This window comes from Pectobacterium punjabense (genome assembly GCF_012427845.1).
GTDB lineage: Bacteria > Pseudomonadota > Gammaproteobacteria > Enterobacterales > Enterobacteriaceae > Pectobacterium > Pectobacterium punjabense.
On record NZ_CP038498.1, the window covers coordinates 2,304,457 to 2,419,799 of the forward strand.

The 115,343-nt window shown below is 49.8% G+C and carries 104 protein-coding genes, 1 tRNA gene, 1 other RNA gene, 2 pseudogenes, 1 riboswitch and 1 other annotated feature (2 of these 110 only partly in view); of the genes and pseudogenes, 43 read left to right on the forward strand and 65 right to left on the reverse strand.

Going from position 1 to position 115,343, the window contains the following annotated elements; genetic code table 11:
• Positions 1-237 carry the 3' end of an aldo/keto reductase gene (locus E2566_RS10380; protein ID WP_107171108.1) on the forward strand. Its footprint begins 615 nt before the window's first position, so only the last 237 of its 852 coding nucleotides appear in the window; its start codon lies off the left edge, out of view; the stop codon is at positions 235-237.
• 61 nt (positions 238-298) lie between these two features.
• Here the strand turns inward: E2566_RS10380 and E2566_RS10385 are convergent, their stop codons facing one another.
• The gene (locus E2566_RS10385; protein WP_107171107.1) at positions 299-1,168 is read right to left on the reverse strand and encodes a D-hexose-6-phosphate mutarotase; all 870 of its coding nucleotides are present in this window, start codon (positions 1,166-1,168) and stop codon (positions 299-301) included.
• A gap of 105 nt (positions 1,169-1,273) precedes the next feature.
• Positions 1,274-2,269 carry a glyceraldehyde-3-phosphate dehydrogenase gene (gene gapA / locus E2566_RS10390; RefSeq protein WP_107171106.1) on the reverse strand — a complete coding sequence of 332 codons (996 nt, stop codon included), beginning with the start codon at positions 2,267-2,269 and terminating at the stop codon, positions 1,274-1,276.
• A gap of 342 nt (positions 2,270-2,611) precedes the next feature.
• On the opposite strand from gapA, the gene msrB reads away from it, so the two are divergent.
• Both msrB and E2566_RS10400 read left to right on the forward strand, forming a co-directional pair.
• A complete protein-coding gene (gene msrB / locus E2566_RS10395; RefSeq protein ID WP_107171105.1) occupies positions 2,612-3,031 on the forward strand; it encodes a peptide-methionine (R)-S-oxide reductase MsrB in 420 nt (139 codons plus the stop codon).
• 131 nt (positions 3,032-3,162) lie between these two features.
• The gene (locus E2566_RS10400; protein WP_107171104.1) at positions 3,163-3,441 is read left to right on the forward strand and encodes a YeaC family protein; all 279 of its coding nucleotides are present in this window, start codon (positions 3,163-3,165) and stop codon (positions 3,439-3,441) included.
• Positions 3,442-3,491: 50 nt separating this feature from the next.
• Here E2566_RS10400 and pncA read toward each other — a convergent pair whose 3' ends face one another.
• The 3 genes from pncA to sppA form a co-directional block, all read right to left on the reverse strand.
• Entirely contained in the window at positions 3,492-4,139 is a 648-nt protein-coding gene (pncA, locus tag E2566_RS10405; protein ID WP_107171103.1) for a bifunctional nicotinamidase/pyrazinamidase, read from the reverse strand.
• Positions 4,140-4,157: 18 nt separating this feature from the next.
• Positions 4,158-5,177, reverse strand: a complete 1,020-nt coding sequence (ansA, locus tag E2566_RS10410; protein ID WP_107171102.1) for an asparaginase — start codon at positions 5,175-5,177, stop codon at positions 4,158-4,160.
• 187 nt (positions 5,178-5,364) lie between these two features.
• Positions 5,365-7,215: a signal peptide peptidase SppA gene (gene sppA, locus E2566_RS10415; protein WP_107171101.1), complete on the reverse strand. Its 1,851-nt coding sequence runs from the start codon at positions 7,213-7,215 to the stop codon at positions 5,365-5,367.
• Between the two features lie 268 nt (positions 7,216-7,483).
• Between sppA and E2566_RS10420 the strand changes: the two genes are divergently transcribed.
• The 3 genes from E2566_RS10420 to E2566_RS10430 all read left to right on the forward strand — a co-directional run bounded on the left by E2566_RS10420 (position 7,484) and on the right by E2566_RS10430 (position 10,347).
• Positions 7,484-8,035, forward strand: coding sequence for an NAD(P)H nitroreductase (locus E2566_RS10420; protein ID WP_107171100.1), 552 nt, complete (start codon positions 7,484-7,486; stop codon positions 8,033-8,035).
• A 96-nt stretch (positions 8,036-8,131) separates the two neighbouring features.
• Positions 8,132-10,057: a DNA topoisomerase III gene (locus tag E2566_RS10425; RefSeq protein ID WP_107171099.1), complete on the forward strand. Its 1,926-nt coding sequence runs from the start codon at positions 8,132-8,134 to the stop codon at positions 10,055-10,057.
• Positions 10,054-10,347, forward strand: coding sequence for a YnjH family protein (locus E2566_RS10430; protein WP_107171098.1), 294 nt, complete (start codon positions 10,054-10,056; stop codon positions 10,345-10,347). Before E2566_RS10425 ends, E2566_RS10430 begins: the two co-directional genes overlap by 4 nt.
• A gap of 106 nt (positions 10,348-10,453) precedes the next feature.
• Here the strand turns inward: E2566_RS10430 and xthA are convergent, their stop codons facing one another.
• Positions 10,454-11,260 (reverse strand): exodeoxyribonuclease III, encoded by an 807-nt coding sequence (gene xthA / locus E2566_RS10435; protein WP_107171097.1) that lies wholly within the window; start codon positions 11,258-11,260, stop codon positions 10,454-10,456.
• Between the two features lie 390 nt (positions 11,261-11,650).
• Positions 11,651-11,746, forward strand: a riboswitch (glycine riboswitch).
• A 21-nt stretch (positions 11,747-11,767) separates the two neighbouring features.
• On the opposite strand from xthA, the gene E2566_RS10440 reads away from it, so the two are divergent.
• The gene (locus E2566_RS10440; protein ID WP_107171096.1) at positions 11,768-12,394 is read left to right on the forward strand and encodes a trimeric intracellular cation channel family protein; all 627 of its coding nucleotides are present in this window, start codon (positions 11,768-11,770) and stop codon (positions 12,392-12,394) included.
• A gap of 189 nt (positions 12,395-12,583) precedes the next feature.
• On the opposite strand, the gene E2566_RS10445 is transcribed toward E2566_RS10440, so the two are convergent.
• From E2566_RS10445 to E2566_RS10460, 4 genes are all read right to left on the reverse strand, one after another.
• Positions 12,584-12,713: non-coding RNA, RtT sRNA (locus E2566_RS10445), on the reverse strand.
• A gap of 43 nt (positions 12,714-12,756) precedes the next feature.
• Positions 12,757-12,841: transfer RNA gene (locus E2566_RS10450), tRNA-Tyr, on the reverse strand.
• 154 nt (positions 12,842-12,995) lie between these two features.
• Positions 12,996-13,844, reverse strand: a complete 849-nt coding sequence (purU, locus tag E2566_RS10455) for a formyltetrahydrofolate deformylase (protein ID WP_005968735.1) — start codon at positions 13,842-13,844, stop codon at positions 12,996-12,998.
• Positions 13,845-13,927: 83 nt separating this feature from the next.
• Positions 13,928-14,395: a YchJ family protein gene (locus E2566_RS10460; protein WP_107171074.1), complete on the reverse strand. Its 468-nt coding sequence runs from the start codon at positions 14,393-14,395 to the stop codon at positions 13,928-13,930.
• A gap of 132 nt (positions 14,396-14,527) precedes the next feature.
• On the opposite strand from E2566_RS10460, the gene rssA reads away from it, so the two are divergent.
• The 3 genes from rssA (at position 14,528) to galU (ending at position 17,691) form a co-directional block, all read left to right on the forward strand.
• A complete protein-coding gene (gene rssA / locus E2566_RS10465) occupies positions 14,528-15,439 on the forward strand; it encodes a patatin-like phospholipase RssA (protein WP_107171075.1) in 912 nt (303 codons plus the stop codon).
• A gap of 116 nt (positions 15,440-15,555) precedes the next feature.
• Positions 15,556-16,572: a two-component system response regulator RssB gene (gene rssB / locus E2566_RS10470; RefSeq protein ID WP_107171073.1), complete on the forward strand. Its 1,017-nt coding sequence runs from the start codon at positions 15,556-15,558 to the stop codon at positions 16,570-16,572.
• Positions 16,573-16,779: 207 nt separating this feature from the next.
• Positions 16,780-17,691 (forward strand): UTP--glucose-1-phosphate uridylyltransferase GalU, encoded by a 912-nt coding sequence (gene galU / locus E2566_RS10475; protein WP_107171072.1) that lies wholly within the window; start codon positions 16,780-16,782, stop codon positions 17,689-17,691.
• Between the two features lie 143 nt (positions 17,692-17,834).
• On the opposite strand, the gene hns is transcribed toward galU, so the two are convergent.
• Positions 17,835-18,242, reverse strand: coding sequence for a histone-like nucleoid-structuring protein H-NS (gene hns, locus E2566_RS10480; protein WP_107171071.1), 408 nt, complete (start codon positions 18,240-18,242; stop codon positions 17,835-17,837).
• Between the two features lie 820 nt (positions 18,243-19,062).
• Here hns and E2566_RS10485 point away from each other — a divergent pair.
• Positions 19,063-19,659, forward strand: a complete 597-nt coding sequence (locus tag E2566_RS10485; protein WP_107170417.1) for a thymidine kinase — start codon at positions 19,063-19,065, stop codon at positions 19,657-19,659.
• A gap of 143 nt (positions 19,660-19,802) precedes the next feature.
• Here the strand turns inward: E2566_RS10485 and adhE are convergent, their stop codons facing one another.
• Positions 19,803-22,478 (reverse strand): bifunctional acetaldehyde-CoA/alcohol dehydrogenase, encoded by a 2,676-nt coding sequence (adhE, locus tag E2566_RS10490; protein WP_107170416.1) that lies wholly within the window; start codon positions 22,476-22,478, stop codon positions 19,803-19,805.
• 1,032 nt (positions 22,479-23,510) lie between these two features.
• Between adhE and oppA (E2566_RS10495) the strand changes: the two genes are divergently transcribed.
• The 6 genes from oppA (E2566_RS10495) to oppF all read left to right on the forward strand — a co-directional run bounded on the left by oppA (E2566_RS10495) (position 23,511) and on the right by oppF (position 30,864).
• Positions 23,511-25,109 (forward strand): oligopeptide ABC transporter substrate-binding protein OppA, encoded by a 1,599-nt coding sequence (oppA, locus tag E2566_RS10495; protein WP_233671775.1) that lies wholly within the window; start codon positions 23,511-23,513, stop codon positions 25,107-25,109.
• 190 nt (positions 25,110-25,299) lie between these two features.
• Positions 25,300-26,937: an oligopeptide ABC transporter substrate-binding protein OppA gene (oppA, locus tag E2566_RS10500; RefSeq protein ID WP_107170415.1), complete on the forward strand. Its 1,638-nt coding sequence runs from the start codon at positions 25,300-25,302 to the stop codon at positions 26,935-26,937.
• 54 nt (positions 26,938-26,991) lie between these two features.
• Entirely contained in the window at positions 26,992-27,912 is a 921-nt protein-coding gene (gene oppB / locus E2566_RS10505; RefSeq protein WP_005968711.1) for an oligopeptide ABC transporter permease OppB, read from the forward strand.
• 11 nt (positions 27,913-27,923) lie between these two features.
• Positions 27,924-28,832, forward strand: coding sequence for an oligopeptide ABC transporter permease OppC (oppC, locus tag E2566_RS10510; RefSeq protein WP_107170414.1), 909 nt, complete (start codon positions 27,924-27,926; stop codon positions 28,830-28,832).
• An 11-nt stretch (positions 28,833-28,843) separates the two neighbouring features.
• Positions 28,844-29,839, forward strand: coding sequence for an ABC transporter ATP-binding protein (gene oppD, locus E2566_RS10515; protein ID WP_107170413.1), 996 nt, complete (start codon positions 28,844-28,846; stop codon positions 29,837-29,839).
• Positions 29,836-30,864 carry a murein tripeptide/oligopeptide ABC transporter ATP binding protein OppF gene (gene oppF, locus E2566_RS10520; protein ID WP_107170412.1) on the forward strand — a complete coding sequence of 343 codons (1,029 nt, stop codon included), beginning with the start codon at positions 29,836-29,838 and terminating at the stop codon, positions 30,862-30,864. Before oppD ends, oppF begins: the two co-directional genes overlap by 4 nt.
• A gap of 69 nt (positions 30,865-30,933) precedes the next feature.
• Here oppF and E2566_RS10525 read toward each other — a convergent pair whose 3' ends face one another.
• Both E2566_RS10525 and cls read right to left on the reverse strand, forming a co-directional pair.
• Positions 30,934-31,257 (reverse strand): HI1450 family dsDNA-mimic protein, encoded by a 324-nt coding sequence (locus E2566_RS10525; protein WP_005968702.1) that lies wholly within the window; start codon positions 31,255-31,257, stop codon positions 30,934-30,936.
• A 55-nt stretch (positions 31,258-31,312) separates the two neighbouring features.
• On the reverse strand, positions 31,313-32,773 hold the full coding sequence (gene cls / locus E2566_RS10530) for a cardiolipin synthase (protein WP_107170411.1): 1,461 nt from the start codon (positions 32,771-32,773) through the stop codon (positions 31,313-31,315).
• 187 nt (positions 32,774-32,960) lie between these two features.
• On the opposite strand from cls, the gene E2566_RS10535 reads away from it, so the two are divergent.
• On the forward strand, positions 32,961-33,137 hold the full coding sequence (locus E2566_RS10535) for a YciY family protein (RefSeq protein ID WP_133169874.1): 177 nt from the start codon (positions 32,961-32,963) through the stop codon (positions 33,135-33,137).
• 90 nt (positions 33,138-33,227) lie between these two features.
• Here the strand turns inward: E2566_RS10535 and E2566_RS10540 are convergent, their stop codons facing one another.
• Together E2566_RS10540 and E2566_RS10545 are read right to left on the reverse strand one after the other, a co-directional pair.
• Complete coding sequence (locus E2566_RS10540) at positions 33,228-34,901, reverse strand: Tar ligand binding domain-containing protein (protein WP_107170410.1); 1,674 nt, start codon at positions 34,899-34,901, stop codon at positions 33,228-33,230.
• Between the two features lie 130 nt (positions 34,902-35,031).
• The gene (locus E2566_RS10545) at positions 35,032-35,328 is read right to left on the reverse strand and encodes a YciI family protein (RefSeq protein WP_107170409.1); all 297 of its coding nucleotides are present in this window, start codon (positions 35,326-35,328) and stop codon (positions 35,032-35,034) included.
• Between the two features lie 265 nt (positions 35,329-35,593).
• On the opposite strand from E2566_RS10545, the gene tonB reads away from it, so the two are divergent.
• A complete protein-coding gene (gene tonB / locus E2566_RS10550) occupies positions 35,594-36,349 on the forward strand; it encodes a TonB system transport protein TonB (RefSeq protein WP_107170408.1) in 756 nt (251 codons plus the stop codon).
• A 110-nt stretch (positions 36,350-36,459) separates the two neighbouring features.
• On the opposite strand, the gene yciA is transcribed toward tonB, so the two are convergent.
• The 3 genes from yciA to E2566_RS10565 all read right to left on the reverse strand — a co-directional run bounded on the left by yciA (position 36,460) and on the right by E2566_RS10565 (position 38,422).
• The gene (gene yciA, locus E2566_RS10555) at positions 36,460-36,882 is read right to left on the reverse strand and encodes an acyl-CoA thioester hydrolase YciA (RefSeq protein WP_010275288.1); all 423 of its coding nucleotides are present in this window, start codon (positions 36,880-36,882) and stop codon (positions 36,460-36,462) included.
• Positions 36,883-36,904: 22 nt separating this feature from the next.
• Positions 36,905-37,471, reverse strand: a complete 567-nt coding sequence (locus E2566_RS10560) for a septation protein A (protein ID WP_107170407.1) — start codon at positions 37,469-37,471, stop codon at positions 36,905-36,907.
• 198 nt (positions 37,472-37,669) lie between these two features.
• Positions 37,670-38,422 (reverse strand): YciC family protein, encoded by a 753-nt coding sequence (locus E2566_RS10565; protein WP_107170406.1) that lies wholly within the window; start codon positions 38,420-38,422, stop codon positions 37,670-37,672.
• A 347-nt stretch (positions 38,423-38,769) separates the two neighbouring features.
• Here E2566_RS10565 and ompW point away from each other — a divergent pair, with 347 nt between their 5' ends.
• Positions 38,770-39,402, forward strand: coding sequence for an outer membrane protein OmpW (ompW, locus tag E2566_RS10570; RefSeq protein ID WP_107170405.1), 633 nt, complete (start codon positions 38,770-38,772; stop codon positions 39,400-39,402).
• Positions 39,403-39,533: 131 nt separating this feature from the next.
• Here the strand turns inward: ompW and E2566_RS10575 are convergent, their stop codons facing one another.
• The 8 genes and pseudogenes from E2566_RS10575 to E2566_RS21855 form a co-directional block, all read right to left on the reverse strand.
• Positions 39,534-40,253 carry an oligogalacturonate-specific porin KdgM family protein gene (locus E2566_RS10575; protein WP_107170404.1) on the reverse strand — a complete coding sequence of 240 codons (720 nt, stop codon included), beginning with the start codon at positions 40,251-40,253 and terminating at the stop codon, positions 39,534-39,536.
• 385 nt (positions 40,254-40,638) lie between these two features.
• On the reverse strand, positions 40,639-41,445 hold the full coding sequence (trpA, locus tag E2566_RS10580; protein WP_107170403.1) for a tryptophan synthase subunit alpha: 807 nt from the start codon (positions 41,443-41,445) through the stop codon (positions 40,639-40,641).
• A complete protein-coding gene (gene trpB / locus E2566_RS10585; protein WP_205942493.1) occupies positions 41,445-42,638 on the reverse strand; it encodes a tryptophan synthase subunit beta in 1,194 nt (397 codons plus the stop codon). Before trpB ends, trpA begins: the two co-directional genes overlap by 1 nt.
• A 19-nt stretch (positions 42,639-42,657) precedes the next feature.
• Positions 42,658-44,019 (reverse strand): bifunctional indole-3-glycerol-phosphate synthase TrpC/phosphoribosylanthranilate isomerase TrpF, encoded by a 1,362-nt coding sequence (gene trpCF, locus E2566_RS10590; RefSeq protein ID WP_107170401.1) that lies wholly within the window; start codon positions 44,017-44,019, stop codon positions 42,658-42,660.
• A gap of 7 nt (positions 44,020-44,026) precedes the next feature.
• Positions 44,027-45,672, reverse strand: a pseudogene (gene trpD / locus E2566_RS21845) (bifunctional anthranilate synthase glutamate amidotransferase component TrpG/anthranilate phosphoribosyltransferase TrpD).
• Positions 45,672-47,234, reverse strand: coding sequence for an anthranilate synthase component 1 (locus tag E2566_RS10605; RefSeq protein WP_107170399.1), 1,563 nt, complete (start codon positions 47,232-47,234; stop codon positions 45,672-45,674). The pseudogene trpD and the gene E2566_RS10605 overlap by 1 nt, the downstream one beginning before the upstream one ends.
• A 31-nt stretch (positions 47,235-47,265) precedes the next feature.
• Positions 47,266-47,370, reverse strand: a sequence feature (Trp leader region).
• Between the two features lie 167 nt (positions 47,371-47,537).
• On the reverse strand, positions 47,538-47,960 hold the full coding sequence (locus tag E2566_RS21850) for a helix-turn-helix transcriptional regulator (protein WP_240958794.1): 423 nt from the start codon (positions 47,958-47,960) through the stop codon (positions 47,538-47,540).
• An 83-nt stretch (positions 47,961-48,043) separates the two neighbouring features.
• Entirely contained in the window at positions 48,044-48,565 is a 522-nt protein-coding gene (locus E2566_RS21855; protein ID WP_240618657.1) for an AraC family transcriptional regulator ligand-binding domain-containing protein, read from the reverse strand.
• Between the two features lie 317 nt (positions 48,566-48,882).
• Here E2566_RS21855 and E2566_RS10615 point away from each other — a divergent pair, with 317 nt between their 5' ends.
• The 4 genes from E2566_RS10615 (at position 48,883) to rluB (ending at position 53,517) form a co-directional block, all read left to right on the forward strand.
• The gene (locus E2566_RS10615) at positions 48,883-50,721 is read left to right on the forward strand and encodes a glycosyltransferase family 2 protein (protein ID WP_107170398.1); all 1,839 of its coding nucleotides are present in this window, start codon (positions 48,883-48,885) and stop codon (positions 50,719-50,721) included.
• 103 nt (positions 50,722-50,824) lie between these two features.
• Positions 50,825-51,709, forward strand: a complete 885-nt coding sequence (gene rnm, locus E2566_RS10620) for an RNase RNM (protein WP_165800670.1) — start codon at positions 50,825-50,827, stop codon at positions 51,707-51,709.
• 141 nt (positions 51,710-51,850) lie between these two features.
• A complete protein-coding gene (locus E2566_RS10625; RefSeq protein WP_014699930.1) occupies positions 51,851-52,471 on the forward strand; it encodes an L-threonylcarbamoyladenylate synthase in 621 nt (206 codons plus the stop codon).
• A gap of 161 nt (positions 52,472-52,632) precedes the next feature.
• Positions 52,633-53,517 (forward strand): 23S rRNA pseudouridine(2605) synthase RluB, encoded by an 885-nt coding sequence (gene rluB, locus E2566_RS10630; RefSeq protein ID WP_107170397.1) that lies wholly within the window; start codon positions 52,633-52,635, stop codon positions 53,515-53,517.
• Positions 53,518-53,576: 59 nt separating this feature from the next.
• On the opposite strand, the gene cobO is transcribed toward rluB, so the two are convergent.
• Together cobO and E2566_RS10640 are read right to left on the reverse strand one after the other, a co-directional pair.
• Positions 53,577-54,167: a cob(I)yrinic acid a,c-diamide adenosyltransferase gene (gene cobO, locus E2566_RS10635; RefSeq protein ID WP_107170396.1), complete on the reverse strand. Its 591-nt coding sequence runs from the start codon at positions 54,165-54,167 to the stop codon at positions 53,577-53,579.
• 19 nt (positions 54,168-54,186) lie between these two features.
• Positions 54,187-54,948, reverse strand: a complete 762-nt coding sequence (locus E2566_RS10640; RefSeq protein WP_107170419.1) for a YciK family oxidoreductase — start codon at positions 54,946-54,948, stop codon at positions 54,187-54,189.
• A 352-nt stretch (positions 54,949-55,300) separates the two neighbouring features.
• Between E2566_RS10640 and sohB the strand changes: the two genes are divergently transcribed.
• Positions 55,301-56,347, forward strand: a complete 1,047-nt coding sequence (gene sohB, locus E2566_RS10645; protein ID WP_107170418.1) for a protease SohB — start codon at positions 55,301-55,303, stop codon at positions 56,345-56,347.
• A 55-nt stretch (positions 56,348-56,402) separates the two neighbouring features.
• Here sohB and E2566_RS10650 read toward each other — a convergent pair whose 3' ends face one another.
• On the reverse strand, positions 56,403-56,672 hold the full coding sequence (locus tag E2566_RS10650; RefSeq protein WP_107170395.1) for a YciN family protein: 270 nt from the start codon (positions 56,670-56,672) through the stop codon (positions 56,403-56,405).
• Between the two features lie 325 nt (positions 56,673-56,997).
• On the opposite strand from E2566_RS10650, the gene topA reads away from it, so the two are divergent.
• Entirely contained in the window at positions 56,998-59,598 is a 2,601-nt protein-coding gene (topA, locus tag E2566_RS10655; protein ID WP_107170394.1) for a type I DNA topoisomerase, read from the forward strand.
• Between the two features lie 581 nt (positions 59,599-60,179).
• Positions 60,180-61,154, forward strand: coding sequence for an HTH-type transcriptional regulator CysB (gene cysB / locus E2566_RS10660; protein ID WP_010295182.1), 975 nt, complete (start codon positions 60,180-60,182; stop codon positions 61,152-61,154).
• A 120-nt stretch (positions 61,155-61,274) separates the two neighbouring features.
• On the opposite strand, the gene dtpA is transcribed toward cysB, so the two are convergent.
• The 11 genes from dtpA to E2566_RS10715 form a co-directional block, all read right to left on the reverse strand.
• The gene (dtpA, locus tag E2566_RS10665) at positions 61,275-62,792 is read right to left on the reverse strand and encodes a dipeptide/tripeptide permease DtpA (RefSeq protein WP_107170392.1); all 1,518 of its coding nucleotides are present in this window, start codon (positions 62,790-62,792) and stop codon (positions 61,275-61,277) included.
• A 668-nt stretch (positions 62,793-63,460) separates the two neighbouring features.
• Positions 63,461-64,096 (reverse strand): endonuclease III, encoded by a 636-nt coding sequence (gene nth, locus E2566_RS10670; RefSeq protein WP_107170391.1) that lies wholly within the window; start codon positions 64,094-64,096, stop codon positions 63,461-63,463.
• Positions 64,093-64,800 (reverse strand): electron transport complex subunit E, encoded by a 708-nt coding sequence (locus tag E2566_RS10675; RefSeq protein WP_107170390.1) that lies wholly within the window; start codon positions 64,798-64,800, stop codon positions 64,093-64,095. The genes nth and E2566_RS10675 overlap by 4 nt, the downstream gene beginning before the upstream one ends.
• Positions 64,797-65,426, reverse strand: a complete 630-nt coding sequence (gene rsxG, locus E2566_RS10680) for an electron transport complex subunit RsxG (protein ID WP_107170389.1) — start codon at positions 65,424-65,426, stop codon at positions 64,797-64,799. Before rsxG ends, E2566_RS10675 begins: the two co-directional genes overlap by 4 nt.
• 11 nt (positions 65,427-65,437) lie before the next feature.
• Complete coding sequence (rsxD, locus tag E2566_RS10685) at positions 65,438-66,493, reverse strand: electron transport complex subunit RsxD (protein WP_107170388.1); 1,056 nt, start codon at positions 66,491-66,493, stop codon at positions 65,438-65,440.
• Positions 66,494-68,728: an electron transport complex subunit RsxC gene (rsxC, locus tag E2566_RS10690; RefSeq protein ID WP_168444502.1), complete on the reverse strand. Its 2,235-nt coding sequence runs from the start codon at positions 68,726-68,728 to the stop codon at positions 66,494-66,496. It lies immediately after the preceding gene.
• A complete protein-coding gene (rsxB, locus tag E2566_RS10695; RefSeq protein WP_107169481.1) occupies positions 68,721-69,299 on the reverse strand; it encodes an electron transport complex subunit RsxB in 579 nt (192 codons plus the stop codon). Before rsxB ends, rsxC begins: the two co-directional genes overlap by 8 nt.
• Positions 69,299-69,880, reverse strand: coding sequence for an electron transport complex subunit RsxA (gene rsxA / locus E2566_RS10700; RefSeq protein ID WP_107169482.1), 582 nt, complete (start codon positions 69,878-69,880; stop codon positions 69,299-69,301). Before rsxA ends, rsxB begins: the two co-directional genes overlap by 1 nt.
• A gap of 226 nt (positions 69,881-70,106) precedes the next feature.
• Entirely contained in the window at positions 70,107-70,322 is a 216-nt protein-coding gene (ydgT, locus tag E2566_RS10705; RefSeq protein ID WP_107169483.1) for a transcription modulator YdgT, read from the reverse strand.
• Positions 70,323-70,561: 239 nt separating this feature from the next.
• A complete protein-coding gene (araA, locus tag E2566_RS10710) occupies positions 70,562-72,067 on the reverse strand; it encodes an L-arabinose isomerase (protein WP_107169484.1) in 1,506 nt (501 codons plus the stop codon).
• 36 nt (positions 72,068-72,103) lie between these two features.
• On the reverse strand, positions 72,104-73,789 hold the full coding sequence (locus E2566_RS10715) for a ribulokinase (RefSeq protein ID WP_107169485.1): 1,686 nt from the start codon (positions 73,787-73,789) through the stop codon (positions 72,104-72,106).
• Positions 73,790-74,163: 374 nt separating this feature from the next.
• On the opposite strand from E2566_RS10715, the gene E2566_RS10720 reads away from it, so the two are divergent.
• From E2566_RS10720 to E2566_RS10750, 7 genes are all read left to right on the forward strand, one after another.
• Positions 74,164-75,147 (forward strand): arabinose ABC transporter substrate-binding protein, encoded by a 984-nt coding sequence (locus E2566_RS10720; RefSeq protein ID WP_107169682.1) that lies wholly within the window; start codon positions 74,164-74,166, stop codon positions 75,145-75,147.
• A 96-nt stretch (positions 75,148-75,243) separates the two neighbouring features.
• Positions 75,244-76,767 carry an L-arabinose ABC transporter ATP-binding protein AraG gene (gene araG, locus E2566_RS10725; protein ID WP_107169486.1) on the forward strand — a complete coding sequence of 508 codons (1,524 nt, stop codon included), beginning with the start codon at positions 75,244-75,246 and terminating at the stop codon, positions 76,765-76,767.
• An 18-nt stretch (positions 76,768-76,785) separates the two neighbouring features.
• Positions 76,786-77,772, forward strand: coding sequence for an L-arabinose ABC transporter permease AraH (gene araH, locus E2566_RS10730; protein WP_107169487.1), 987 nt, complete (start codon positions 76,786-76,788; stop codon positions 77,770-77,772).
• 63 nt (positions 77,773-77,835) lie between these two features.
• Positions 77,836-78,768, forward strand: coding sequence for an arabinose operon transcriptional regulator AraC (gene araC / locus E2566_RS10735; protein WP_107169488.1), 933 nt, complete (start codon positions 77,836-77,838; stop codon positions 78,766-78,768).
• A gap of 116 nt (positions 78,769-78,884) precedes the next feature.
• Positions 78,885-79,931, forward strand: coding sequence for an oxidoreductase (locus E2566_RS10740; RefSeq protein ID WP_107169489.1), 1,047 nt, complete (start codon positions 78,885-78,887; stop codon positions 79,929-79,931).
• A gap of 117 nt (positions 79,932-80,048) precedes the next feature.
• Entirely contained in the window at positions 80,049-81,041 is a 993-nt protein-coding gene (locus E2566_RS10745) for a bile acid:sodium symporter family protein (protein ID WP_107169490.1), read from the forward strand.
• 227 nt (positions 81,042-81,268) lie between these two features.
• A complete protein-coding gene (locus E2566_RS10750; protein ID WP_107169491.1) occupies positions 81,269-81,727 on the forward strand; it encodes an SgcJ/EcaC family oxidoreductase in 459 nt (152 codons plus the stop codon).
• Between the two features lie 100 nt (positions 81,728-81,827).
• Here E2566_RS10750 and add read toward each other — a convergent pair whose 3' ends face one another.
• The 4 genes from add to manA form a co-directional block, all read right to left on the reverse strand.
• Positions 81,828-82,841, reverse strand: a complete 1,014-nt coding sequence (gene add, locus E2566_RS10755) for an adenosine deaminase (protein ID WP_107169492.1) — start codon at positions 82,839-82,841, stop codon at positions 81,828-81,830.
• 121 nt (positions 82,842-82,962) lie between these two features.
• On the reverse strand, positions 82,963-83,940 hold the full coding sequence (locus E2566_RS10760) for an arsenic resistance protein (protein ID WP_107169493.1): 978 nt from the start codon (positions 83,938-83,940) through the stop codon (positions 82,963-82,965).
• 100 nt (positions 83,941-84,040) lie between these two features.
• Complete coding sequence (locus tag E2566_RS10765) at positions 84,041-85,591, reverse strand: YdgA family protein (RefSeq protein ID WP_107169494.1); 1,551 nt, start codon at positions 85,589-85,591, stop codon at positions 84,041-84,043.
• 95 nt (positions 85,592-85,686) lie between these two features.
• A complete protein-coding gene (gene manA, locus E2566_RS10770; protein ID WP_107169495.1) occupies positions 85,687-86,859 on the reverse strand; it encodes a mannose-6-phosphate isomerase in 1,173 nt (390 codons plus the stop codon).
• Positions 86,860-87,099: 240 nt separating this feature from the next.
• On the opposite strand from manA, the gene fumC reads away from it, so the two are divergent.
• On the forward strand, positions 87,100-88,497 hold the full coding sequence (fumC, locus tag E2566_RS10775; protein ID WP_107169496.1) for a class II fumarate hydratase: 1,398 nt from the start codon (positions 87,100-87,102) through the stop codon (positions 88,495-88,497).
• 58 nt (positions 88,498-88,555) lie between these two features.
• Here fumC and tus read toward each other — a convergent pair whose 3' ends face one another.
• Positions 88,556-89,491 carry a DNA replication terminus site-binding protein gene (tus, locus tag E2566_RS10780; protein ID WP_107169497.1) on the reverse strand — a complete coding sequence of 312 codons (936 nt, stop codon included), beginning with the start codon at positions 89,489-89,491 and terminating at the stop codon, positions 88,556-88,558.
• 151 nt (positions 89,492-89,642) lie between these two features.
• The gene (locus E2566_RS10785) at positions 89,643-90,911 is read right to left on the reverse strand and encodes an MFS transporter (RefSeq protein ID WP_107169498.1); all 1,269 of its coding nucleotides are present in this window, start codon (positions 90,909-90,911) and stop codon (positions 89,643-89,645) included.
• Between the two features lie 114 nt (positions 90,912-91,025).
• Here E2566_RS10785 and E2566_RS10790 point away from each other — a divergent pair, with 114 nt between their 5' ends.
• The 4 genes from E2566_RS10790 to E2566_RS10805 all read left to right on the forward strand — a co-directional run bounded on the left by E2566_RS10790 (position 91,026) and on the right by E2566_RS10805 (position 95,904).
• The gene (locus tag E2566_RS10790) at positions 91,026-91,922 is read left to right on the forward strand and encodes a LysR family transcriptional regulator (RefSeq protein ID WP_107169499.1); all 897 of its coding nucleotides are present in this window, start codon (positions 91,026-91,028) and stop codon (positions 91,920-91,922) included.
• A gap of 376 nt (positions 91,923-92,298) precedes the next feature.
• Complete coding sequence (mlc, locus tag E2566_RS10795) at positions 92,299-93,516, forward strand: sugar metabolism global transcriptional regulator Mlc (RefSeq protein ID WP_107169501.1); 1,218 nt, start codon at positions 92,299-92,301, stop codon at positions 93,514-93,516.
• 132 nt (positions 93,517-93,648) lie between these two features.
• Positions 93,649-94,314, forward strand: a complete 666-nt coding sequence (bioD, locus tag E2566_RS10800; protein ID WP_107169502.1) for a dethiobiotin synthase — start codon at positions 93,649-93,651, stop codon at positions 94,312-94,314.
• 102 nt (positions 94,315-94,416) lie between these two features.
• The gene (locus tag E2566_RS10805) at positions 94,417-95,904 is read left to right on the forward strand and encodes an MDR family MFS transporter (RefSeq protein ID WP_107169503.1); all 1,488 of its coding nucleotides are present in this window, start codon (positions 94,417-94,419) and stop codon (positions 95,902-95,904) included.
• Positions 95,905-95,953: 49 nt separating this feature from the next.
• Here the strand turns inward: E2566_RS10805 and E2566_RS10810 are convergent, their stop codons facing one another.
• From E2566_RS10810 to E2566_RS10840, 7 genes are all read right to left on the reverse strand, one after another.
• Positions 95,954-96,253 (reverse strand): DUF1161 domain-containing protein, encoded by a 300-nt coding sequence (locus tag E2566_RS10810; RefSeq protein ID WP_107169504.1) that lies wholly within the window; start codon positions 96,251-96,253, stop codon positions 95,954-95,956.
• 103 nt (positions 96,254-96,356) lie between these two features.
• Entirely contained in the window at positions 96,357-96,974 is a 618-nt protein-coding gene (locus tag E2566_RS10815) for a hypothetical protein (protein ID WP_107169505.1), read from the reverse strand.
• Positions 96,975-97,128: 154 nt separating this feature from the next.
• Positions 97,129-97,479: a DUF1283 family protein gene (locus tag E2566_RS10820; RefSeq protein ID WP_107169506.1), complete on the reverse strand. Its 351-nt coding sequence runs from the start codon at positions 97,477-97,479 to the stop codon at positions 97,129-97,131.
• A gap of 263 nt (positions 97,480-97,742) precedes the next feature.
• Positions 97,743-98,492 (reverse strand): bifunctional NADP-dependent 3-hydroxy acid dehydrogenase/3-hydroxypropionate dehydrogenase YdfG, encoded by a 750-nt coding sequence (gene ydfG / locus E2566_RS10825; protein ID WP_107169507.1) that lies wholly within the window; start codon positions 98,490-98,492, stop codon positions 97,743-97,745.
• A gap of 248 nt (positions 98,493-98,740) precedes the next feature.
• The gene (locus tag E2566_RS10830; RefSeq protein WP_107169508.1) at positions 98,741-99,925 is read right to left on the reverse strand and encodes a pyridoxal phosphate-dependent aminotransferase; all 1,185 of its coding nucleotides are present in this window, start codon (positions 99,923-99,925) and stop codon (positions 98,741-98,743) included.
• Positions 99,926-100,308: 383 nt separating this feature from the next.
• A complete protein-coding gene (locus E2566_RS10835) occupies positions 100,309-101,271 on the reverse strand; it encodes a GlxA family transcriptional regulator (protein WP_107169509.1) in 963 nt (320 codons plus the stop codon).
• Between the two features lie 44 nt (positions 101,272-101,315).
• The gene (locus E2566_RS10840) at positions 101,316-102,092 is read right to left on the reverse strand and encodes an MBL fold metallo-hydrolase (RefSeq protein WP_107169510.1); all 777 of its coding nucleotides are present in this window, start codon (positions 102,090-102,092) and stop codon (positions 101,316-101,318) included.
• Positions 102,093-102,322: 230 nt separating this feature from the next.
• Between E2566_RS10840 and pptA the strand changes: the two genes are divergently transcribed.
• Positions 102,323-102,553, forward strand: a complete 231-nt coding sequence (gene pptA, locus E2566_RS10845; RefSeq protein ID WP_107169511.1) for a tautomerase PptA — start codon at positions 102,323-102,325, stop codon at positions 102,551-102,553.
• A 71-nt stretch (positions 102,554-102,624) separates the two neighbouring features.
• Here pptA and E2566_RS10850 read toward each other — a convergent pair whose 3' ends face one another.
• From E2566_RS10850 to E2566_RS10865, 4 genes are all read right to left on the reverse strand, one after another.
• The gene (locus tag E2566_RS10850; RefSeq protein ID WP_416054195.1) at positions 102,625-104,127 is read right to left on the reverse strand and encodes a pyridoxal phosphate-dependent decarboxylase family protein; all 1,503 of its coding nucleotides are present in this window, start codon (positions 104,125-104,127) and stop codon (positions 102,625-102,627) included.
• Between the two features lie 18 nt (positions 104,128-104,145).
• The gene (locus tag E2566_RS10855; RefSeq protein WP_193555665.1) at positions 104,146-105,531 is read right to left on the reverse strand and encodes a diaminobutyrate--2-oxoglutarate transaminase; all 1,386 of its coding nucleotides are present in this window, start codon (positions 105,529-105,531) and stop codon (positions 104,146-104,148) included.
• Positions 105,532-105,943: 412 nt separating this feature from the next.
• Positions 105,944-107,239 (reverse strand): glycoside hydrolase family 10-like protein, encoded by a 1,296-nt coding sequence (locus E2566_RS10860; protein ID WP_107169514.1) that lies wholly within the window; start codon positions 107,237-107,239, stop codon positions 105,944-105,946.
• A 5-nt stretch (positions 107,240-107,244) separates the two neighbouring features.
• Complete coding sequence (locus tag E2566_RS10865; protein WP_107169515.1) at positions 107,245-107,532, reverse strand: VF530 family protein; 288 nt, start codon at positions 107,530-107,532, stop codon at positions 107,245-107,247.
• A 189-nt stretch (positions 107,533-107,721) separates the two neighbouring features.
• Here E2566_RS10865 and E2566_RS10870 point away from each other — a divergent pair, with 189 nt between their 5' ends.
• Complete coding sequence (locus tag E2566_RS10870) at positions 107,722-107,934, forward strand: DUF6500 family protein (RefSeq protein WP_107169516.1); 213 nt, start codon at positions 107,722-107,724, stop codon at positions 107,932-107,934.
• Positions 107,935-107,955: 21 nt separating this feature from the next.
• Positions 107,956-108,324: pseudogene (locus E2566_RS10875) on the forward strand (hypothetical protein); the annotation flags it as partial.
• Between the two features lie 461 nt (positions 108,325-108,785).
• On the opposite strand, the gene E2566_RS10880 reads toward E2566_RS10875, so the two are convergent.
• Positions 108,786-109,121: a nuclear transport factor 2 family protein gene (locus tag E2566_RS10880; RefSeq protein WP_107169517.1), complete on the reverse strand. Its 336-nt coding sequence runs from the start codon at positions 109,119-109,121 to the stop codon at positions 108,786-108,788.
• A 130-nt stretch (positions 109,122-109,251) separates the two neighbouring features.
• Here E2566_RS10880 and E2566_RS10885 point away from each other — a divergent pair, with 130 nt between their 5' ends.
• Positions 109,252-109,518, forward strand: a complete 267-nt coding sequence (locus E2566_RS10885; protein ID WP_107169518.1) for a YjbD family protein — start codon at positions 109,252-109,254, stop codon at positions 109,516-109,518.
• Between the two features lie 64 nt (positions 109,519-109,582).
• Here the strand turns inward: E2566_RS10885 and E2566_RS10890 are convergent, their stop codons facing one another.
• From E2566_RS10890 to E2566_RS10915, 6 genes are all read right to left on the reverse strand, one after another.
• Positions 109,583-111,556 (reverse strand): methyl-accepting chemotaxis protein, encoded by a 1,974-nt coding sequence (locus E2566_RS10890; protein ID WP_107169519.1) that lies wholly within the window; start codon positions 111,554-111,556, stop codon positions 109,583-109,585.
• A 167-nt stretch (positions 111,557-111,723) separates the two neighbouring features.
• Positions 111,724-112,212 carry a GNAT family N-acetyltransferase gene (locus tag E2566_RS10895; RefSeq protein ID WP_107169520.1) on the reverse strand — a complete coding sequence of 163 codons (489 nt, stop codon included), beginning with the start codon at positions 112,210-112,212 and terminating at the stop codon, positions 111,724-111,726.
• 148 nt (positions 112,213-112,360) lie between these two features.
• Entirely contained in the window at positions 112,361-113,557 is a 1,197-nt protein-coding gene (locus tag E2566_RS10900) for an MFS transporter (protein ID WP_107169521.1), read from the reverse strand.
• Positions 113,558-113,694: 137 nt separating this feature from the next.
• Positions 113,695-114,246, reverse strand: a complete 552-nt coding sequence (locus E2566_RS10905; protein ID WP_107169522.1) for a TetR/AcrR family transcriptional regulator — start codon at positions 114,244-114,246, stop codon at positions 113,695-113,697.
• A 110-nt stretch (positions 114,247-114,356) separates the two neighbouring features.
• Positions 114,357-114,752, reverse strand: coding sequence for a cytochrome b562 (locus E2566_RS10910; RefSeq protein WP_107169523.1), 396 nt, complete (start codon positions 114,750-114,752; stop codon positions 114,357-114,359).
• 288 nt (positions 114,753-115,040) lie between these two features.
• Positions 115,041-115,343, reverse strand: partial view of an OsmC family protein gene (locus tag E2566_RS10915; protein ID WP_107169524.1) — the 3' portion only. The gene runs 126 nt beyond the window's last position; only the last 303 of its 429 coding nucleotides appear in the window; its start codon lies beyond the right edge, outside the window — the gene reads right to left on this strand; the stop codon is at positions 115,041-115,043.

Here is a 115,343-nt window from a genome sequence, read left to right on the forward strand (position 1 = left end):
TTCTCGCATCCGGTGGTGAACCGTATTGCGCGCGAACACAGTATCACGCCAGCGCAGCTTTTATTGGCGTGGGTCATCCGTCAGCCGGGCGTGATCGCAATTCCGAAAGCAAGCGCTATGAAGCATGTTCAGGAAAATGCGAAAGCGCTGGATGTGCAGTTATCTGCGGAAGCTATCGCGCAGTTAGATCAGGCGTTTCCACCGCCAACGCGCAAACAGCATCTGGATGTGGTGTGACGAAAGGGTCTAGAAGAAAAGTGTATGGCGAACAGCGTCGCCATACACGGTATAACGGTGGTTATTTCTTGATGCGGATAACCGTCGTCAGACGAGCTGGAGCGTTGGTGGACGCGACAAACGGCTGATTAATTCGCGCGGTTTCCACGCACACGAACGTTTTATATCCCTCATCGGGCATATCGCTAATCGTACGAGACAGTTCTGCGCCAGGGTTCCATGACACCACATCGCTATGGTGCGTATGGTGTACTTCAATAGCGCGTTTCAGTACTGCATCATGTACCACACTGGTGTCCTGCGGTTGGGTATAGATACGGTCTGTACGGTCAGTAAAGACCAGATCGCCTTGTTGCGTCGCCAGCTTGCCCTGATCCACCTTATCAATGAATGGTTCACCAAGGCCAGTGATACGAATATCGCTGATGTCACCGATGTTGAAATAAGTGTGCAGTGCGCTGGTAATGCTGTAATCGCCATGCGCTTCCAGCTCAATACCGCATTCTTTGCCCAGCTTGAAACGGGCGATGAGTGTGAACTCATGTGGCCAACTTTTACGTGTTTCTTCATTATCACGCAGCGTGAAGGTGAGTTGCACACCGTGCTCATCTTCGCTGTGGGCGGTAAACTCCCAGGGCAGCAAACGAGCAAAACCATGATTAGGTTCGGCGAAAGGGCCAAACCACGGGAAACAGATAGGGACGCCGCCGCGAATGGCAACGTGCTGAGTAAAAGGCGTATTGTCGCTTAACCAAAGAACGGGTTCTTCATTCGTCGGTTGCCAACTGAGCAGGTGAGCCCCTTGTAATGCTACGGCTGCACGAACTTCAGGATGATCGACGACGATGATGGGTAATTGATCCAACTGGCGCTGGCTAAGGGTGGTGCTAATTTGCTTAGTGACGGGGAGCGAGAAAATTGTGTTATGCATGATAGAACCTTTTTTGATTGTTTTTCGTTGTAAAAGAAATCTGCAATAAACAATAAAAAAGGGCGACATCACGTCGCCCTTTTTTCACCGAATCATCGCTGACACTTATTTAGAAATGTGAGCAATCAGATCCAGAACCTTGTTTGAGTAACCTGTTTCGTTGTCGTACCAAGAAACCAGTTTCACAAAGTTGTCGCTCAGTGCGATACCGGCTTTAGCATCAAACACGGAAGTCAGTGTTTCACCGTTGAAATCGGTAGAAACCACTTCGTCTTCGGTGTAACCCAGAACGCCTTTCAGCTCGCCTTCAGAAGCGGCTTTGATTGCTGCACAGATTTCTTTGTAAGACGCTGGTTTTTCCAGACGTGCAGTCAGGTCAACGACAGACACGTTCGGGGTAGGAACGCGGAACGCCATACCCGTCAGTTTGCCGTTCAGCTCAGGAATCACTTTACCTACTGCTTTAGCTGCACCAGTAGAAGATGGGATGATGTTCTGTGCTGCGCCACGGCCGCCGCGCCAGTCTTTGTGAGACGGGCCATCAACGGTTTTCTGCGTTGCAGTGGTTGCGTGAACGGTGGTCATCAGTGCTTCAACGATACCGAAGTTGTCGTTGATAACTTTTGCCAACGGTGCCAGGCAGTTAGTGGTACAAGAAGCGTTAGAAACGATTTCCTGACCTGCGTAAGTTTTGTGGTTCACGCCCATAACGAACATTGGGGTGTCATCTTTAGATGGGCCAGTCAAAACGACTTTCTTAGCGCCAGCAGCGATGTGCTTACGTGCAGTCTCGTCAGTCAGGAACAGGCCAGTTGCTTCAGCAACAACATCAACGCCAACGTCGTTCCACTTCAGGTTTGCAGGATCGCGCTCTGCGGTAACACGAATGGTTTTGCCATTAACAACCAGCTGACCATCTTTAACTTCAACGGTGCCGTCAAAACGACCATGAGTTGAGTCGTACTTCAGCATATACGCCATGTACTCAGCATCTAACAGGTCGTTGATTGCAACGATCTCGATGTCAGAACGCTCTTGTGCAGCGCGGAAAACAATACGGCCGATACGGCCAAAACCGTTGATACCTACTTTGATAGTCATATATTCCACCAGCTATTGGTTTGTGAATAAAAGGTTGGTTGTAAAATTACAAAAACCTTGCTGAGCGTCAAGCGGAATCGTGTCAATAGTTGCTGTAAGTCAAACCTATGACCAATCTTTGTGCAAAAACCGCTCGAGCCTGTAACTAAGTAACATCTAAGACTGATATGGGGGCGGAATGCATCATATAAAGCCCGCGTCATTTCAATATGTGATGTATGTCACAATTAAATATTCATGCTAATAACATTGCTAATATTAAGCCAGAACGGCCTGTTAGGTTGTTAATTTTTTGTTATAATCAATGATTAATTGAATAAATAACACCGCAGTGAGACTTCCATGACTAACGACTCTGCTTCGCACACTTCGTCCGACAATACTGAACTGACAGAGATGCAGCGCTATGTCACCCAGCAACGCGGTACTGAGCCTGCGTTTTCAGGTAAATTGCTGCATAACAAGCGCACGGGCGCTTATCACTGTCTGTGCTGCCAGGCACCGCTGTTTTATTCTGACAGTAAATATGATTCCGGCTGTGGCTGGCCGAGCTTCGATCAGCCCGTGTCCTCAGAGGCGATTCGCTATCTGGAAGATGATTCACACAACATGCGCCGTATTGAGATCCGCTGTGGGCAGTGTGATGCACACTTGGGGCACGTTTTCCCTGATGGTCCGAAAACCACTGGCGAACGCTACTGCGTGAATTCTGCTTCGCTGAGCTTTATCGATGACGTTGATGGCGAACGCGTTGACGGGTAATCTGTTTGCGATAGGTGTGACAGTGACTGGCTAATGATGTCTGGCTTTAAACGATTCAGCTGTTATAAAACGCTGCCAGCACAGGAATCCAGTAATAATAAATCTGACCTTTCTCGGAGCAGAAACCGGATATGGAACTCAATGATCTGATCGACGCCATGACGCCAGAAATTTATCAGCGGTTAGTCACGGCGGTAGAGCTGGGCAAATGGCCAGACGGTGTTGCGTTGACCGCTGAACAGAAAGAAAACTGCCTGCAAATGGTGATGATGTGGCAGGCTCGTCATAATGAACAAGCTGAGCACATGACAATTGGCACCAATGGCGAGATTGTGATGAAGAGCAAGCAAGAACTGAAGCGCCAGTTTAACGGTGCCGACGCGATCATTACGCTGAAACCCGATGCTTAAAATATCAGCGGCAGCCTCGATGGCTGCCGCTATGCTCTCTGCTGGTAGTTTCAGCGATCGGCAGACAGCGTTGCAAGAAACTGTGTCATATCGATAAGCGTTGCCCCGCGCTGTACCATTTCCTGCAATGCGAATGTGCTATCGTCGGGTGAAAGATTGACACCACGACAGCCATCCACCAGTACTTCTGTATGATATCCCAAGGCGATGGCATCCCATACGCTGAATTTGACGCAATAGTCGGTCGCCAGACCCAGAATGGTTAAATGGGTAATATGGTGAGCGCGTAGCCAATCATCTAATTCAGTTTTAACCCGATGACCATTATCGAAAAAAGTGCTGTAGCTATCGATGTCAGGCTGCGTGCCTTTTTGTACTATCCATTGAATGGCGGACAGTGGAAGCGCTGGATGAAAATCGGCACCTGTCGTCCCCTGAACACAATGGACGGGCCACCAGATTTGCGGCCATCCGTTTAATTCACCGATTTCACCGACTACCGCCTGTTCACTCACGGCAAAGCAGCCGTGGTTATCTGGGTGCCAATCCTGGCTGGCAATCACCGTCACGCCTGCGGCTACACAGGCATCAATGGCGCGATTAGCCACCTCAAGGACCTGATCGCTTTCGTTAACCGCCAGTGCACCACCGGGGAAGAAATCATTTTGTAAATCAACTAATAGCAATGCTTTTTTCATTATTTACTCCGTGATTGCTCAATCTTTATCGCTCAATTCCCCATGCAGGTTCTGCTGCATTAAACGGCGAATGTCATCGGCGCTTAAATCTTGCTGGCTCAGTAAGTAATGCAGTTTGGTTAATGCTGCTTCAACGGTCATGTCAAAGCCACTAATGACACCCGCATGCGCCAGCGCGTTGCCTGTTGCATAGCCGCCCATATTCACACGCCCGGAAATGCACTGAGTCAGGTTAACGACCACAATGCCGCGGGCTGAAGCTTCACGTAATTCGCGCAGTAGCCCAGGGCTTTGCGGCGCGTTGCCGACGCCATAGGAGCGCAAGATAAGTGCTTTCACGGGCTGACGGAGGAAATTGCTGATGACATCGGCAGAAATGCCGGGATAAATCGTAATTACCCCAATAGGCTGCGGCGTAATGTGGTGGACTTTCAGCGGTGGACAATTGCTGCATTCCACGGTGGGTGCCAGCCGACGAATATGGATACCGGCTTCCAGCAGCGGTGGATAATTAGGGGATGCAAAGGCATCAAAACCATCCGCATGGGCTTTGGTAGTGCGATTGCCGCGCAATAGCTTGTTATTGAAGAAGAGGGCGACTTCATTAATCGGATGATTAGCCGCAACGTACAGCGCGTTCAGCAGGTTGGTCTGACCGTCCGAGCGCAATTCCGCTAACGGAATTTGTGACCCTGTCACGATAACCGGCTTGGCAAGATTTTCTAGCATAAACGAAAGCGCGGAGGCGGTGAACGCCATCGTGTCAGTACCATGCAGAATCACGAAACCGTCGTAATCATCGTAATGGGCTTGAATATCGTCCGCGATGGATTGCCAATCCGCTGGCGTCATGTCAGACGAGTCGATCAGCGGGTCATATTCATGAATCGTGAACGACGGCATTTCTTCGCGGTGGAATTCAGGCATGTTTGCCAATTGCTGCTGTAAATGGCCCGATACTGGGACATAGCCATTAGCGGAACGCTGCATACCGATGGTGCCGCCCGTATAAGCGACATAAATGGATTTCTTTCGCATGGTTGTGTGAGTCAGGATCAAAACAAGAGTATAGAGGGAAAAGGAGCCCGGTAATACTATCATAAGCAATGACTATTACCGGGCTATACCCGTCATATTTCAAGCTACGTTGGCGTTGTTCAAAACGCTAGCGTTTTGTCACGCAACTCGAATTATTTAGGGTATATATGTGCGGCTACTATAAACGCTACCGGACTTCTCCGCAGGTGAGACAAAATGCGTATCGGTTCTGCGGGTCGTTCAGGTTATTCATGATGGACGGCTGTGAACGCATGGCTTCCGCCAGCTGCGCAACCGGTGCTGGTAACATGGACTGGACAGCAACCGGCAGCAGGGCGTAAACGGAAGCATTCACCTGATTCAACATTGTATCGAGCAGGCTCGGCTGTTCGGCATACCAGCTCAATTGATATTGTCCCAGTTTAGCCAACTCAGCGGCCTTCTTCACGGCGTCATCAAAATCACCGATCTGATCGACCAGACCATTCTCTTTCGCGTCGCTACCGACCCAGACGTGGCCTTGCGCGATCTGATCGATTTGCTCTGGCGTTTTCTTACGTGCCTGTGCCACGATATCGATGAAATTCTTATAACCGCGTTCGATACTCAACTGCATCATCTGTGAGAACTCAGGTGGCAATGACTTCGTGATCGACAAATCGGCCAGCGGGGAGGTGGCAACGCCGTCCGTATGGACGCCAAGACTTTCCAGAGAATCTTCGAACGTGGTAATCACGCCAAAAATACCGATAGAGCCGGTCAGTGTGCTGGCGCTGGAGATGATCGCGTTCGCGGGCGTTGAGATCCAATAACCGCCGGATGCCGCCATTCCCCCCATAGAGACCACGATCGGTTTACCTGCCAGACGGAGCGCCATCAATTCTGATCGAATCAGCTCTGACGCAGTGACGCTACCGCCGGGGCTATTGACGCGCAGCACTAGCGCTTTAACTTTAGGATCGAGGCGTGCGGCACGAATTTGTGCTGCCGTGGTATCACCACCGACCATCCCCGGTGTTTCCGGTCCATCAATGATGGCACCATTAGCAAAGACAACCGCGATCTGGTTATTATTTTGCACCGGTGGTTTGACGACATAGTCGTAGATACTGATGAAATTAAAGTGGTTCTTCTGGCTATTCCAGCCGAATGCTTTAACCAGCGACTGCTCGGTCACAGAACGCGAGGCGACTTCATCAACCAGCTTGTTATCCAGCGCATAGCGTGCGGTATCGCCCTGAACGGCCTGCAAACCTGCCAGAATGCTCGTTGCACCTGGGAAAAGTTGCTGAGGCGTGATCTGGCGGTTAGCGGAAACGGTGTTTAAATACTGCTGCCACAGGGCGTTAATCCAGCGGCCATCGGCATCGCGCGCAGCAGGGGACATATCGTCACGCAGATACGGCTCAACGGCTGATTTATAGGTTCCCACACGGAAGATATTGGTGGTCACTTTCAGTTTGTCGAGCATGGATTTGAAGTAGAGATTGTTGGTCGCGAAACCATGCAGATCTACACTGCCTTGTGGCGTCAATGACACCGTATTGGCAAAACTGGCCAAATAATATTGAGACTGGTTGTAGCTATCGCCGACGGCATAAATAGGTTTACCGCTATCACGAAATTCGCGCAGCGCCTTACCGATATACTGCATAGAGGGTTGATCGGCACCGGTAAAATCGCTGAGATCCAGCACGATCCCGGTGATGTTGTCGTCACTTTTTGCCTGACGGATACTATCGACGATATCAAACAGTGAGTTTTCTTGGCGACGATTATTGGATGCGCCGAAGAATTCGCGCCCTAATTGACGCAGTTTGTTATTGACGGAAGGCTGATCAACCACCACACCCGTCAGATCGACCAGCAGTGCCCCTTTCGTGGCCTCTTCCGGCGTCGTTTTCACCTGTGAGTAGATCCCAACGCCAACTAAAATCAGTGCGATAAGAAAAATATTGAGAATAAATTCTCTGATAAAATTAAGCAGACGCCATGTCCACTTAAAAAATCCGCTAAAAATTCGCCACAATGTGCGCATGATATCTCCATGAACGGGTAAACAGCGTGTGCCCTACGTCCTTCAACTTGCCTTCTGGCAAGTGGTGAAGCACAAGGAGTGATAGTATCCTAATGAGCGGACAGTAAAAAGTCAGCATTAAATCACCGTTGGGGCGTGCTCTGTTGGGGCTATCTTGTAACAAAACTTCTACTTGTGCTAACGTGGCGCGCAACGTTGCCCTACAACCGTTTCTTGTAGATAAATCGGTTGTATCGCAGAAATTATATTGCCAGACAGGAGATGTGCGATGGATGCTCTTGAGTTGCTATTGAATCGTCGTTCGGCCTCGCGCCTGACCGCACCAGCACCGACGGGTGACGCATTGAATAACATTATCCACGCAGGTATGCGTGCGCCGGATCATGGTGCGATGCAGCCATGGCGCTTTTTTATGATCGAAAATGACGGTTTGGATCGTTTTAGTACGGTACTGACCCGTGCGGCGCAGCAGGAAGGCCTGGATGAGGCTGGCATCGATAAAGCACGTCAGGCGCCTTATCGTGCGCCACTGATTATTACCGTTGTTGCGCATTGTGAAGAGAACCCGAAAGTGCCGCTCTGGGAGCAAATTGTTTCCGCTGGCTGTGCGGTTCAGGCGATGCAGATGGCAGCCTTGGCGCAGGGCTTTAATGGTATTTGGCGTAGCGGCGCCTGGACGCACAATGCTTTGGTACGTGAAGCATTCCACTGTCGTGAGCAGGATGAAATTGTGGGCTTCCTCTATCTGGGTACACCACAGCTCAAAGCCTCTACTACGGTTACGCCGCTTGATACTGACGCGTTTGTTCACTACTTCTGATCGTCATCTTTTGAATAGCACCGATTTCCTACCCGTTTTACAGCGTGCTTTCCCGCGAGTGACGCGGGAAATGCCCAGTCTGCTCGATGGTGAATAATGCGACTTTTTATTGCCGAAAAGCCCAGTCTTGCACGGGCGATTGCAGACGTGTTACCCAAACCGCATCGACGCGGCGATGGCTTTATTGCCTGTGGTCAGAATGATGTTGTGACGTGGTGCGTAGGACACCTGCTGGAGCAAGCGCAGCCGGATGTTTATGATGCGCGCTATGCTCGCTGGTCTCTTGCCGACTTACCTATCATTCCCCAAAAATGGTTGTTACAACCGCGCCCCTCGGTTAGCAAACAGCTCAATACCATAAAAAAGTTGCTGAATGATGCCAGCGAAGTCATTCACGCGGGAGACCCCGATCGTGAAGGACAACTGCTGGTCGATGAAGTACTGGAATATCTTTCTCTGGCAGAAGAGAAACGTCAGCAGGTACGCCGTTGTCTGGTTAACGATCTCAATCCACAAGCGGTAGAACGTGCGGTTTCTCGCCTGCGTGAGAACAGAGAGTTCATTCCTTTATGTGTCTCGGCCTTGGCCCGCTCTCGTGCAGATTGGCTCTACGGCATTAACATGACCCGCGCCTATACGATTTTAGGGCGCAATGCGGGTTATGACGGCGTGCTGTCGGTTGGCCGTGTGCAAACGCCCGTGCTGGGACTGGTGGTGCGGCGAGATGAAGAGATAGAAAACTTCGTTTCCAAAGACTATTTTGAAGTTAAAGCCCATATCGTGACGCCAGCCGATGAGCGTTTTGTCGCGCTTTGGCAGCCCAGTGAATCATGCGAGCCTTATCAGGATGAAGAAGGGCGCTTGCTGCACCGATCTTTGGCGGATCATGTCGTCAAACGTATCGAAGGCCAGCCCGCATTCGTCACCAGCTATAATGACAAACGGGAGTCAGAAACCGCGCCGCTGCCTTATTCGCTCTCAACGCTCCAGATTGAAGCGGCGAAGCGTTTTGGACTCAGTGCGCAGCAGGTGCTGGACGTCTGTCAAAAGCTGTATGAAACCCATAAGTTGATTACGTACCCGCGTTCTGACTGTCGCTATCTGCCTGAAGAGCATTTTGCCGGGCGTCATGCCGTTTTGAATGCGATTGCCGTGCATCAGCCCGATCTGTTGCCGCAGCCAGTCATGGATGTTGATCGGCGTAATCGCTGTTGGGACGATGGGAAGGTTGATGCCCACCATGCGATTATTCCCACCGCGCGCAGTGCAAGTGCGTCGCTGACGGAGAATGAACGCAAGGTATATGCTTTAGTCGCACGGCAGTACATCATGCAGTTCTGCCCGGACGCGGTGTTTCGTAAATGTGTTATTGAGCTGGATATTGCGGGCGGTAAATTTATTGCCAAAGCGCGGTTTCTCGCTGAGGCGGGGTGGCGAACCTTGTTGGGCGGCAAAGAGCGGGACGAGGAAAACGAAGGTATGCCGTTGCCCGTGGTGGCAAAGGGCGATGAATTGCTGTGTGAGCGCGGTGAGGTCGTTGAGCGTCAAACTCAGCCGCCACGGCCCTTTACCGATGCGACGCTGCTCTCGGCGATGACGGGTATCGCACGTTTTGTGCAGGATAAAGAGTTAAAGAAAATCTTGCGAGCGACCGATGGGTTAGGTACCGAAGCGACGCGTGCGGGGATTATCGAACTACTGTTTAAGCGGACATTTCTGTTTAAGAAAGCGCGGTATATTCACGCGAGTGAAGCAGGGCGAGCATTAATTCACTCACTGCCTGACAGTGCAGCGCACCCGGATATGACTGCACATTGGGAAGCCACGTTGACGCAGATTAGCGAGAAAAAATGTCGCTATCAGGATTTTATGCAACCGCTGACGAACTCCTTGCAGGAGTTGATTCAGCAAGCGAAACAAAACGGCGCGGTGAGAGCGTTCAAAGGGCTTTCTGCGCCGCCGTCGGGGGCCTCAAAGCGGCGCAAACCTCAGGCTAAAAAAGCGAAGGAGCAGAAGCAATGAAATCGTTAGTGTCTTTGTGTGTCGCTAGTGTGATGCTGGTGCTGCCTACGCTGGCGCAGGCTAATCGCGGCGGAACGGATATTGTCGTTCCCGTGCCACCGGAAGTGTGGGGCGCTGGGACGACGACGGTACGCGAGCAGAGCAATAACTGCCTGCGCTGCTGTGTGTATGAAAATCGTAATTATTCCGAAGGTGCGGTGGTAAAGGTTGAAGGGGTGATTCTGCAATGTGTGCGGGATAAACAAACGCTGGGAACAAACAACCTGATATGGCAACTGGTGAAGCAATAAACGTGCAGTAAGAAATGCGTGCTTCAATGCTCAACGCTGCAATCGATCGTCATCACCGCTGTGGCTTTTCTGCACAGCGGTGATTTATTTTTACTGTACACTCGTTTTAAAGTGTAAATTCCGCCCAGATCGGCGCATGGTCGGAAGGTTTTTCCATTCCACGAATATTGTAATCAATACCCGTGGCGACACAGCGTTCGGCCAGGAAGGTGCTGGCAAGAATCAGGTCGATACGCAGGCCACGGTTGTCATCAAACCCAGAAGAGCGGTAGTCAAACCATGAGAAACGGTCATTGTTCTCTGGATTGGCAGCACGGAAGGTGTCGACGAGTCCCCACCCTTGCAAACGCGCCATCCATTCACGCTCTTCTGGTAAGAAGGAGCATTTTCCGGTACGTAACCAGCGCTTGCGGTTTTCTTCGCCGATCCCGATATCCAGATCGGTTGGGCTGATATTGACATCCCCCATCACAATCAACGGTTGTGTCGCGCTGTGATGTTGCTCCAGATAGGTTTGCAGATCCTGATAGAAGCGCGTCTTAGCGGGGAATTTCACGGGATGGTCGCGGCTTTCTCCCTGTGGGAAATAGCCGTTTACTACCGTAAGCGTGCCGTGCTCGGTGGCGAAGTCCGCCATGATGATCCGGCGTTGTGCATCGTCTTCATCCGTTGGGAAACCGCGACGGACTTCAAGGGGTTTCTCTTTACACAGCAGCGCGACGCCGTAGTGACCCTTCTGTCCGTGATAATAAACGTGGTAACCGTACTGGCTGACATCCTCTAACGGAAACATGTCATCGTGGACTTTGGTTTCCTGCAACCCGATCACGTCTGGCTGGTGTTGTTCGATAATGGCGGCCAACTGATGAGGGCGCGCTCGTAGGCCATTGATGTTAAAAGATACAACTTTCATGTTCGCTGCCATTCGCTAAAAAATGTGACCAGATGGTAGCAGAAAATGGAGCATGGCGTCACGGCTAGGCTGCGCTTTCAGACTGGCAAGGAGGAACGGTTGTGGCAGATGAAAACGGCTGAAAATAAGATTCACTTATATTCAGTTGAACACGAGGCTTATCGACCGTTATACTCCGCTCCTCGCAGGAGAGAGGGCGTGTACCCGTCATACTTCAAGCTGCATGTGCGTTGGCATTCCTCGCTCACCCCAGTCACTTACTGGTGTAAGCTCCTGGGGATTCACTGTGTCGCCGCCTTCATGCAACTCGAATTATTTAGGGTATATATAACGCTCCGCCGAAGGCGCAAACTCCCATAATCGCTCAGGCTACCCTAACTGCGAATTCCATTGAAGCCAACTGGAGAGAGGTTGCAATGCAACCCACCGAAGGGGCAAGCAGCTCTGCTGCGTAAACTCTCAGGTAAAGCGGACAGAGGGAGTGGCACATTTCACAGGATAACTTGTGTGCTGACTTACATCTATCTGATCGCGATCACGGCAGAGGGGATGTCCGGGGCGCTGGCCGCTGGACGTCGCAATATGGATATTTTTGGCGTAGGCATGATTGCCTTCATTACCGCACTTGGCGGTGGCACCGTTCGCGATATTCTCCTTGGTAATTATCCCATCGGCTGGACGCAGCATCCTGGCTATATCTACCTCACCATTGGTGCGGGCCTTTTCACCATTATCATTGCGCGCTTCATGCACCATTTGCACCGTCTCTTTCTGGTGCTGGATGCGATGGGGCTGATTGCCTTTACCATCATTGGCTGCAATGTGGCGCTGAAATTGAATTATTCGATGACGGTAGTGGTCATGGCGGGTATCGTGACCGGCATTTTCGGTGGCATATTGCGCGATATCTTCTGCAACCGCACGCCAATGGTACTGAAGAAGGAACTGTACGCCAGCGTTTCGCTGTTAGTTGCGCTGTTATATCTGGGATTAAAATCGTTTAACGTCAACCACGATATTAACCTGCTGACGTCATTCACTATTGGTCTGGCTGTGCGTCTGGCGGCAATTCGCTGGTCATGGCAACTCCCCGTATTCTCTTATGTACCCGGACGCTGGAAAGGGAAGGCGTAAGGTTATTTTTTCCCCCATCCCATGATATTACGTTGCTTATTAGAGCAAGTGGCGGTAGGGGAAAATAACGCTGCGCGTTGCTCAAAACCGTACCGGCTTTGTCGAACCTTGGTCGAAGGTTCTCACCTTCCCCTAACGGGAATCTAATGCTTTTGTGTTGGGATGTCATTCAGAAGTATTGCTTTGAAATGGTGGTGGGGGAAGGATAATTCGGTGCTTCGCACCTCACCCTGCGGGTCAACGCTGCGCGTTGCTCAAAACCGTACCGGCTTTGTCGAACCTTGGTCGAAGGTTCTCACCTTCCCCTAACGGGAATCTAATGCTTTTGTGTTGGGATGTCATTCAGAAGTATTGCTTTGAAATGGTGGTGGGGGAAGGATTCGAACCTTCGAAGTCTGTGACGGCAGATTTACAGTCTGCTCCCTTTGGCCGCTCGGGAACCCCACCACTGGCCTTGCTGCAAGTCGCTTTCGCTCCAAGCGGGGCGCATCATATCAAATGACACGCCCCTGTAAAGGGCTATATATGAAAAATAAATGCGCTTGCCGTTTTTTTATTCCGTTCGGCGCATCCTTATACAAAAAGATGTCCGATCAACCGATTACAGAATAATGGTGCGGTTACCGTAGACAAAAACACGTTGCGCCAGTACGCGATACAGGGCACGGCTGAGAACGTTTTTCTCAACGTCACGGCCTGCACGCATCATGTCATCACCCGAGTAAGTATGGTCAACGTGAATGACGTCCTGCATGATGATCGGGCCTTCATCCAGATTATCGTTGACGTAGTGAGCTGTCGCGCCAATGATTTTTACACCGCGCTCGTAAGCTTGATGGTACGGGCGGGCACCAATAAAGGCGGGTAAGAATGAATGGTGGATGTTAATCACCTGATTCGGGTAATGCTGCACGAACGCTGGTGTCAGGACACGCATGTATTTCGCCAGTACAACGTAATCAGGTTTGTATTGGTCGATCTGCGCGATCATCTGTTGATCGTGTTCTTCGCGCGTTAACCCTTCATGACTGACTAAATGGAAGGGAATATCAAACCGTTCAACCAGTGTCTGTAAGGTATCGTGGTTGCCGATGACGGCAGCGATTTCGACATCCAAACCACCGTAGGCGCTTTTCATCAACAGATCGCCCAGGCAGTGGGCTTCTTTTGTCACCAAGACCACGATGCGACGGCGGCCTGCTGCGGTTAATTCGCGAGAAGATCCTTCGGGAAGCGCGCTGTCCAGATCGGCTAACAGCGTGGTGTCGTTGAAAATCCCTTCCAACTCGGTCCGCATGAAAAAGCGGCCAGTGCGATGATCAACAAACTCATTGTTTTGTACGATGTTCAGTTCGTGCTTATAACAAATATTCGTAATTTTCGCGATGAGCCCTTTTGCGTCGGGGCAAATGGTTCGTAATACTTTTCTTTGTATATTTTGGGATTGCATGAGCGCGTGGGTCCTGTCCGAAAACTAAAATAACGATCTTATGGTAACGCAGCGATAACGCCGCGTGGACGACTGCCGGTGTTCTATTGTCCGCAACACTTTTTGTATTTTTTGCCGGAACCACACGGGCAAGGTTCATTTCTGCCTGTCTGCATATGAACGCCGTCTATATAGTACCAGCGATTATGCTGGCGAAGGAAGCGTGAGCGCTCTCGCATTAATTCTGTTCGCTGACTGTCGGTTTCTGATAGATAACGTGCGGCGAATTCCACATAGCCCTCATCGGGCGTTTTTCCAGGAGACGTTGCCAGTATAGTGAGGCCGAGCCACTGTGAATTCTGACAGCTTGCAGTGAGAGACTCACGCCATTTATCGGGCTGGCAATCGGGATGCCAGGTAGCGATAAGGTAGTCGACATCGTGTTTGACGTAAGCTGTGTAACGCGAACGCATTAACAGAACGGGCTCGGCCGCGGTTGCGGCATGCGTGAGATAGGGTTGACAGCATGCGTTATACTGCAACCCACTGCAACAGGGGCAAGATTCTGACACAACGTCTCCTGAAGAAAATTTAAGATAAAAACTGATAGATAATAAACAGATCCCTATGCAGGATGCCGATATGTTACCTAAGAAACTCTACGTGTAGCAATGTGCGCTAAAATGAAGATGGGTGGAACAATCATGCAGCGGAAAAAGATTGGAATAGCCTTGGGATCTGGGGCGGCGAAAGGATGGGCGCATATAGGGGTATTTAATGCGTTAACCGAGCTGGGGATAGATGTCGATGTTGTCGCGGGTTGTTCTATTGGTGCGTTGGTTGGTGCGGCGTATGCGACAAACAATTTGCCCTCGATGGATCGGTGGGTGAGGGGATTTGGCTACTGGGACGTGATTCGGTTGATGGATCTCTCCTGGCAGCGTGGCAGTCTGTTGCGCGGCGATCGTGTTTTTAATAGTGTGAAGCATTTGTTACATACAACACAGATTGAAGACTGTGCGATCAAATATGGTGTGGTGACAACAAATCTCAGCACTGGTCGTGAACTGTGGCTGACAGAAGGCGACTTGCATCAGGCAATGCGGGCGTCTTGCAGTATGCCTGGCTTGTTATCCCCCGTTCGATTTAACGATTACTGGCTGGTGGATGGTGCGGTGGTTAACCCTGTTCCCGTCTCTCTGGCGCGAGCAATGGGCGCTGATATCGTGATTGCTGTCGATCTCCAGCATGATGCTAGCCTTAATCATCAGGATCTGCTGTCGATTAAGCCAACGGCATCAGAGGTGGACATTGATATAGACAATGCTCCACAAGATTGGCGGAGTAGAATCCGGGAACGTTTACTGAGAGGCCGACGCCAGCAAGCAGAAAGTTCACCCACGGCGATGGAGATAATGAGCACATCGATCCAGATTCTGGAAAACAGGTTGAAAATGATGCGAATGGCGGGCGATCCACCTGACATACTGTTACAACCTAATTGTCCCCAGATCGCTACGTTAGATTTCCATCGGGCACAGGAGGCGATAGAAGCTGGCTATAAGGCGGTGGAAAAGATACGTGATGAATTGTTACCGCTAGCGAAAGAGGCATAGTAAAAAGTGCATACAGCCGTTGAGAGAACAAATGAAGAGGACGTGGTGTGCCATCTATCCGGCGCATTGGCGCTAAAGCAAGTGTGATTATTCGGTGTTTGAAGTAAGGGGTACTGATGGAACAACCACTGGCGGGTAAGCATATTTTAGTCATTGATGACGAGGCCGTTTTTCGATCTGTGCTCGCTGGTTATCTGACTTCTCTTGGGGCTTCTATTCGGGAAGCGATTAATGGATTAGATGCGCTAAGTATTCTTGAACATTACCAACCCGATTTAATGATTTGCGATCTGAAGATGCCGACGATGGGCGGGATCGAGTTCCTTGAACATTTGCGCTTGAAGGACAACGACACGCCAATACTCGTCATTTCTGCAACCAGCCAAATGGCGGATATTGCAAAAGTCTTGCGTCTAGGCGTTCAGGATGTATTGCTTAAGCCTATTCGTGATTACACGCGTTTGCGTGAAGCTGTGATGTCCTGCCTCTATCCTGACATGTTCACCTCGCAACTTAATGAGATGGATCAACTGATGCAGGATATGGATTCCCTCAATCAATCGCCTGAAGCGATAAATAAACTGCTTGCTCAATTGCAACCCCCCGTTCAGCAAACGCTTGCTCGCTGCCGCGTTAACTACCGGCAACTAACGACGGCGGAACAACCGGGGCTCGTGTTAGACATCGCCGCGCTTTCTGAAGATGAGTTGGCATTCTATTGCCTTGATGTCACTCAAGGTGCCAATAATAATGGAACACTGGCAGCGTTGCTGCTTCGAACGTTGTTCAATGGACTACTTCAGGAACATTTGGCCGATCAGCAACACCGTTTACCGTATTTGCCGACGTTATTAAAGCAGGTAAACCAACTGCTGCGGCAGGCGAGTCTGGATGGCCGTTTTCCTTTGCTTGTGGGGTATTATCATCGGCCGCTGAAACAGCTGATACTTATCTCTGCCGGGCTAAACGCCACGCTAAATGTTAACGAGCAGCAGGTCGCATTGAATAGCGGGGTTCCTTTGGGAACACTTGAAGGAGCCTATCTCAATCAGCTTAATTATCAGTGTGAAGCATGGCAATGTCAGATATGGGGGGGCGGCGGCCGCTTACGACTGATGTTGACGACAGAATAGCCTGATAGAACGACGCGGATGTTGATTTCGGGTAATACCTACCTTTCGGTATTATTCTTTATTTCCTACGATGTAGGGAGTTATCTTATTTTTTATTGAACGGTAACGTTGGGACAAGCGTGTCCTTGTTAAAATCGTTATACTCCATCGGTTATCTTGCTTAGATAAATAAAGTTCATTATTTGAACGGTATATAAGAGGCTGTTTATGTCTATTGTGAATAAAAAAGTAAAAAAAGCGGTCATACCGGTTGCTGGATTAGGGACGCGTATGCTGCCTGCTACCAAAGCTATCCCTAAAGAAATGCTGCCGTTGGTAGATAAACCGCTGATCCAATATGTTGTTAATGAGTGTATCGCCGCAGGGATTAATGAAATTATTTTGGTTACACACTCGTCTAAGAATTCTATTGAAAACCATTTCGATACCAGTTTTGAACTGGAAGCTATATTGGAGAAGCGGGTTAAACGTCAGCTATTGGAGGAAATTCAATCCATCTGCCCTAAACACGTTACCATTATGCAGGTACGTCAGGGATTAGCGAAAGGATTGGGCCATGCCGTATTGTGCGCGCATCCGTTAGTTGGAGATGAGCCTGTCGCGGTTATTCTGCCGGATGTGATTATTGATGAATATGAATCCGATCTGAAGAAAGATAACCTGAGCGAAATGCTGCAACGTTTCTCTACTACAGGCCACAGCCAGATTATGGTTGAGCCGGTTGAAAATGTAAGTAGCTATGGTGTGGTGGATTGCAAAGGCGTCGAATTAAAAGCGGGGGATAGCGTCCCTATGGTTGGCGTGGTTGAAAAACCTAAAGCTTCCGAAGCACCGTCTAATTTAGCGGTCGTTGGTCGTTATGTGCTTTCTGCTGATATTTGGTCGCTGCTGGAGAAAACACCACCGGGTGCAGGTAATGAAATTCAGCTGACTGACGCCATTGCGATGTTGATGGAAAAAGAAACGGTAGAGGCGTATCACCTGAAAGGTGTGAGCCATGACTGTGGTAATAAACTCGGCTATATGCAGGCATTCGTGGAATATGGCTTACGCCATGACGGTTTAGGCCAAGAGTTCGCACAATGGTTGCAGGAAACAATTGACGCAGAAGAAAAATAACAGAAGGTAATTATTGCTCTCTGTTTACACTAAACAGAGAGCTGACAACGCGGCAACCTATCTGTTTTCTTTTCTTAAAAGACGTTTCAAAGAAAAACCCCCGAAGCTATCGGGGGTTTTTAGTATTCAGGGTTTAAGCAAGATTACAGCAGGAAATCGTCTAAAGATTTACCTTGCTCTTCGATTGCTTTTTTGATTACTGCTGGTGTACGACCTTGGCCGGTCCAGGTTTTCACTTCGTTGTTTTCGTCAGTATATTGATATTTTGCAGGGCGGGCAGCGCGTTTGCTTTTACCTGCAACTTTCACTGAACCTAAAGACTGTAATAATTCGTTAGGGTCAATACCATCGGCAATCAGCATATCGCGATATTGTTGCAATTTACGCGCACGTTCTTCAACTTCAGCCTGAACCTGGCTATCTTCTTCGCGGCGTTCATTAACCACGACTTCCAGTTTTTCCAGCATTTCTTCTAAAGTATCCAGGGTACATTCTCTTGCCTGGGCACGCAGAGTACGGATGTTGTTAAGAATCTTTAGTGCTTCGCTCATTGTGATAATCTCAAATTAATATTATTGGTGGCGTGTAGTGTGATAATAGAGTGCTATTTTCTTTTCTGCAATAGTCAAATTTGTAAGTTTGTTAAAAAACGTCATTTTTAAAACAGAACTCACATCATATGTTACATAAATATAAATACTTTCTGGTTATCAAAAAAATACATTTGGTATGCTGTTTTTTTACTGCAAACGATGCCGATGGCTTATTGACGCTGCGCTATTGTTATATACTCGTCATGTTTCAAGTTGCATGTGCGTTGGCTACGTTCAGTCACCCGAATCACTTACTTGAGTAAGCTCATCGGGATTAAATGAGAGACATCCTGTCTCTCACCGAAGGCCAGCCTTTGGCTGGTCAAATTCGTTCCCGACGAATTTGTCCTTCTCTTGCCGCCTTCCTGAAACTCGAATTATTTGGAGTATAAGAGATGTTTATATCTTTTATCATAACCGAACTCTGGTGGTTGCTGATTGGACAACGAGTGGTCGAGGAATAGCCCATTGCATAGCGGGAAGACGAGTTGTTACAATAAGTTCTTACGATACGAATATCATATACGCCAAATAATTCGAGTTTCAGGACAAAACGTATTCGTTTTGAACAACACTAAGCGTTAACCCTTTAGGACCATGTTCAGCGATGAGCATCGTAACGCGGCAAGAACAGAACAAATCTGCTTAAGTCGATTTGAACACTGCCTGCCACGGCTTTTTAGGGCTGGGTTCACGACGGACCGAGTATTTAAACGCAGCCAACGCACATGCAACTTGAAGTATTATGAGTATATCCCCTGCCTTTTGGAGTAGCTGAGTGGCTCAACTTTATTTTTATTATTCTGCAATGAATGCAGGGAAATCGACAGCACTATTGCAGTCGTCATATAACTACCAGGAACGTGGGATGCGCACGCTGGTGTTCACCGCAGAAATAGATAATCGGCACGGTGTGGGGATAGTAAGTTCACGTATAGGCCTTTCTTCTCCGGCATTATTGTTTAATCCGCAGACATCCTTATTTGGATTGTTGGAGAAAGAGCACCGTACCCAACCTGTAGACTGTGTATTAATTGACGAATGTCAATTTTTAACCCGCGAGCAGGTGAGTGAGCTTTCCGATGTCGTAGACCAATTAGATATCCCAGTATTGTGTTACGGATTGCGTACTGATTTTCGTGGCGATTTGTTTTCTGGTAGCCACTATTTATTGGCGTGGGCTGATAAGCTGATCGAGTTAAAAACAGTCTGTCATTGTGGTCGTAAAGCCAACTGTGTATTGCGGTTAGATGCACAGGGTAATGCTGTCCATGAAGGGGAGCAGGTTGTTATTGGTGGCAATGAAAGTTATGTTTCGGTATGCCGCAAGCATTATAAAATTGCGCTGGGATTAACCCGTAAAGAAAGCGAGTAAGGCGGCTAAATAGCCGACAGTAGAGGCTATTAATAACCGATGTCCTAAGGCGTGCCAGCATTGGGCTTCTGTAATAAAAATACCCAACCCTAAAAGGGTTGGGTATTGCAAAGCGATAACTTAAGTCAATAATAACCGACGTGTTAATGTGCGGCTTTCTTGCTGGTTTTTGCCGCTTTCGCTACAGGTTCAACCTCTTCCGTTTTTATCTCTTCAGAGAACTTACGACCATAGTAAGTATCCAGCAGAATCTGTTTCAATTCGGAAATCAACGGATAGCGCGGGTTAGCGCCAGTACACTGATCGTCGAACGCATCTTCTGACAGCTTATCGACCTTGGCCAGGAAATCGGCCTCCTGTACGCCAGCTTCACGGATGGATGTTGGGATTCCCAGTTCAGTCTTCATTTCTTCCAGCCAGTTCAGCAATTTCTCGATTTTCTGCGCAGTACGATCGCTAGGTGCAGTCAGGCGCAGATGATCGGCGATTTCAGCGTAACGACGGCGTGCTTGCGGACGGTCATACTGACTGAATGTCGTCTGTTTGGTCGGGTTGTCATTCGCGTTATAGCGAATCACGTTAGAGATCAGTAGGGCGTTAGCCAGGCCGTGTGGAATATGGAACTCAGAGCCAAGTTTATGTGCCATTGAGTGACAGACGCCGAGGAAGGCGTTGGCAAACGCGATACCGGCAATCGTCGCAGCGTTGTGCACGCGTTCACGGGCAACCGGGTTTTTCGCGCCGTCACGGTAGCTGTCTGGCAGGTTTTCTTTCAGAAGCTTCAGCGCTTGTAACGCCTGTCCGTCCGAATATTCGTTTGCCAGCACGGAAACATAGGCTTCCAGTGAGTGCGTCACGGCATCGAGCCCGCCAAACGCACACAGTGATTTCGGCATGTTCATGACCAGGTTTGCGTCAACAATCGCCATATCTGGCGTCAAAGCATAGTCTGCTAATGGATACTTCTGCCCGGTTGCATCGTCGGTTACCACGGCAAACGGCGTAACTTCGGAACCCGTGCCGGATGTGGTAGTAATCGCCACCATTTTGGCTTTGACACCCATTTTCGGGAACTTGTAGATACGTTTACGGATATCCATAAAGCGCAATGCCAGCTCTTCAAAGTGTGTCGTAGGATGTTCATACATTACCCACATGATCTTAGCGGCATCCATTGGTGAACCGCCACCCAGCGCGATAATGACATCCGGCTTGAAGGAGTGCATTTGTTCTGCACCTTTACGCACGATGCTCAGAGTCGGATCGGCCTCAACCTCAAAGAAAACTTCGGTTTCCAGTCCGTGGTGTTTCAGCACGGAAGTGACCTGATCGACATAACCATTGTTGAACAGAAAACGGTCGGTCACGATAAATGCACGTTTTGCACCATCGGAGGCAACTTCTTCAAGTGCGATTGGCAGTGAGCCGCGACGGAAATAAATAGATTTTGGAAGTTTATGCCACAACATATTCTCTGCTCGCTTGGCTACCGTTTTCTTGTTGATCAAATGCTTCGGACCGACGTTTTCGGAAATGGAGTTTCCTCCCCAAGAGCCACATCCCAGCGTCAGAGACGGGGCGAGTTTGAAGTTGTAGAGATCGCCGATACCGCCCTGAGACGCCGGCGTGTTAATCAAGATACGCGCCGTTTTCATCATATTACCGAAATGATTTACGCGTTCTGGCTGATTGTCTTGATCGGTATAGAGGCAGGATGTGTGACCGATGCCACCCATTGCGACCAATTTTTCCGCTTTAATGACGGCGTCGTTGAAGTCTTTCGCACGGTACATCGCGAGTGTTGGCGACAGTTTTTCATGGGCAAACGGTTCAGATTCATCAACGGCCGTCACTTCACCTATCAGTACTTTGGTGTTAGCAGGGACGGTGATACCCGCCATCTCTGCGATTTTCGGCGCAGGCTGGCCCACAATGTCGGCATTGAGTGAACCGTTTTTCAGCAGAATACCTTGTACAGCATGGAGTTCTTTGCCTTTCAGCATGTAGCCGCCGTGGGTAGCAAAACGTTCACGCACGGCATCATAGACACTGTCTACCACGATGACGGACTGCTCTGACGCACAAATGACGCCGTTATCGAAGGTTTTCGACATCAGAATAGAGGCGACGGCCCGCTTGATATCCGCGGTTTCGTCAACGACAACGGGGGTGTTACCGGCACCTACGCCGATTGCTGGCTTACCAGAACTGTATGCAGCCTTCACCATGCCTGGGCCACCAGTAGCCAGAATCAGGTTGATGTCTGGGTGGTGCATCAATTGGTTGGACAATTCGACAGAAGGTTGATCAATCCAGCCGATGATATCTTTCGGTGCGCCTGCGGCAATTGCTGCTTGCAGAACGATGTCCGCGGCTTTGTTGGTCGCATTTTTTGCGCGAGGATGGGGAGAAAAGATAATCCCGTTGCGGGTCTTCAGGCTGATCAACGCTTTAAATATTGCGGTAGAAGTGGGGTTGGTGGTGGGAACAATACCGCAAATCAGGCCGATAGGCTCTGCAATGGTAATAGTACCGAAAGTGTCGTCAGTAGAGAGGACGCCGCAGGTTTTTTCATCCTGATAGGCGTTATAAATGTACTCGGATGCGAAATGGTTTTTGATGACTTTATCTTCCACGATCCCCATGCCCGATTCAGCAACGGCCATTTTTGCCAGCGGGATACGGGCATCCGATGCAGCGAGTGCGGCAGCGCGGAAGATCTTGTCTACTTGTTCCTGAGTGTAAGTGGCAAATTCCTGCTGTGCCTTTCTTACTCTTTCGACCAATGCGTTAAGTTCAGCAACGTTGGTTACGGCCATAATGCTCTCCTGATAAATGTTAAACTCTTTCAGTCAATTGTTCGCCGAATAGAACAGTATAGATAAACGAGAAGGAGGCGTTTCCGTTACCTTGCTATTCTTTCCTGCCTATTCCGCATCAATTGACTCAAAGAGCTTGCCAGCTACTGTTGTGGCGCGATCGCTGGTTTTTAAAATACTGTAATCGCCGATATCGTAAATTTTTAAAATATTGTTTTGAAAATGCGTAAAAACTAAGATTATTTGCGCATTCATCACGGCATAAGATGAGCATACCTATTTGTGGGTGCATTTTTTGTGATCGATATCGTAATTTCTTTAAGCTGACACCATTCAGCATGGTGATATTGATAATGACTATCATTAATAAAGACGTAGCGGAGAGTTTCCTACCTAAAATGGAGTGGTGGGGGGCGTTGGCGTTAAGGCGGGTAACTACCCATGCGTATAAACGTGGTCGTATAAATAGTGCTTATATCTTAATCTAATGCGTTATTTTTGCTCGCTGCCTCTGGCAGAGGAATGGCGTGACACTGTTGGGCCATGGTAGTAATGAAATTGTTAAAATAGTAACATTTTGGTCAGATAATGACGCGGACAGGTAAGTGCTCATCATCATTTTTGTGCTGTGAAAACGATGAAATCCACTACGATGTTTTTTTGCTCAAAATCTATAAATTGCTGAATATTTAAAAATTACTTGAAATTAAGCGTAAAAAACATTGATTATCATGGGGTTAATTATTATATCGCCGTGTTGTAATGAAAACTATACCGGGCTGTGGTGAAGAAAATTAAGCAACATCAATGTAAAAATATTGGCGAATGTGTCCGCTTTTGATAGCTTCGAGTGTCGACCTGTTACTCGTTATATATTCATAAAATAATATTATGATTTATTTGGATAATGGGCGTTCTTTTCTGCTCTATGTGATGACGATCTTTATGCATAGAGTCCGGTATGGCGTTGTATCAAGACAGGGGCGTTATAAAGTGAAAACTCGCAAAACAAAACGATACTTTGTTACCAGTATGATTGCCGTAGCAGTGATGGCGTCATGCGTGAATGTTCAGGCTGCTAATGTACCTGCCGGTGTTGAATTGGCGAAAGAACAGGTTCTGGTGAGAAACAACGGTGCTGAAGTGTCATCGCTGGACCCGCATAAAATAGAAGGTACACCGGAATCCAACGTTGCGCGCGATCTCTATGAAGGGTTAGTGATTTCCGATCCTGATGGGCACCCGATTCCTGGTGTCGCTGAGCGTTGGGAAAGCAGCGATTTTAAAGTCTGGACGTTCCATTTACGTAAAAATGCCAAGTGGTCAAATGGCGACCCCGTTACCGCCCAGGATTTTGTTTATAGCTGGCAGCGTCTGGCCGATCCGAAAACGGTTTCTCCTTATGCCAGCTATTTGCAATATGGTCATCTGTTGAATATTGATGACATTATTGCCAGCAAAAAATCGCCTGATACGCTGGGCGTAAAAGCACTCGACGACCAGACGTTGGAAGTCACATTGAGTGAACCGATCCCTTACTTTTATAAATTGCTGAATCACTCATCCATGTCCCCGGTAAATAAAGCCGCAGTGGAGAAATTTGGTGATAAATGGACTCAGCCGGAAAACTGGGTGGGAAATGGCGCTTATCGCCTTAAATCTTGGGTCGTGAATGAGCGATTGGTGTTGGAGCGTAATACCCAATATTGGGATAATGCCAAGACCGTGATTAATCAGGTCACCTATCTGCCGGTTGCGTCTGAAGTGACGGATGTTAACCGTTACCGTGCGGGCGAAATTGATGTCACCAATAATAAATTACCGATCGAACTATTCCAGAAGCTAAAAAAAGAAATCCCACAAGAAGTTAACATCGATCCCTATCTCTGCACGTATTATTACGAAATCAATAACCAGAAACCGCCATTTAATGATGTACGGGTACGTACGGCACTGCGCATGGGGCTTGATCAGGACATATTAACCAATAAAGTTAAAAATCAGGGCGATATTCCTGCCTATGGCTATATCCCTCCTTTTACCGACGGACTGAAAGCGCATACCCCTGAATGGTTTACCTGGCCACAGGCGAAACGCAATGAAGAAGCGAAAAAACTGCTGGCGGAAGCGGGCTATACCGCAGAAAAACCGCTGACGTTTAATTTGCTCTATAACTCGTCAGATTTACATAAAAAGCTGGCCATTGCGGCGGCCTCGATCTGGAAACAGAATTTGGGCGTCAACGCGAAGCTGGAGAATCAGGAGTGGAAAACCTATCTCAGCACGCGTCATCAAGGCAATTATGATGTCGCCCGTGCCGGATGGTGTGCAGACTATAACGAGCCGACGTCGTTCTTGAATAGTATGTTGTCAGATAGCAGCAACAATACGGGGCATTATAAGAGCGCGGCGTTCGACAAGCTGATGGCGCAGGCTGTTCAGGCGAAAACGGATGAAGAACGAGCACAAATTTATCAGCAGGCAGAATCGCAGTTAGATAAAGATGCGGCCATTGTACCGGTCTATTACTATGCGAATACCCGACTGGTCAAACCTTATGTCGGCGGTATAACCGGCAAAGACCCGTTGGATAACATTCGGGTGAAAGATCTCTATATCATTAAGCATTGATCCGCTGCTGTTTACGGTTTGATGCAAATGAATTGAGCGAGCAGCGATTAATTTGGTGTTTACTCTATGCTTACCCATTCCTACTATGTGGGAATGGGGGGGGGTGAATCGATTAATCGTTTTTCTCACAGGGCGCTAACTCAGGAACCGTGTAGGTATCACTAACACGGAAACATTACAGGAGAAAATAATGACACACATCACAACTAAAAAAAGAATAGCGGCCGCTATTATTGCGGCGTTAAGTAGTACGATGGCTGTTTCTGCCTTCGCCGCGACCGTTCCCGCAGGCGTTCAATTAGCAGAAAAACAGGAATTGGTTCGTAACAACGGCGCGGAAGTTTCATCCCTCGATCCACATAAAATCGAAGGCGTACCCGAATCTAACGTGTCGCGCGATCTGCTGGAAGGGCTGGTCATTTCCGATGTTAACGGCAAAACCAGCCCTGGCGTAGCAGAAAGCTGGGATAACAAAGAGTTTAAAGTGTGGACATTCCATCTGCGGAAAGATGCCAAATGGTCCAACGGTGAGCCGGTTACCGCGCAAGATTTCGTCTACAGCTGGCAGCGTCTAGCCGATCCCAAGACGGCATCGCCTTACTCCAGCTACCTGCAATATGGTCATCTGCTCAATATCGATGACATCATCGCCGGCAAAAAATCTCCAGATACATTAGGCGTGAAAGCGATCGACGATCATACATTTGAGGTCACGCTTTCTGAAGCCGTCCCTTACTTCTATAAGTTGCCGGTTTATGTCGCGATGTCGCCTGTTAATAAAGCCGTTGTTGAAAAGTTCGGCGAAAAATGGACGCAGCCGCAAAACTGGGTCGGTAATGGTGCCTACAAGCTGAAAAGTTGGATCGTGAACGAAAAACTGGTATTGGAACGCAACCCACAATACTGGGACAACGCACATACCGTGATCAATCAGGTGACGTACCTGCCTATTTCTTCGGAAGTGACTGATGTGAACCGCTACCGCAGCGGTGAAATTGATATGACATACAATCAGCTGCCGATTGAACTCTTTCAAAAATTAAAGAAAGAGATCCCCGATGAGGTGAAGGTTAACCCGTACCTGTGCACTTATTATTATGAAATTAACAACCAGAAGCCGCCGTTTAACGATGTTCGTGTAAGAACAGCGTTACGTCTGGGCATAAGTCAGGATATTCTGACCAATAAAGTGAAAAATCAGGGTGATATTCCAGCCTATGGTTTTGTACCGCCGTATATCGATGGTTTCAAAGCAGAAATCCCAGAGTGGTTCACTTGGTCACAGGAAAAACGTAACGCAGAAGCGAAAAAACTGCTGGCGGAAGCCGGGTACACCGCAGAAAAACCACTGACGTTTAATTTGCTCTACAACTCATCCGATCTTCATAAAAAGATGGCGATTGCCGCCGCCTCTATCTGGAAGCAAAATATCGGTGTGGATGTGAAGCTGGAAAATCAGGAATGGAAAACGTTCCTTAGCTCTCGCCAGCAGGGAACGCAAGATCTGGCGCGTGGCGGGTGGTGTGCAGATTATAACGAACCGTCTACCTTCCTAAACAGTATGTTGTCTAACAGCAGCAATAATAAGTCACACTATAAGAGCAAAGAGTTTGATGCGCTTGTCGCGAAATCTTTACAGGTGAAAACCGATGAGGAGCGTGCTGTCGTATATCAACAGGCTGAAGCATTGCTGAATAAAGACGCAGTTATCGTACCTGTTTACCACTATGCGAATACCCGTTTGGTGAAGACCTATGTTGGGGGCTTAACAGGCAAAGATCCCCAGGATAATGTCTATGTGAAAGATCTTTATATCATCAAGCACTAATAATAATGGCTGGCGGCACGCAACGATGTCGCCAGCCTTTTATAGGTACGAGCAATGTTAAAATTTATCCTTCGCCGCTGTTTAGAGGCGATCCCAACACTATTTATCCTGATCACCATCTCATTTTTCATGATGCGATTGGCACCCGGCAGCCCTTTTACCGGTGAGCGTAATTTACCGCCGGAAGTGATGGCGAATATTGAGGCCAAATATCATCTGAACGATCCCATACTGACGCAGTACGGTAACTATTTACTGCAATTAGTGCAGGGTGATTTTGGTCCTTCTTTTAAATACAAAGACTATTCCGTGAACGATCTGGTCGCGACGTCTTTCCCGGTTTCTGCGAAATTAGGGTTCGCCGCATTCATTCTTGCCATTGTTTTTGGTGTGAGTGCGGGAGTGATCGCTGCGCTGAATCAAAATACGAAATGGGACTATACCGTGATGGGCTTTGCCATGACGGGGGTGGTTATTCCCAGCTTCGTCGTCGCACCGCTGCTGGTGCTGATTTTCGCTATTACGCTACGTTGGCTGCCCGGCGGTGGCTGGAACGGCGGGGCACCGAAATACATAATTTTACCGATGGTGGCGCTGTCTTTGTCTTATATCGCTAGCATCGCGCGTATCACCCGAGGATCGATGATCGAGGTTTTACACTCTAACTTTATCCGCACGGCACGCGCCAAGGGGCTACCGATGCGTCGTATTGTCCTGCGCCATGCGTTAAAGCCTGCATTACTACCGGTACTTTCCTATATGGGGCCAGCGTTTGTTGGGATTATTACTGGCTCAATGGTGATCGAAACCATCTTTGGCTTACCCGGTATCGGGCAACTGTTTGTGAATGGTGCGCTGAACCGCGATTACTCACTAGTATTGAGCCTGACGATTTTAGTCGGCGGCTTAACCATTTTATTTAATGCGATCATTGACGTGCTCTACGCTGTTATCGATCCGAAAATTCGCTATTAATTGGGGGCGCTATGTTTTGGAATCGAAAAAACGTTGAAGCGTTAGAGAACTTCACTGAGCAGTCTGAGATTGAAGGGCGCAGCCTGTGGCAAGATGCGCGCCTGCGTTTTATCCATAATCGCGCCGCGCTGGCTAGTCTGTTTGTTCTGGCTGTGATTACCCTTTTCGTGGTGTTTGCGCCGATGCTGTCTGCATTTGACTACGCCGATACGGATTGGGGAATGATGTCAGCCGCACCGGATATGACATCTGGACACTATTTCGGCACGGATTCTTCTGGCCGCGATCTGCTGGTTCGTGTTGCTATCGGTGGCCGCGTTTCGCTGATGGTCGGTGTGGCTGCCGCGCTGGTTGCCGTTTTCGTCGGGACGCTGTATGGCGCGATGTCCGGCTATCTGGGGGGGAAAGTGGACTCGGTGATGATGCGTCTGCTGGAGATCCTCAACTCATTCCCGTTCATGTTCTTCGTTATTCTGCTGGTCACGTTCTTTGGGCAGAACATGCTGCTAATTTTCGTGGCTATCGGCATGGTGTCCTGGCTAGACATGGCACGTATCGTGCGTGGTCAGACGTTGAGTCTGAAACGTAAAGAGTTCATTGAAGCTGCAATGGTTTCTGGTGTCTCCACGCGCGGTATCGTGTTACGTCACATTGTTCCTAATGTGCTCGGCGTGGTAGTGGTTTACGCCTCTCTGCTAGTACCAAGCATGATACTGTTCGAATCCTTCCTGAGCTTCCTCGGTCTGGGAACGCAGGAACCGTTAAGCAGTTGGGGTGCCTTGCTGAATGATGGTGCGAACTCAATGGAAGTGTCGCCGTGGTTACTGTTCTATCCGGCGGCGTTTCTGGTTGTCACGCTGTTTTGTTTTAACTTTATCGGCGATGGCCTGCGTGATGCCCTCGACCCGAAAGATCGCTGAGGAGCATCAACATGAGCAAAATTGAGTTAACTGGCGCGCACGACGCGCTGCTACATGTTCAGGATCTACGGGTAACGTTCAAGACGCAAGATGGGGACGTGACGGCGGTTAACGACTTGAATTTCACGCTTAATGCCGGTGAAACACTGGGGATTGTCGGTGAATCAGGTTCGGGTAAATCGCAGACGGCGTTTGCGCTGATGGGATTGCTGGCCCGCAATGGTCGAATTGGTGGTTCGGCGCGTTTTCGTGGCAAAGAGATTCTCAATTTACCTGAAAACCAGCTGAATAAACTGCGTGCTGAAGAAATCAGTATGATTTTCCAGGACCCGATGACTTCACTGAACCCTTATATGCGCGTCGGTGAACAACTGATGGAAGTGCTGATGTTGCACAAACGCCTGAGCAAAAGTGAAGCGTTTGAAGAATCGGTCAAAATGTTGGATGCGGTCAAAATGCCGGAAGCACGTAAGCGGATGAAAATGTATCCGCATGAGTTTTCCGGTGGGATGCGTCAACGCGTGATGATCGCGATGGCACTGCTATGTCGTCCGAAATTGCTGATTGCCGATGAACCGACAACGGCATTGGATGTGACGGTTCAGGCGCAGATAATGACGTTGTTGAACGAACTGAAGCGTGAGTTTAATACTGCCATCATCATGATCACCCATGATTTGGGCGTGGTTGCGGGTATTTGTGACAAAGTGCTGGTCATGTACGCGGGGCGCACCATGGAATATGGTGTCGCACGCGATGTCTTTTATCATCCGAGCCATCCGTATTCCGTCGGTCTGCTCAACGCCGTGCCGCGTCTGGATGCGGAAGATGAGGTGTTGGCGACCATTCCAGGCAATCCGCCTAACCTATTACGTTTGCCGAAAGGGTGTCCGTTCCAGCCACGCTGTCCCTATTCAATGGATGTCTGCCACAGTGCACCTGCACTGGAATCTTTTGGTGATGGCCGCTTGCGCGCCTGCTTTAGAGCGATTGAGGAGGTGGTATGAACAACGCGGACGAAAAAAAGGTGTTGTTAGAAGTGGACGATCTGAAAGTTCACTTTGATGTCAGAGATGATAAGCAGTGGTTCTGGCAACCGCCCAAAAAACTGAAAGCGGTCGATGGCGTAACGCTGCGCTTATATGAAGGTGAAACTCTGGGCGTGGTAGGGGAATCTGGCTGCGGTAAGTCTACGCTGGCGCGTGCCATTATCGGGCTGGTAAAAGCGACCGACGGACGCGTCACTTGGCTGGGGAAAGACCTGCTGGGCATGAGTGCCGATCAGTGGCGTGCAGCACGTAGCGATATTCAGATGATATTCCAGGACCCGTTGGCGTCGCTGAATCCTCGTATGAACATTGGCGAAATTATTGCCGAACCGTTGAAAGTTTATCATCCAGAGCTTGATCGGCAGGCGGTAAAAGATCGTGTGAAAGCGATGATGCTGAAGGTTGGGCTACTGCCTAGCCTGATTAACCGTTATCCACATGAATTCTCTGGTGGTCAGTGTCAGCGTATTGGTATCGCACGTGCGCTGATCCTGGAGCCGAAGCTGATTATCTGTGATGAACCTGTTTCGGCACTGGACGTATCGATTCAAGCACAGGTGGTGAACCTGTTGCGTCAGTTACAGCGTGAAATGCGCCTGTCGCTGATTTTCATCGCTCATGACTTATCGGTAGTGAAACACATTTCTGACCGTGTATTAGTGATGTATCTGGGTCATGCCGTAGAGCTGGGCACCTACGATCAGGTCTATCAAAACCCGCAGCATCCCTATACTCGAGCATTGATGTCCGCTGTGCCGATTCCCGATCCCGATCAGGAACGTAACAAGAAGATACAGCTGCTGGAAGGGGATTTGCCTTCACCGATCAATCCGCCATCCGGTTGCGTGTTTTGCACCCGTTGTCCGGTTGTCGGCCCTGAGTGCTCGAAAACCCGTCCATTATTGGAAGGGAGTTTTGCGCACGCTGTCTCATGTCTGAAGGTCGATCCGCAGGCGCTGTTACCGGAAACGGAAGCGCAGTAACCCAATTTTATCGGTTACCGATGTAAAAAAGGCGTCTCCTGTGGGAGACGCCTTGCTAAGCAAGATAACTTATTCTTTCCACAGAATGTGGCAAAGTTTGTGGTCTTTTTCCCGGCAAATCAGCACGCGGGCAAAAATATCAGTAATTTCTTCACCGTCTTGTTCGGCCAGCCCAATCACGACTTCGGCAAAGAAATCAGGATTCAGGTCGAAATCAACGTGTTCAGCCCAGTCTTCTGCGGGGTCAAATAATTCAGCACCGCCGCGCTCTTCGAATTGCAGGTTGAAAAGTAAAATATCTGCCGGATCGAGGTTGTCTGCCGCCAGTTCTAAGAAGATGTCGTAGGCCTGTTCCAATGCTTCGTCTTCGGTCAGGCGATTATTCAAATCCATAACGTAATTCCTGTTAATTCCCAATAGCCTTATTAGAACACGGGAAAACGCGTATTTATAGCAGGGGGCTGAAAAAGTAGAACAACCGTTCGACGATGCGTTGCCAGTAAGGGCGGTTTTGCCACTGCGTCGCGTTTAACAGACGTGAACGGGCAATATAGTCTTCCTGCACACAGGCTAAATCACTGCCGAATCCGGCATCGTCAATCACCAGCGTAATTTCAAAATTCAGCCACAGGCTGCGCATGTCGAGATTCACCGTACCAACCAGACTAAGCTGCCCGTCGACCAGCACGCTTTTGGTGTGCAGCAGCCCGTCCTTGAATTGATAAATTTTTACGCCTGCGGCCAGCAGTTCCGTGAAGAACGCACGGCTGGCCCAGCCGACCAGCACGGAGTCGTTCTTGTGTGGCACAATAATACTGACATCGACCCCGCGCTGGGCGGCGGTACAAATGGCATGTAGCAGGTCATCGCTGGGGACGAAGTAGGGCGTCGTCATGATCAATTGCTTACGCGCCGAATAGACGGATGTCAGCAGCGCCTGATGAATCATTTCTTCCGGGTAACCGGGGCCTGAAGCAATAACCTGAATGGTATGACCGCTCTCCTGTTCGAACGGCATGACGTTAACATCCGGCGGCGGCGGGAGCAGGCGCTTGCCTGTCTCCATTTCCCAGTCGCAGCAGTAAATAATCCCCAGCGTGGTCGCCACTGGGCCTTCAATACGTGCCATCAGATCTATCCATTGCCCTACGCCGGCATCCTGCTTAAATAAGCGAGGATCGACCATATTCATACTGCCGGTATAGGCAATACGGTTGTCGATCAGAATAATTTTACGGTGCTGTCGCAAATCCATACGGCGCAGGAAAGCACGGAATAGATTCACTTTCAGGGCTTCGACCACTTCTATGCCTGCGGTGCGCATAAGTTCGGGATGATGCTGGCGGAAAAATTGGACGCTGCCAGCCGAGTCCAACAGAATACGGCAATGTACTCCGCGTCGTGCAGCCGCAATCAGGGAAGAGGTAACTTGCTCGACCAACCCACCGGATTGCCAGATATAGAACACCATCTCAACATTGTTACGTGCAAGTTCAATATCACGTAATAGCGCCTTAATGGTGTCATCAAACGTGGTCATCAACTGCAATTGGTTGCCTTTGACGCCACCCACACCTTGTCGACGTTCACAAAGCTGGAATAGCGCGCTAGCAACTTCACTGTTTTCCGTCGCGAAAATACGACGGTATTCCTTTAACTCGCGCAGCCATTTAGCGGTTGAAGGCCACATTTTACTAGCACGTTCAGCTCGACGTTTGCCGAGATGGAGTTCGCCAAACGAAAGATAAGCGATAATACCGACAAGTGGCAGAATATAAATCACCAGCAGCCAAGCCATCGCTGAAGGTACAGCCCGGCGTTTCATCAGAATACGCAAGGTCACACCCGCGATCAGCAACCAGTAGCTAAAAACCAGTAACCAACTTATTACGGTATAAAATGTCGACATAAAAGCAGCACAGTTCCCTTCTGCAAAGAATTAACAAAGTGTACGCATAGATTTATAAAAGGGGAAATGCCTTTCCTCTGAATAAAAGTTATGAATAAGAAGAGAGCGAAGAGGGCGATTCACTGATTGTCGCCACGTATCAGGGGTATATAATGCCCAGCGCGAGTGTATTAACAAGAGTCGCATCATGAAACGCAGTCGGAATGAAGTGGGCCGTTGGCGGATGTTACGTCAGGTCCAGCGTAGAAGAGGCCGTTGGTTGGAAGCGCAATCGCGTACTTACCGCCATATTCGCTCTGCTCGTTATTTGCAGCAGAAGCACCAACGGCGGGCATTGCTCTATGCGGTAGCCTACGAGTGGTAAGTCAGTGAGAAAAATAGCGACCCGAAGTATGGTCGCTATTTTTTATCACGGTATTTTGTTATCAAGGCACTGATTTATGCCGTCATCGGCTTATCCCATCATTGGAATGCGCTGAACTATTTCTCTCTGGTCAATCATCGAATTAACGTCATGCTCTGTCGAGGGAAGGATAAACAACGATACCGAGGTACTGAGACGTTCCGTTTGCTCCAGCAGTGAGGTGAAGGTGTGCGCGGAAGCTTCAACCTGACCCGCATTTTCTCTGACGGTGTCGTTCAGTGTGCTGAGCCGGGCAGTCACTTCATGAATGCTTTCATTTTGCTGATGCGATATTTCCGAGATCTCGCTCAGAAACGTGCCTGTTCCTTTCGCCGTTTGGATGATGTTTTGTAGGCTATCATTCAGCTTGTTTACCAGCCGCGTTCCTGCGGTTACGCTGTTGTCTGAATCACGGATCAGCACATTGATGTTCTGTGCAGAGTGGCTGCTTTGCGAAGCCAACGTGCCGACCTCTCGCGCGACAACGGCGAACCCGCGCCCCATTGCCCCAGCCCGTGCGGCTTCAATCGCTGCGTTCAAAGACAAAATGTGGGTCTGGAATGCTACGTTCTCAATCATCCCAATCGCTTCCGTCATTTCTCGCGTTCTGCCTGCGATATCTGACATCGCCGCTTTGACGTCATTCATCATCGTTTCACCTTGTGTGGCAATTTTACTGGTATCTTCCGCATGCAAGTTGGCCTGTTGCGTATGCAGCGTATTTTGTTCCAGATGTTGGCTGAGCTGAATAATGTGTTCCGTCGTGGCTTTAAGTTCGCGGGATTGGCGATTTGCCTGTTCGGAAAGCTGTTGGTTATCCGCAGCGACGCGATCGACCTGTGTCACCATGTGGTCAACGCCCTGACGAACTTGATTGACCAATGTAACCAGACCTTCCTGCATTTGAATGACGTTGGTATTGAGCTGTTCAACTTCGCGTGTACCGCGGGTTTCTGCGTTGACCGAGTGAGATAGATCGCCAGCGGCGATCCGTTTTAAATGGGTAATAATTTGTGTCAGCGGGCGAATAATGACCCGATTTACACCAATCCACACAGCGATCGCGATCGCCAATAAGAGCCCCAGAACCGTGATGAAAATGGTTTTCGCGCGATCGAGAGAGGATAAGAATTGTTGGCCATGCTGCTTTTGTAGCGCATCGGTATCTTGCAGATAGTGCGAATATTTTTGAGTAAAATCGCTTTGGTAGGCCTGAACCGGGACAGCAAAGAAAATATCGATCTGATTGGTCGTTTTGATTCCCTCGGCCAGCTCGACAAGCCCGGAATAAAGCTGGTTGTAACTTTTCTTCAAATCGACAAAGGCTGGTGTGTCTGCTTCATTCGTCGTGGCTGTTCCCAGTAATTGGTAGTGCGCTTGTGCCTGTTTTAGAGAGACTTCCGCTTCATCCATCAGGCTATGCCAGCTGCCTTCAGAGCCTGTTTCTTTATCTACCAACAGATAAATACCCGCGCGGTTGAGTTTGTCGCTGGCATTCATCACTTCCATCCGTGCTTTATCCATTACCGCTTGTTGCTGGCGCAGCCCCTCGTTCGCGGAAATATCCTGTCTAACTTGAGTCATCGTTTGAGAAATGACGCCGATAGAAACCAATTGCAGTAAAGAAAATAGCCCAATGATCAATAACAATCCGGAGAGAATACTTAGGCGATGACGGCGGCGGATAGTAGCAATTCCGTTTCGCAAAACCGCAGGCATTAACATGATTGTTGACCCTCTATAGATGAATAGCGGTCAAACTATCACTGTTAAATGACTAAAATATTTCAGCTTTTGGTGTGGGGGCAAGAGGTCATGATTTTTCGTACTATCATGACCTGTATCAACGGAACTCCTAAAACACTTTTTTGTATGGTTTCACGCTAACGTGTTTGTAGACGCCAGCCGCGATGTAAGGGTCCGCATTGGCCCACGCCGTAGCTTCATCCAACGATGCGAATTCGGCGATAATGACAGAACCGCTAAAACCAGCCTGACCGGGATCTTCGCTATCGATAGCGGGTAAGGGGCCAGCAGTAATCAGCCGACCCTGATCGCGTAATACCTGTAAACGGGCAAGATGGTCTGGTCTGACCGACAGGCGTTTTGCCAGGGAATCAACATTATCTTCAGCATAAATGACATAGAGCATAGTGGCCTCACGGGTAGGAAGGTAAATTCTCGCGTTCGGGATTCCGGGTACGGTTCCCCCAACGGCCAAACACTATCGGTAAGAGAAACGTGTTTCTACTATCATACGTGATGTTGTTTGAAGACAATAGCTCGAGGACAATAGGTTGATTTGCCAGAGTAATCCCCCCACAATTTCTGTTTTTTTTACAATTCCACGGGTTGTTATTGAATATGATTGCTATTTGCATTTAAACTTGGGCGGCATAAGAGGATAAAGACAGACTATGCCGCAAAAAAAATTTTTTCTAACCCGTCGTTACTCATGGCCATTCATACTTTCAGTTGGTTTCCACGGTTCACTGATTGCAGGTTTGCTGTACGCTTCGTTTAATAATTCAATTGAATTACCGCAGGAGTCTAAACCTATCAGCGTGGTAATGGTGAATCCCGCAGCCTACGAAGCGGCACCTGTTGCCAAATCAGCCCCTGAACCCGAGCCCGTTAAGCAGCCAGAACCTGAGCCGGAACCGATTCCAGAACCGGAACCCGTGCCGCAGCCAGTAGCGATACCGTTACCTGAACCAAAACCCAAGCCGAAACCTAAACCGGAGCCTAAGCCCGTGAAGAAGGTGGAGCAGCCGAAGCCGGTTAAGCGTGAACCGACCGTTGAAAAACAGCCGCCTTCGCCGTTTACCAGCGAAGAGCCGACGCGCAATGTCAATAATGCGCCAGTGAAACAGGCACCTGCACCAGCAGCAAGCTCACAGTCGAGTGGGCCACGTCCGCTGAGCCGCGCGCAGCCACAGTATCCAGCCCGCGCGTTCTCGTTACGCGTTGAAGGACGAGTGAAAATGCAGTTTGATGTGGATGAATCCGGGCGCGTTGACAACGTTCGGGTACTTTCTGCTGAGCCGCGCAATATGTTTGAACGTGACATCAAACAGGCGATGCGTAAATGGCGTTACGAAGCGAGCAAGCCAGGTAAAGATCTGGTTGTGACCATCGTGTTTAAAATTGATGGCGGGGCGGCGGTCGAATAATACCCGGCAATACATAAAAAGAAACGGGGCATCGTCTTTGATAGATGATGCCCCGTTTTCATTATAGAACGGGTGAAATCGTGTCGATGCAGCAAGCGCTCAGTCTGATATTACTCGCTTGGCGTGAAGTTGCTTTTACCGGCTGGCAGTTCACGTGGATGGCCTTCTTCATCGACGGCGACGTAAGTGAATAACGCTTCGGTGGCCCGATAGCGCTGACCAATCGGCTCAGACGACACTTTCTTTACCCAGACTTCAACGTTGACATTGATAGAGCTACGGCCAGTACGTAAGCAACGCGCATAGCAGCAAACCACATCGCCGACGGCAACGGGTTTTAGGAACGACATCCCATCAACCCGTACAGTAACGACGCGCCCTTCGGCGATTTCTTTCGCCAGAATGGCACCGCCGATGTCCATTTGCGACATCAACCAGCCGCCAAAAATATCCCCGTTCGCATTGGTATCAGCTGGCATTGCCAGCGTACGGAGAACCAGTTCACCCTGTGGTAACACGTTTTGTGTGCTCATTGTGTATGCCTCGGTTTAGCGATTACTGTAGCTCGCTTTTTTCTTCTTCTGATTTCTCTTGGTCGTTAGGTAAGTGGCGATAAATATAGACGCCACAAACCAGCGTAAACAGCAGCGTCACACCGGTTAGTCCAAAGACTTTAAAATTTACCCAAACGCTTTGCGGTAGCCAGAAAGCAATATAAATGTTAACCAATCCGCACACCAGAAAGAACATGGCCCAGGCGAAATTCAGTTTCCCCCAGACAGGCTGCGGTAAGGTCAACTCTTTGCCCAGCATCTTCTGAATCAGAGTCTGTTTCATGACAAACTGGCTAACCAGCAGGGCAATGGCAAACAAGGCGTAGATGATGGTCACTTTCCACTTAATAAACAGATCATTATGGAATACCAGCGTTAGCGAACCAAAAACGACGACCATCGCAAAGGTAACCAGCGTCATTTTCTCTATTTTACGGTACATCACCCAGGTGACCGCGAGTGACAGCGCCGTTGCCGCAATCAGCGCACCCGATGCAATATAGATGTCATAAAGTTTATAGGCCGCAAAAAAAACGACCAACGGTATAAAATCAAGAAGTTGCTTCATTATGTCAATCCATCACTCAACTGTGTCGTAATCATAACCCGCAAGAGTTACCCGATAGCGCATGCCATTATCCTTTATTGTGGATCACCATTCCCGAGATATTGTAATAATTTGCAGAAAATTACGAATGGGTCGGTAACGGCCAAGGGATTGCTAAGCCTATGCCACCACAGGTGTGGCATAGGCTGGGAGCGGTAGTTATGCGCGCAGCAACATATAAAGGCGGAACAGGTAAATCAGCAGAATGGCGGAGATCAAGTTGCTCAAGCCGTTCAGAACCACGCCGAGTACCGTGGGTGAGGAAATAGGTAACTTTGACACGACCAGCAAAATAACGATTTTAGCCAGCAACCACATCACGATGGCGGGCGCTGTAGCGCGTAAGTTGCTATAGGCGAGCTTAGTACTTACTTTAATCGCGTTGAAAATCCCGCTTTTTTCCGTTACCACAATCACCGGTGATAAGCTCAGTGCAATAGCGAGCAATACGCCAGGGATGATCAAAAGCATCATACCAAGCTGGATGAGCAACGTGCACAGCAGAATCAGGAAAAGTAGGCGGAATAAAAAAGGTGCGGATGCGCCAATAGCGCGTAGAGCGCTGGTGCGGTGTCCGCCAGAAACCAGTTGGATCAGCATCAGAACCCCGCCCGTCAGCAGCACATTACCTACTAATGCAGCAAAAGTGCCTGCTGCCGACATTTTCAGCAACACGGTTTGTTGTTCCGGCGTCATCTGCTGAATCAAGTCCATTAAGCCAGATTCGACAGAAGATGACAGATCGCTGCTGGAACTGCTCAGAATCTGTAACTCGTCTCCAGAAGGCGATAGTGCATGATTCAGTATGACAGTAATGAATGCCGTCAACAGTGACATCATTAAGATGCTGATGAACTGGTTACGGGTAAAATTCATCGTGTCACGGTACAACGTGTTAGCCGTGATAGGCATGAAGGCTCCTTGGAAAAGATAAATCGACAGAAAGAACTTAACTCGCGATTGTAACCTGTTAATTCGCGCTGTGGCACCCCGTTAGCGATGCAATGCTGTTTTTACTTTCGTTGAGGATCAATGTGGCAGGGTTACCCATATCCATTTTCCTCATCATTAATGACGCAATTTATTCGTCATGCTGTTTTTGATCTGGATCAATCCCATGAATTTTAATTAGTTAGTGATAAGTGATTTAGTTCAATTTGAACGTAAAACCTTTAAAGGATGTGATCTGGCTTAAAACAATAATACCCATTTAGGGGTATCTTTCGCTCGAAATTTAAACCCTATAAATGGAGTGGGTAATGAAAAAAACATCTTTCTTATTGTTGGCAGCGGCACTCATGCCTGCATTTGCGCAGGCTCATCAAGCGGGGGATTTTATTGTTCGGGCGGGAACGGCTACTGTGCGTCCTGCTGAAAGCTCGGACAACGTGCTGGGGTTGGGGGAGTTTCAGGTTAGCAACAATACTCAACTGGGTCTGACTTTCAGCTATATGGTGACGGACAACATTGGTGTTGAATTGCTCGCCGCTACGCCGTTCAAACACAAGGTTGGCACACCGGGTACGGGAACAATTGCGGAAGTTAAGCACCTGCCACCGTCACTGGTAGCACAGTACTATTTTGGCGATGCTCAAGATAAGTTACGCCCTTATTTAGGCGTTGGTCTGAACTACACGATGTTCTTCGACGAGAAATTCAATGATACGGGGAAAGGTGCGGGTTTGAGCGATCTGAGCCTGAAAAATTCCTGGGGTATTGCAGCGCAGGCTGGGTTGGATTACAACCTGGACAAGAATTGGCTAGTAAACATGTCCGTATGGTGGATGGATATTGATACCGATGTGAAATTTAAAGCCGGTAACGCTCAGCAAAGTATCCATACTAAACTCGATCCGTGGGCCTTTATGTTTGGTGTAGGCTACCGCTTCTGATTTGATAGTTAAATATGAAGAATAAAAAACGGCGAAGTGAATAACTTCGCCGTTTTTATAGACAGGAAATAACAAACCAATAAAAAGAACGCTATTTGCTATTAAATCTATTTTCTATATGGCGTTAGCCATTAGAAATTGTATTGCACACCAACGCGGTAACGAGTTTGACGCTCGTCAGTCGTTTTGCTGCCAATCACGTTGCCGACTTCAGCGTAAGGCGTCCAGTTTTTGTCATATTTGTACGCTAATTTAACGTTATGAGTGAGGCCGTAGTTGTCGTTGTCGGCAAGGTAACCAACAGAACCGGCTTTGGTTTTCTTGTCGTATTCAAATTCGTATTCAACCACAAAGTTCGCAGGCAGTTTATAACCCAGCGTACTGGTGATGGTATAACCTTTCATGTCGGAAGGGGCTGTAGTACCGATGCTGTCACTTTTGCGCAGGTAAGATGCACGGTAGCGCAGACCATAGTACAGTGAATCGGTAATGTTAGCCGTACCTTTGACATAAGGGCGGTAGTTGTTGTCTTTTGAAGAGGACACCATGTTTAAGCCCGCTTCAACGCCAAAGGTTTTGTCGAACTTGTACTGGTAGCTAGCGGTAACTTCAGTACCGTTGCTGACTGGCTCGTTATACGGTTTATTTGGTGTTTTATCGGCGTCTGATTGACCCCATTTTGCTTCCATTGACAGGCCAAAGCCGTTGTCAAAACGGTGGGACATCAGCAGGCGATCTTTATGGTCGTTTTTTGCTGAATCATTCATCTCATGACGATAGTCAATCGTAACAGCCATGGAGCTTAAGCTGATTAAGGAAGTTACCATCATCGTCAATATTTTAACTTTCATTTTATTATCCCATGTTGAAGAGAATTATTATTTAAAAAACGCGCTGCCACTTTGTTCAGCGATTTCATTCTATTTATTCTATCTTACAGTAATGTGAACAAGATCTTCAAAAAGAGAAAATTTTAAATGATCTCAATTCTGTGATTCTCTTCGTGTTTTATTCGTGGGATTTATGCGGATTAAAAAATACTGGGAAATTAATTTATTTATTTGATGTGGAATTAAATAATTATTTCAATTTGAAAACTTTTCTTACAATTATTGAAGTTTGGAAATTAAATAATTATTGAATATATTTCCCGCCAGTAAAATAAGAAATAATTTGAAACACTATTCGGCGCGCGACATTGCTTGCGCTAAGTACAAATCGCGCGCCTGAAACGTGTTATGAACGCGTAGCTGCTTTCATTTCACTCACAAAGGTGTGTAACTCTGACAGCATTAAGCTGGGCTGGTTCAGATTTTTTTCAATAATCCGCACGATCGCAGAACCAGAAATAGCCCCCGCGGCACCTGACGCTAATGTTTCTCGCACTTGAGTTGGATCGGAAATGCCAAATCCTTGCAGTGGTGGGGCAGCATGATACGCATTCAGTTTGGCAACCAGATGATTCAGCGGTAGTTGGGCGCGTTTTTCTGCTCCTGTCACGCCTGCGCGTGACACCAGATAGGTATAGCCACGGCCATAAGAGGCGATCTCGCGTAATAGCTCATCATCAGCATTAGGCGGGCAGATAAAGATAGGGGCAATACCGTGCCGTAGCGCTGCCGTACGGAAAGGAGCCGACTCCACCACGGGAACATCTGCCACTAAAACCGAATCGACGCCAACCTCGGCACAACGCTGATAAAATTCATCGATACCATTGCTGAAGACCAGATTGGCATACATCAGCAGGCCAATCGGAATTTCTGGGTATTTCTGACGTATAGTCGCCAGCATCTCAAAACATTGCTCTGGCGTGACGCCTGCGGCGAAAGCGCGCAGATTAGCTGCCTGAATGGTTGGGCCATCCGCCAGTGGGTCAGAAAAGGGCACGCCTAATTCCAGCGCATCAGCACCCGCAGCAATCAGCGTATCGATAATTTTCAGTGATTGCTCAGGGGATGGGTCGCCCAGCGTGACAAACGGGACGAACGCGCCTTCTTTTTTCTCTGACAGGCGTGCAAATAGCTGTTGGTAGCGCTCCATTACATTTCTCCCCGATCTTTCAAAATATCGTGCACGGTAAAGATGTCTTTATCACCCCGACCTGACAGGTTGACCACCAGCAGTTGCTCTTTCTCCGGCTCTGCTTTGATCATCTTCAAGGCATGTGCTAATGCGTGGGAGGATTCCAGCGCGGGAATAATACCTTCATTACGGCAGAGTGCTTTGAAGGCATCCAGCGCTTCATCATCGGTAATCGAGACATAGTCGGCACGACCAATACTATTCAGGTAGGCGTGCTGTGGCCCTACGGACGGGAAATCCAGCCCGGCGGAAATAGAGTAAGACTCTTCAATTTGTCCGTCGGACGTTTGCATCATCGGGGACTTCATGCCGAAATAAATACCAACGCGACCGTGTTTTAACGGTGCGCCGTGCTGCCCGGATTCAATGCCCAAGCCGCCAGGTTCGACGCCGATCAGACGGACGGTAGTATCGTCGATGAAATCAGCGAACATCCCAATCGCGTTAGAACCACCGCCAACACAGGCCAGTACTGCATCCGGCAAGCGACCTTCTTTTTCCAGGATCTGCGCTTTGGTTTCTTCACCAATCATGCGTTGGAATTCGCGTACGATCGTTGGATAAGGATGCGGGCCAGCAGCCGTTCCCAGCAGATAGTGTGCCGTTTCATAGCTGCCAGACCAGTCACGTAGCGCTTCGTTGCAGGCATCTTTCAGCGTGGAAGAACCGCTGTGAACCGGAATTACTTCCGCCCCCATCAAACGCATGCGGAACACGTTCGGCGACTGGCGCTCAACGTCTTTTGCTCCCATATAAACGCGGCATTTTAGGCCAAGCAGGGCGCAAGCCAGCGCCGTCGCGACGCCGTGTTGGCCTGCGCCGGTTTCAGCGATGATTTCGCTTTTGCCCATGCGTTTAGCCAGCAATGCTTGTCCAAGTACCTGATTCGTCTTGTGCGCGCCGCCGTGCAGTAGATCTTCACGCTTTAGGTACAACTTCGTCTTCGTTCCTGCCGTCAGGTTTTGGCACAGGGTTAACGCCGTTGGACGACCTGCATAGTTTTTCAGCAGATCGGTAAACTCGGCTTGAAATTCAGGATCTTTTTGTGCGCTGACGAAAGCCTCTTCTAACTGGCGTAACGCCGGGATGAGGATCTGCGGAACAAATTGTCCGCCGAATTCACCGAAGTAAGGGTTGAGTAATGTCATAATTTTCCCGTCTGTTTTAGTGTTACGGCTGACGTAATGTCGCAAAAACCGCAGCAATTTTATGTGAGTCTTTTTTTCCCGGTTCGCTTTCCACCCCGGAATTGAAATCCAGTCCTGCGCAACCTTGCTGTGCCGCCAGGGCGCAGTTATCGTTATTCAGGCCACCGGCTAACAACACGTTATCCAGTGACTGATTGGCCAGCAGTGACCAGTTGAACGTTTTACCGCTGCCGCCCTGAGCGTTATCAAACACATAGCGATCGACGTGGATAAGATTACGTTCTGGCAGCACATCTGTGATGCTCAGCGCTTTCCAAATTTGGCACGTCGCAGGTAATTGCTGGCGCAGCCGGTCGATCGTCTGTTGATCTTCATCACCGTGCAGTTGAACGGCTGCTAATCCTAACTGCGTTGTGATCGCAACGATGTGTTCGACGGGCGCGTTGCGGAAAACACCGACATAGCGCAGTGGTGCTCCCCCAATGACATCGGTAGCTTGTTTGACGTCAACATAGCGCGGAGAACTGGCGACAAAGATTAACCCGCCGTAGAGCGCACCCGCCTGATAGGCGGCCTGTGCATCTGCTGCACGCGTCAGGCCACAGACTTTGTTTTCACCTAGAATCACGCGGCGTACTGCACCGTTCAGATCCGGCTCGGACATTAGCGAGCTGCCGATCAAGAATCCCTGAGCAAAGGCGCTGAGTTCACGAATCTGCGCATGGCGGTTGATACCGGATTCACTGATCACGGTTACGCCAGCAGGCAGACGTGGTGCGAGTGTCCGAGTACGGTTGAGATCAATAGAGAGATCGCGCAGGTCACGGTTGTTGATCCCGACGACGCGCGCTTCGAGCTGAATGGCACGCTGTAGCTCTTCTTCATTACTGACTTCCGTCAACACGCCTAACTTCAGACTGTGCGCCACCTCGGCCAATTGCTGATACTGGTCGTCGTCCAGCACGGACAGCATCAGTAGAATGGCATCGGCCTGATAGTAGCGCGCCAGATAAATCTGGTAGGGTGAAATAATGAAGTCTTTGCACAACACGGGCTGGTGTACCGCGGCGCTGACCTGAGGCAGAAAGGCAAAGTCACCCTGGAAATACTTCTCGTCGGTTAAAACGGAAATAGCGGACGCATAATCTTTATAGACCTGAGCAATTGCCACCGGGTCAAAATCATCGCGAATCAATCCCTTCGACGGCGATGCCTTTTTACATTCCAGAATAAAGGCAGGTTTATCCTGTTTCAGCGCTTGATAAAAGTCGCGCTGGCTGGGAACGATCTCATGTTGAAAAGAGGCCAGCGGCTGTGCTTTCTCACGTTCTGCAACCCAGAGGGCTTTATCACGCACAATTTTATGTAATACGGTTTCCTGCATGGTTCTATTATCCTCTGGCGGACAGGGCGACAACGCGTTGATAAGCCTGTCCACTATGAATGACTTCAAGTGCCTGTTGCGCATTCTGGCGCAGATCTTCTTGCCCGAACAATCTCAGAAGCAACGCAACGTTGGCGGCAACCGCAGCGGCGTGTGCGCGTTCGCCTTTACCTTGTAGCAGCGACGCGAGAATGTCACGATTTTCTTCCGGTGTTCCGCCTTGTAATGCCGACAGCGGGTATGCCTCTAGACCGAAGTCGCGATGTGTCAGTTCGTAGGTTTCGATCTCTCCGTTATGTAACTCTGCAACCTGTGTTGGCGCATGAATCGCGACTTCATCCATCCCGCCACCGTGTACCACTGCTGCACGTTGGTAGCCCAGCACCTTCAGCGTTTCAGCGATAGGGCGAACCAATTCGGGGCTATACACGCCAATCAGCGCCAGCGGCGGACGAGCCGGGTTAACCAGCGGCCCCAGCACGTTGAAAACGGTACGGGTTTTAAGTTGCTGACGCACCGGCATGGCATGGCGGAAACCCAGGTGATATTGCGGAGCAAACAGGAAACACACGCCCAAATCGTCCAGCGCCTGACGTGAGTCCTGTGCGCTCATATCCAGCTTAATGCCGAAAGCAGAGAGCAAATCGGATGAACCAGAACGGCTGGAGACGCTGCGGTTGCCGTGCTTGGCGATTTTCAGGCCACAGCTGGCAGCAACGAATGCGCTGGCGGTTGAGATGTTGATGCTGTTTGTACCGTCACCGCCGGTGCCGACGATATCGGCAAATAAATAGTCGGGGCGAGGAAATGGCTGAGCATCGGCCAGTAATGCCGTAGCGGCACCCGCAATTTCATCGGGATGCTCACCGCGCACTTTCATGCTAATCAACGCTGCTGCCAGCTGGCTGGCATCCAGTTCACCGCGGATAATGGCGCCAAACAGCGCCTGACTTTCCTGACGGCTGATGTTTTCCGCGCGGTATAATTTTTCCAGTATGTTTTGCATGATAAATACATCCTGAGCAGTAGACGGTTCCAAAGTCGCAGAAGACAGTTGCATAATCGTATCCCTCGTTAAGCTAGCGCCCAGTCAAGCGTTTGTTCCAGCAGCCGAGCGCCGTGTGTGGTCAGGATCGACTCAGGATGGAATTGGAAACCGCAAACGCGATCCGCATCGTTACGCACGGCCATCACCATCTCATTGAAGTGCGCGTTGACGGTCAGCGTAGAAGGAATGTTGCTGCCGACCAGCGAGTGGTAGCGTGCAACGGGCAGCGGGTGCGGTAAACCGCTAAACATGCCGCTGGCATCGTGGTCAATGGCAGACGCTTTGCCATGCAGGATTTCACCCGCTTGACCGACATGGCCGCCGTAGGCTTCCACGATGGCTTGATGGCCGAGGCAAATACCAATGATTGGCAGTTGACCGCGCAGACGTTGCAGCAGTTCCGGCATGCAGCCTGCTTCCGCTGGTGTGCCAGGGCCGGGAGAGAGCATCAAAATCGGTTTTTCCATTTGCTGTAACCGCGCAATGATGACGTCGGCAGGCAGATGGTTACGGTAAATCACGACCTGATGGCCGCTGGCACGCAGTTGATCCACCAGGTTGTAGGTGAATGAGTCGATATTATCGAGCAGCAGGATGTCGGCCATCAGAAGATCTCCTTTGCATGGTGCGCACTGGCAATAGCTCGCAGTACCGCGCGGGCTTTATTGCGAGTTTCGTCGGCTTCGGCCTGCGGATTAGAATCAAGAACCACGCCCGCACCGGCCTGAACGGTAGCAATACCGTCTTCGACATAGGCGGAGCGAATAACGATGCAGGTATCCAGATCGCCATGAGCAGTGAAGTAGCCCACCGCGCCGCCGTAGCTGCCGCGTCGGGTTTTCTCACTTTCTGCAATCAACTGCATGGCACGGACTTTCGGTGCACCGCTCAGCGTGCCCATATTCATGCAGGCGCGGTAAGCGTGCAAAACATCCAAATCTTCACGCAGTGTACCCACCACGCGCGACACCAGATGCATCACAAAGGAATAACGATCAACTTTGGTCAAGTCAGCGACGTAACGGCTGCCTGGCTGGCAGATGCGCGCCAGATCGTTACGGGCTAAATCTACCAGCATCAGGTGTTCGGCCAATTCTTTATGGTCGGTACGCATTTCCAGCTCAATGCGGCTATCGAGATCGCGATCCAACGAACCATCGGCACGGCGGCCGCGCGGGCGAGTACCTGCAATGGGATAGATTTCGATTTGGCGGCTGTCGGCATCGTACTTCAGCGAGCTTTCCGGTGAGGCACCAAACAGCGTGAAATCCTGATCTTGCATGTAAAACATGTAAGGGCTGGGATTGTTATCTTTCAGCGTTTGGTAAGCGGCCAGCGGTGAAGGGCAGGGTAAAGAGAAACGGCGTGACGGCACGACCTGAAAAATTTCACCGATGCGGATAGCTTCCTGCATCTGGCTGACAACGTCACCAAAGGCTTCATCACTCTGGTTGCAACTCAGCGTCATGTCTTCGATAGACTGACGCGGCAGCGCAGGAGCGGGCTGGGTAAGTTGAAGTTGCAACTGTTCCAGACGCTGTTGCAGACGCAGCTTTTCGCTGTGGTTTGGCGTAAACAGGCTGGCTTGCAGGGCGGTTACGCGTTTTTGGTGGTCAAGCACCAGCAAGGTTTCTGCCAGATAGAAGCAAAAATCGGGGCAACGCTGCTGCTGGCTCAACGCCGGCAATGCTTCAAACCCGGCGACCAGATCGTAGGCGAACAGACCGCCAAGGAACATGGCTTCACGTTCGTCCGTCGGGCAGGCAACCAGCGTTAGAATCTGGCGTAAGGCATCAAATACGGACAGCGAACGCAGGCGTGCATCTTCATCCTGCATGGCGTCGGCTAGTGGGAAGGTGAGCTCGCGACCGTTCGGACGCGGTTGATTAATAATTTCCGCAGGCAGTGCGGCATCCAATAATGGCAGCAGGCTGGCACCGTTTGCGGTTAATGCCTGAACGGAAACCTGCTGGCCGAGAGCGGTGATACGTAGTGCGCTATCAATAATTAACAGGCTTTTCAGGTTTTCCTTGCTGTCGATTTCAGCTGATTCTAACAGCAACGTGGCAGGTCTGGCACCGCAGAGCTGATGGAAGATGGCGCTGGGGTCGTTACGGTAAACGGCCTCGGTACGCAGCAGTTCCAGTTTCGGTTGTGTTGTTTGCATTCTTGCTACCCGTTTAATGTTGTGCCCATCAAATAAAAAACCCGCTTAGTTAAGCGGGTTTGGGAATATCTGCATGTGTGATAACAGCGATGCGTGATTAGTCCACCCGCGATAGGGAAGAGCGCCACCAACCATGTTTCATCATTTTCTGCGTTGCCATTATCATCGTCTCACTGTTTATTGCGGACACCGTGTTTGTGTACCGAGCTTGCGTACTAGTTAACTGGTTCGACGATAAAATGTCAACACCTGCAATAGGATTATTTTATCCATGCTTTACATCATAAAAAGGCAGCCGTTATGTCATTTCCTGGGCAAGCATGCCTTCCTGCCACCTCTTTCGCGAAAGAATCCTGGAGATGACCCGAACCAGCGTAGGCATGCTCGGTGGAAGCTGCTGAGCTCTTTATATCCAACAAATTCAGCAACTTGAGAAAGTGAGTATTGGCTATAGATGAGGTAATATTCTGCAAGATTCATTTTAACGTCCTCAAGTATATCCTTGAAATAAGCCCCTTCTTCTTCCAGACGCCGCTGTAATGTCCGTGGAGTCATAAAGAAGTCAGATGCGACCGAATGAATATTGCATGAACCGGCTTCTAGTTTTTTGCTAATGCTGTCTCTTACCCGGCCCTTTATTGTTTTATTAAAAAGAATGTCGATCAAGTAGGTTGCGTGTTTTTCGTGCAACTTGAAAAGTGATGCATTGGACGTAACTAATGGCATTAACAGTGTTTCTGCATTCAGATAAACACGATTTCGATCTGTGCCAAAGGTCATTGGGCAAGCAAATAGCGTTTCATATTTTCTTATGCTGTAGGGTTGTGGATAACTAAACTCCATGGAAGAGAAATGAGTAAAATTAGCCACTGGCAATAAGCCAGTAAACTGGCGACTGTTAATTCATGAAATTGGCGGGTGATTTCTTTGTTTTTATCTTGTGGATAGAGATAAGTAAATCCAATACAGTATGTATTTGTGTTTTTTTTATCTAACGTTAGTTGGCATCCGCTGTATAGCAGTCTGGAAAAACGGCAAAGGCATTCAAGGGCATGTAATAGATTGTCACTACTCATCATAATATAATTAACAATGTCATAATCACCAGGATGAAAATATTCATAAGATAGTAGCCCAAAACTTTCTTTTCCCTGACTGGCATAGGCAATGTTAAGCAACGCTTGAATGTTATAAACACTGGTGAATTCACCACCACTTTCTTCACCCCTGTCGCGTATTGTTGTATCATTTGATAGTGCGTCTACATTTATCCCTTCCTTTTTTAATATACTCTCTAATGATGTTATATATTTTCTTCTTATTACATACATGATGGCATACTCCTTGTTTTATTGTTTTTTATCTCATCCAATAAGTAACTTCATGAGATCAAATTTAATTTATCAAAAATGTCATTTAATGGCAAAGCAGTGTCATTGATAAGCATTGTCATATGTGGAAGTTTTTTTTTGACATAGATAATCAAAATAATGTCATCATTTGTCATTAATCATAACTTGATGAATAAGATATTAATAATGAGTTAACTATGATGGTTATAATTACCAGGGCGTTGTGATGCCACTATATTATTTTGTGAGAATTATTACTCCCTGATTATTTCAAATGTTTTTTAATAGGATTTTTAATGTTTGAATTTATTTCTCTTGATAGAGGCGGGGTTTTATATGTTGCGGCTTTTTTGGTGATGATAAGATCTGTGTCACTATATATTTTTTCAAAAGGAAACTATGGTGAGAAGGCTAATGTCAACGTATTGATGCTGGTCTTTTTTCTGCTATTTATGGCGGCATCTTCCCTGTCATCGTGGCCGTTTATTTATTTTTTGGTACTGTTCTTCGTCGGCAGTATGATCTCTTTCACATGGTTCAGATACTCAGGAATGATAACTTCGTTCGGTTCGGGTCTTACCGCAATTAGTACTACGTTGCTTTTATGTCTGCTCAGTTATGCACTTTCTTTTTATGAGATTTTTGTCGAACATGATCTTCAGGCCATTTTTATTACTATCTTTTCATTTTCGATAATAACGTCGATTTATTCATTTTACTATTTCCCATTTTCTCAAAACTCTTTGTTTTATCTTAATTTTAAGCGAAATAAAAAAGTGACGCATATTCAGGATGGTGGTGAGGTCTATTCACCAAAAGTCACTATTCACCTGCCTTGTTATTCAGAATCGCCTGAAATAGTAATTAATACACTTAATAGTATTTTTGCATTAGATTATGACAATTATGAAGTTATCGTCATAGATAATAACACTCAGGATGAAGCACTCTGGAAACCGGTGAAAAAGCATTGTGACATGTTGGGTAAGAAATTCAGATTTTATCATATTCCTGTACTTGCAGGAGCAAAAGCTGGAGCGCTGAATTACGCATTAAAAATTACGTCTTCTGATACTGACTTAATCGCTGTTATTGATGCGGATTATATTACTGAACCAGATTTCATTCGACGTTATGTCAGAATATTTAAAGATAAAAACGTCGGCTTTGTTCAGACTAGCCATGATTACTATAATCATCAATCAAGCCATGTTATGGAAGGTGCCTATTACTTTTGGACACTATTTCATAAAATAGAGCTGCCATCATATACCGAAATTAACGCTGCATTTACCGTCGGGACGATGTGTATTTTGAGGAGAAATATACTGGAGAAGGTAGGAGGATGGGATGAAACCGCATTGACAGAGGATTCCGAGCTTGCAGTGAGAATGCATGCGCAAGGATATATAGGTTATGTATTTGCCGATACCGTAGGAAGAGGACTGATTCCCACCACTTTTTCTGATATGAAAAAACAGCAAATCAGATGGACTGCGGGACCTGTTCAACAATTACTTAAACATTGGCGACTGTACTTTGGTTTTTCCAGTGAAAATAAAATGACCCTCAATCAAAGAATCATGGAAATTAGGCATAGCACATCTAGAATTAAACCCATTCTTTCGCTAGTATCACTTCATATTATGGTGATGATGAGCTTTTTCCTCTTGAATGAAAATGTGTATTTATCTATGCCTTATGAAGTGGTTGTTTTCTTTTTATGCATGTTGATAAGCACCTTTGTTGAAAAAATGGCCTATTTTAGAATGTTTAATTGCTCAAGACTTCTTCCAGTTTTTTATCATGGGATTATGGCTCGGGCGTTAGAGTGGACTTTTATTTACGGAGTCATTTCATCTCTGTTTGGTCTTTCAATAAAATGGGACAGGACAAATAAATTTGAAAATTCGAAGAGTATTAAACGTGCCTTGCACGCATCAAAAACAGAGGTGACAATGAGTGGCTTTTTTTTCTTATATTCGTTTTTTTTATTATCTGGAAATCATTCTGGCTATAATGATTTTGTTTTCCTTACAGGTATTGCATGCTTTATTAAAGGGATAAGTTTCCTGTGTGCGTTGTTTGTGGCTTTTTTATTGGAAAACAATTTGCGTATCTTGGAAGCACCTTAAAAATCTCGCAGGGAAAGCAGAGAAAAGGGTACGCAGAGATAGATGAGAATTACCCTTTTCCTCCTATTAATGGCATCATGCGGCCTTCGCATGATTCTTGTTAATGGATAGACCTGTGCCAGAAGATTCACAATCGATAGCGTCATTCCCACTGTATGATTTGCATAGCCATACTACGGCGTCTGATGGCCTTTTAACGCCGACGGCGTTGGTCAATCGGGCAGTAGACATGCGGGTAAGTGTGCTGGCTATTACCGATCACGACACGACCGCAGGGCTTGAAGAAGCACGGAATGCGATTGCACAACATGCGTTGCCGCTGAGGCTGATTTCCGGCGTGGAGATCTCCACGCTGTGGGAAAATCATGAGATTCATATTGTCGGATTGGGGATGGATATCACTCATCCCGCGTTAAATGGATTGCTGCAACAGCAGGCGGATAACCGGCAGAGTCGGGCGGAACAGATCGCCGCCCGGTTGGAAAAATCCCGCATTCCCGATGCGCTGGCTGGCGCGCAGCGTCTGGCAACGGGAGGGCAGATTACACGGGCGCATTTTGCGCGTTATCTGATCGAACTGGGTATCGCGGCAAATATGAATCAGGTGTTCAAAAAATATCTGGCGAAAGGCAAAATCGGCTACGTGCCACCGCAATGGTGCACCATCCCACAAGCTATCGAGGCGATTCATCAGTCCGGCGGTGTGCCCGTGTTAGCCCATCCAGGGCGCTACGATCTGACGGCCAAATGGTTAAAACGTTTGCTAGCCATGTTTGCAGAAAGCGGCGGGCTCGCAATGGAAGTCGCGCAGTGCCAACAGGCGCCGGATGAACGGACACAGCTTGCCTGTTATGCGCGAGATTTCAACCTGATGGCATCGCAAGGATCGGATTTCCACCTGCCTTGCGCCTGGATTGAGTTGGGGCGTAAGCTATGGCTGCCTGCCGACGTCGAGCCAGTTTGGCATCATCCATTATTGGCAAATTAGCTGAACATTACCGCGTAATGGCATCGCTATTTCATGAAATAACAATCTTTTACCACCGACACGTTCTATAATAACCCTATTGCACTATGACGCGGTGTGGGATGCGTAACGCCGCGTAATGTCAGACGCACGAGGTAGGCCATGAGTCAGTTTTTCTATATTCATCCGCAGAATCCGCAACCACGATTAATCAACCAATCGGTGGAGTTTTTGCATAAAGGCGGGGTGATTGTTTATCCAACGGATTCCGGCTATGCGTTGGGTTGTATGCTGGGTGAAAAGAACGCGTTGGAACGTATCTGCCGGATTCGCGATCTGGGTAGCGATCATAACTTCACGCTGATGTGTCGCGATTTGTCCGAACTATCGACGTATGCCCATGTTGATAACTCGGCTTTTCGGTTGATTAAAAATAATACGCCGGGTAATTACACGTTTATTCTGAAAGCGACAAAAGAGGTGCCCCGTCGCTTAATGAATGAAAAACGTAAAACAATCGGCCTGCGCGTGCCGTCTAATCCTATTGCACTGGATTTGCTGGCCGCGCTGAATGAACCGTTGATGTCGACGACGCTGATGCTGCCGGGAAATGATTTCGCCGAATCCGATCCAGAAGAAATTCAGGAAGAATTGGGAAAATTGGTAGATTTGATTATCCACGGTGGTTCTCTGGGTCAACAGCCTACGACGGTTATCGACCTGACCGAATCTGTGCCACGCGTCGCTCGTGAAGGCACCGGTGATGTTACGCCGTTCTTATAAGTGCAGCGACGAGTGGTAACAATGAGAATACAAATGGCGCGAAGATCGGTATAATCGCGCCAGCATTGAATATTAGGTATGATTTTTACGTAACTTGCTGAATTTTATACGCAGTTATGACTCCCCCCGACGCCTGGGAAGGCGACACTAGAGGTTGCTCAATGAGCGAAAAGTTACAAAAAGTTCTGGCGCGCGCCGGACATGGCTCACGCCGCGAAATTGAAGGTATCATTCAGGCTGGACGCGTCAGCGTTGACGGCAAGGTTGCCACACTGGGCGATCGCGTTGAAGTGACAAAAGCCACCAAAATCCGTATTGATGGTCATGTGGTTACCGTTAAGGAAACCGAAGAAACCGTGTGCCGCGTACTGGTGTATTACAAACCAGAAGGCGAGCTGTGCACCCGCAACGATCCTGATGGGCGTCCAACGGTGTTTGACCGTTTGCCGAGAATTCAGGGCTCCCGTTGGGTTGCCGTAGGGCGTCTGGATGTGAACACCTCCGGTCTGCTACTGTTCACGACCGACGGTGAACTGGCCAATCGCCTGATGCACCCCAGCCGTGAGGTTGAGCGTGAATATGCCGTGCGGGTCTTCGGTGAGGTTGATGACGAAAAGATCAAGCAACTGAGCAAAGGCGTACAGTTGGAAGACGGCCCGGCCTCGTTCCGCACTATCCGCTATCAGGGTGGTGAAGGTTTGAACCAGTGGTATAACGTGACGCTGACAGAAGGGCGTAATCGTGAAGTTCGCCGTCTGTGGGAAGCCGTTGGCGTGCAGGTGAGCCGCCTGATTCGCGTGCGTTACGGCGATATTACCTTGCCAAAAGGTATTCCACGCGGTGGCTGGGCAGAAATGCCGCTTGAACAGCTGAACTATCTGCGTGAGTTAGTGCAGCTTCCGGTAGAAACCGTATCGAAACTGCCGGTTGAGCGTGAGCGCCGTCGGGTGAAAGCGAACCAGATCCGCCGTGCGGTAAAACGTCACAGCCAGATTAACAGTGCTCCGGCACGTCGCACATCGCCAAAGCCAAAACGCAACGGCTAGTCTTTTTCTCCATACGCTTCGCGGGCAGTCTTCGTTGCCCGCGATCGCTAATAGCAGGTTTACCAATCAATTCCCTGCTGTGCCTGAATCCCGCTATCAAACGCATGCTTTACTGGGCGCATCTCTGTCACGGTATCGGCCATTTCCAGCAATTCACGATGGCAACCGCGGCCGGTAATAATGACGGTCTGTCCAGCAGGGCGCTGCGTTAATGCCGTGACAACGTCACTTAAATCCAGATAATCGTAGCTAACCATATACGTCAGCTCATCTAAGACTACGAGGTCAAGCTGTGGGTCGGCCAGCATGCGTTTACCCGCCAGCCAGACGTTCTGTGCTGCTTCGGTATCCGTCTGGCGATTTTGCGTCTCCCAGGTAAAACCGGTCGCCATGACCTGAAATTCCACGCCATGCTGTTGCAGCAGGTTTTTTTCGCCGTTTGGCCATTCACCTTTAATAAATTGAATCACGCCAGCCCGCAATCCGTGGCCTATCGCCCGTGTGACGGTCCCAAACGCTGCTGTCGTTTTCCCTTTCCCATTACCAGTGAAAACAATCAAGATGCCGCGCGTTTCATTCGCGGCGGCAATGCGGGCATCGACCTTTTCTTTCAGGCGTTGCTGGCGTTGTTGGTGGCGTTCATCGCTCATCGTGCGTGCTCTTCTCTTGTTATTCGGCTGGACCGGCTTTTCTGCCCGGCTGAGCATCAAAACTCATCCCCGTCTTACGGCGGCTATCATCGCCCATCAGGTAGAGATACAGCGGCATAATATCTGCCGGCGTCTTCAGCTTCATCGGATCTTCGTTGGGGAACGCTGACGCACGCATACCCGTACGCGTTCCGCCGGGATTAATACAGTTCACCCGCAGATTGTGCGAACGATATTCATCGGCCAGTACCTGCATTAAACCTTCCGTTGCGAACTTGGATACGGAATAGGCTCCCCAATTGGCGCGACCTTCGCGGCCGACGCTGGAACTGGTGAAAACCAGAGAGGAACAGGGAGATTTCAGTAACAGCGGCAGCAGCGCCTGCGTCAACATAAAGGTTGCGTTAACGTTGACCTGCATAACCTGATGCCAGGTCTCAGGCGTTTGTTGTACGACAGGGACGATTTCCCCAAGCAATCCGGCGTTATGGAGGACGCCATCCAGATGCGGTATAACCTGCGCCAGTTCATCCGCCAACTGAAAGCACTGCGCAGAGGATAAGGCCAACATATCGCAGACAACGACGTGTGCCGTCGTACCGTGTTCCTGCTCTATTTGCTGCTTAACCGCCTGTAGTTTACTTTCTGTCCGCCCCAATAAGATGACGTGAGCGCCATAGCGGGCGTAGGTCAGCGCGGCTTCACGGCCTATGCCGTCACCCGCACCAGTGACCAGAATGATGCGATTTTGCAGTAAATCAGTTTTAGGCTGGTAATGCACAATAAATTCCTCTTGCCGTGGCGCAGAGCCGCCACGCTTCAGATAATAGACCTGCCATCGACTATCGGCGCGACGAGATAGGGCGCGCAACTCGGAACGTCAGATGAAGGCGTATCCGGGCAGGGTGGATGGGGGTGTTATGCCTCAAATGTTGCAGGTTTTCAATGAGACTGCCTCTATTTGTCCCTGTACTGTTGTAAAAATCGGCAATAGATAGAGAAACCACAGGAATAACATCGCCATATTGTGTGCCATCAGTTAGGTTATAGGAAGGGAATGGCGCGTGACGTCAGCGCTATAGTTGGCTGGTTAGCCAATATTAATTAATGCTCAGTCAATGAGGACGGTGTTTGTGGAATTACTTTCTCTGTACGGTTTATTCCTGGCGAAGGTGCTCACCATTGTGGTGGCTATTGGTGCGTTAGTCGTTCTGGCATTCGGGATGACACAGCGTAAGCGCCCGCATAAAGGTGAGTTGCAGGTCACGAATCTGGGCGAGCAATATCAGGAAATGCAGCGTGAAATGCAGACAGCCTGTATGAGCGACACTGAGCGCAAGCTGTTATCTAAACAAGAAAAAAAGAAAGAAAAAGAAACGGCGAAGCAAGATAAACAGCGTGCCAAACGTGGCGAAGAGAAAAGTGTAAAACCGTGCCTGTACGTTCTCGATTTCAACGGCAGTATGGATGCAGGTGAAGTCAGTTCGCTGCGTGAAGAAATTTCTGCCGTGCTCGCGGTAGCGAAGCCGAAAGACGAAGTGTTACTGCGTTTGGAAAGTCCTGGTGGTGTGGTACACGGCTATGGGCTGGCCGCGTCGCAATTACAACGTCTGCGCCAAGGTGGCGTACGTTTGACAGTATCCGTAGATAAAGTCGCGGCCAGTGGCGGATATATGATGGCCTGCGTGGCCGATCGTATTGTCGCGGCTCCTTTTGCTATTGTGGGATCTATTGGTGTTGTAGCGCAAATCCCCAATTTCCACCGTTTGCTGAAAAACAAAGATATCGATGTTGAGTTACATACTGCCGGTGAATTCAAACGTACGTTGACGTTGTTTGGTGAGAATACGGAGCAAGGTCGTGAGAAATTCCGTGAAGATCTGAATGTCACGCACACGCTGTTTAAAGACTTTGTGCAGCAAATGCGTCCATCGTTGGATATTGATTCAGTCGCGACGGGCGAGCACTGGTTTGGCACGCAGGCGAAAGAGTTGGGATTGATAGATGCGATCGGCACCAGTGACGATCTGCTCATCGCCGAAATGGCGAATCATGAAGTATTAAGCGTGCGCTATACGCGCCGTAAACGCCTGCTGGATCGCCTGACGGGTAGCGCGGGCGATACCGCAGAACGCCTGATGCTACGTTGGTGGCAGCGTGGTTCAAAGCCTCTGCTTTAGTCGCGGTAGTAAAGCGCGACACGATAAAATGCCCGCGACTTTGCGGGCATTTACATTAATCGACCAAGTAATATTTTTCGGATAAAACATGTGCAAGGTGTTTGAACATGTTAAATACAGCGGTGCTTTTTAACGTCGGAATTCCGTTCGCATCGAGAAAAAACTCACCGCGAAAAACCAATACGCCGTTTTTTTGTTCTACGCTATCTGCGACCATGCCATGCAAGTAATCATCGTGGTGTTTAATGATGTCATTGGCTTCAACTAATAAGTTCTGGCGGCTAATCGGACGTTTTTCTTCGTTAACCTGATATTCAGGTGACATGATTGCTACTCCTGTACGTCCCTTGAAAAAGGGGGAATTACACTATATCAACAACGCTTGTTCCAAAACTGCATCGAGAGAAAGGGTACTGCGATACGGTTTCAGCGTAAAGCGCAGATTATGAGACAAATAGGCTACATTTTAGGGGCTTACCTGCCGATATTCAGTGTGGCAGGAAGCGGATAAAACAGCGTCCCCATGCTAATTAGGTTGCGTGGCAGTATTTATCAGGTAGAGTGTGGGATTTTGCGCAGTCAGTAGAATCCGCTCTGGATGCCCCGAAAAATATCTGATTTTCAGAAGAATTCAGCAGGTAATAGTACATATGGGTAAAGCTCTCGTTATCGTCGAGTCCCCGGCAAAAGCCAAAACGATTAATAAGTATTTAGGCAATGACTACGTGGTGAAATCCAGCGTCGGTCATGTGCGCGATTTGCCGACGAGTGGCTCAGTCAGTAAAAAGAGCGCGGACTCAGCGACTAAAGATAAAACGAAAAAGAAAGTCAAAAAGGATGAAAAATCTGCGCTGGTTAATCGTATGGGCGTCGATCCTTATCATGGTTGGAAGGCTAACTACGAAATACTGCCGGGTAAGGAGAAGGTTGTCTCCGAACTAAAAACACTGGCGGAAAATGCTGACCACATCTATCTCGCAACCGACCTTGACCGCGAAGGGGAAGCCATTGCCTGGCACCTGCGGGAAATCATTGGTGGTGACGATCGGCGTTTCAGTCGCGTGGTGTTTAACGAAATCACGAAAAATGCCATTACGCAGGCGTTTGAAAAACCAGACACGTTGAATATTGACCGGGTTAATGCACAGCAGGCGCGTCGGTTTATGGATCGCGTAGTGGGTTACATGGTTTCCCCACTGTTGTGGAAAAAAATTGCGCGTGGCCTGTCTGCCGGACGCGTGCAGTCGGTTGCGGTGCGTCTGATTGTCGATCGCGAGCGTGAAATTAAAGCGTTCGTGCCGGAAGAATATTGGGAATTGCACGCCGACTTGCTGGCGGGCAGCGATATTCAACTGCAAATGCAGGTAACGCACCACAACGGCAAACCGTTTAAGCCCGTTAATAAAGATCAAACGCATGCGGCGGTCAGCCTGCTTGAAAACGCACGCTATGTGGTTGCTGACCGTGAAGATAAACCGACCAGCAGCAAACCCGGTGCGCCGTTCATCACATCAACGCTGCAACAAGCTGCCAGCACACGCCTCGGTTTTGGTGTGAAAAAGACCATGATGATGGCGCAGCGTCTGTACGAAGCGGGCTACATTACCTATATGCGTACCGACTCCACGAACCTCAGTCAGGATGCATTGACGATGGTGCGTGGTTATATCAGCGAAGAATTCGGCAAGCGCTATCTGCCAGAGGCGGCAACCGTCTACAGCAGCAAAGAAAATTCGCAGGAAGCGCACGAAGCCATTCGGCCTTCTGATGTGGGTGTGTTGGCTGACAACCTGAAAGATATGGAAGCCGATGCGCAGAAGCTGTATCAGCTGATTTGGCGTCAGTTCGTCGCCTGTCAAATGACGCCAGCGCAATACGACTCCACCACGCTAATCGTGGAAGCGGCAGATTATCAACTGCGTGCCAAAGGCCGTACGCTGCGTTTTGATGGCTGGACGAAAGTTATGCCCGCGCTGCGTAAAAATGATGAAGATCGTACATTGCCGAGTGTGGCGGTGGGCGAAGCGCTATCGTTACAGAAACTGCTGCCAGGGCAACACTTCACCAAACCGCCGGCACGTTACAGCGATGCTTCTCTGGTTAAAGAGCTGGAAAAACGCGGTATTGGTCGCCCTTCAACCTACGCTTCAATTATTTCAACCATTCAGGATCGCGGCTATGTACGGGTGGAAAATCGCCGTTTCTACGCTGAGAAAATGGGGGAAATCGTTACCGATCGCCTGGAAGAAAACTTCCGTGAATTGATGAACTACGATTTCACCGCGCGGATGGAAAGCCGTCTCGATCAGGTTGCTAATAATCAGGCGGAATGGAAAGCCGTGCTGGATGAATTCTTCGACGAATTTAGCCAGCAGTTGGAAAAGGCAGAACAGGACCCTGAAGAAGGCGGTATGCGCCCCAATGCGATGGTGTTGACCAGCATTGACTGCCCGACCTGCTCTCGTCAGATGGGAATTCGTACCGCCAGTACTGGGGTGTTTCTGGGCTGTTCTGGCTATGCACTGTCGCCGAAAGAGCGCTGTAAAACCACGATCAATCTGATACCAGAAACTGAAGTGCTGAACGTGTTAGAAGGTGATGAGGCCGAAACTAATGCGCTGCGTGCTCGTCGTCGCTGTGGAAAATGTGGTACGGCGATGGACAGCTACCTGATTGATAATCAGCGTAAACTGCATGTTTGCGGGAATAATCCAGCCTGTGATGGCTATGAGATCGAAGCGGGCGAATTCCGCATCAAAGGCTATGATGGTCCGATCGTTGAGTGTGAGAAATGTGGTTCCGAAATGCATCTCAAAATGGGGCGCTTCGGTAAATACATGGCGTGCACCGGCGAAACGTGCAGTAACACGCGTAAGATCCTGCGTAATGGCGATGTTGCGCCACCGAAAGAAGATCCCGTGCCGCTGCCTGAGCTGCCTTGTGAGAAGTCCGATGCGTATTTCGTATTGCGCGACGGTGCAGCAGGGGTGTTCCTTGCCGCCAATACGTTCCCGAAATCTCGTGAAACGCGGGCACCACTAGTAGAAGAACTGGTGCGATTTAAAGATCGTTTGCCAGAAAAACTGCGCTATTTGGCCGAGGCGCCGGTGGTCGATAAAGATGGTAATAAAACGCAGGTGCGTTTCAGCCGTAAGACCAAACAGCAATATGTCTCGTCAGAAAAAGACGGCAAGGCAACGGGCTGGTCGGCGTTTTATATTGACGGGAAATGGGTTGAAGGGAAGAAGTAATCCCTTTCTGTCACCCTGATGCACCGCTGTGTTTGTGCGTCAAAAATAGCCAAATCGAGCCAGCCGCGAGGCTGGCTTTTTTTATCTTAAAAAATATCCTGCTAAAACAGGTATATGAGGATAGTCTTGCGGTAGCGTAAGGATTGTTGATCCGTGATAGAGAATCATGCGGTTTACCTCGGTGATAATCGCACGCGCTGCGTTCTTTATCGCGCTAATCATGTAAATATGGTTATATAAAAATAGTTTTTATGATTAAATGACATTAATTGATGGAAATATGCGCCAGACGATTAAGGCGTAATCAAGGTCAATATATCCCAAATAATTCGAGTTGCAGGAAGGCGGCAAGAGAGGGAATCCCGATGAGCTGACACAGGTAAGTGATTCGGGTGACAAATCTGCCGGGAGCAGATTTGAACGCTGCTTGCAGCGGCCCTTCAGGGCGAGGCCCACGATGGGCCGAGTATTTGAACGTAGCCAACGCACATGCAGCTTGAAGTATTACGGGTATAAAACGGAACGTCGTTAGAACGTCGTGAGATGCTACGCGCACACTTCAATTGGGAATGGGATAAATTATGAAACTACAACAGCTTCGTTATATTGTTGAAGTTGTTAATCACAACCTGAATGTGTCTTCTACCGCAGAAGGGTTGTACACCTCCCAGCCGGGGATCAGTAAACAGGTCCGCATGCTGGAGGATGAGTTGGGCATTCAGATTTTTGCCCGTAGTGGAAAACACCTGACACAGGTGACACCCGCTGGACAGGAAGTCATCCGCATTGCACGTGAAGTGTTGTCGAAAGTCGATGCCATCAAAGCGGTTGCCGGAGAGCATACCTATCCCGATAAAGGGTCGCTGTACGTCGCGACGACCCATACGCAGGCTCGCTACGCGTTGCCAAGCGTAATCAAAGGCTTTATCGATCGTTACCCTCGCGTGTCACTGCACATGCATCAGGGCTCGCCGACGCAGATTGCCGAGGCCGTAGCGAAAGGGTCGGCGGATTTTGCGATTGCGACTGAAGCCCTGCATTTGTACGACGATCTGATCATGCTGCCGTGCTACCACTGGAATCGCGCAGTGGTGGTAAAACCCGATCACCCGCTGGCGTCTAAAACAGACATTTCTATCGAAGAACTGGCCGCTTATCCCATCGTCACCTATACCTTTGGCTTTACGGGGCGTTCAGAGCTGGATACGGCATTTAACCGAGCGGGTCTCACGCCGCGCATCGTCTTTACCGCAACAGATGCCGATGTGATTAAGACCTACGTGCGTTTGGGGCTAGGAGTTGGGGTGATTGCCAACATGGCGGTCGATCCGCAAACGGAAACCGATCTGGTAACCATCAACGCAAACAGCATCTTCAGCTACAGCACGACGAAAATCGGCTTCCGTCGCAGTACGTTCCTGCGTAGCTACATGTACGATTTCATTCAGCGTTTTGCCCCGCATTTGACACGAGATGTGGTCGATTCTGCCGTGGCGCTGCGTTCGAATGATGAAATTGAAGCCATGTTTAAAGATGTTACGCTGCCAGTGAAGTAAACGTCATTCAGAACGGATGAATCAACGCAAAAAAGCCAGACAGTGTCTGGCTTTTTATCATTCAATGCTTCACCAATAACACGTCACACTCTCATTTGCGTGACGTGCTTCGGCGGGTTATCAGGCGGAGGCTGTTGTAGTGACGGCATCCGCAGGCGCGTCGGCGACATCCTGAGTCATACGCGTCAGTTTCGGCGCGGTCAGCAGCATCAGAACGGCGATAATACCCGTGACGATGCCAATCTGCATGAAGACATTGCTATAAATCTCAAGGGAAGCGTGTGGGTCTACGACGTTCTCAGGTACGGCCATCATGTTGGCGACGTAGCCGGCCATAATCGCGGCACCGGCTGACGTGAGGAACCAGGCACCCATAATGAAGCCCATCAGACGCTGTGGGACTAACTGAGCAACCATCGCCAGGCCCAGACCGGAAATCATTAACTCCCCGATACTTTGCAGACCATAGCAGAGGATCAGCCAGTTAACGGACACAATACCCTGTTCGTCGGCCATGCTAGCGCCCCACGGCAGCACCAGAAACGCGCCGGAGCACAGCACCATACCAATCGCAAACTTGTGCGCCATCGGCAGTTGGTCACCCATTTTATTGTAAACCGCAGCCAGAATCGGGCTAGCAACCATGATCCAGAATGGGTTGAGCGCCTGATACTGCTCTGGCTCAAAGGCAAAGCCTAAAATTGAGTGCTCAACGTTGCGGATGGCAAAGAAGTTCAGCGATGTGGGCATTTGGTTGTACAACACAAAGAAGACCACGGCTTCCAGCATCAGCAGAAGTGCTACGATCATCTTCCGACGCTCTGCACCTTTCACCGCCAGCATCTCTTTGATGAAGATAGCGACAACGGCGATCGAAATAATGGTCAAAATCCAACGGGCAACGCCCTGATTGTGTAATAGCCAGGTGGAGAGGGTGACCAGCGCAACGATGCCCACGAGGGTGATGGCGAGCTTCTGCAAATTAATCGGCTGAAAATCTGGCTGAGAACCCTGTGCGCTGACCCACTTACGACAGAACATGAAGTTGACCAGCGTAAGAATCATACCGACCACGCTCAGGGAGAAAGCAACGCTCCAGCCATAGTGTGCGGCAAGTACTGGGGTAGCCAACATAGAAAAGAAAGAACCGATGTTCACCGACATGTAATACATGGTGAAGGCGCCATCCAGACGCGGATCGTCTTTCGCGTAGCAGGTAGACAGCAGAGCTGATGGGTTAGCCTTAAACAGCCCGTTACCGACAGCAATGGTTGCCATACCGATATAGACCCATGTCACGCTATGTCCCGAGTAGGAAATCATGGCGTAGCCGAATGCCAACACGATGGCTCCCAGCACGATGACACGTTTGGTACCGAGGACTTTGTCGCCCAGCCAGCCGCCAATGGCGACGAAACCGTATACCAACGCGCTGAACGAGGAAAATAGGGTGATAGAGTCGGTTTCGGACATGCCCAGCATTTTGACCAGATAAACCGCCATAATGCCTTGCAGACCGTAGTAACCAAAACGCTCCCACAATTCGATACTAAAGATGAGATAAAACGCTTTTGGTTGTTTGAAGGCGTTCATGCTGACGCTTTCAGTGGATTCGCTGTTGTTGTTTGCTGTTGACACAAAGACCTCTGATTTTACCTATCTCGCTTTTTTTTAACGAGAAAATAACAAGAGTGAGACAGTGAAACTGCGACCTCTTTTGATTAATTATGGGGAGGAAAACGGCGCTATATTGACGTTATTTTACGGACAGACAAGTCATTTGACATGTTTTGTTACAAGTGGGTTTTGTAGCGGGATAAAACCATAAATTAAATTTTATGCAGAGTTTAATTTCATAACTTGCTTTTGCTTCAAATGATTATCTTGCTTTTATGTGTTTGTTTTTTTGTTAAAGGGATATAATCTGCCTTTCGATTAAAATCAAGACAATATCATTAACTATGAATGAATATGCGGTTTAATCTTTTGCATATTACTAAATATGCAGTGAGTGTAAAAATGCATCAACGGCATGCAATAAGATAAATATCGGTATAATAACTATACGTGACTTTCAATCACTAAATTTTCTATTAAAAATAACTTATTAGCCTTAAATAGTGGTTACTTGTGTTTTTATACAGGTTTTTAGGTTGGGTATCTGCCAGAGAGAACGCGGTTGTCTAAGTGATGAGGAACAGAGCACGTGTGGTTTATTCTGATGGTGAGAGAGTTAACAGCAAGATAGCGCGTGGAATAATAGAGAGGAAGGCCTGATGATGGGAGTCCCATCAGGCCACAACCGATTAGGCGTCGACCTTTTCGCCAAATTCACATAAATCTTCAATCAGGCAGGAGCCGCAGCGCGGTTTGCGGGCGATGCAGGTGTAACGACCATGCAGGATTAACCAGTGGTGGCAGTCGACTTTAAATTCTGCCGGAACGACTTTCAGCAGTTTTTCCTCTACCTGTTCGACATTTTTACCCGGAGCGAATCCCGTACGGTTACTGACGCGAAAGATGTGGGTATCAACAGCAATTGTCGGCCAGCCAAACGCGGTATTCAAAACAACGTTTGCCGTTTTTCGTCCTACGCCGGGTAAGGCTTCCAACGCCGCGCGATCTTCAGGAACCTGTCCCTGGTGCTTTTCCAGCAATAGGCGACAGGTCTTGATAACATTTTCCGCTTTGCTGTTAAACAGGCCGATCGTCTTTATATAGCTCTTAACGCCGTCTACGCCGAGTTCTAGTAGAGCTTCGGGCGTGTTGGCGACAGGATAGAGCTTTGCGGTTGCCTTGTTCACGCTGACGTCGGTTGCCTGTGCAGAAAGCAGTACGGCGATGAGCAGTTCAAATGGCGTGCTGAAATTTAACTCAGTCGTTGGATGGGGATTGTTGTCGCGTAAACGCGTTAAGATCTCAGTCCGTTTGGCTTTATTCACAGCGATCCCTCTACGGCATCGGTTGCTGGTGACACTTTCCCTTCGGCGGCAACGGCACGCGCTCGGCGTTGTTTCATTCTCTCATCAATTAAATATTTCGCGGCCAATAGTAACCCTAAACCGATAAAGGCACCGGGTGGCAACATCGCCAGCAGAAAAGGGGAATCGAGGTGGACAACCTCAATGCGGAGGGCTTTAGCCCAACTGCCCAATAGCAGATCCGCGCCGTCGAACAGCGTGCCGTTGCCCAGGATTTCACGCAAAGAACCAAGCACTACCAATGCGCTGGTTGCCCCCAGGCCCATTGCCAGCCCATCGATGGCGGAAGGGAGTACAGCATTTTTAGAGGCAAAGGCTTCTGCGCGCCCGATAACGATACAGTTCGTCACGATCAGCGGAATAAAAATCCCCAGCGATTGATATAAACCGTAAGCATAGGCATTGATCAGCATTTGCACGGTACTGACCACCGAGGCAATGATCATCACGTAAATCGGAATACGGATTTCCGCTGGCACCCAACGGCGCAGCGCGGAGACAGCCATGTTGGTACAGGTGAGAACCAATGTCGTTGCCAGGCCGAGTCCCAGCGCGTTAGTTGCTGTAGATGACACAGCCAGAAGGGGGCACAGGCCAAGTAATTGAACCAGAGCTGAGTTGTTCTTCCATAACCCGTCGATGAAAAGCGCTTTGGTTTGACTCATTGATTCTCTCCACAGGCGGACAGCGTGTTGATTTGTGACGGCAGCGTTTGCAGGTAAAGGGCGCTGCGTTTTACGCTGTTAATGACGGCGCGCGGCGTAATGGTGGCTCCGGTAAATTGATCAAACATTCCGCCTTCTTTCTTCACCGCCCAGCGTGCGTCATGCTCGCCTTGTACCATTAACCCATTAAACCGCGTGATCCAGTCAGAGATACGCACTTCGATTTTATCACCCAGCCCCGGTGTTTCATGATGCTCGGTTACGCGAACGCCGAGTACCTTGCCATGAAAATCGGCGCCAACTAGCAGTTGAATAGCACCAGAATAGCCATCTGGCGCGGTACTTTCTAGCGCGGCGGCGACCGGCTCACCATTCTGGCGGGCGATGAATACACGGTGCGGTGCTGACGAACCGAGCGCTGAATTAGTGACAATGTAACACTCTTTCTGCATGTCGCTGTTGTATAACTCGGCGGGAACCACCTGATCTAACAGCATCTTTTGCTGCAACATCGCCTGATGGGAGATTGTCGGTTCCGTTAACATATTCACCACGGCAGTGACGGCGGTGGTGGCAGCGGCAAATAGCGCCAGGGTTGTCGCGTGGCGGCGCATGGTTGTCATCATGGGGCGTCTCCTCAGCGATGGTGGCCGTAAGCGCGTGGCTTAGTGTAATAGTCGATCAGGGGCACAGTAATGTTCGCCAGTAGAACGGCAAAGGCTATGCCGTCCGGGTAGCCGCCGTAGGTACGAATCAGCCACACCAGTAATCCAATCAACGCCCCGAAAAGCAGACGGCCACGGTTTGTCGTTGAGGCCGTAACGGGATCGGTGGCGATGAAAAACGCGCCAAGCATGGTAGCACCGGATAACAGATGTAACATCGGTGGGGCAAATTTCTCCGGCGCGATGATCCAACTGAGTGAGGCGCAAAACATCAGCGACAGAAGAAAACTGACCGGAATATGCCAGCGAATGGTGCCGCGCATCAGCAAGAACAGCCCGCCGATGAGAAAACCAATATTCACCCACTGCCAGCCAATACCCGATAGCGACTGTGCAAACATCGGCTGTTGCAGAATGTCCTGCGGTGTTTGCCCGGAGCGTAGACTGGTTTTAAACGTATCCAGCGGGGTGGCCTGGCTCACGCCATCAACATTGTGCATCAACTGCTGCATGGTGTATCCGTCAGGCGTGTGTCCGGTGAAAATGATGATGAGCGCATCATGGAAATTGAGCGGAATGGTTTGCAGCGGTGTGGGAGGCAGCCAGCTCGTCATCTGGACCGGGAAAGAGATCAACAGCACCACATAGCCAATCATCGCGGGGTTAAAAGGGTTTTGCCCTAAACCACCATACAGCTGTTTAGCGATAATGATAGCGAAGACGGTTGCCATCACCACCATCCACCAGGGTGCAAGTGGTGGCAGACTGATGCCGAGCAGCACGGCGGTCAATAATGCAGAATTGTCAGCCAGTGTAGTACGTACCGCAAACTTCCTCAGTGACAGTGTCACACCTTCAGCAATCAGCGCGGTGGCCGACGCCAGCCCGACCTGAATCAGGTTGCCGTAACCAAAGAAATAGACCTGCGCCAGCATACCCGGCAGGCAGGCCAGAATAACCAACAGCATAATGCGCTGTGTGCGTTGCTGGTTATGTGTAAACGGTGAACTCGCAATTCTAAAAGCCATTTATTCCTCTTGATATGACGATGCCTGCGCGGCTTTACGGGCTTTGACGCGAGCAATGGCAGCGGCAACGGCGGCTTTACGGGGATCTTCCGGCTCTTGCGCTTCAACGACCGCAATCGGCTCCGCTGTTGCATTGGAAACAACAGGTGCAACTGTTTCTGTGTTTGTCGCAGGCTGCTGCGCGGCTTTACGGGCTTTGACGCGAGCAATGGCAGCGGCAACGGCGGCTTTACGGGGATCTTCCGGCTCTTGCGCTTCAACGACCGCAATCGGCTCCGCTGTTGCATTGGAAACAACAGGTGCAACTGTTTCTGTGTTTGTCGCAGGCTGCTGCGCGGCTTTACGGGCTTTGACGCGAGCAATGGCAGCGGCAACGGCGGCCTTACGGGGATCTTCCGGCTCTTGCGCTTCGACGACCGCAATCGGCTCCGCTGTTGATTCGGGAGCGACTGATGATACCGACTCTGCCGTATTTAACTCGGACTGCTGCGCGGCTTTGCGGGCTTTAACTCGCGCAAGGGCAGCGGCTACGGCGGCTTTACGTGGATCACGCTCATCAGGTGTCGCGTCTGCTGTTGATGTGTCCTGTTGCGCTTGTGTCTCGCGCGCCCGTTCTTCACGCACTAATGCTTTGCGTGCGGCACGTGCGGCGATGGCTGCACTGTTATCCGGTTGTGTATCGGGGATTACCGCGATAGGAGCACCGATTTCGGTTTCTGCGGTTTGTTTACGGCGTACACGTTCCAGCGCGGCCTGAACGGCATCTTTGTCACTGGTGGAGACGCCAGCGGCAGCCTGTTTGTGGCGCAGTTCGCGCGCGGCTTTTTCCCGCTCCAGACGAGCCTGTTTGGCATCAAAACGTACTTTGGCCTGTGCGGCACGCTGTGCGTCTTCGTCGATGGCCCGAATTTCGGCCTTTTCCTGACGATAGTACTGTACCAGCGGGATATTGCTGGGGCAGACGTAAGCGCAAGCACCACATTCGATACAATCGAATAGATGATGGTTGCGGGCTTTTTCGTGCTCCTGTCCGCGACTGAACCAGTACAACTGCTGCGGTAAAAGCCCTGCCGGACAGGCATCGGCACATTTGCTACAGCGAATACAGGATTGTTCTTCGGCAACGGGCTCCATTTCCGAATGTGACGGCGCGAGCAGGCAGTTGCTGATTTTGACGATGGGTACGTCCAGCGACGGCAGCGTAAAGCCCATCAACGGGCCGCCCATCACCACCATCGGCTGCTTATTAACATGGAAGCCACCCTGTTTGAGCAGATGGCGCACGGGTGTCCCCAATCGCGCCCACACGTTCCCAGGCTGGCGCAATGCTTCGCCAGTCAGCGTCACCACGCGCTCTGTGAGCGGCTCGCCGTCAATCACGGCGCGTTTGATGGCGAACGCCGTGCCGACGTTTTGCATGAGTACGCCAATTGCGGCGGAGTGTTTACCGAACGGGACTTCTTTGCCGGTCAAAATCTTGGTGAGCTGCTTGGCACCACCTGACGGATACTTGGTGGGGATGACACGCAACTGCATGTCGCTGCGTTTACCCAAAGCTTGCCGCAGAGCGTTGATGGCTTCTGGCTTGTTGTCTTCAACGCCAATCAAAATACGCGTGGGTTGCAACAGGAACGACAGAATCTCGATGCCCTGAATAATCTCATCGGCACACTCCTGCATGAGCCGATCGTCGGCGGTAATATAGGGTTCGCATTCTGCGCCGTTAATAATCAGGGTTTCAATCCCGCGCATCCCGCCCTGTAATTTAGCTGCGGTAGGGAAGCCTGCACCGCCCAAACCCGCAATACCCGCCTGATGGAGATGGGCAAGTAGGGTATCGATGCTTTGCGCACGGTAATCCGCATAGGTCTGACGCTCACACCAGCGATCTTCACCGTCCGGTATGATAATGATACTGAGTTCTGACAGGCCAGAAGGATGCGCCGTAGTGTGTTGGCGGATCGCGTTCACCGTTCCTGATGTGGGTGCGTGAACGGGCAGTGTTCTGCCTTTTCCCCGCGTCAGCGGCTGGCCGCGCAGCACCTTATCGCCGACGCTGACGCAGATTTCGCCTTCCGGTCCAAGATGTTGCTTGAGCGGAATAATGAACTGTTCTGGCAGCGAGATATGGCGTAACGGCGTCTGGCTGGACTGCGTCTTCATTTCTGGCGGATGAATACCTCCGTCGAAATCCCAGATCCTGTCTTTTCTAAAGGCGGAAAACAGCTTAAGCATGTCGTTCTACTTGAATAACGCGTACTGGAATCGTGTCAAGATCCCATTTCCAGTTAGCGGGAGTCGGAGCGATGGGCCGTAATTCGATACAGTCCGTTGGGCAAGGGGAGACACAGAGATCACAACCGGTGCATAAATCGCTGACGACGGTGTGTACCGCTTTAGTGCTGCCGATGATGGCATCAACCGGACACGCCTGAATACACTTGGTACAGCCGATGCAGTTGCTTTCATCGATCCAGGCAACATGGCGTGCAGGGGATTGAACATCCGCATCACCTTCCAGCGGCTGCGGGTCAACGTTGAGCTTTTCAGCCAGCTTCAACATCATCGCTTCGCCACCGGGGCCACATTTATTAATGCTTTCGCCATTCAGCGCGACCGCTTCGGCGTAAGGGCGGCAGCCGGGGTAGCCGCACTGACCACACTGACTTTGTGGCAGCATCGCTTCCACTTCTTCCACGATCGGATCGTTTTCGACTTCAAAACGACGCGAGGCGTAGCCAAGCACCAAACCGAATGCCAGCGCGAGTGCGCTTAATGCCGCAATGGCGATCCAGATAGCGGTCATCAGAATTTCACCAATCCGGTAAAGCCCATAAATGCCAGCGACATGAGGCCTGCGGTGATCAGCGCGATAGAAGAGCCTCGGAACGGTGCGGGAATGTCCGACACGGCGAGGCGCTCGCGAATGGCGGCGAAGAGCACCATCACCAGTGAGAAGCCCGCAGCACCGCCGAAACCATAAATCGTCGATTGCAGGAAGCCGTGCGACAAGTTGATGTTGAGCAAGACAACGCCAAGCACGGCACAGTTGGTGGTGATCAACGGCAGGAAAATCCCGAGCAGGCGGTACAAATCAGGACTGACTTTACGTACAAACATCTCGGAGAACTGCACCACAACGGCGAGCACCAGAATAAACGCCATGGTGCGTAAATAGAGAATATCGAGCGGAACGAGGATAAATTCGTTAACCAACCAGGAAAACATGGAGCCGACAGTCATCACAAATGTGGTCGCCATGCCCATGCCAATTGCCGTCTCCAGCTTTTTGGACACGCCCATAAAGGGGCACAGCCCAAGAAACTTCACTAAGACGAAATTATTTACCAGAAGGATGCTAACAAAGAGCAATGCGTATTCGGTCATTACGGTGCCTACAAAACAAAACCAGACTATTATCAGGTATTGTTGGGTTTTCGACAACATACCCAAAGTAGGGTTATCGCTGTCCTCTTCAAGAAGCGGAAGATCAGGTTCTCTGAATAAGAGAAATGCCGGACTATCAGACAGCAACACGCGGTGCGTTCTGAGCTATAGCCCGGAAAGGAATTATTGCATAATTATTCTTTTTTTCGCAGATAACAATTTATCGCTACAGAACATAACGCCAGACGGATTTTGGCACGCAGCCGACATCGAATAAGCGCCCGCCGGAGGCTAATTCAGCCCGCCGATGATCGGCTGCACGATACATGTTGATGATTTCCTGACTCTCTGTCAGAGAGTAATTGAGGTGATCAAAGAGTTTTTCCAGACTTTCTGTTGAGCTGACTTTCCTGAATTTGAGCAAGTAATCATGAACGGTCATGGTGAGTTGATCTAATAGTTATGTGGTTGAGATGACTAAGTATATTCAAGCGAGAAAGTCTGTCTAGAGGGCGAGGTAAAAAGTACGCTTATTTTTCAATAACAAACGACTGGAAATAAAAAATAACGAATTGAGAGAAAAATAAGACGACTTTGGAGAGTAGGAGCGATGAATGCCTATAAAGGAGCAGATTGTCTACGGATGAAAGAACCATAGACAACCTGTCTCAATGCGTAAAACTAGCGGCTACAAAGTTTGTAGTACACCTCGTTCCAGCGCAGCGCATCTTTGAATTCGTGGAGTCGAGTTTCGTTGTCGATCACCAGCAGTTCAATGTTCTGCATCTCGGCGTAGAGCCGCATGTGGTCGAGATCCAATGCCTGACTAAAGACCGTATGGTGCGCACCACCTGCCAGAATCCAGGCTTCTGCCGCCACTTCCAGCGACGGTTGTGCTTTCCAGATAGCGCGGGCAACCGGTAATTTTGGCAATGGACGCGGCTGCTCGATGGTGTCGACCAGATTAACCAACATCCTGAAACGATCGCCCATGTCGATCACGCTGGCGTTGAGAGAGGGGCCGGCTGGCGTGGAGAATATCAGACGGGCAGGATCGGCTTTTCCGCCAATCCCAAGGTGTTGCGCATCCAAAATCGGTTTCTGCTCTTTTGCAATGGAAGGGCACACTTCCAGCATGTGGGAGCCGACGACCAGATCGTTACCGTTCTGGAAGTTATAGGTGTAGTCCTCCATGAAGGAGGTACCGCCCGGCAAACCGCCAGCCATCACTTTCATGATGCGCAGTAGCGCTGCGGTTTTCCAGTCACCTTCACCGCCGAAACCATAGCCTTGCTGCATTAGACGCTGTACCGCCAGTCCCGGTAGCTGTTTCAAACCGTACAGGTTTTCAAAATCAGTGGTGAACGCGTGATAACCGCCTTGTTCCAGAAAGCGCTTCATCCCAAGTTCGATCTGGGCGGCATCCAGCAGATTCTGACGATTTGCCCCGTTGAGTTTCACGGCGTCCGTCAACTGATAGCTGGCTTCGTATTCTTCGACCAACGTATCAATATCGCCTTTGGAAACGGCATCAACCACGGCAGTTAAATCACCGAGTCCCCAGGCGCTGACGGCGTAGCCGAACTGAATCTGCGCGCCGACTTTATCGCCTTCGGTGACGGCGACTTCGCGCATGTTGTCACCAAATCGCGCGACTTTCAGCTGCTTGCTTTCCTGAAGTGCGGCAGCAACCCGCATCCATTTCCCAATACGGGCATGCGCATTCTTATCCTGCCAGTGGCCGACCACCACCTGATGCGCCTGCCGCATCCGGGCGCCGATGAAGCCAAATTCGCGCCCGCCGTGTGCGGTTTGGTTTAGGTTCATGAAATCCATGTCCATGGTGTCCCATGGCACTTCGGCATTAAACTGGGTATGGAATTGCAGCAGCGGTTTACTGAGTACGCTTAGGCCACCAATCCACATTTTTGCCGGAGAGAAGGTGTGCAGCCAAGTGAGCAGGCCGATGCAGTTATCCTGATAGTTGGCATCGCGACACAGTGCCAGAATTTCATCCGGCGTTTTTACCAGTGGCTTCAGCACCAGCTTAACCGGTAGGTTGGCCTGCTGATTCAATCCCGCGACGACTTTTTCCGCATTCTCTTTTACCTGACGCAACGTTTCCGGCCCATAGAGATGCTGGCTACCGATGACGAACCAGACTTCAAGCTGCTTAAAATGATCCATGATGACTCCTGTAACGTGATCCCCAGAGGGATAAAATTAGTTTTTTGCCGTAGACGCGGGGCTATAAGCCGGTTCCGCAAGGCGGCACCACTGCTGATAGCGTTCATAAAGCTGCTGATAACGTGCGACGCGCTGACTATCAGGCATTAAGGTGCGTTCTATGCCGCTGGCCATATGCTGTTGTGCGGTTGGAATATCGCCGTGAACGCCAGCGGCGACGGCGGCAAAGATCGCCGCGCCGAGTGCACAACACTGATCGGACGCAACGATCTGTAAGGGGCGATTCATTACATCGGTACAGACCTGCATGATGACGGGCGATTTCCGCGCGATGCCGCCCAGTGCCAGCACGTTTTCGACAGGGACGCCCTGATCTTCAAAACACTCCATAATCGCGCGCGCGCCAAAAGCGGTAGCAGCAATAAAACCGCCGAATAGTGTCGGGGCATCGGTGCCCAGATTGAGATCGGTAATCACGCCTTTTAAGCGCTGGTTAGCGAACGGTGTTCTGCGGCCGTTAAACCAATCCAGCACGATAGGCAGGTGATCCAACGTGGGATTTTCCGCCCAATTACGGGTGAGCCGCTCCAACAGCTTGGCTTCCACCGCCTGTAGGTATGATTTAAGTTCCGGGTGGTCTTTTACAGCTTCTTGTAACGACCAGCCCAGCAGTCTGCCAAACCAGGCGTACATGTCGCCGAAGGCGGATTGTCCAGCTTCAAGGCCGATATAATGGGGGACGACGCTGCCGTCGACCTGTCCACAGATGCCAGCGATGGTGCGATCGGCAATACGGTCTTCATCCGCGATCAGAATGTCGCAGGTGGACGTGCCAATCACTTTGACCAACGTATAAGGCTGTGCGCCCGCGCCGACTGTGCCGACGTGACAGTCAAACGCGCCGCCTGCAAGCGTGACCGTTTCGGGGATGCCGAGCCGCTGTGCCCACTCTGCGGTGATGGTGCCAACAGGTTGTTCAGCGGTCCAGGTCTCGGTAAACAGTGGGTACTGCAATGTCTCTGTCAGGCAAGGATCGAGCGCGTGTAAGAAATCTTTCGGGGGAAGTCCGCCCCAACTCGGGTGCCAGAGTGATTTATGTCCGGCGCTGCACCGGCCACGACGAATGTCGGCAGGGGCTTGTGTACCGGAAAGCAGGGCGGGTACCCAGTCGCACAGCTCTATCCAGGAAACGGCCGCCTGACGCACCGCTGCATCTTCGCGCGATACATGCAGGATTTTGGCCCAGAACCATTCTGATGAGTAAACGCCACCAATATAGCGGGTGTAATCGGGGAACTGACCGCTGCGGCACAGTGCGTTAATGGCATCCGCTTCTTCTATTGCCGTATGGTCTTTCCACAGCACGAACATCGCATTGGGATTGTTGGCAAACTCGGGGCGCAGCGCCAAAATCTGACCGTGTTCGTCAATCGGTGCGGGTGTTGATCCCGTTGAGTCCACGCCAATACCGATGATGCTTTGTCGCTGCTCATCCGTCAGACGGGAAACCACGACTTTAATCGCCTGCTCCAGCGATTCGATATAGTCCAGCGGATGGTGTCGGAACTGATTGTTGGCAGGCTGACAATATTTACCCTCACGCCAGCGGGGGTAGTAGACCACTTCTGTTTCCAATTCTTTCCCGCTTTGGCAGTCAACGGCTAAGGCGCGTACCGAATCACTGCCGAAGTCGAGACCAATCGTAATAGCGCCCGCGCTCATGCTTTGCTCCTCATTAATCCCAGATCGTTGATGTTTACGATAGGCAGGGATAGGGAGGGGCGGTTAGGAGCGGTTAGCTGGAAGTATGTATTTTTCTGTCGCCAGCAGCCATTTTGTGAAGCCCGTCAAAGGTTAATGATTGGTTAAAATTGCTAAATGTATGCACAAACCTGTCATTGTTCCGGGATGTGATAAAGCTCTATATTCGGACTAAAAATAACGACTAAAACATAAAGCGTCTGAATGCTACTGAGTAAAGGAATCGCGCTAAGTCTGTGTTTTTCCTTTATCCAGACCGGAAATACCCTTACCAGGAACTCGAATTCGTTTCAGCGTCGCTGGCGAATGAAAAGATAATGACACCGGAGAACATCATGCATAAATTCACTAAGGCGCTGGCAGCAATCGGGTTAGCCGCTGTTATGTCACAATCAGCTATGGCAGAGAACTTAAAGCTGGGATTTCTGGTTAAGCAGCCGGAAGAACCCTGGTTCCAGACCGAATGGAAATTCGCTGATAAGGCAGGAAAAGATCTTGGTTTTGATGTGATAAAAATTGCGGTGCCTGATGGGGAAAAAACCCTGAATGCGATTGATAGCCTGGCGGCCAGCGGGGCGAAAGGATTTGTTATTTGTACGCCCGATCCGAAATTAGGGCCTGCCATTATGGCCAAGGCGCGCAGCTACAATCTTAAGGTGATTGCGGTTGATGACCAGTTCGTGAATGCCAAAGGTCAACCGATGGATACGGTACCGTTGGTGATGATGGCGGCGACCAAAATTGGTGAGCGCCAGGGTCAGGAACTGTATAAAGAGATGAACAAGCGTGGCTGGAAAGTGGATGAAACAGCGGTGATGGCGATTACCGCTGATGAGCTGGACACCGCGCGCCGTCGTACTTCTGGCTCTATGGATGCGCTGAAGGCCGCTGGCTTCCCAGAAAAACAGATCTATCGGGTCCCCACCAAATCTAACGATATCCCCGGCGCGTTTGACGCTGCCAACTCTATGCTGGTTCAGCATCCCGGCGTGAAAAACTGGCTGATTATCGGTATGAACGACAACACCGTGTTGGGTGGCGTTCGTGCAACGGAAGGACAGGGCTTTAAAGCGGAAAACGTCATTGGTATTGGCATCAACGGCGTGGATGCGGTGAGCGAACTGTCCAAAGGTCAGGCAACGGGCTTCTTTGGTTCACTGCTGCCAAGCCCGGATATTCACGGCTACAAGAGTATCCAGATGCTGAATGACTGGGTAACCAAAGGCGTAGAACCGGAGAAATTCACCGAAGTGACAGACGTGGTGCTGATCACGCGTGACAACTTTAAGGTCGAACTGGAGAAAAAAGGCCTGATGTAATCACGCCTGATTTCGTAAAGACGCGGATAACACCGATCGGCATGATGCGGGTCGAGGTTATCCGCGCTCTACCTGCATCGTTATGAGGAAACAGACATGACAGCACAGTCACCCTATTTGTCGTTTCATGGGATTGGTAAAGAATTTCCCGGTGTTAAGGCGCTTTCGGATATCAGCTTTTCCTGCCATGCCGGCCAGATCCATGCATTGATGGGGGAAAACGGGGCGGGCAAGTCGACGCTGTTAAAAATCCTGAGTGGCAACTATGCACCGTCAGAGGGCGAAATTCGCATTCAGGGCAAGCCTGTGCAGTTCAGTAATACGATGGATGCCCTGAATGCGGGCGTTGCTATCATTTATCAGGAACTGCATTTGGTGCCGGAAATGACGGTTGCCGAGAACATCTATCTGGGGCAACTGCCGCATAAATACGGCATGGTGAACTATTCGTTGCTGCGCTATGAAGCCAAGCTCCAGTTACAACATCTGGGATTGGATATCGATCCTGATACTCCGCTGAAGTACCTGTCGATCGGGCAGTGGCAAATGGTGGAAATCGCCAAGGCGCTAGCTCGTAATGCCAAGATTATCGCTTTTGATGAGCCGACCAGCTCGCTGTCTGCCCGCGAAATTGAGCAACTCTTCCGGGTGATTACGGAACTGCGCAGTGAAGGCCGGATCATTTTGTACGTTTCGCACCGAATGGAAGAAATTTTTGCGCTGAGTGATGCCATTACCGTGTTTAAAGATGGTCGCTATGTGCGCACGTTTGACGATATGCAGCAGGTGAACCATGAGTCGCTGGTACAGGCGATGGTAGGGCGTAACCTGGGGGATATCTATGGCTACGCGGCGCGTCCGCACGGCGAAGAACGTTTGACGTTGAAAGACGTGAAAGCGCCGGGCGTGAAATCCACGATTTCATTGAGTGTGAAGCAAGGGGAGATTGTCGGGTTATTTGGTCTGGTTGGCGCGGGTCGCAGCGAACTGATGAAAGGGCTGTTTGGCGCGACCAAAATCACCGGCGGTCAGGTGTTGTTGGATGGCAAACCGCTGGTGGTGAATTCTCCCATCGATGCGATTCGCCAAGGTGTGATGCTTTGTCCCGAGGATCGCAAAGCGGACGGTATCATTCCGGTGCACTCGGTGCGCGATAACATCAATATCAGCGCAAGACGTAAGAGCCTTAAAGCCGGTTTTATTATTAATAACCAGTGGGAAGCGGATAACGCCTCGCAGCGCATTGATGCGTTGAACATCAAAACGCCGTCCGCTGAACAGCTGATTATGAATCTTTCCGGTGGAAACCAGCAGAAAGCCATTCTTGGCCGCTGGTTGTCCGAAGAGATGAAAGTCATTTTGCTCGATGAGCCCACGCGCGGCATCGACGTCGGCGCGAAGCACGAAATTTATCACGTCATCTATGAGCTGGCGAATCAGGGGATTGCGGTACTGTTTGCCTCCAGCGATTTACCCGAAGTGCTTGGGCTGGCTGACCGGATTATCGTCATGCGCGAAGGTGCCGTCTCCGGCGAACTGCGGCATGCCGATGCCACGGAGCAGAAGGTGCTCAGTCTGGCCATGTTACGAACCCCCGATATCGAATCTGCGGTTGCCTGACCGCGAAGGAGCAAAATAATGTCAACGGTTACGTCTGCAACCTCAGAAAAGAAGAAAAACGGTATGGGACTGTCCCGCATTTGGGATAACTACGGCATGCTGGTGGTGTTTGCCGTGCTGTTTCTTGGCTGCGTGATTTTCGTGCCGAATTTCGCCTCGTTTATCAACATGAAAGGGCTGGGGTTGGCAATTTCCATGTCCGGTATGGTGGCGTGCGGGATGCTGTTCTGTCTGGCTTCGGGTGATTTTGATCTGTCGGTAGCCTCGATTATCGCCTGCGCTGGGGTCGCGACGGCGGTGGTGATTAATATCAGTGAAAGCCTGTGGATCGGCGTCGGTGCCGGGTTGCTGCTCGGCGTGGCGTTTGGTTTGCTCAACGGCTTCGTGATTGCCCGTTTGAAGATCAACGCGCTGATCACGACGCTGGCGACGATGCAGATTGCGCGCGGCCTGGCGTACATCATTTCCGATGGTAAAGCGGTAGGGATTGAAGATGAGCGTTTCTTCGAATTGGGCTACGCCAACTGGCTGGGCCTGCCTGCGCCAATTTGGATCACCATCGGCTGTATGATTCTATTTGGCCTGCTGCTGAACAAGACAACATTTGGCCGCAATACGCTGGCGATTGGCGGCAATGAAGAAGCGGCACGTTTGGCTGGGGTGCCCGTTGTGCGCACTAAGATCATCATTTTCGCCTTGTCTGGTCTGGTCTCGGCGGCGGCGGGGATCATTCTGGCCTCGCGAATGACCAGCGGTCAGCCGATGACGTCCATCGGGTATGAGCTGATTGTTATTTCTGCGTGTGTGCTGGGTGGCGTATCGCTAAAAGGCGGGATCGGTAAAATTTCCTTCGTGGTGGCTGGCGTGCTGATTTTAGGTACGGTCGAGAACGCGATGAACCTGCTAAATATCTCGCCGTTCTCTCAGTATGTGGTTCGTGGCCTGATTCTGCTGGCGGCGGTGATCTTCGACCGCTACAAACAGTTGGCGAAGAAAACGGTATAAATGCCCGTGCGGCAGGTAAGAGCCTGCCGCGTCTTATCATTACTAGCGTATATCGGAGGCCTGATGTATCACCGTATGGCGCATGAATCTCAGCCTAATCCACTGTTGCCAGGATATTCGTTCAACGCTTACCTCGTTGCCGGTCTGACGCCAATTCTGGCTGAAGGGCCGCTCGACTTCTTTATCGATCGTCCTGATGGCATGAAAGGCTACATTATTAATCTCACGATGAAAGGACAGGGCCAGGTTTTTGATGGCGATGAAACCTTTTTCTGTAATCCCGGCGATTTGCTGCTGTTTCCGCCGAAATCGACGCATTTTTATGGGCGCTCACCGAGCAGCGACTGCTGGTACCACCGCTGGGTCTATTTCCGTCCTCGTGCCTATTGGGCTGACTGGCTGGAGTGGCACACCAAAAGTAGCGGGATTGGTCGCATGAGTTTGCCGAATAACCAACTGTTACTGGAGTTCGACAGGCTGTTTGCCAATATCGAGCAGACACAGCGTTCCGGGCGGCGTTTCTCGGAAGAGCTGGGGATGAATCTACTGGAGCGGCTGTTGCTCAGAGCGATGGAAGAAGATCCACAGAGCCCACAGAAGATTATGGACCCGCGCGTGATTGAAGCCTGCCAGTTTATTACCAGTAATCTGGCCGGAGAACTGCGTATTGACGAAGTAGCGCGGCACGTTTGTCTGTCGCCGTCGCGGTTGGCACATCTGTTCCGCGAGCAGGTCGGTATTAATATTTTGCGTTGGCGTGAAGATCAGCGCGTGATTCGCGCCAAGCTGTTATTGCAGACGACACAGGAATCCATCGCCAATATTGGCCGCGTAGTAGGGTATGACGATCAGCTCTATTTCTCACGCGTGTTCCGCAAGCGAGTCGGTGTCAGCCCCAGCGATTTTCGCCGCCGCAGCAGCGAAATTAATTATCCCGCAGCCAAAACGTTGCCCGTCGCATGGGGAGAGCAGATATCCCATGCCGTGAGCGGTTAACGGGTATTAAAACGCGCTAGATTCCCCTGACGGCGATCCCTATCTGCAATCTGGCGAGGGACGGGTATATACTGAGTGAGAAATCACAAAGTCAAAATAAGCTAAGGGGAATCGTCATGAGTGAGACCGTTCGTGTTGGACTGCTGGGCTACGGTTATGCCAGTAAGACGTTCCACGCGCCGTTAATTGCAGGGACGGCAGGGATGGAGCTGGTGGCCGTGTCCAGCAGCAATGCTGAAAAAGTGCATGCGGATTGGGCAAATTTGCGCGTTGAGAACGACCCGCAGGCGTTGTTTAACGATCCCGATATTGACCTCATTGTTATCCCCACCCCTAATGATACCCACTTCCCGCTGGCGAAACTGGCGCTGGAAGCGGGCAAGCATGTCGTCGTCGATAAACCGTTTACGGTGACGTTGTCACAAGCCTACGATCTGAGCGCGATTGCCGAACGCGTCGGAAAAGTCCTTTCTGTATTTCACAACCGCCGCTGGGACAGCGATTTTCTGACGTTGAAGCAGCTACTGTCGGCGGGAACGTTGGGAAATGTCGTGTATATGGAATCGCATTTCGATCGGTTCCGGCCTGAAGTTCGCCAGCGCTGGCGTGAAGACGGCAGCGAAGGCAGCGGGATCTGGTACGATCTTGGACCACACTTACTGGATCAAGCGCTGGAACTGTTTGGTTTGCCAGTGGCGATTCAGGTGGATATGGCGCAACTGAGGCCGGGCAGTAAAGCAACAGATTATTTCCACGCGACGCTGATTTACCCGCAACGGCGGGTGGTGTTGCACGCCAGTATGCTGGTGGCGGCGGCTTCCGCACGTTATACCGTGCATGGCACGCGCGGCAGCTTTGTAAAATACGGACTCGATCCACAGGAAGACCGTCTGAAAGCGGGTGAACGTCCGCCTTTAGCCGATTGGGGGCAGGATAAGCGTGATGGTGTGCTGACGCTGTCCCGCGATGGCATCACGGCAGAGCAAACTATCGCAACGATTCCGGGTAATTATCCGGCGTACTACGCGGCAGTACGCGATGCGCTGCTGGGTAAAGGTGAAAACCCTGTTAGCGTACATCAGGCGATTCAGGTGATGGAACTGATCGAGCTAGGGCTGCTCTCCTATGAGCAGAAAAAAGCCGTTACGCTGAAAAATAGCTAGATTTACTGCGTTTAATTCCAGATAGTTAACAGTTTGTTTAAACGGGCGATCTTAGGATCGCCCGTATTGTTAGGGTGTTAATTGGGCTGATAACAGGCTAGGGGAAAGGTGTCGGGCATGGGGTGGTTACAACGGTTACGTATTGATAAGTTTTTATTGGTTCTGATTTTGGTCGTGGTGACAGCGTCGATCCTTCCTGCTGAAGGCACCGTAAAGGTTTTCTTTGAGTACCTGACAACGGCGGCAATTGCTCTGCTGTTCTTTATGCACGGTGCGAAGCTCTCGCGTGAAGCGATTACTACCGGTATGGGGCACTGGCGTTTGCATTTGGTGGTGTTTGCCAGCACATTTATTTTATTTCCGCTGCTGGGAATGGGCATGAGTCTGCTGTCGCCGATTGTGCTGACGCCGACGTTATACCTTGGTTTCCTCTATCTGTGCGCGCTACCGGCGACGGTGCAGTCGGCGATAGCGTATACCTCTATGGCCGGGGGGAATGTAGCGGCGGCAATCTGTAGTGCGTCTGCCTCCAGCATTTTGGGCGTGTTCCTCTCGCCGATTCTGGTCGGTTTACTGATGCAAACGCAGGGGGGCGAAACGGATACGCTACACGCCATTGGTTCCATTATCATGCAATTGATGGTGCCTTTCGTCATTGGACATTTGTCTCGTCCGCTGATTGCCAAATGGGTCGAACGCCACCGTAAGCTGATTAATATTACTGACCGGTCATCGATTCTTTTAGTGGTGTATGTTGCCTTTAGTGAGGCGGTGGTTGAGGGCATTTGGGGACAGATAAACGGCTGGTCGCTGTTGGCAGTGGTAGGTTGTTCTATGGTACTGCTAGCCATTGTGCTGGTGGTGAATACGCTGGCTGCGCGCAAGTTGGGCTTTAATACCGCTGATGAAATCACCATTGTTTTCTGTGGTTCGAAAAAGAGCCTGGCGAATGGGATTCCTATGGCGAACGTACTGTTTCCTGCAGCTGCTGTTGGCGCGATGGTGTTGCCGTTAATGATCTTCCATCAAATTCAATTGATGGTTTGCGCCGCGCTGGCACAACGTTATGCCAAACGGCTAGCCAAGGAACAAGATACGTCTCATCAGTAAGATATTATCGTTCCTTTGATACATAAATAACGCCCCCGAATTTTCACGGTTCGGGGGCGTTGTCATCTGTAACTATTTAGAAATAGGTTAAATAATCTATTACAGTGATAGTTTCAAAACTGTATCACTTTCTCGATCGGGTACGTTATAACAATGCTGGCTTATCGACATGCGTTGTCGAGAGCAGGGCACAGTTGATGATAATGAGTCTTTGAGATCGAGGGAATATGTTAAAAAAAACGGTGTTAACTTTAGCAATGCTAGGGACGTTGGCTTCCGCATCCGTACAGGCAGCGCAGCATGTGGACTGTGTGAAAACCGATCAAAAACAGATTGCATCGTTATTTGACCGCTGGAATGCGTCGTTGCAAACCGGTGATGCGAAGAAAGTTGATAAAAACTATGCGCCGGATGCCGTACTGTTACCGACATTATCAGGTAAACCGCGCACGAATGACGCGGAGCGTATTGATTATTTCGAGCATTTCCTGGCGAAAAAACCAGTTGGAAAAATTGACACCCGCACGATTCGTATCGGCTGTAATGACGCGGTTGACACCGGAACCTATACCTTCACATTTGGTGATGGAAGCGTAGCCAAAGCACGCTTTACCTATACCTATATTTGGGATGGGAAGCAGTGGTTGATCAGTTCACACCACTCATCGGCAACACCAAACGGGTGATTTATATCCTTCATCTGTGACAATTCGCATCAAACGGCTAACACTTGTTAGCCGTTTTTCGTGCATGGGTGACATGACCCTATTTTATGACATGGCGCAATCAGGCCGCTCCACGTTTGCGCAAAACCTTCTCACGCAGCTGTTGCTTTTCTTGCTCGCTGATAAACGCAATGTTCAGGCCATTCTCCTGCGCTTTACGGGTTTCGACTTCCGTCAGGCCAGCAAGGGGAGCAGCGACTTCATATTCATGACGGATCTCAATGCCTTGAACCGCGGGATCGTCTGTGTTGATAGTGGCTGGAATGCCGTAACGCAGGAAGTGGATCAACGGATGTTTATCCAGTGATTCCACCGTACTGGTTTGGATGTTGGATGTCAGACAGGATTCAATGCCAATCCCATGTTCGGCCATGTGTGTCATCAGGCGAGGATCGATAATCGCAGTAACGCCATGTCCAATGCGCTCTGCGCCCAAATGATTAATCGCCTGCCAAATACTTTCAGGCCCGGCGGCTTCACCTGCGTGAACGGTGATGTGCCAGCCAGCATCGCGAGCTTGTTGGAAATGAGAAGTAAACTGCGCACCAGGGTGTCCCAGTTCATCACCCGCCAAATCGAGCGCCACGATACGATCGCGTTGGGACAACAGGGCATCCAGTTCTTGCTGACAAGCTTCAGTGCCGAATGTCCGGCTCATGATGCCAATCAGACGAATGTCGGTATCGAAATCACGACTCCCGGCGGTAATACCGTCGATCACCGCTTCAACAACGCCAGCAATCGGTAACTTATGATTCATCGCCATATAGTAGGGAGAGAAGCGCAGCTCGGCGTAATCCAGCCCGGCTTTCATCGCATCTTCAACGTTCTCATAGGCGATACGGCGACAGGCGTCCAGTGAACCGAGAACGGCGACACCCCAGTCGAGTTTTTGTAAAAAACTCAGTAAGTCTGGCTCGTTTTTAGTGATCTGAACATGAGGGCGAAGTGCCTCAAGATCGTTGGCAGGTAACGCAATATTGAACTGACGTCCAAGCTCCAGAATACTCTGGGCGCGGATATTACCATCCAAGTGGCGGTGGATATCCGTCAGTGGCAGGAGTGAATCAATCATAATGTTATTGTCTGATTACTGTTTTTCATACGACAAAGTATAAAAAGAAATCGTGGTAAATAGCTAATTGTTACCGCTAAAATCCAAGCATTCTGGACAATCATTGAGCAAAAACAATCTGTTATTGGTTTTTTTGCTCTGTTTCTGGCGCATTCAACCTGGGGATAGCCCGGATATAAATAAGCTCGCTGAGTAGCTCGACTAAAGTTTGGCTGACGATCACGGCCGGAAGTAGCGGTAACGCGCCCGGTATTGCCAACGCGAGCGGTAGAATAACCAAAGAATTGCGCGTGCTGGCACTAAACGCCACGGACCGCCCTCCAGCAGAATCCAACCGGAACGCGCGGCTAGTCAACCAGCCGAGCAACGGTGCTAACAGTGCGAAAAGCAGATAAAACGGTATGGCGAGTAAAACCCCCTCCCACGTGGTTCGCAACTGAGGAATGACTGCCGCAACCACAATAAATAGTACCAGCGCGGTAGCGGGAACAGGTAGATAACCCAACGCATCCGAAAATACTGCCATCGTATGCTGGCGTGGCGCTAGCCATTGTAGAAGGGCAGCCAACGCTAAAGGCACGGCAATCAACCAGATAAATGCGTCGATAAAGGGCGCGAAAGCGATAAGCTCAGCGGCATCATGGCCAAGGAATAACGTCAAATAAAAGGGCAACGCCAGCATTTGTAGTATCAACAGTATGGGTGTTGCGGCCAACAGGCGGGCGGCATCGGCACGCCCCAAATGCGCGAATGTCACCACGTAGTCAATACACGGTGCAAGTAACACCAATATGATGCCCAGTTTGACCAACGGTTCGGTAGGAAGAAAGGGGAGCAGCGCCGCGACCAGCAAGGGGATTACGATGAAGTTGGCAACGAGCAGTGCGCCAATGAACCTAATCTGAGTGATGCTTTTTCCAATCGTAGTCAGCGGAACTTGCAGGAACGTGACAAACAGCATCAGTGCCAGCGCCGGATTAATCACGACATCCAGTCGCTCTGTTTCTGGTAGAACCATGGCTGCTGCCACTGCGGCTATTACAGCAAAAAAGTAGATCGCGGTCTGATAGGTTTCCATAAGAGGTTTCAGCGCGGACATGACGTTATCTCAATATCAAGCAGAAGATGTGGGGCAAAAAAACGGTGGACGAAAGGGCGTCCACCGTGTGTTTTAACGCGTAATGCTACCGAGCGCTGGATTATTGTGCTGGTGGCGTAACGGATTCTTCTTGTGCACCGGGCAGAGACTCTTCACCTTCTTCCGTGGGAACGGAGAAATAAGGCGCGATGAAATCGGCTAGCGATATTTTGTTGCCATTGAAGTCAATTTGACCATCAGCGTAGTGCAGTGAACTGGTAATCGCATTGTCCTTGGTGACGCTCAACTGGTTCATTTGGCCGATGTCCGCCATCATCTTAGCCTGCTGCTGCGCCATTTCTGTCGCCTGCTTTTGCTCTTCAGCGTTTGTTGGTTTTGGCCCTGCTTGTATCATTAGCTCTGCCAGCATATCCAGAGGAACATTGAGTTTAGCATCGAGCTTTTTGACCGACTGACGAATGATTTTTTCTTCATCCGATACCGCCGCGTCAGCGGCTTTATCTGCGCTCTGCAACGGATCGGTTAAATCCAGCGCTAGCGTGAATGCCCCTTCGCCTTTGCTGTTTTTCCAACTGATTGGAGAGATTTCAACGCTCGGGTTGCCTTTCAACAGCTGTGGCAGATATTGCAGAACAGACATGGCAACGTCGTGCTGATAAGCATCGGGGTCCATCGTGCTCGGGTCTTGCAACAGCTTCTGCACTCTTGCCTGATAGGCAGTGAGGAATTGCTTCGTGCCTTCGCCATCAAGCTGCGAAATAGACATTTTCACGTTACCCGAACCCAAATTGCGGTCACCGATAATTAAGGAATCCAGCGTAATGGCTATTTTGGCTGCCAAATTTTTGTCATCTTCTGTCGCGCTGCTTTGCAGAGAGAAGTTGTTGAGTTTAACGGGCTCGCCACCTTCTACGGTAAACGTCATGGATTTAAGAGATAGGGCGCCATCACCTAAATCAAGGTCGAATTTGCCTTTTTGATTGGTTCCCTTGATAGAAAAATCGGTGATATCGACATTTTCTGTCTGGCCCCAGGCATTCTTCCTTTCCATCTTCACGCTACCGATGGTGGTATCTATCTTGCTGCTGCGCAGGTCATGCCCGATATCCAGCAAGATATCCGCGCCGCTGAAGGAAAATTTCTGTTCTGGCGTTTGATGGTCGATCGGCACCAGCGTAATGAGTGACTGTGTGTCACCGCTGTAGGCGACGCGGGTTTCTGCCGTAAAGAACGGCTTATCTTTAGTCAATTCAAACCAGGCTTTGACGGCTGGCGTGTTAGCCAACTCGGTATGGACAGAGCCCATCGCCGGTGCGAGGTTGAATTTCTTGAGCTGTGCCAACGGGAACGGCCCATGAGAGACCGTTTCGTTGAAGACAAGTTCTTCACCAGGCGCAAGGAATTGTGTGCCTTTTGCTGTGCCATCGCTTTGTAATACATAGGCTAGCGTGCTGCTGAATACGCCACCCTGATAGTCACGATAAACGACTTTCAACCCTGAGTTTGGGTAGGCTTGTTTAATCTGGGTATTCAACGTATCGGTAAAACCATCAATCTGCTGAGCCAATTGCTTGCCGGTGTACCAGGATGCACCGGTCCAGATGGCGCCCAGAGCAACAATAACGCCTACGGCGACTAGCGATTTCTTCATCTTTATTCATCCTTTAGTAAAAAATGCGCGTTTTCAACGCGAAACGCAGATAATTTTTCATGCGATACACGTGTAACAACAGTGTACGGAACGCGTTATCGGTTAAATACGCGAGCGAGACGCCCTTGTCCCTCAACCGTTATCGGTGACTCACTGGCGGAAATAAAGCAGGATTCTCCTGGGCGTAGCGAGAGTCGCTGCTCATTTTTTTGCAGGACGGCATGACCGTCAACGCAAAATACAACAGCAGCACTGTTTTGGCTGAGCGTTTGTGGATTTTCGCTCAGCTCGTGCAGTGAAAAAGCAAAATCATCCACAGGGATAGGGAAGCTGAGTTCATTACCTTGGCGCTGCGGCGTCGTCAGTAATTGGTTTGCTGGTTTGGCTTCAAACACGACATTTTCCAGTAGCTCTGGAATATCAATGTATTTCGGCGTTAATCCCGCACGCAGCACGTTATCCGAGTTCGCCATGACTTCTAATGCCACGCCTTTCAGGTAGGCATGTGGCGTTTGAGCAAACAGGAACATGGCTTCGCCAGGCTGAAGCGTAATCACGTTTAGTAGTAGCGGGGAGAACAACCCGCTGTCATCGGAATAATAGTGTGTAATCGCGCGGATCGTCGCCCAAGGTTCACCGTTCTGACTGTTTAGCGCGGCTTTCAATACGCCGAGTGCACGTGACTTTTGTTCGCCTTCCATACTGAGTAGATTGGTGAACAGCATGGCGAGGTTCTTCGCGTCGGGCTGTTGTAAAAACGCGACGATTGACGGATGTGCACTGGCTATCGGCTCGAGTAGATGCACAATTTCAGATAATTCTCGAAACCCGTTCATCGCCTGAAAAGGCGTTAACGCGTAGACCAATTCTGGTTTGTGATTGGCATCTTTATAGTTTCTTTCAGCCGCATCGAGCGGGATGCCAGCGGCATTCTCTTTCTCAAAGCCTTGTTCTGCTGCTGATTTACTTGGATGAACCTGAATGGAGAGCGGTTGCTCTGCGCATAACACTTTAAATAAAAAGGGTAATTCACCAAAACGCTGTGTAACCGCTGCGCCAAGATGAGTTATGGCGTCTTCGGCAATGACGTCACGTAAGCTGCGAGTGTTGCCTTTTTCATCAATAATCGCTGAACTACTTTTGGGATGGGCGCCCATCCACAGTTCTGCCATCGGTAAATCATTAGGGTTATCAATGCCATAAAGCTCATTTAAGGCGTGCTTGCTGCCCCAGGCGTAGTGCTGGACACTATTGAGCATTTTTTGCATGTCGGCTCCCTGCTATTGCATTAAATTGTTAATTTTTGTGATGCCAGCTGTTAACTACTTGAATGATTATGAATACACTGCATCTTCTTCGCTTCATGGTAATGTTTTATGTAGCGCGATACCAGACCGTGTTAGTAGACACAATAAGTGTTATAGGCCAGTCAGTGTTATCAGAATAGGCCCAGCGATGTGATTCGATGTCTTCTATTATTTGAATCTGTGTTTTAAGGAGGAAAGGTAATGAGCACGACGCGTAGTGAAAAAGACTCAATGGGGCCAATTGATGTTCCTGCTGAACGTTTATGGGGAGCTCAGACGCAACGGTCACTGGAGCATTTCCGTATTTCTGAAGAGAAAATGCCACAAGCGCTGATTTATGCGCTGGCGCAAACCAAGCGTGCGGCGGCCCGTGTCAATATGGACCTCGCGCTTCTGCCTGCCGATCGAGGGAATGCGATTATTCAGGCAGCGGATGAAGTGTTAGCGGATAAACACGCGGGAGAATTTCCGTTAGCGATCTGGCAGACGGGGTCTGGCACGCAAAGCAATATGAATATGAATGAAGTGCTGGCTAATCGTGCCAGTGAGCTACTGGGGGGAGAGCGAGGCAACAATCGGCTGGTTCATCCGAACGATGATGTCAACAAAAGCCAGAGCTCTAACGACGTGTTCCCGACGGCGATGCATGTTGCTGCCGTGGTTGCGATCAACGAACATCTGATTCCTGAACTGAAAGTATTGCACGCGACGCTAGCATCGAAGGCTGAGCAGTTTAAGGATATTGTCAAAATCGGTCGTACGCATTTACAGGACGCAACGCCGCTGACGCTAGGGCAGGAAATCTCCGGCTGGGCAGCGATGTTGCAGCATAACCTGAAGCACATCGAAAACAGCGTGCCGCATATTTGCGAGCTGGCACTGGGCGGTACGGCGGTAGGAACCGGACTAAACACGCATCCTGAATATGCGGTACGTGTAGCAGCGGAACTGGCGGAACTCACTGGCCAGCCATTTGTTACCTCACCGAATAAATTTGAAGCGCTGGCGACCTGTGACGCGCTGGTTCATGGGCATGGTGCCTTGAAGGGGCTGGCAGCATCGTTAATGAAGATTGCTAACGATGTGCGTTGGCTGGCATCTGGCCCGCGCTGTGGCATCGGTGAACTGAGTATTCCTGAAAACGAACCGGGCAGTTCAATCATGCCGGGCAAGGTCAACCCGACCCAGTGTGAAGCGCTGACAATGCTGTGTTGCCAGGTGATGGGCAATGACGTCGCCGTGAATATCGGTGGAGCTTCTGGTAACTTTGAGCTGAATGTATACCGCCCAATGGTGATTCATAACTTTCTGCAATCGATTCGCCTGCTGGCTGACGGTATGAAGAGCTTCGATGAGCACTGTGCAGTGGGGATTGAGCCTAACCACGATCGCATCACCCAACTGTTAAACGAATCGTTGATGCTGGTAACTGCGCTGAACACGCATATTGGCTATGACAAAGCGGCAGAGATTGCCAAAAAAGCGCATAAAGAAGGGCTGACGCTGAAGGCGGCGGCGCTCAAACTGAACTATCTCACTGAAGTGCAGTTCGATGAGTGGGTCCGACCAGAAGAAATGGTCGGTAGCCTAAAGAAATAATGCCGCTGTAGTCAGCGTATTATCACATAGCCTGCCGATGTCTATTCGCAGGCTTTTTTTATTCCGGTGCATCGGTATACAGATGCAAACGCGGGATGAGCAAGCGCAGTTCGGCTGCTTTCGGTTTGTGCTTATGTTTGATGTTGTTGGCGTCATAAGGATTCAGTTCGCCGATGATCGGTACCTCGCCGCCGGATTCCTGCTGACAAAGTACGAGCAGAGGAGACGGGCAGGGATGCTGTACTTGTTTCTGCTGATCGGGATACCACACACGCGAGATGGGCTGCACTTTCACCGGACGCTTGATCTTCAATATCGCCTCTTCCGGCAGCGGCAATACGGCATCCATCTCCTGTTCTACATGCTCAATCCACTGCGCTTTGGTATATGGTGCCGCATGCTTTGCTGCGTTCAGGCTTTTGGTCAGTTTCTCCAGCAGTTCCACACGCGTCATATTTTTGATGACGTGCTTATTCGCCCAGCCAAACCGGACTGACGCCGGGTTCGTTATGAGAGTCAGCGAACGATAAGCGCTAAGCGTGATCAATCCTTGCAAATGTGTGTGGACGAACTCAAAGCGTTGTTCCGGCTCTAGCCCCGACTCGACGGTAATAATCTGCTCCAGCTCTTTTTTCAGTGCGTTAATTTCCGCAATGAGCAACTGTGCCTGCTGATACTGCGAAGCGTTGACGGAAAAGCAGAGTGCGCCCGGCAAGCGTATTGCGCTTTTACTGCTGAGCGTTTCCGGGTAGTGGTGAATGAACAGACGCTGAAAATGTTCTAGCCCTTTATCACGAGCCTCTTGTCCAACGTACTGCGTGACGGCGATATGCTCGATAGGATCGTGCTCCGTTCCTTTTTCCACATGGGGAAGAGTGTAGACGCGGCCTGCCAGCAGTCGATACGCAGAGAATTGTTTCTGCATCACGGCTAGTTTTGTCTCTAAGGTTTGGAAACAGCGGTTCATGCGATCGATTAGTGCGTAGCGATTCATAGATAAACTCAATTTAGTTACAACATACTTATATTTATACTGTTAAATGCACACTTCAGCAATCGTGATTATCATTATTTTCAAGCAGGGCATTAGGGAAAATGTAACGAGGAGTTTACCCTAGTTAGGTAAACTCCTATAAGAAAAGGGTTTAAAAGCGGCGTTTTAGTATCAGGCTGACTCCCAGTGCGAGGAATAAGAGCGTCGCAAGGAACACGGTAATCCCCATCCATCCAAATGAATGCCAGAAGAATCCCCCCAACGTACCAGCTAGGCTCGACCCCAGATAGTAAGAAAAAAGATACATGGATGAAGCCTGTCCTTTGGCACGTCTTGCCCGTTGGCCAATCCAACTGCTAGCCACCGAGTGAGCAGCAAAAAAGCCGGCGGTAAAGAGCATCATCCCGCCAAAGATAGCGAATACGGGTGTCAGTGCCGTTATTCCCAGTCCTGTCAGCATCAGAAGGATCGCAACACTTAGCACCGGGCCGCGTCCGTAGCGGGAAGTCAACGCGCCAGCTTTTGGTGAACTGTAACTTCCAGTGAGATAGACCACGGAAAGTAAACCAACCACAGCCTGGCTGAGCAAGTATGGCGAAGCTAAAAGCCGATACCCGATGTAGTTAAACAGGGTAACGAACGCGCCCATCAGCAAAAATCCCTCAAGGAACAGCAGCGGCAAGCCCGCATCGCGCCAGTGCAGTTTGCTATTCAGCAGCAGTGTTTTTGGACGCAGTGAACCGGAGCGGAAATGGCGTGATTCCGGCAGAATGCGCCAGAACGTTATCGCCGCAATGAGCGCCAGTACGCCGATCGTACCGATGGCAACCCGCCACGGGAAATAATCCGTTAATACGCCGCTGACTAAACGTCCACTCATCCCGCCGATCGAGTTACCGCTGATATATAACCCCATCGAGAATGCCAGTACGCTGGGGTGAATTTCTTCACTCAGGTAGCTCATCGCGACGGCGGCGACGCCACTTAGCGACAGGCCGATCATCGCTCGCATAATCAATACGCCGTTCCAACTGGTCATGAACGCGCAAATCACGGTACAGATTGCTGCCAGCATCAGCGACACGACCATCACATTTTTACGACCCAGCGTGTCAGAGAGTGGGCCGGTGAACAGTAGCCCAAACGCCAACATCACCGTTGAAACAGAAAGCGACAGGCTGCTGGTTGCTGGCGAAATACCAAAATCCTGAGATAGCACCGGCAACAGGGGTTGTACACAATATAGCAAGGCAAACGTGGCTAATCCGGCAGAAAATAGCGCCAGCGTGACACGCATAAATTGCGGTGTACCGCGCGTGATATAAGGCGTTTTAGCAGAGGGTTTCGGGACAATATCATCCGCACCGTTAACCGTAGAAATAGGCCAATCATTTGGTGCCGAAGATGGCAGGTTACTCACAATGATTCCTTACCGGAAAAGGTAAATCAGGCGTAAAACAACAATGAAGCGATCATAGAAGAGTGATATTATTTTGTATAATATATTAGTAATCATGATTGATATTTTTAAAATATGAATATCGAACTACGTCACCTTCGCTATTTTATTGCAGTCGCCGAAGAGCTACATTTCGGGCGCGCCGCGGAAAGATTACGTATTTCACAACCGCCACTGAGTCAACAGATTCAAATTCTGGAAGAGCAGGTGGGAGCAAAACTTTTAGCGCGTAACAACCGTAATGTTCAGCTCACCCCGGCGGGCACGATGTTTCTGAAAGAAGCCTGGTCAATCATCAGCCAGGTTGATCAGGCGGCAGAGCGGGCGTCCCGTATTCAACGCGGCGAGATTGGAGAATTAACGATCGGTTTTACGTCATCCGCACCGTTTATCAAAAAGATTTCCAGTAGCCTGCTGCGTTTTCGCCAAACACACCCGGAAGTCCATATTCAGATGATGGAGCTTAATACCAAACAGCAAATAGAACCGCTGCTGAACGGTAAGCTCGATATTGGCATTATGCGCAATAACCCATTGCCTGATGCGTTGGATCATCAACTGTTGTTGCGTGAACCGCTCATCGCCGTGGTGCAGGAATCTCATCCGTTAGCGCTGCAAGCAGCAGGACGTGCGATAAACATCACACAGTTGGCGAATGAGCCGTTCGTTTTCTTCTCTCGCGCGGTCGGAACTGCACTGTATGACGATACGCTAACGCTGCTGAAACGCTATGGCATCAGCCCCTACATCACGCAAGAAGTCGGCGAGGCGATGACCATTGTTGGATTGGTATCGGCAGGGTTGGGCGTATCTATTTTGCCTGCATCATTCTTGCGTATTCGGGTTGATGGGGTGAAATATCTGTTGTTGGAAGAAGACGACGCCACAACGGAAGTCTGGTTGGTTACAGCGCGACATCACCCACAAAGTGCGGCAGCTAACATGCTTATGTCGCTGATGCTGGGCGGATAATCGTTAAAATATGCGTGCTAAATCACATAACGAATCAAATATTTGACGAGTTTAGTGAAAAGCCCCACCATACCCGCAGTTTTTTTATTTTGCAGCGTGAAAAATAGTCATGCTGCGATAATAAAGATAAATTTTTCAACAGCTGTGCCAGATATACCCTAAATAATTCGGGGTGTAGAAGGCGGCAAGGGAAGGAATCCCGATGAGCTTACTCAGGTAAGTGATTCGGGTGACTGACAAATCTGCCAGAGGCAGGTTTGAACGCTGCTTGCAGCGGCCCTTACGGGGCGAGGTCCACGCAAGTGGACCGAGTATCGGAGTCAACGCACATGCAGCTTGAAGTATGACGGGTATATAATGCGTAGGAGCCAGGTTTGTGATAGCCGACGGTCAACCAGGACACATCGATCAAATCAAACAAATGAATGCCGGAGCAGTGTATCGGCTGATCGATAAGTACGGCCCGATATCACGTATCGAACTGTCCAAACGCGCTCAGCTCGCGCCCGCCAGTATTACCAAAATCGTCCGTGAACTGCTGGAAGCTCATTTGGTACAGGAAACGGAATACCAGGATGTTGGCAGCAGGGGGCGTCCCGCTATCGGCCTGATTTTGGATACCCAAGCCTGGCACTATCTTTCAGCACGTATCAGCCACAATACTCTATTGTTAGCGCTACGCGATCTCAGCAGTAAGCTGGTTGTGGAGGAAGAGATTCCGCTTCCCACAGAAGCGCCGCGACCGCTGCTCGATCGCATTTTGAATGAAATCGACCAATTTTTTATTCGACACCAAAAACGGCTGGAGCGATTAACAGCCATCGCGATTACCGCACCAGGCATGATTGATGCGAGCAAGGGTGTTATTCACCGGATGCCGTTTTATGACGTTGAGGAAATGGCAATTGGTCCGGCACTAGAACAGCGCACGGGCTTGCCCGTGTATTTGCAGCACGATATCTGCGCCTGGACAATGGCCGAAGCGCTGTACGGCGCATCACGCGATTGCCAAAATGTGATTCAGGTGGTGATCGACCATAACGTCGGTGCGGGAGTGATTACCGGCGGGCGTATTCTGCACGCGGGAAGCCGAAATTTGGTCGAAATAGGGCATACGCAGGTCGACCCTTATGGTAAACGTTGCTATTGCGGCAATCACGGCTGCCTGGAAACTGTCGCCAGCACGGCAAACATGCTGGAACTGGCGCAGCAACGCATGAATACCTCCATGAGTTCACTCTTACACGGTTCACCGCTCAGCGTTGAGAACCTGTGTGATGCGGCGCTAAATGGCGATCAATTAGCCAAAGACATTATTAATGATGTGGGTAATAACGTGGGCCGCATTGTTGCCATTATGGTGAATCTCTTCAATCCCGATAAAATTCTGGTTGGTTCCCCCTTGAACAAAGCGGCCAGCATTTTGCATCCCGCCATTTTAGGTTGTATTCAACAACAGTCATTCCCACCCTATAGTAACAACATCCAGGTGGAAGCGACCCAGTTCTACAATCAAGGTACGATGCCCGGCGCAGCACTGGTAAAAGATGCGCTCTACAATGGATCGCTGCTGGTTAAATTGCTACAGGGATAACCATAAAGGTGTAGAGCAACAAAACATTGCGCTAACGCAAACCGCCCGAATGAGGCATAGCCTAGACTTTCACGCTTGGAAAGCATTTAGCTGTGCTTGTTTTGTTGTATTTAGGTGGTCTGGAGTTATCCCATGTTGAAACGTATTTTTGTCACTGGTACTGATACCGCCGTTGGCAAAACGGTGGTATCCAAGGCGCTATTGCAAAAACTGGCGCTGGCAGGTAAATCGGTGGCGGGCTACAAACCGATCGCAAAAGGGTGCGAAGAGACCGAAGCGGGTTTGCGTAATAAAGATGCGCTGTTGCTACAGGCAGCCTCTACGCTGGAATTACCCTATAACATGGTTAACCCCATCGCACTGCGAGAAGATGAAATCAGCGCCAGTGAAGAAGCGATTGATTACTGCACGATGACGCAAGGTCTACGCCATATGAGCGAAACCGCCGATATCGTAGTGGTTGAAGGCACGGGTGGATGGCGAACCATCATGAACGATCTGCGGCCATACTCCGAATGGGTAGTACAGGAACAACTACCCGTTGTGCTGGTTGTTGGCATCAAGCTGGGCTGCATCAGCCATGCATTGCTGACAGCGCAGGCGATCATCAATGACGGATTACCGCTGGTCGGTTGGGTTGCTAACCGCATTAATCCTGGTCTGGCGAATTACGCAGAAATTATTCATGTTCTGCGCAAAAAAATCCCGGCACCGCAACTGGGCGAATTACCTTACTTACCCCGCGCTGAGCAACGGGATCTCTCGCCTTATATCGATCTTTCTGCCGTCAGCGATTAATTTCCCCCATTTTCTATTCCCGCATCTCTGCGGGAATAAATTTTCTCCGCCATGCCACCTGTTATACTCACAGGCAGTTTTTCTTCTTATCCTGAAAATATAATGAAAACAGAGAATAACCAGAAACCAACACCTGTCCCACATCGTCATTGGATTTTAATTGCCTGTATGCTGGCTATGTTCACGGCAGCGATTGAGGTAACCATTGTCGCCACAGCGTTGCCCACTATCATCGCGGATTTAGGTGGATTTTCTCTACTAGGTTGGGTTTTTGCAGGCTATTTGCTGACACAGTCGATCAGTATTCCAATCTATGGTCGATTGGCCGATCTATACGGTCGTAAAAAGGTTTTCTTTTTTGGCATGGTTGTGTTTCTGCTGGGATCGATTCTGTGCGGATTCTCCACGCAGATGGGCTGGCTGATTGTCTTCCGAACCTTGCAAGGACTGGGTGCAGGCGCGATTACGCCAATTGCTTTCACCATTGTCGCCGATGTGTACAGCTCAACCGAACGCCCGAAAATTCAAGGTTATCTATCCAGCGTGTGGGGTGTTTCCGCCATCATCGGCCCGCTGCTGGGAGCATTTATCGTACAACATTTCAACTGGGCGCTAGTCTTCTGGGTCAATGTACCAATCGGGATATTTTCGATCTTCCTGCTGGCTCGCTATCTACCAACGATCAATGCAGTGCGCCAACATAAATTGGACTGGGTTGGGGCATTTTATCTAGTAGTCTCCGTCGCCAGCTTGCTGATGGCATTGCTACAGGCGGAGGTGTTTGGTTATTGGGTGATTCCGCTGCTCGCAATCTTCGTCGTAGGCAGCATCTTACTGGTTCGACAGGAGAAACGTACGGCAGAGCCGCTATTCCCGTTAGCTCTGTGGCGCAATCGGGTCATTATCGCTGGCAATCTCGGCGGATTAGTTGTCGGGGCTGCCATGATGGGCGTGAGTGCCTTTTTACCGACGTTTATTCAGGGTGTCATGGGTAGAACCCCGTTAGAGGCGGGCAGCATACTGGCGATGATGTCAATTGGCTGGCCGCTGGCCAGCACGCTGAGTGGGCGCTTAATGCTGTGGACGTCATACCGGTTTACGGCGATGTGCGGCGGTATCATACTGATTATCGGCAGTCTGACGCTGCTAACCGTTCAACCAGATAGCAATCTCATGTGGGCCCGGCTCGCGGCATTTTTGATCGGTTCGGGAATGGGGTTAAGTAGCACCACGTTTCTGGTCTCAATACAAAACTCGGTGGACTACTCCATTCGCGGCATTGCGACGGCCTCCGCCATGTTTACCCGTATGCTGGGGTCGGCCTTGGGGACGGCAATTCTTGGCGCCACGTTGAACATCAACCTGCATTGGCGATTGCCGGAAGTGAGCGATCCGCTCCAAACGCTCATGGACCCAGCCAAACGCGTTTTGCTGAGTGCAAACCAGCTCGATACGCTGGCATCGCAAGTTGCTTCGTCAATCCATGGCGTATTCATCGTTTCCGCGCTCATCGCGGCTATTACGCTGCTTTCTGCCAGAATGATTCCCGCAAATCAGCGGCCGGGACATACCGAAAACGGAAAAAAATAGCGATAAAAGAAAAGGCGCGAAAGCGCCTTTTGACTCTCCAGAGGAAGAGTTACGGTGTGGTTGTCGGCTGGCCTTCTGTTGGCACAGGCATACTTTCCGTATTGACATCACCTTCGGCATGGCGGGTGTAAACAATTTTGTGTGAATCACTTTCGCAGTGACCAACCACCTGACCACCAGCCTGACTCACCTGATCGTTCGGGACAATATCCAGCGTAAAACCGGATTCAGGTACGCCATTGGCGATGATTTTCTGGGCAATATCCGCTTTCACGCTCTCGCAAGATGCCTGTGCAGCCAACGGAGCGACCAAGAGTAACGCGGCACCAAAAATGACGGTTTTTTTCATCTTTTGATCCTTTGCTCTGAAAAAAGTCTCTTTGAGTATATCAAACGATGAAGATAACGCGAAAATGCTGAGGAATCAGGCCATCAATGATGGCCAAAGCACGTTAAACACAGGGGCCAGTGGCGCAGCCGTACATCATAAACAGAGGGAAAAGGACGATAGCAGGAATCATGAGGGGAGCAAGCAACACCTCTTTGCCGGAGTTATCGCTGCTGTTGATAACCACAGGAATAGGCTGCGGTAAACGTCCATTTTGGGTCAGGCCGATCGATGACCCCTCTTTCTTACTGAATGTGCCGTTAGCGCTAAACGTGACTTCACCTTTTCCCATTGCCGTGGGAATGTTTGCCGCGAAGAGTTCGCGTAAATCAACTTCTTGCTCTTTGGTCAATCGGCGAGTATCAATCACGTTTTTATATCTTGCGTAGACTTGACCGTTACGGAGAGAAAAATCGACCCTCACGCCAAGGATGATGTCTTTGTAATCACGATAAAACGCGTAATAGTCCTGATATTCTTTTTGAGCTTTTGCGTCGGGGAAGGTGTAAACGTAGGTATTGGACTCGGCAATAATCGTTCCGCGATCGTTGGTAATATTCGTGATGTTATCCGTCTCTGGGTACGTGCTTACGCACGAACTGATCAGTAAACACATGATGAACACGCCCCACCGTTTGATGTGAAAAGGGCGTAAAAACAACCGTGCTAAATCCATATTCATCCTGATGCACTCCATTTGGGATAAAAATGCGCGTTGCTACGATATAGCGATAATCGTTGAATTGAAAGGAGATGTCACCTTTTGAGATCGGGCGAATTTGCTGTAATACGAAGGGAAAAGCGAAACACCCACGCTGGGAGGCGTGGGTAAAGAATCATGGGGTAACCGGACGACCAGTACTACGATCGAGGCAGCGTTCGGTCGTGTTTTCCCAGTAAGCATTGACGTTATAGCTGGCATTGCATTTTTCACGCCCATCAATGGCTTTTTCGGTTTTATCGAATTCTTTCTCAACGCGGTTGTTCACTTTGTTACGCAGTGAGCGGGTTGAGTCCCATTGCTCTTTGCTTTGACGCGCTGCTTCTTTAGACAACGCGCTGTCGCCAGAATCGACAATGATGTGACGCGTATCAGCCAGTGCGGCAGGCTGCCAGGCAGCAGAAACGATAACCAGAGAAAGCGGGATGAAGGCCCGAATCAAAGAGGAAAAAGAGTAGTGGTTCATGTTTCACCTTGACAGAACGAATGATAAAAACAAACGCCGATGCCGCAAACGATAGCACGCGCACGGCAAGCGATAGACAACAAAAGGCGACCGCCGTTCCCTGTAACCTTCGCGCGTCGTGCAAAACGAAAGGTTGCCTATAACGAGAAGTATACATCCTTCGCTTCAACGGCACTATAACCGCACGGCATTGCGCCAAAAGGGAAGAGAAAAGGGCATAAAGCTTGCGTCTATGCCCTGGGTCTTCATGCTGTAATTGGCTATCAGCCTTCGCGGTGTACGCTTAAACCGGCGAAAGATTGGCTGACTGGCATCATTTCCAGCGTGTTGATATTGACGTGGGCAGGCAGGGTGGCAACCCAGAAAACAGCCTCAGATACATCTTCGGCCGTCAGCGGCGTGGTGTTGTCATAGGTTTTGTTCACCTTTTCATCGTTACCTTTGAAACGTACGGCCGAAAACTCGGTTCCACCAACCAGACCTGGTTCGATATTCGTCACGCGGATTCGGGTGCCAGACAGATCGGCTCGTAACCCCAGGCTAAACTGCTGTACGAATGCCTTGCTGGCACCGTACACGTTACCGCCGGCATAAGGCCAGTTTCCCGCGGTGGAACCGATGTTAATGACGTGACCGATATTGCGATCTACCATGTCAGGCAGCAGCGCGCGCGTCATAAACACGAGTCCTTTGTTGTTGGTATCGATCATATTTTCCCAATCGTCTACCGATGCTTTGTGTGCCGGTTCCAGACCCAGCGCAAGACCTGCGTTGTTCACCAGCACATCAATCGCCCGCCATTCAGCAGGCAGAGAGGAAACCGCCTGTTCTATCGCCTGACGATCGCGCACGTCTAATTTTAGCGTATACAACGCCTCACCCAACTCCACCTTCAACGCATCCAGACGTTCCTGACGGCGGCCCGTCGCGATCACTTTATGGCCCGCACTAATAAATTTACGGGTAATTGACTCACCAAACCCAGCGGTTGCACCGGTAACAAAAATAATCATGCTCTTTTCTCCCTGACCGTTTTCATGTTCTGCTTGTGCCTGATATCAATATAAATAATGAAAGGCATGGGTTCATTTAGCCGCGCAATTCCCCGTGGGTCAAGTGTTACTCTGGTTGCAACAACGGTGGTTCAGGAATTATTGCCCCTCAGAGAGAGGGGCGGAAGTCGAATACCGATCGAGGCATACAAGCCTGGGATACAGCATGCCGCGCCATAGTGGAGCGACAAGATCGGTATGATGGAGAGTTAAATCCAGTTCTTGCGACGGAATTCGCGCATGGTATCCGCGACCCACTGCATTTCCTGCGGTGTACCTAGCGAAATGCGGCACCAGTTATCTGCCGGAGGAAACGCGCGACCGATCAGTACGCCTGCATCCGCCATATGTTTTTGGTAATCCTTAAGTGGGACGACTAACTGGTGAAAAACAAAATTTCCTTCAGACGGCAAGTACGGCAGCTTTAGGTCATCTAACGCTTTCAGCAGGATTTGACGCGACACGTCATTACTCTTTTTGCTGTAGGTGATAAATGCCCGATCGTCCATCGATGCCAATGCGGCATCCACGCCGCTGAAGTTGATTTTCTCGCCCGCGACATGTCGCCCCAGCAACGCAATGACATTGGGATGTGCGACGGCATACCCAACGCGCATACCGGCCATGGCATGTATTTTAGAGAACGTTTTAAGCAGAATAATGTTCTCTGCGCCTTGGGTAATCATCGGTGAAATAGAGCGAAAACGAGGATCATTGACAAACTCGGCGTAGGCCTCATCGACGATGAACATCGTATTCGCAGGCTTACTGGCAATCCACGGCTCGATTAAATCCGCTGGCGTAATCGTGCCAGTAGGGTTATTAGGATTGACCAGATAAACGATGGAGGGGCCAGAGTAACGGGCAACGGCGGCTTTTAGCCCTTCAATATCAAACGCCCAGTTGTCGAGCATGTTGACTTTAGTGATTTTAATTCCGGCAATATTGGCAAAGTGCTCGCCGTCACCGTAGGTTAATTCAGGAATAACCAACTGTGCATCCAGCGACGCGTAGGCTTCGATCGCCGCTCGGATGCCTTCCGACGATCCCGCCGTCAGTAAAATAGAAGGAGCCTCCACCTGATGATGCGCTGCCAGTTTATTACCAAGCATCAAAATTTCATTTTTTGCGTAGCGGTTGGCTTTCACAACGGCATCACGAGCAGCAGCTTGCGCCTTGGGCGACATACCCAGTGGATTTTCATTAAAATTAATACGGATCGGGTTATTGGTCGACGGTGCGGCAAATGCTGCATTTTCAGGCTGAGTTTCGGCAAAAACCCGCGAACTTAATCCCGTTGTTATCGCCGCAGACCCCAGCAGTGCGCCAGAAAGTTTTAATAATGCTCTGCGTTTCGGGTTTAACACGTCGCTTTCATTGATTAAAAAATTCATCAAAACACTCTCCTTAGTTACATAATGGCAGGAGAGTTAAAGCATAAAACGCGCCAATTTTTCTAACCGGTCGTTCTCTAATACCTTGCCAAATAGGTGAAATAATATTTTCTTACGCCAGATTTTCCCGTACGGCAGGAAAGTTCACCTTCTCTGCGTATCGATTAAAGGTAAAAAAAATTTATTTATTCATCCGGTAATTAAATCAAATGATATGAATTACTTATGTAAGAGAACCATCATGACGAATGAGCTGATGCATCATGATGCGCTTGCACTATGAGATAGCAATTGAGTCATGCTGGCTTCTGCCCGATCGCTCAGAATATGCTAGAGGTTATTCGAGTGGTGGCGCGGCCAGAAAGCGGTGTGCGAAACAAGAGTTAGTGGATGTTGCTTTTATCCTGAAACGTTTTACGCCAGTCGGTTGGGCTCACGCTAAAACGCTGCTTAAAGTGCTGGCGAAATGTCACCGCTGACTGAAATCCCGCGCTATCGGCAATCGCTTCGATTGAGTGGGATGTTGATTCCAGTAATACCTGGCTATGGCGAAGCCGTTCTGCCGTTAACCAGTCGCTGACCGTCATTCCCGTGGCACGGAAGAAATGCCGGGTAAATGTTCTGCGACTCATCTGCACCCGGCTCGCCAGGGCATCCAAAGAGTGGGGTGAACGGAGATGGCTGCGCAGATAATCTAGCAACTGATTGATTTTGCTATCCCGCGTATTTTCCGGCACCGGATGCTCAATAAATTGAGCCTGCCCGCCTTCCCGATAAGGCGGAATAACCAGGCGGCGGGCGGCACGGTTAGCAATAGCGCTACCGCAATGCTGGCGAACCAAATAAAGGCAGCAGTCAATTGCCGCTACCGTGCCCGCAGACGTGATCAGACGTCCATCTTCAACATAGAGCGCGTTGGTATCCAACTGCACATCCAGAAAACGGACGATAAAATCCTGCTCAAACGCCCAGTGTGTCGAGGCACGGCGGCCATCTAACAACCCAGCGTAAGCCAGCACGTAGGTGCCCAGACATAACCCAGCGATCTGTGCTCTACGGGATTCGGCTGCACGTAATGCATCCAGAAGCGACGCAGTAGGGCGTGTATCTGGGTGGTTCCAATAGGGAACGATAATCAAATCGGCTTTTTCCAATGCGGAAAAATCGTGCTCAACGTTGATGGAAAAACCGTGTTCAGAAGCAACCATGCCCGGTTTTTCTGCACAGAAAAAAAGCGCAAACTGTTTTTCTTCATAGAGCATGTCACTGAAAACCATACTCGGTATTGATAAATGAAACGGGCTAAAATTTTCGCAGACAACCACCGCAACGGTTAGCAAAGCCATAATAGCCCTCGTTAAAGATCAATATGTTTCGGTTGCTTCTCGGTTCAGAATTGCACGTATTCACCATCATTTGGTACGTGCGCGATGGACTGAAGCTTTTCTTCACGCAGATAATCACGCAGTTCGACACGACTCAGGAGGCAATGATTCACCGCTTCCATATGTGTAGCGACTATCGTCGCGTTAGGTACGATCTGATGAACGCGTTGTACATCCTCTTTTCCCATGATAATCGAACCTAAACCGGGGATAGTGGCATTACCGATATTCAGCGCCACCACATCAGGTGTGTGATGCGTCAAGGCATCAATAACATGCTGATTCCAGACGGTATCGCCTGCCAGATAAAACGTTTTCTCATGAGTATGCCGGAAAACGATGCCGCAAACTTCACCCAGCCGTTCCGCCAGTTGTGGATTGGCATAGGTTTCATCAGAACCATGTTGACCAGACGTTTTTATCAGCGTGATTCCATCATATTCCGTCTGCTCATCCAATACACGCACCGAGGTAAAACCCGCGCGGCGTATGATACCGGCATCTTGTGTATTTTGGCTAAAGATCGGCATCGTTTTCGGGATAGCGTCAATCGCCGCATCGTCCCAATGGTCGAGGTGCGTATGTGTCACGATTACGGCATCAACATCCAGAATGGTGGCTAAAGACAAGGGAAGATCGACCAGTGGGTTTCGCAAATGATCGTTTGCTGTTCCTGGGAAACCCGGATAGGTCGACTTTGGCGCCAACATCGGGTCAATCAGAAACGTTTTCCCACCAAATTCCAGTTGTAATGTCGCATTGCGAATCTGCGTTATCTTCATCTTATTGCTCCTATATCAGGTGAACGGGTTGCGTTGGTACGCGCCAAATAGGATCAGTATAAGAATCTGGCAGATCGCTAACAGTGGCCTGAATGACACTCTTCGATGAGTTTAGGCCAATTTGTTTCAGACACGTTGTTTATCATCGGGTGGGGCTATCCTATTGCTGTCTTCATGCACACTAGCTATCTTAACCAACGTGCTGTTTCATCACTGAAAAGGATCATCCTATGCCCCATATTGATGTCAAACACTTCCCAAGAGACCTGTCTGAAGAAGAGAAGAAAGTCATTGCTGAAGATCTTGCGGCGGTTCTGAAGAAACACTTCGGTTCTTCTAACGATTCGCTTTCTGTCGCGTTTAACGAAGTTCAGCCAGAACGCTGGAAGGATGACGTTTACGATCCGATCATCAAACCACATTTGGATACGCTGGCAAAAAAACCGGGATATTCGTATTAAAAAATACGCAGAAAAAAGCCGATAACACACTGAGTATTATCGGCTTTCATGATGCAAGATAGAGCAGGGGATTACGCTGTTAGCAGTTGCTGTGCAGTGCTTTCAACCAGAGCCAGCAGGATTTTAACATCATCCAGATTGACCGTTGGGTTCAGCAACGTCAGCTTCAGGCAGGTAACGCCGTTAAACTCGGTGACCCCGACGTTGGCACGCCCTGACTCCAGCAATGCATCGCCAATGCGTTGGTTAAGCAATGCAATCGCCGCATCGTCTGCTGTCGCCAACTGCTGTGGACGATAGCGGAACAGAACACTTGCCAACTGAGGCTGCATCACTAATTCCAGCGAGGCATGTTCAGCCACATACTGTGCAACCTGCTGTGCCAGCGTAACACCGTGATCGATGATCGCCGCGTATTGCTGTTGGCCTAACGCTTCCAGACCCATCCACAGTTTCAAGGCATCAAAACGGCGCGTCGTCTGCAATGATTTTGACACCAGATTGGGTACGCCTTGCGCTTCGTCGAACTCAGAGTTCAGGTAAGCGGCCTGATAGCGCATCAGCTCATAATGACGTGCTTCTTTTAGCAAGAATGCGCCACAGCTGATGGTCTGGAAGAACTGTTTGTGGAAATCCAACGTAATGGAATCCACTAGCTCAATGCCGTCCAGATAATCACGATACTTCTCGGACAGCAGCAGAGCGCCGCCCCAGGCTGCATCGACGTGTACCCAAATCTGGTGTTCCGCTGCCAGTGTTGCGATCGCCCGCAGAGGGTCGATCGCGCCAGCGTCGGTCGTTCCCGCCGTCGCGACAATCGCCAGAATCTGCTCGCCGTTAGCCTTGGCCAACGCCACTTTCTCCGCTAAATCATTCAGATCCATCCGCGCGAAGCGATCGGTTTTCACCAGCGTGACACATTGATAACCCAAGCCCAGTAAAGCCATGTTCTTTTGCACCGAGAAATGGGCATTTTCAGAACAGAACACTTTAATTTTCTTCAGGTTACCAACTAATCCATCTTGCTGGATCGAGTGTCCTTGGCGTGCGAAGAAGGCATCACGTGCTAACATCAGCCCCATCAGGTTACTTTGGGTACCGCCGCTGGTGAATACGCCAGCATCGCCAGACTGATAGCCGACCTGAGTACGCAGCCATTCAATCAGTTTCATCTCAATGATGGTCGCTGACGGGCTTTGATCCCAGGAGTCCATGCTCTGGTTGGTGGCATTAATCAAGACTTCAGCCGCCTGACTGACCACCAAACTCGGGCAGTGCAGGTGAGCAACGCACTGTGGATGATGTACCGACAGGCTGTCTTTCAAAAAGTACTCAATCGCACGCTCGATAGCGGCCTGGTTACCCAGGCCCTGAGGATTAAAATCCAGCGTGATGCGTTCACGCAGTTCGGCAACCGTTTTTCCCTGATACATCTCAGGTTGTTGCAGCCACTGCATAACAGCTTGGCTACTTTGCGTAATCGCTTCCTGATAGGCTTCGATACTCTGCGCAGAAGAAGCCAGAATCGGATTGATTTTTGTTTCCACTGCTTCTTTTTCCACTAATTGGGACATCGTGGTCATTCGCTCCACTCAGACTGGCTTCACGCCAGCAGAAAGCAGGGCGTTTTCAAATTTATCCAGGAAGATTTCCAATTCAGCATTGCTGATCAGCAGGGAAGGCAGCAGACGTAGAACGCAACCGTTACGGCCACCGCGCTCCAGAATCAGGCCTGATTCAAAGCATTTTTTCTGCAACAGAGCAGACAACTCACCGTCAGCCGGGTAGCAACCCATGTGGTCCTGCGCTTCACCTGGTTTAACCATCTCAATCCCGATCATCAAGCCCAGACCGCGAATGTGACCAATCACCGGATAACGTTTTTGCAGCTCAGCCAGTTTGGCTTTCAGCCATTCACCTTGCTCAGCGACTTTGTCTGCCACCTGATTGTCTTTGAGGTGCTTAAGTGTCGTCAGGCCAGTTGCCATGGCCAGTTGATTACCACGGAAAGTACCGGTGTGATGGCCTGGAGCCCAAGCATCGAACTGCTTCTTGATACCCAGCACAGCTAATGGCAAGCCGCCACCGACCGCTTTGGACATCACGATGATATCTGGCTCAATACCCGCGTGTTCAAAGGCGAAGAATTTACCAGTACGTGCAAAACCAGCCTGAACTTCGTCGATGATCAGCAGAATACCGTGCTCCTGCGTCACTTTACGGATGCGCTGCAACCACTCGGCAGGTGCCGGGTTAACGCCGCCTTCACCCTGGACGGCTTCCAGAATGACCGCAGCCGGTTTGCGTACGCCACTCTCAACGTCGTTGATCAGGTTTTCAAAATAGTAAGTTAATGCTTTAACGCCAGCGTCACCGCCAATACCCAGCGGGCAGCGGTACAGATGCGGATAAGGCATAAACTGGACTTCAGGCATCATGCCGTCGACTGCTTCTTTCGGTGACAGGTTACCAGTGACGGACAGCGCACCGTGCGTCATACCGTGGTAGCCACCAGAGAAGCTGATCACACCAGAACGGCCGGTGTATTTTTTTGCCAGTTTCAGTGCAGCTTCAACCGCATCGGCACCAGAAGGACCGGTAAACTGGAGGCAGTACTCTTTGCCCTGACCAGGCAATAAAGAAAGTAGATATTCGGAGAACTGATCTTTCAACGGCGTTGTCAGATCAAGTGTATGTAACGGCAAGCCGCTAGTAATGACACGTTGGATGCTTTGCAGCACGTCAGGATGGTTATGACCAAGCGCGAGCGTACCCGCACCCGCCAGACAATCAAGATATTGATTATTCTCAACATCGGTGATCCACACGCCTTCAGCTTTCGCAATTGCCAGAGGCAATTTGCGTGGATAACTCCTCACGTTCGATTCAAATTCAGCTTGTCTTGCCAAATAGGTTTCATTGTTTCCGTTTAATGAATTCGCACCTAAACTGTCAATACGGACTTTATCCGTCATCATATCTCTCCTACAACCGTGTGCTCACTGGCAACCACAGTTGAATAAATGAATTAAACATATAACTGCTATAAGAAAAACGCGGCCAATATAGGGTTTTTCAGTCACCGACTCAATGATTTATTTCGTTTCGAAACTTTTATTTTTTCACATAAAAATCAACACGTTGAATGATTGATTGCTAATCATGATGCCATGGTTATCTTACATGCTTATTAAATAAGCAAAAAAAATCCGCCAGCCGCAGGATTTTTGAGTCAAAAAGGGGGTAACAACAGGGGGAAACAGCACTTTTTAGCGAGGGAAAACAGAGAGGGAACCACAGGATAGGGGAATGTGATACTGCTTTACGTGTTGTTTTCAGTCTATATAAAGACTGATGCAGAGATTTTGGATGCCTCGACAACCGGTTCCATCAGATCGGATTCCAGCGGTTTTTAAGATAATTAACCGCTTCCTGAGTCTGTGGCTGATTAAGGTAGTTTTCTCTGAACAGAATCGTGCCATTAATATGTGGCGTAGAGTCGTTCAAATCGAGCTGCTTTTTCAGTTCTGGCACGCCCCCCTTTATCATCCAGTCTGGCTCATTCTTTGACGGCTCACCCACTTTATACAGTGCAACACCAATATAAAGGCGCGTGTTCGTAGGTTTCACCACATCCGCCCACCATTTTGCTAACACATCGTAGCGAGCAGCGTCACGTGCGAAAGGCCAATAGAGCTGCGGAGCAATATAATCCAGCAGCCCTTGTTGCACCCACTGGCGGGTATCGGCATAGGCTTCATCATAGGCCGCAGCACCTCGTGTATCGGAACCTGCCACATCGTGCGATCGGTTGCGCCATACACCCGCAGGGCTGACGCCGAATTCAACCTCGGGTTTCAACTGCTTGATGGTGCGCGAAACCTGCTCGATCAGTTGTTGAGTATTGTGTCGACGCCAGTCTGCTTTTGAGCCAAATCCCTGACCATATCGTTTAAAAGTTTCGCTATCGTTAAGCGTTGAGGTCGATGATTCAGCATAGAAGTAGTCATCAAACTGCACGCCGTCAATAGCGTAGTGCGCCACGACTTCGGCCACGATACTGGTGATCCAGCTTCGCGCTTCCGGGATTCCAGGGTCGAGCACAAAGCGATCGCCAGCCGTGCGAATCCAGTCACGATGCAACACAAACACGCTAGCCGGATTCTGCGACAGCGTGCGGTTTAGCTCAGTAACGGTTCCTGGCTTGGTGTTGACGGATACGCGATAGGGATTAAACCAGGCATGAACTTTCATGCCGCGTTTGTGCGCCTCATCCAGCATGAACTGGAGCGGATCGTAACCAGGAGCCTCACCGATATGGCCCGTCAGCATATCTGACCACGGCAATATTTTAGAGCGCCAGAGTGCGGTGCCATCAGGCTTAATCTGGAAAAATACGGTATTGATACCGAGGCTTTTCAATTTATCCAATTTGCCTTTCAGCGCCTCCTGCTGCTGAGTCATGCGGATTACAGGGCTGCTGGCATTGACTGATGCCACTGGCGGCCAGTCAAGACGGGAAACTGTCGCCAGCCAGACTCCGCGTACCGGTTCCTGACGTTGCTGAGGTGTGGCTGGTAGTGGCTGTTTAACGGGAGGAACAGGGGTAACAAGTGAACTCGGCGGCTTGGACGCGCAACTAACGAGTAGAAGCGCAGCAGCAATAAGTACGACTGGCTTTTTCACGTTGGTTAGCTCTTATTTTTGCGACTATTAGCCCATGGGTCAACGACACTATCATCTGATTTGGCGGAAGCGACATCATCCAGAGAATCAAGATACAGTGCTTCAACTTCGGCACGAGCCCACGGTGTCCGACGCAGAAACTTTAAACTGGATTTCACACTGGGATCGTTTTTAAAGCAATTGATATTGATCAGTTTACCCAGCTCAACCCAGCCAAAACGGTCAACCAGCGCATTGATTTGCATTTCAAGCGTTACGCCATGTAAAGGGTCTTTAGAAATATGAGCGGTCATGTAGTAAAAGTCCGGTAGTTTCAGATGTTGTATTCAGAATTGGGCTGTTAGCAAGGGAAGGGTACAAGAAAGCAGAGCGAGCGGCAATGTTGTGCAGCCATGTGAGTATGGCGATGTTGGCTCCAATACACAGGGTTACATCAGCAAAGTGCTAATATAAGCATCCTCAGTAATCATCAAGGAAAGGTTATGAGAGCCAGTATCCGGACGAAGATAGTGAGAATATGTGAAGCCAAGATTGCGGCTAAAGGAGATAATGTTGGCGTGTCATTTTATGCTTTTTTTGCCAACAAGAATGACGATCCGAAATTACTCATGGAAGTCGCTCAATGGTGGATCATGGAGATGAAACTAGACCACTTTGAAAAAGCCAGAAAGATCATATCTCTCCTTACACGCTAGACAATAATAAATAAGGGATTTACCCCAGCCTGCATCAAGCAAGAGCAGGGGTATCCTTTGAGTCAGCGCCAGCTAGAAGCGCTGCCTTTTGTCGCAGATAGAGGGTTTCATCCGATTAAGCCGGATTCCGGCGTGAGTCAGTTTTCCTTGATTAGTTGGCGTAAAGCGGGAGCGTCGAGGCATTTTTCTCATGAAATCGAAAACGGCAAACAAGCACTGGCAGTGATGTATCAATGCAGTTATCCGCAGCCTTTGGGCTCGGTACCTTACGTGCCGACACTGCGCAAAGCCGCGGATGTTCAGCGATGCATGCTGGATAAAGACTTCGAGCCGAAGAACAAACTTAATCTAGTCTGTCGCAATTACCCGCAAGTCACGGACTGCCAATGATATGAAGTAAATGCGCTTTGGAGCTAATAGTAGAAAAGGGGCGGTATCAAAAGTTTCAACGCATTGTTTTCTCGAGAAGCTAGGTTGTAGCGTGAAGTTAAGAAGTCTCAGAGTTAATTTAACATAATATACATTATGCGAACCTAAAGACGTGCTCGCAGGAACTGGCCGTTCCGCTGAGCAAATCCCCACATCCGTAAAACACTTTTTCTGGCATCAGTTATCATCCCTGCGGCTGACAATCCGATAACAATAGATTTTCCCACTCGGGCCAGCAAACGGCTGCAATTTCCTATGCCGTAACATTAGGCAATTTTGCCTAATTGCCTGTGAAACTATGACCAATGCTATCGGCAGCCAACATCCTGACATCGCATGATGTTGGCATAACTGCTTAACGGGTCGTATTATGCGAACCAATGGATAAACAGGCGGGAACTGGCCGTTCCGCTGAGCATTTGCTAAGAAAAGAAAAACCAGGCTGTCTTAATAAGATCCTGTTCTACCTCAAAAGCGGCAATGCTTTCTATTGGTTCAACTGAAAGCCCATGAATTAACTCATGGTCAAATACTTTATTACCTAATACGGTACGTGACACCAGCTCAGCCCTCAGTTCTGGGTTATTGAATCGGTTATTCACGTAAAACTCTCTCAGCGCCTCTTTTCCTTCCATTGACGGTGTTTCTGACGGCATGCGGTACGCTTTGAAGTCCGACGAAAAACATACCATGAAAGCATCTATATCATGTTCGTTATAAGCCTTAAACTGTGCTGCTACGACTAACTCTGGTGACATTACTTCTCTCCATTATGCGTTTATATTCATCATGCTACTTCAAGTTAAAGACACGCGGTATGATTTATCTGGGACTCTGTTCGTTTTCCTCTACAATGTATTTTCCAACCCGCTTATCAGGTCAATTCCCATGCCTAGACTGACTCAGAAAGACATGACAGAAAGCGAACAACGCCAGCTTAAGACGTTACTCGATCAGGCGAGAAAAAAACAGGGTCGTCCGTTAACCAACTCTGAAGGTAATCATATTAAAGACGATTATATCGATAAGCTGATGAAGGAACGTGAGGCCGTGGCAAAACAAGCCAGAGCAGAGAAGAAGAAAAATAAATTTAAACCTGATTCATCCACAACTTACGAATGGTCCGCGAATACAAATTTACGCGGCCGCCGCTAGCCACGCTGTAACACTAGACGAGTTACCCGGCAACCTCAGGGTCGCCGGGCGATCGTATTTCTTTTTATCTTAAAAGCGCCTGAGGTAAAGTGTGCTGCTGTTCCAGACGGAAATGCTCTATCGTTTGCGCCAGCAGCATGGACTGATCTTCCAACGAACTGGCTGCCGCAGACATCTGCTGTACCAGCGCTGAGTTTTGCTGCGTGACGCCATCCATTTCATTAACGGCGATCGTTACCTGGCTTATGCCTTTCGCCTGCTCATCCGATGCGGTGACAATCTCACCGATAATACTTTGTACTGAACTGACGGCATGCGTCATATCCTGCATGGTTTTACCCGCATCATTCACCAGTTTAACGCCGCTTTCAACGCGCTGACTGGATTCCTCGATCAATGCGGCAATCTCTTTTACTGCACTGGCGCTGCGCTGTGCCAGATTGCGAACTTCCGATGCCACGACGGCGAACCCTCTACCCTGCTCTCCTGCTCGCGCCGCCTCTACCGCCGCGTTCAGTGCCAGAATATTGGTTTGGAAAGCGATACTGTTAATCATGGCGGTAATGTCGCCAATTTTCTTCGCACTATCATCAATCTGTGACATCGTCTGCACCACCTGACTAACCAGCGACTCACCGCGCTGGGCTATCTTCGTGGCATTCTCTGTCAACGTTGTGGCTTGATGGGCATTGTTGGCATTGTGTTTCACCGTGGCGGTGATCTCTTCCATACTCGCTGCCGTTTGTTCCAGTGCGGCGGCTTGCTGCTCTGTACGCGAGGCAAGATTGAGGTTGCCGCTGGCAATTTCCGCGGCACCTTGTCGCACAGAATCACTGGCATCTTTGATCTGCCCAACCACCTGGCGTAGTTGTGACTGCATCGTATGCAGCGCGAAGAACAGGCTACTGCGATCGTTGGCTTTCACGTCAATCACATTACTCAGTCGCCCTTCAGCAACAGACAGCGCGATAGTTGCGGCTTCAAGTGGTTCACCACCAATTGGTTTAAGCACTTTACGGCTGAATACCCAGCCCAACAGCGCGCTTACCAACAGAATGCTAATCACCATCATGATCACCGCGTTCATTAGCTGGCGCTCAGACGCGGCCATCACCTGACTCACTGGCGCAACAATCCCCAAATACCATTTCTCCGTACTGTTTCCGATGGTGACAGGCTGCCAAGTCACCAGCGCCTGTTCGCCCAGAATCGCATCGTCGTGCTGTACCACTGAAGACGTAAAATTGTCAGTCGGTCCTTGCCAGGCTTTGCTCGTTTGGGATTTATCAGGATAAGAGATGACTTTACCGGCGCTGGATAGCAACATCGCGTAGCCACCGCCTTCCCAAGGTTTAATCTGATTAATTTTTTGCTGCAATGACGCAAGAGAAATATCGGAAGTGACGACACCCCACAGTTTTCCCTGGCTGACAATCGGTGCAGCAACTGACGTCAGTAGCGTTGGGACGCCATTATAAGCATAGGTATAGGGTTCGATTAGCGTATCTTTCTGGCTCTTTTGTGGCAGCAGGTAGTAATCGCCCTGGCCGGGAGTCAGATAAGAAAGCAGAGGATGCATCGTGTAATTGCCAGCCTGATCGCGGTCAACAAACCAGGCATAGCGGCCTTTCGGTGCCTGACCCGGCTGATCGGCAAACTCAGCATCACGCCCGTCAAACACATTTTCTTCAAAAATGACTGAAACTGAGAGGTATTCCGGGTTATCCCGCAGGGCATATTCCATCATTTTATCGACCACAGCGCGGTCTTTAATGCCTGCGGATGGCAAAGCGACCAGCCCTTGCCCGAGGTTATGCGCCACATCACGGGCGTAGTTGAGTTCTTGTTGAATTCTCAAGGCTTCGCTTTGGGCTATCTGCTGTAAATAGCGCTCAGCAAGAGACTTTTGTTCACGACTAGACTGCCAGCTGAGCACACCGATGGTGACAGCGAAACCGAGTGCGATGGTGAGTGCGCCAGTTAACAATACCTGGGCGCGGGTGCTCATTGTCTTTTTTTGTATTAATTGTTTGGCCATTATGGCTCTCCTGGTGTTGACCCTTATCGTAATCAACATTCCCTTGCAATGAGTTCCCTGCTATTTGTCTATCGGCGTTTTTTTTTGAACTTTAGCGGCGCAGGAATGAACAAGGGATAAGGGCCGGAGGCCAATGGGCGTCGGAGATCGTTTTTTACGTCATAGGCTTAGTCGCAGTCTGACGATGAGGCTGGCACCAGACTTTTGTGCATGTTAAAACCGGTAATCTGGAATCCCTGTTTTTGATATAACGCCTTGGCGACCGGGTTATGCGTAGCGACTCTCAGTCCGACTTCACAAATACCTAACGCCGCGATCGCCGCGTCCATCGCGGCTAGTGAGGCTTTACCAAAACCTCGGCCACGCCACGCTGGCAGAAGGCAAAAATCAGATACCCAGGCCGAATTTCCGTTCAACACTACCCACAAATAGCCGATGGTGACACCTTCATTATTTAAAGACTGAATGGACCATAATTTATTGGCGGGTGTATGAGTACCCTGCGGTAGCGCAATATCGATTGATTGCGTGGCAATCGCCCTCGCCTTTTCCGCATCATATCCTCGGGATGCTTGTAAATCCTGAGCATATTCAAGAATGAAGAACTGGCGATAGTTGGGATAATCCAACTCGGTCATATCCGTTAAATTTACCATTGCGTTCGCGTTCCTAGATTGGTGTGACAGCCAGACTCATTGCGGTATTCAACATTGGCGGCTATCACGTAATTTATTTTCAACATAATCAACATCATGACACAAACTGCACGGTTCCGATAATACGAAATGGAACCGTGCAAAAACGTCAGGATGGCGTTTCAGATGCCGTACTGGCCACCCGATCGCGGGCGGAAGAAGAACAAATAAAAGCCAGAATCACCATGGCAAGTACGGGTAACATCGCGATGCGCAACCCCGCGACCTCGCCAAGAAAGCCCAATGCAGGCGGGCCCACGAGAAAAGCAAAGTAACCCAATGTTGCGGCAATCGTGACGCGAACGGCACTGTTTTCTCCACTTCCTGCGGCAGAAATCGTCAGTGGGAATCCCAACGATGCACCAATGCCCCAGAAGATAACCGCAGCGGCGGCCAATAGTGGAGCATTAGAGAAGATCACCAGCGCCAGCCCCAGTGCGGCGGAAGCAGCACTGAATCGGAGGACATTGACCTTACCGAAGCGATCGACAAAATATCCTCCGGCAAAACGACCCAGCGTCATGCCTGCCGTAAATCCGACATAAACCAACGTCCCTGTTGTGTGGCCGAAGTTGTGGCCATCGATCATCAGTAACGGCAGCCAGTCGTTGGCAGAACCTTCTGCAAGCGCCATCGCAAGAATAACCACGCCAAGAATCAACAGACGGCGGTCCTTAAGTTCGTTGAAAACCTGGGTTTTGTAATCCCCTTTCTCTTCTTGCTCAGAACTGGCTAGATCGCTCAGCCATGGCATTTGGCGCATCAATAAAATAGCGGTAAGTATCGACAGTGCAACTACCGTGACAAAATGCAGCGTCGTATTAACGCCGAACGCGGTCATCGCCATCCCAGCCAGTGCGCCAACCAGCGTTCCCAGGCTAAAGAAACCGTGCAGCGTTGTCATTAGGCTTTTCTTCAAATGTTGCTCAAACGCCGCACCTTCAATGTTGATCGCGATATCAACCAGCCCAACGCCTGCACCGAAAATCAACAGTCCCATAAAGGCACCCGGTGTGCTCCGAACAGAAAGTGAAACGGCAAGCACAAGTAGCCCAAGCAGAAGTAATAGAAATCCACCGGCCATGGTTTTACGGATGCCGAGGACGTTAATAACTTTACCTGCCCCCAATACGCCGAGCATGGAACCACATGAAAAACCGAACAGGATCATACCCATGGTTTCCGTTGAAGCATTCAGTACATCCCGCATCACAGGGGTTCGGGTCACCCAGGTTGCCCACGTAAAACCGGGAATGAACATCAGCCCGAACAGGGCGAATTTATTGATAGCGGGTTTTGTAGTCATATCTCTCGTCATCTTTATTTAAATCAATTCGTACATATGTACGAATAACTATCGCACGAATATGCGCCGCTTTGCACCTGTTTCATTACGTTCTTTTTTTCGCGGGAAGACGTCTGGCAAGATCGCGCCAGACGGTATCAGGATGTCAGTTTTATCACCGTATTGAGAATGTCTTCGCGGCTGACGGCTTCATTATTGAGATAGTTATGAATCGTATATCCTTCAATCACCGCATCCAGCGAACACGCGGTCGCAATACTGAAATGGAGGTGAAGTGATTTTCTGCTGCGCGTCATCCACTCCTGCAATATCAGCCGATACTCTTCTTTACGCGATGCCAGCGCGTACAGTTCAAAGCTCAATGTCAGATGACGCGGCGTCGCCCAAATATCTCCACAGATCAAGTCAACCACCGCTTCGCGCGCGCTCTCGATGTCTTTTGCCTGCTTGAGACGAACTCGGAAGGCGTGTGATATGCCATCAACCATATAAACGAACGCGTTGTTCAGCAGCAGTTCAATACTGCTATAGCGATAGGTCAGCGTCCCCGGTGACAGCCCTGCCTGTTGCGCAATTTTTCGGTAGGTTGCCCCTCGCACGCCATGATCCAGTATGACTTCCAGCGCGGCTTCAAGAATTCTGTGTTGTGTATCTTTGCCATCATGCGTTGCATCGAGTGATGGTGACATCGTTCTGTTCCCCCTTTTAACTGGTAATTCTGACGATCGTAATTCTTATAATAAAAAAGCCGCCAGTGAGTTTGGTTCCCACTGGCGGCTTATGGTAAACGAAAAGCGGTTTAGCCTCTCAATTTACTGTGATATTCACCTTTCAAGGTGTTGATTTCTGCTAGTGCCGCTTTCGCTTCACTCAGTTTACCGGCATCCGCTAGAGCCTGCGCGCTGTCGACTTTTTGCAAAATCTTATCCAGACCTTCCACATAGGCTTTTCTGTCTGGGCCATCAGCGGGTTGCTTGGCGAAATCAGGCGGCACCTGCGTTTTGGCATTCACAACATGTTCACGGAATGTGCTCAACGCAGTTTTCAATGTTGTAGCATCGTCCGCTTTAGTCGCGGCAGTATAACTTTTTTGCATACCGCGCATGTCTTCCGACACGGTCGCATTTGCTAAAACAGGTGTCAGCAAACTACCGGCCAACAGCACAGAAAAACAGATCTTGGTCATTCTATTCATCTTGAACTCTCGCTTGTGTTCCACAGCACGACATACTCAAAGAATCTGGCCCCCACACGCCGGCCAGCCCAATATTGCTTTTGTTATTTATATTGCCTACAACTATATTGCCTACAACACCACGACCAGATTACACCGTAATGGCAATTCTGATTTTATGGTTATTATCGTAAAGATGTTAAATTATTTTTAATCATTTTGCTGTTTTTGATTGGGTGAATGTAAAAAGGCTCACCAGTATCGTCTGGCAAGCCCTTTCATCACTCCCGTAGTCGTCACGCTCAGTCGTTAGTTCAACTGATAGTCCAGTGTAATCTCAGCCTTGAGCACTTTTGACACCGGGCAACCCGCTTTCGCTTTTTGGATAATCTTATCGAACGTGGCTTCATCAATCCCCGGTAGCTTCACCGTGCTGTGAAGCGCGATGTTAGTAATCGCAAATCCACCATCGACCTTATCAAGCGATACATCTGCCGTAGCATCAATCGACTCGGGCTTATGGCCTTCTTCGCCTAACATCAGCGATAGTGCCATAGAGAAACAGGCAGCGTGCGCCGCACCAATCAGCTCTTCCGGGTTCGTGCCGGGTTT

Excerpts from the sequence above, each read along its gene's own strand:
- E2566_RS10385 (WP_107171107.1), bottom strand. The coding sequence starts at position 1,168 with ATGCATAACACAATTTTCTCGCTCCCCGTCACTAAGCAAATTAGCACC.
- gapA (WP_107171106.1), bottom strand. The coding sequence starts at position 2,269 with ATGACTATCAAAGTAGGTATCAACGGTTTTGGCCGTATCGGCCGTATT.
- msrB (WP_107171105.1), top strand. The coding sequence starts at position 2,612 with ATGACTAACGACTCTGCTTCGCACACTTCGTCCGACAATACTGAACTG.
- E2566_RS10400 (WP_107171104.1), top strand. The coding sequence starts at position 3,163 with ATGGAACTCAATGATCTGATCGACGCCATGACGCCAGAAATTTATCAG.
- pncA (WP_107171103.1), bottom strand. The coding sequence starts at position 4,139 with ATGAAAAAAGCATTGCTATTAGTTGATTTACAAAATGATTTCTTCCCC.
- ansA (WP_107171102.1), bottom strand. The coding sequence starts at position 5,177 with ATGCGAAAGAAATCCATTTATGTCGCTTATACGGGCGGCACCATCGGT.
- sppA (WP_107171101.1), bottom strand. The coding sequence starts at position 7,215 with ATGCGCACATTGTGGCGAATTTTTAGCGGATTTTTTAAGTGGACATGG.
- E2566_RS10420 (WP_107171100.1), top strand. The coding sequence starts at position 7,484 with ATGGATGCTCTTGAGTTGCTATTGAATCGTCGTTCGGCCTCGCGCCTG.
- E2566_RS10425 (WP_107171099.1), top strand. The coding sequence starts at position 8,132 with ATGCGACTTTTTATTGCCGAAAAGCCCAGTCTTGCACGGGCGATTGCA.
- E2566_RS10430 (WP_107171098.1), top strand. The coding sequence starts at position 10,054 with ATGAAATCGTTAGTGTCTTTGTGTGTCGCTAGTGTGATGCTGGTGCTG.
- xthA (WP_107171097.1), bottom strand. The coding sequence starts at position 11,260 with ATGAAAGTTGTATCTTTTAACATCAATGGCCTACGAGCGCGCCCTCAT.
- purU (WP_005968735.1), bottom strand. The coding sequence starts at position 13,844 with ATGCAATCCCAAAATATACAAAGAAAAGTATTACGAACCATTTGCCCC.
- rssA (WP_107171075.1), top strand. The coding sequence starts at position 14,528 with ATGCAGCGGAAAAAGATTGGAATAGCCTTGGGATCTGGGGCGGCGAAA.
- rssB (WP_107171073.1), top strand. The coding sequence starts at position 15,556 with ATGGAACAACCACTGGCGGGTAAGCATATTTTAGTCATTGATGACGAG.
- galU (WP_107171072.1), top strand. The coding sequence starts at position 16,780 with ATGTCTATTGTGAATAAAAAAGTAAAAAAAGCGGTCATACCGGTTGCT.
- hns (WP_107171071.1), bottom strand. The coding sequence starts at position 18,242 with ATGAGCGAAGCACTAAAGATTCTTAACAACATCCGTACTCTGCGTGCC.
- adhE (WP_107170416.1), bottom strand. The coding sequence starts at position 22,478 with ATGGCCGTAACCAACGTTGCTGAACTTAACGCATTGGTCGAAAGAGTA.
- oppA (WP_233671775.1), top strand. The coding sequence starts at position 23,511 with ATGATTGCCGTAGCAGTGATGGCGTCATGCGTGAATGTTCAGGCTGCT.
- oppA (WP_107170415.1), top strand. The coding sequence starts at position 25,300 with ATGACACACATCACAACTAAAAAAAGAATAGCGGCCGCTATTATTGCG.
- oppB (WP_005968711.1), top strand. The coding sequence starts at position 26,992 with ATGTTAAAATTTATCCTTCGCCGCTGTTTAGAGGCGATCCCAACACTA.
- oppC (WP_107170414.1), top strand. The coding sequence starts at position 27,924 with ATGTTTTGGAATCGAAAAAACGTTGAAGCGTTAGAGAACTTCACTGAG.
- oppD (WP_107170413.1), top strand. The coding sequence starts at position 28,844 with ATGAGCAAAATTGAGTTAACTGGCGCGCACGACGCGCTGCTACATGTT.
- oppF (WP_107170412.1), top strand. The coding sequence starts at position 29,836 with ATGAACAACGCGGACGAAAAAAAGGTGTTGTTAGAAGTGGACGATCTG.
- E2566_RS10525 (WP_005968702.1), bottom strand. The coding sequence starts at position 31,257 with ATGGATTTGAATAATCGCCTGACCGAAGACGAAGCATTGGAACAGGCC.
- cls (WP_107170411.1), bottom strand. The coding sequence starts at position 32,773 with ATGTCGACATTTTATACCGTAATAAGTTGGTTACTGGTTTTTAGCTAC.
- E2566_RS10535 (WP_133169874.1), top strand. The coding sequence starts at position 32,961 with ATGAAACGCAGTCGGAATGAAGTGGGCCGTTGGCGGATGTTACGTCAG.
- E2566_RS10540 (WP_107170410.1), bottom strand. The coding sequence starts at position 34,901 with ATGTTAATGCCTGCGGTTTTGCGAAACGGAATTGCTACTATCCGCCGC.
- E2566_RS10545 (WP_107170409.1), bottom strand. The coding sequence starts at position 35,328 with ATGCTCTATGTCATTTATGCTGAAGATAATGTTGATTCCCTGGCAAAA.
- tonB (WP_107170408.1), top strand. The coding sequence starts at position 35,594 with ATGCCGCAAAAAAAATTTTTTCTAACCCGTCGTTACTCATGGCCATTC.
- yciA (WP_010275288.1), bottom strand. The coding sequence starts at position 36,882 with ATGAGCACACAAAACGTGTTACCACAGGGTGAACTGGTTCTCCGTACG.
- E2566_RS10560 (WP_107170407.1), bottom strand. The coding sequence starts at position 37,471 with ATGAAGCAACTTCTTGATTTTATACCGTTGGTCGTTTTTTTTGCGGCC.
- E2566_RS10565 (WP_107170406.1), bottom strand. The coding sequence starts at position 38,422 with ATGCCTATCACGGCTAACACGTTGTACCGTGACACGATGAATTTTACC.
- ompW (WP_107170405.1), top strand. The coding sequence starts at position 38,770 with ATGAAAAAAACATCTTTCTTATTGTTGGCAGCGGCACTCATGCCTGCA.
- E2566_RS10575 (WP_107170404.1), bottom strand. The coding sequence starts at position 40,253 with ATGAAAGTTAAAATATTGACGATGATGGTAACTTCCTTAATCAGCTTA.
- trpA (WP_107170403.1), bottom strand. The coding sequence starts at position 41,445 with ATGGAGCGCTACCAACAGCTATTTGCACGCCTGTCAGAGAAAAAAGAA.
- trpCF (WP_107170401.1), bottom strand. The coding sequence starts at position 44,019 with ATGCAGGAAACCGTATTACATAAAATTGTGCGTGATAAAGCCCTCTGG.
- E2566_RS10605 (WP_107170399.1), bottom strand. The coding sequence starts at position 47,234 with ATGCAAACAACACAACCGAAACTGGAACTGCTGCGTACCGAGGCCGTT.
- E2566_RS21850 (WP_240958794.1), bottom strand. The coding sequence starts at position 47,960 with ATGCCATTAGTTACGTCCAATGCATCACTTTTCAAGTTGCACGAAAAA.
- E2566_RS21855 (WP_240618657.1), bottom strand. The coding sequence starts at position 48,565 with ATGTATGTAATAAGAAGAAAATATATAACATCATTAGAGAGTATATTA.
- E2566_RS10615 (WP_107170398.1), top strand. The coding sequence starts at position 48,883 with ATGTTTGAATTTATTTCTCTTGATAGAGGCGGGGTTTTATATGTTGCG.
- rnm (WP_165800670.1), top strand. The coding sequence starts at position 50,825 with ATGGATAGACCTGTGCCAGAAGATTCACAATCGATAGCGTCATTCCCA.
- E2566_RS10625 (WP_014699930.1), top strand. The coding sequence starts at position 51,851 with ATGAGTCAGTTTTTCTATATTCATCCGCAGAATCCGCAACCACGATTA.
- rluB (WP_107170397.1), top strand. The coding sequence starts at position 52,633 with ATGAGCGAAAAGTTACAAAAAGTTCTGGCGCGCGCCGGACATGGCTCA.
- cobO (WP_107170396.1), bottom strand. The coding sequence starts at position 54,167 with ATGAGCGATGAACGCCACCAACAACGCCAGCAACGCCTGAAAGAAAAG.
- E2566_RS10650 (WP_107170395.1), bottom strand. The coding sequence starts at position 56,672 with ATGTCACCTGAATATCAGGTTAACGAAGAAAAACGTCCGATTAGCCGC.
- topA (WP_107170394.1), top strand. The coding sequence starts at position 56,998 with ATGGGTAAAGCTCTCGTTATCGTCGAGTCCCCGGCAAAAGCCAAAACG.
- cysB (WP_010295182.1), top strand. The coding sequence starts at position 60,180 with ATGAAACTACAACAGCTTCGTTATATTGTTGAAGTTGTTAATCACAAC.
- E2566_RS10675 (WP_107170390.1), bottom strand. The coding sequence starts at position 64,800 with ATGAGTCAAACCAAAGCGCTTTTCATCGACGGGTTATGGAAGAACAAC.
- rsxG (WP_107170389.1), bottom strand. The coding sequence starts at position 65,426 with ATGATGACAACCATGCGCCGCCACGCGACAACCCTGGCGCTATTTGCC.
- rsxD (WP_107170388.1), bottom strand. The coding sequence starts at position 66,493 with ATGGCTTTTAGAATTGCGAGTTCACCGTTTACACATAACCAGCAACGC.
- rsxC (WP_168444502.1), bottom strand. The coding sequence starts at position 68,728 with ATGCTTAAGCTGTTTTCCGCCTTTAGAAAAGACAGGATCTGGGATTTC.
- rsxB (WP_107169481.1), bottom strand. The coding sequence starts at position 69,299 with ATGACCGCTATCTGGATCGCCATTGCGGCATTAAGCGCACTCGCGCTG.
- rsxA (WP_107169482.1), bottom strand. The coding sequence starts at position 69,880 with ATGACCGAATACGCATTGCTCTTTGTTAGCATCCTTCTGGTAAATAAT.
- ydgT (WP_107169483.1), bottom strand. The coding sequence starts at position 70,322 with ATGACCGTTCATGATTACTTGCTCAAATTCAGGAAAGTCAGCTCAACA.
- araA (WP_107169484.1), bottom strand. The coding sequence starts at position 72,067 with ATGGATCATTTTAAGCAGCTTGAAGTCTGGTTCGTCATCGGTAGCCAG.
- E2566_RS10715 (WP_107169485.1), bottom strand. The coding sequence starts at position 73,789 with ATGAGCGCGGGCGCTATTACGATTGGTCTCGACTTCGGCAGTGATTCG.
- E2566_RS10720 (WP_107169682.1), top strand. The coding sequence starts at position 74,164 with ATGCATAAATTCACTAAGGCGCTGGCAGCAATCGGGTTAGCCGCTGTT.
- araG (WP_107169486.1), top strand. The coding sequence starts at position 75,244 with ATGACAGCACAGTCACCCTATTTGTCGTTTCATGGGATTGGTAAAGAA.
- araH (WP_107169487.1), top strand. The coding sequence starts at position 76,786 with ATGTCAACGGTTACGTCTGCAACCTCAGAAAAGAAGAAAAACGGTATG.
- araC (WP_107169488.1), top strand. The coding sequence starts at position 77,836 with ATGTATCACCGTATGGCGCATGAATCTCAGCCTAATCCACTGTTGCCA.
- E2566_RS10740 (WP_107169489.1), top strand. The coding sequence starts at position 78,885 with ATGAGTGAGACCGTTCGTGTTGGACTGCTGGGCTACGGTTATGCCAGT.
- E2566_RS10745 (WP_107169490.1), top strand. The coding sequence starts at position 80,049 with ATGGGGTGGTTACAACGGTTACGTATTGATAAGTTTTTATTGGTTCTG.
- E2566_RS10750 (WP_107169491.1), top strand. The coding sequence starts at position 81,269 with ATGTTAAAAAAAACGGTGTTAACTTTAGCAATGCTAGGGACGTTGGCT.
- add (WP_107169492.1), bottom strand. The coding sequence starts at position 82,841 with ATGATTGATTCACTCCTGCCACTGACGGATATCCACCGCCACTTGGAT.
- E2566_RS10760 (WP_107169493.1), bottom strand. The coding sequence starts at position 83,940 with ATGTCCGCGCTGAAACCTCTTATGGAAACCTATCAGACCGCGATCTAC.
- E2566_RS10765 (WP_107169494.1), bottom strand. The coding sequence starts at position 85,591 with ATGAAGAAATCGCTAGTCGCCGTAGGCGTTATTGTTGCTCTGGGCGCC.
- manA (WP_107169495.1), bottom strand. The coding sequence starts at position 86,859 with ATGCAAAAAATGCTCAATAGTGTCCAGCACTACGCCTGGGGCAGCAAG.
- fumC (WP_107169496.1), top strand. The coding sequence starts at position 87,100 with ATGAGCACGACGCGTAGTGAAAAAGACTCAATGGGGCCAATTGATGTT.
- tus (WP_107169497.1), bottom strand. The coding sequence starts at position 89,491 with ATGAATCGCTACGCACTAATCGATCGCATGAACCGCTGTTTCCAAACC.
- E2566_RS10790 (WP_107169499.1), top strand. The coding sequence starts at position 91,026 with ATGAATATCGAACTACGTCACCTTCGCTATTTTATTGCAGTCGCCGAA.
- bioD (WP_107169502.1), top strand. The coding sequence starts at position 93,649 with ATGTTGAAACGTATTTTTGTCACTGGTACTGATACCGCCGTTGGCAAA.
- E2566_RS10805 (WP_107169503.1), top strand. The coding sequence starts at position 94,417 with ATGAAAACAGAGAATAACCAGAAACCAACACCTGTCCCACATCGTCAT.
- E2566_RS10810 (WP_107169504.1), bottom strand. The coding sequence starts at position 96,253 with ATGAAAAAAACCGTCATTTTTGGTGCCGCGTTACTCTTGGTCGCTCCG.
- E2566_RS10815 (WP_107169505.1), bottom strand. The coding sequence starts at position 96,974 with ATGAATATGGATTTAGCACGGTTGTTTTTACGCCCTTTTCACATCAAA.
- E2566_RS10820 (WP_107169506.1), bottom strand. The coding sequence starts at position 97,479 with ATGAACCACTACTCTTTTTCCTCTTTGATTCGGGCCTTCATCCCGCTT.
- ydfG (WP_107169507.1), bottom strand. The coding sequence starts at position 98,492 with ATGATTATTTTTGTTACCGGTGCAACCGCTGGGTTTGGTGAGTCAATT.
- E2566_RS10830 (WP_107169508.1), bottom strand. The coding sequence starts at position 99,925 with ATGAATTTTTTAATCAATGAAAGCGACGTGTTAAACCCGAAACGCAGA.
- E2566_RS10835 (WP_107169509.1), bottom strand. The coding sequence starts at position 101,271 with ATGGCTTTGCTAACCGTTGCGGTGGTTGTCTGCGAAAATTTTAGCCCG.
- E2566_RS10840 (WP_107169510.1), bottom strand. The coding sequence starts at position 102,092 with ATGAAGATAACGCAGATTCGCAATGCGACATTACAACTGGAATTTGGT.
- pptA (WP_107169511.1), top strand. The coding sequence starts at position 102,323 with ATGCCCCATATTGATGTCAAACACTTCCCAAGAGACCTGTCTGAAGAA.
- E2566_RS10850 (WP_416054195.1), bottom strand. The coding sequence starts at position 104,127 with ATGTCCCAATTAGTGGAAAAAGAAGCAGTGGAAACAAAAATCAATCCG.
- E2566_RS10855 (WP_193555665.1), bottom strand. The coding sequence starts at position 105,531 with ATGATGACGGATAAAGTCCGTATTGACAGTTTAGGTGCGAATTCATTA.
- E2566_RS10865 (WP_107169515.1), bottom strand. The coding sequence starts at position 107,532 with ATGACCGCTCATATTTCTAAAGACCCTTTACATGGCGTAACGCTTGAA.
- E2566_RS10870 (WP_107169516.1), top strand. The coding sequence starts at position 107,722 with ATGAGAGCCAGTATCCGGACGAAGATAGTGAGAATATGTGAAGCCAAG.
- E2566_RS10880 (WP_107169517.1), bottom strand. The coding sequence starts at position 109,121 with ATGTCACCAGAGTTAGTCGTAGCAGCACAGTTTAAGGCTTATAACGAA.
- E2566_RS10885 (WP_107169518.1), top strand. The coding sequence starts at position 109,252 with ATGCCTAGACTGACTCAGAAAGACATGACAGAAAGCGAACAACGCCAG.
- E2566_RS10890 (WP_107169519.1), bottom strand. The coding sequence starts at position 111,556 with ATGGCCAAACAATTAATACAAAAAAAGACAATGAGCACCCGCGCCCAG.
- E2566_RS10895 (WP_107169520.1), bottom strand. The coding sequence starts at position 112,212 with ATGGTAAATTTAACGGATATGACCGAGTTGGATTATCCCAACTATCGC.
- E2566_RS10900 (WP_107169521.1), bottom strand. The coding sequence starts at position 113,557 with ATGACTACAAAACCCGCTATCAATAAATTCGCCCTGTTCGGGCTGATG.
- E2566_RS10905 (WP_107169522.1), bottom strand. The coding sequence starts at position 114,246 with ATGTCACCATCACTCGATGCAACGCATGATGGCAAAGATACACAACAC.
- E2566_RS10910 (WP_107169523.1), bottom strand. The coding sequence starts at position 114,752 with ATGAATAGAATGACCAAGATCTGTTTTTCTGTGCTGTTGGCCGGTAGT.